Origin of the sequence: Thioclava sp. F1Mire-8, from assembly GCF_002213165.1 — a bacterium.
Taxonomy (GTDB): Bacteria; Pseudomonadota; Alphaproteobacteria; order Rhodobacterales; family Rhodobacteraceae; genus Thioclava; species Thioclava nitratireducens.
Genome location: NZ_NBNY01000005.1, coordinates 166,481 through 276,125, shown reverse-complemented (window position 1 = coordinate 276,125; position 109,645 = coordinate 166,481). Strand labels below are relative to the sequence as shown.

The following is a 109,645-nucleotide window of genomic DNA, read 5'->3' as shown; positions in this document are numbered from 1 at the left end:
CCCGCAGATGGACGAGGCCACACGCGAAGCCCGCTACGCCGCGTGGAAAAAGGCGGTCGAGGCTACCATCGCGGCGGTCTGACCTGCGGCGATGGGTCAGCCCCCCTTTCCCTTTGGCGTATTTTGCTCTTTCTTGTCCCGGTTCGACCCGAAGACAGGAGCCATTCGATGACCCGCTACCCTCGCGACCTGCGCGGCTACGGCCGCACGCCCCCAGATCCGCAATGGCCGGGAAAGGCGCGCGTAGCGATCTCGATGGTGCTCAACTTCGAGGAGGGCGGCGAGAACAATATCCTGCACGGCGATGCGGCGTCGGAGGCGTTCCTGTCCGATATCGCAGGCGCCGCGCAATGGCCCGGCCAGCGACACTGGAACATGGAGTCGATCTACGAATACGGTGCGCGCGCAGGCTTCTGGCGGCTGCACCGGTTGTTCACCAGGCTGAACGTACCACTCACGATCTACGGGGTCGCGACCGCGCTGGCGCGCGCGCCGGAACAGGTCGCTGCGATGAAGGAAGCGGGCTGGGAGATCGCCTCGCACGGCCTGAAATGGGTCGAGCACAAAGATATGGCGGAAGACGAAGAACGCCGCCAGATCGCCGAGGCTATCCGCCTGCATACCGAGGTCGTCGGAGAGCGTCCGCGCGGATGGTATACCGGGCGCTGCTCGGCCAACACGGTGCGGCTGACCGCAGAAGAGGGTGGCTTCGACTGGATCTCCGACACTTATGACGACGACCTGCCCTATTGGCTGGAAGTGGGCGCGCGGGACCAACTCGTGATCCCCTACACGTTGGAAGCCAACGATATGCGCTTTGCCACGGCGCCCGGCTATATCGAGGGCGAGCAGTTCTTCCAATACCTCAAGGACAGTTTCGACACGCTCTATGCCGAAGGGATGGACGGCGCGCCGAAGATGTTCTCGGTGGGCCTGCATAACCGCCTGATCGGGCGACCGGGAAAAGTTGCGGGGCTGAAGCGCTTCCTCGATTACGCGCTGTCGCATGAGGGCGTCTGGTTCGCGACCCGTGGAGAGATCGCCGCGCATTGGGCCGCGACCCACCCCCACACGCGCCGCGAACGCCCGAGCCAGATGAACCGGGACCGTTTCGTCGAAGTCTTCGGCGGCATATACGAACATTCGCCCTGGATCGCCGAGCGGGCCTTCGAGCTGGAGCTGGGCCCGGCCCATGACAGCCATGAAGGGGTGGCCTCGGCGCTTGTCCGCATCTTCCGCTCGGCTTCGGAGGCGGAGCGTCTCGGCGTGCTGACCGCGCACCCGGATCTCGCGGGAAAACTCGCCCAAGCCAAACGTCTAACCGCAGAAAGCACCTCGGAACAGGCGAGCGCCGGGCTCGACGCGCTGACCGACGAGGAACGCGCCACGTTCGAGGCGCTCAACGCCGCCTATACCGAAAAATTCGGTTTCCCCTTCATCATCGCCGTAAAAGACAATACCAAGGCGTCAATCCTCCACGCCTTCCGCCGCCGGCTTGACCAGGGCCGCGAGACGGAATTCCGTGAGGCCTGCAAACAGGTCGAGCGGATCGCGTGGCATCGCCTGAACGCCATGGACCTTTGATGGAATACACCTATTACGCCCCGACGGGCGGTTTGCCCGATCAGAACCAGCGCGCCCGCGAGCGCGCGCAATTCAACACCTCCTACGCCGTGATCCCGCGCGGTGTGCTCTCCGACATCACCATCTCGCTGATGCCGGGCTGGGAAAACACCCGCGCCTGGGTGCTCGCGCGGCCGCTGTCGGGCTTTGCCGAGACCTTCGCGCAGCTGATCGTCGAAGTCGCGCCGGGCGGCGGTTCGGACAATCCCGAACCCGATCCCGAGGGCCAGGGCGTGATCTTCGTGCTCGCTGGCCACATCCGCCTCGTGATCGAAGGCGTCGGCCACGAACTGGACGCCGGCGGCTACGCCTATCTCGCGCCGGGCACGCAATGGTCGGTCGCGAACGATCAGGACACGCCCGGCACCTTCGTCTGGATCCGAAAACGCTACGAGCGTGTGCCCGGCATCGACGCGCCGGAAAGCTTCGTCACCGCCGATCAGGACAAGCCGCCGCTCGAGATGCCCAACACCTCGGGCTACTGGTCGACCTCGCGCTTCGTCGATCCGAACGATCTGCGCCACGACATGCATGTCAATATCGTGACCTTCATGCCGGGCGGCACCATCCCCTTCGCGGAAACCCACGTCATGGAGCACGGCATCTACGTGCTGCAGGGCCGCGGAGTCTACCTGCTGAACCAGGACTGGATCGAGGTCGAGGAGGGCGACTTCATGTGGCTGCGGAGCTTCTGCCCGCAGGCCTGCTACGCCGCCGGTCGCCGTCCGTTCCGCTACCTGCTCTACAAGGACGTGAACCGCCACCCGAAGCTCGGCTCGCCCATCTCGAGCTGACCCTTTCGGCTTGGTCGAAATATCCCGGGGGTGAGGGGGCAGCGCCCCCTTTCTTCCGCCCGAACCCGGAGGCGCCATGCAGATCAAGGCCGAACCGCTGACACCCGAGGCGTTTGCCCCGTTCGGGGATGTGCTCGAGGCGTCCGGCGCGCCCGACAAGATCATCAATGCCGGGCTCTGTGGGCGCTACCATGATCGCGCACAGCTTGATTTCGGGGCGGTGTCCGGCGGGCGCGCCGGACTCTCGATCTTCAAGGCGGAGCCGCGAACGCTGCCCTATCTTTGTGACCTGCTGGAGCGGCACCCCGAAGGCTCGCAGGCATTCCTCCCGATGAGCGCGGACCCGTTCCTCGTGATCGTGGCACCGGACGCAGGCGGCAAGCCCGGCACGCCGCGTGCTTTCCTGACCGACGGCGCGCAGGGCATCAACCTCCATCGCGGGACGTGGCACGGTGTACTGACGCCGCTCGCAGCGCCCGGTCTCTTCGCCGTGGTGGACCGGATTGGCGAAACCGCGAACCTCGAAGAACATCCGCTGGACGCTCCCTTCACCGTCACCGTGTGACGCATCGTCAAAGAGGCATGGACACTTCCGCCGATCTTTCCCAATCTGCGCCAAATCGATTTGGGGAGGAGCAAGAATGAAAACGCGGATCGCACTTTTGCGCGAGATGGGCAAGGCGCGCCCCTATACCGACAGCCAGCCGCTGGAGATCGTCGAGGCAGAGCTGGACGATCCCGGCCCGGGCGAGTTGCTGATCAAGATGTCCGCGGCGGGTCTGTGCCACTCGGACCTGTCCGTCATCAACGGCGACCGCCCGCGCGACATGCCTGTGGCGCTGGGTCACGAGGCGGCGGGCGTTGTCGAGGCCGTCGGTCCCCATGTCACGCGCTTCGCGCCCGGCGATCACGTGGTCCTCGTCTTCGCGCCGTCCTGTGGCCATTGCGTGCCCTGCGCCGAGGGGCGGCCCGCGCTTTGCGAGCCGGCCGCGGTTGCCGCGGGTAAGGGTAGCCTGATCACCGGATCGAAACGCATCTCGGTCGCGGGCGAGCATGTGAACCACCATATCGGCGTGTCGGCCTTCTCGGATTACGCAGTCGTCTCCGAGGCGTCCTGCGTGAAGATCGACAAATCGATCCCCCTCGACCAAGCCGCGCTGCTGGGCTGCGCGGTGCTGACCGGCGTCGGCGCGGTGCTGAATTCGGGCGGGCTGAAGACCGGGCAAAGCTGCGCGATCATCGGCCTTGGCGGCGTCGGCCTCGCGGGGCTTCTTGGCGCGGTCGCGGCAGGCGCGCGCACACTGGTCGCGGTCGATCTGGCCAAGGACAAACGCGACCTCGCTCTCAAGCTTGGCGCGACCCATGCCATCGACCCGACCGAGGAAGGCGCGGTGCAGAAACTGCGCGACCTTACCGGCGGCGGCGTCGATCTCGCGGTGGAGCTGGCTGGCGCGGCTCCGGCGCTGCAATTCGCCTATGCCATCACCCGGCGTGGCGGCACGACCGTCACGGCGGGCCTGCCGAACCCGAAGGCGGAGTTCACGATCCCGGCCGTGTCGCTGACGGCGAACGAACATGCGCTGAAGGGGTCCTACATGGGCTCCTGCGTGCCGGTCCGCGACATCCCGCGTTTCGCGCAGATGATGGTGCAAGGGCAACTGCCGATCCCGGACCTGATGACCCATCGCCTAAAGCTCGAAGACATCAACGAAGGTTTCGAGCGGCTCGCCGCGGGAGAGGCGATCCGGCAGGTCATCGTCTTCGACTAAGCGCCGATCTCGGCCCGCAACCAATCGCGGAAGGCGCTGACATGCGGCGCCTCCCGCGCGCGCTCGGGCAGGATCAGCGCGTAATTCTCACCGGTGGCAAACCGGCGCGGCGTCGCCTGCACCAGCCGCCCCGAGGCCAGCGCCCCTTGCGCGATGATCGCGGGCACCAGCCCCAGCCCCATGCCCGCGCTCGCCGCATCGAGGATCATGTCGAAATGATCGAACCGCGCGCCCCGGAGTATATGCCGCGCGTCGCGCCCGCTCTCGCGGAACCAGTCGAGCCAGAGCGTCGGGCGCGTCGACTGCTGCAAGAGGGGCAGCGCCAGCAGCGCGTCGTCCTCCAATTCCGCGCGCCCCGTCATCAGGTGCGGCGCGGCCACGACGATCAATTCCTCCGCAACGAGATTTTCGACCTCGGCCCCCGCCTGTTCATGCCTGGAGCGCATGATTGCCAGGTCGAATGGCTCCCGCGCGAAATCCACCGGCAGCAGTCGCGCGCTGAGATCGAGGCTCACCTCCGGCTGCGCGGCCTCGAACCCGGCCAATCGCGGGATCAGCCACGACCGCGCAAAGCTCGGCAGCACGGCCATGCGCAGCACCGCGCGCGCGCCGCCGAAGGCCATTGCCCCCATCGCGGCCCGGTCGATCTGACCAAGGATTTCTTCTGCCTGCGCAAGGAAAACATGACCTGCCGGCGACAGAGACAGCCGCTTGCGCACCCGGTCGAACAGCGCCACGCCCAGCCGTTCCTCCAACGTCCCGAGCGAGCGCGACACCGCCGATTGCGTCAGGTTCAACTCCGCTGCCGCCCGCGTCGTCGTGCCGAAGCGCGCGCAGGCTGCGAAGGCCTGCAGCTCGTTGATCGTAGGAGTGTAGCTTTTGCGCATGGTCGCGAGGGTGCTCCGCTGTGTCTTGCCGGATCATGCGCAAAACTCATCATCTTCGCAAATTTAATCGTTTGCGCCACGCGGCTCGATGCCTAGAGTTCGACGCAACGCAAGACAGATCTCGAGGACCGCCATGACCGACCGCCCTACGCTCAAAGCCAAGGATGCCCCCGATCTGGGCAAGTTCACCTGGGACGACGCGCTGCGTCTGGAAACCCAGCTGAGCGAAGAGGAGCGGATGCTGCGCGATGCGGCCCGCGCCTATGCGCAGGACAAGCTGCAACCGCGCGTGATCGAGGCCTTCGAGAACGAGACCACCGACCCCGCGATCTTCCGCGAGATGGGTGAGATGGGCCTCTTGGGCGCGACCATCCCCGAGGAATATGACGGGATCGGCGCGGGCTACGTGTCCTACGGCCTGATCGCGCGCGAGATCGAGCGCGTCGATAGCGGCTACCGCTCGATGATGTCGGTGCAGTCGAGCCTCGTGATGTATCCGATCTACGCCTATGGCTCGGAGGAGCAGCGCCAGAAATACCTGCCGAAATTGGCCTCGGGCGAGTGGATCGGCTGTTTCGGCCTGACCGAACCCGATGCGGGTTCAGACCCGGCGGGCATGAAGACCCGCGCCGAGAAAACCGAGGGCGGCTACCGCCTCACCGGCTCGAAAATGTGGATCACCAACTCGCCGATCGCCGATGTCTTTGTCGTCTGGGCGAAGTCCGAGGCCCATGGCGGCAAGATCCGCGGCTTCGTGCTGGAGAAGGGCATGAAGGGGCTGAGCGCGCCGAAGGTCGGGCAGAAACTGTCGCTCCGCGCGTCGATCACCGGCGAGATCGTCATGGACGGCGTCGAGGTCGGGGAAGACGCGCTGCTGCCGCATGTCGAGGGGCTGAAAGGTCCGTTCGGCTGCCTCAACCGTGCGCGCTACGGTATCGCCTGGGGCGTGATGGGCTCGGCCGAGTTCTGCTGGCACGCCGCGCGCCAATACGGCCTCGATCGCAAACAGTTCAACAAGCCTCTCGCGCAGACGCAGCTGTTCCAGAAGAAGCTCGCAGACATGCAGACCGAAATCACGCTGGGCCTGCACGCCGCGCTGCAGGTGGGCCGCCTGATGGACGCAGCCGATGCCGCCCCCGAGATGATCTCGCTCATCAAGCGCAACAATTGCGGCAAGGCGCTGGATATCGCGCGGATGGCCCGCGACATGCATGGCGGCAACGGCATTTCGGGCGAGTTTCAGGTGATCCGCCACATGGTCAACCTCGAGACGGTGAACACCTACGAGGGCACCCATGACGTGCACGCGCTGATCCTGGGTCGTGCGCAGACGGGCCTGCAGGCCTTCTTCTGATGGCCCCGCTGGAAGGTGTGAAAATCGTCGAACTGGCGCGGATTCTGGCCGGTCCCTGGGCCGGTCAGGTGCTGGCCGATCTTGGCGCGGAAGTGATCAAGGTCGAAGCGCCCGAGGGCGACGATACCCGCCGCTGGGGCCCGCCCTTCATCGCGCGCGAAGGCGACGGGCCGGAGGGTCGATCGGCTGCCTATTTCCACGCCACCAACCGCGGGAAGATTTCGGTCGTGGCTGATTTCCGTACCGAAGAAGGCCAGAAGATCGTGCGCGATCTGGTCAAGGACGCGGATGTGGTGATCGAGAACTTCAAACTCGGTGGGCTGAAGAAATACGGCCTCGATTACGAGAGCCTTTCCGCGATCAATCCGCGTCTCGTCTATTGCTCGATCACCGGTTTCGGGCAGGACGGCCCTTACGCGAGCCGCGCGGGCTATGACTTCCTGATCCAGGGCATGGCTGGCTGGATGGACCTGACCGGCGACCCGCAAGGCCAGCCGCAAAAGGTGGGCGTGGCCTTCGCGGACATCTTCACCGGGCTTTACGCGGTGATCGGCATACAGGCGGCGCTGGCCGCACGGGCGCGCACCGGGCGAGGGCAGTTGGTCGATATGGCGCTTCTGGATTGCGCGGTGGGCGTGCTCGCCAATCAAGGGATGAACTTTCTCGCCACAGGCAATGCGCCGCATCGCTTAGGCAACGCGCATCCCAATATCGCGCCCTATGAGGTTGTCAGCGCCAAGGATGGCGATCTGATCCTCGCAGTCGGCAATGACGGGCAGTTCCGGCGGCTTTGCGAGGTTCTGGCCCTCGACCTCGCAGCCAATCCTGACTTCGCCACGAACGAGGCGCGCGTCGCCAATCGTGAGGCCATGCGCGCGGCCATCTTCCCTGCGCTTGCGGAATGGCCGCGTGCCGAGCTGCTCGCGGCGCTCGAAAAGGCGACCGTTCCCGCGGGCCCGATCAACTCCGTCGATCAGGTCTTCGCCGATCCGCAGGTGGAGGCGCGCGGAATGCGGGTCGAGGCCGAGGGTATCCCCGGCATCCGCACGCCGATCCGTTTTTCGGACACGCCCTTGGCGGAACCAAAACCTGCTCCGAAATTAAAGGCCGACTAGCCTCTTCCTCTTGGTGGAAATATCCCGGGGGGTGAGGCGGGATCAGCGGCCTTCCAGTGGAAGGACGGCCCCGCCGAACGCCCGAAGCGCAAGCGAAGGGCCATCAGCGCGGGGGCAGCGCCCCCTCCAAGTTCACCCCTTACAAGCCAGCGTCAGCGCAATCGGGATATTGTCCGGCCCGCCATGCACATCCGGCTGATTGAACGAGACGTTCGGCACGCAGGTCGCGCCGTCGGCCAAGCCGCGGATCACCACCGGGTCCGATTTCACCGGCACCAGTCCAGTCAGGTTCTCGGGGTCATACATCTCGATGCGCAGGTCGTTCGGGTCTTCGGGCTGGGCGAGGGCGAGCGCGAAGGCCATCGTGACGGCCCCATCCTTCACCGTCGCCTGAAAGCCGTAGATCTGGGGATCGGGCAGTTGCTGGGTCCCTTTCCAGAACCGGGTGTAGAAGAACGAGCCCTCCGAATTCTGCTTCGCCGCGTCTTGCAGCGGCGCCAGCTCGTCTCCGGTGAAGGCCCCGTCGCCATTTTTGTCGAAACTCTGGATCAGCCAGTCGGACACGGTCGGATCGAAGGTCCAACTCTCGCCAATATGGGTGACTTTGCCGCTCTCCATGCCGACAAGCAGACGGATCAGGATTTCGTCTTCCGGGTGGGCGCTCGCGAGCCCCGGCAGCAGCCCGATCAGACCGGCGAGGGTGAGAACGGTGCTGCGGATCATGGTTGGAAATCCGGTTTCTTGCTGCCGGGCGGGGCGGCGGGCGGCGGCGCGCCGAAGCTGGGGAAAGCATCGGCCTCGGGCACTGCGGTTTCTGCCGCGGGCGCGTTCTCCGAGGCGGCGGTCGAAGGATCTGCATTCTTCGGCTTCAGCTTGCCGCCCATCAGTGCGACGCCTCCGTAAAGCAGTCCGATCGCGACCAGCCAGCTGCCGACGATCCGGCCTGCTATCTCGAACCATTGCGCCTGCCAGCTGCGCAGCACCAGATAGACCGCGCCGATCAGCCAGATGCCCAGGCCGATCCCGGCGAGGAAGACCCAAGACGCACCGCCATAGCTCGGGTCGGACAATTTCACCGAGAGCGCATACATCACCCCCAGAACAAGTCCCGCTGGCACGATCAGCACGGGCCGCGACCACCGCCCCAGGGCGAGCGTGGCACCGATGGCGATGGCCGAGATCGGCATGGTCAGGAAGTGATGCGTGATCGCGCCGGGGAGTTGTTGCAACGCGGCCATCAGCTCGATGCGAAAGGTGAAGCCGAGCGCGATCCCGACGGCCCAGAGCAGCGCCGCGATAAGTGCAGCGCGCCGCCCGACCAAGGCCAGCGAGATCCCGAAGCCGAATAGCGGGAACAGCCGCTCGATCGCGAGCGCGTCGCGTATCAGCCACGCCCCGGTCTCGCCGCGGTCCGCAGGCGGGATCAGCGCCAGCACGATCAAAGCGGTCAGCCCGGCCAGCACCCAGAGGTGACGCAGCCAGCTAAGGCCGGAACGGTTATGCGATACGTCAATGGCCAAAGAGGCTCAGCCCACCTTGCAGGAACCCGAGCTGAGATTGCAGGTAACCCAGTGCCAGCGCAAGGAAGCCGAGCCCGACCACAGCGATGATCGCGCCCAGCCCGCGCGAGAGCTGACCACCCCGGATCGGGTCGAGGACGAGACCCACGCCGACCCCGATCACGTGGATCATCCCGGTCGCCAGCACGAAGCCGATCGCGAAATCTGCCGGGTCGGCGGCCATCGGCAGCTCTGCCCCATGTGCGTAACCGTGGTAAAGCGCGAAGACCGAGATGATCGCGAGCGCTATCCATTCGTAGGGCTTCCACGCGGTGGCGATGGCGAGGCCGAGAACTACGATCGACAGCGCGATCCCGATCTCGATGCCGGGCAGCGGCAGGCCGAGAATGCCGATCACGCCACCTACGACCATGATCAGCGGGAAGGTCACCGGCAATTGCCAGACCTGACGTCCACCCATCTGCGCGCCCCAGAGGCCCACCGCGAACATCGCGAGGAAATGGTCATAGCCCGAGAGCGGATGCTCGAACCCTGCGGTGAAACCGCCCGAGCCGGTCGCGGTGATGTGGGCGGCGGCCACCTGCGGCAGCATCAGGGCGACGAGGCCCAAGAGGGCGGCAAGGCGGCGATGGATCATGCGGAGGCTCTCTGTCCCGTGACTCTCGAGCGGCATCTTCCGGATCGTCGCGCGAAACTCAAGGCGGCAAAGCGTTCACCGCGTCTCACCATCGATTGAAGGTTGCGCGAGGGCTTAGCCCGCGCCGAGGAGGGCCGAGATCTGGTAGGTTGCGAAAGCCGCGAGATAGGCCAGCGCGAACATGTAGACCACCGCGACCCACATCCACTTCGCCGAACCCGCCTCGCGCCGGATAACCGCCAGCGTGGAGATGCATTGCGGTGCGAAGATATACCATGCGAGCAACGCCAGCGCGGTGCCGAGGCTCCACTGATCGGTAAGCGTGTGGATCAGGCCGTTCTCGCCGCCCACCGCGTAGACCGTGGCTAGCCCTGCGACCGCGACTTCGCGGGCGGCCATGCCCGGCACCAGCGCCACGGCGATCTGCCAGTTGAAGCCCAAAGGCGCGAGGATCGGCGCGACGAAGTGGCCGATCATCGCGGCGAAGGAATAGTTGATCGCCGGTTGCGTAGCGCCCTCGGGGGCCATCGGGAAGGTCGACAGGAACCAGATCACCACCATCGCCCAGAAAATCACCGTGCCGGCCCGGCGCAGGAAGACCCGCGCGCGCTGGTAGAGCCCCAGCGCAATATTGCGCAGGATCGGCATCTTGTAGTCGGGCAGGTCGAGCATCAGTGGCGCCGAGCGCTCTTCACGTGCGAAGAGATGCCGCGCGACGAAGGCCACTGTGAGAACCGAGAACACGCCAGCCGCATAAAGACCGAACATGACCAGCCCCTGCAGGCTCAGCCCGCCGAGCACTTTCGTGTTGGGGATGAAGGCGGCGATGATCAGCGTGTAGACGGGAATGCGCGCCGAGCAGGTCATCAGAGGCGCAACGAGGATCGTCGTCAGCCGGTCGCGTTTATTGTCGATCACCCGCGCGGCCATGATGCCGGGGATCGCGCAGGCGAAGCTCGACAGAAGCGGGATGAAGGCCCGTCCGTTCAGCCCGGCGCGGCCCATGATCCGGTCCATCAGGAAGGCCGCCCGCGCCATGTAGCCGAAATCTTCCAGCAGCAGGATGAAGAGGAAGGTGAACAGGATCTGCGGAAGAAAGATGATGACCGAGCCGATGCCCGCGATCAAACCGTCCGAGATGAAGCTTTGCACCAGCCCTTCGGGCATCACTTGCGTCACCAGCGCGCCCAGCGAACTGAACGCCCAGTCGATCGCATCCATGAAGGGCGCGGCCCAGGAAAAGACGGCCTGAAACATCACGAAGAGGATCGCCAGCAGGATGATCGGCCCCGCGATCGGGTTCAGCACCACGCGGTCGATCTTGGCGGAAATCGTGTCCGGCTCGGGCGGGCGGATGACGTGGGTCTTCACCAGCCGTTCCGCCTCGCGCATCGAGACCCGCATGTCATGCGTACTCGGAACCGCCCAGCTAGAGGGTTGCGGGTCGTCGAGGCCGGCTTCCAGCATCGGATCCACCTTGGACCACAACTCGTCGAGCCCGCCGCGGCGGACGGCAGTGGCCGGGATCACCGGGATGCCCAGTTCCTCGCTCAGCGCGACATGGTCGATCTGCAAGCCGCGATGGCGCGCGATGTCGATCATGTTGAGGATCATCACGATCGGCAGGCCGATCTTCTTCAGTTCCGAGACCAGGCGCAGCGCGCCGCGCAGGTTGGTCGCATCGCCCACCGCGAGGATCATGTCGGGGACGCGCTCTCCCGGGCGCTGGCCCAGCAGCACGTCGCGGGTCACTTCCTCGTCCGGAGAACGGGCGCGCAAGCTATGGGTGCCGGGCAGGTCGATCAGCGCGAACTTGCGCCCCGCAGGCGTGGTCGCCACGCCGACTTTGCGCTCCACGGTCACGCCGGAATAATTGCCAACCTTCTGCGTCGCACCGGTCATCGCGTTGAACAGCGCCGTCTTGCCGCAATTCGGCGCACCGACGAGCGCGGCCTCGATCGGCTGGGCGTCGGGATCGGTCTGCGGGGCTTTGGGCTGGTTTATGGCAGGAGCCGATGTCATTCCGCGAGGATGGCCATCGCCTCGGCACGCCGCAGAGCGACGGTGGTGTCGTTCACGCGCACCGCGATAGGATCGCGACCGAACGGACCTTCGTGAAGGATGTGGACCGACGCGCCCTCGATGAAGCCAAGCTCCAGCAGGCGCAGTTCCAGCTCGTCCGCGTCATAGCCGTCCTTCCCGGCCAGCGGGCAGACAGAGACCAGAGTGCCCCGGAACCCGCGACGGCACTGGCCAAGCGGCAGTGCGCATTTGCAGGTTTCGTTCTCGATAGGGCTGGCCTTCATGAGGGCACCTCCGTGATGGGTCGCGAGTCGGTCTTCGCTTCCTATCGTCAGGAGATAGTCTGGAAATTGATCTCTGACAAATGAAGTCTGGTATTTTCCCGCCTTCGTGATCGATTATTTTACTCAGGAATTTAGAAGGAGTCTAAACTGTGGCGTAATCCCATGAATTCGCTAGGCTGAAGGAGAAAGGCGCCGCGCCCTCGAGAGCGACGCCTTCACGCCGGTTTTCCGTCGGATCGACCTCTCAATGCTCGCGGAAAGCACGGTTCATCGAATCCACCACTGGTTTCGCGATGTATTGGGCGAAGGTTCGCGACGCGGTCTGGATCATCACTTCCACCGGCATCCCGGGCATCGGCGCGAAGCCCGGGACCCGGCGCAGCTCCGAGGCGGGCAGGCGGATGCGGGCGATATAGACCTCGCGGGGATGTTCGCCCGAGCGCTCCACGATCGCGTCGGCGGAGATGTAATAGACCTCCCCAATCAGGATCGGCGTCGTGCGCTGGTTGAGCGCCGACAGCCGCACCGACGCTTCCTGTCCGACCTTGATCGCGTCGATATCGGTGCGCGCGATCATCGTCTCGATGATGAGCGGGGCTTCCGAGGGCAGGATCTCGGCGATGACCTTGCCCGCCTCGATCACGCCGCCCGCGCCGGAATAGTTCAGCCGCACCACGGTGCCGGAAACCGGGCTTTCGATCACCACGCGCTTCAGGACGGAGGTCGCCTTGCGCTCTTGCTCGCGTACGGAATCGAGTTCCGCCTGCACGGTCTCCAACTCGTCGAGCGCGGCCTGCTTGTGGGTCTCGATCGTCTGCTTGGTCTGCGCCTGGTATTTCGCGCGCATCTCCTCGCTCTCGCCGATCTCCGCCTTGAGGCGGCCGATCTGCCCTTCCGCATCGGCCAGAGCGCGAAGCAGCGCGTTCAGCTCGGTTCGCCGGATCAGCCCGCTCTCGAAGAGTTTCGCCTTGCTCTCATGGTCCTCGGCCAGCAGGTCGCGCTGGGCCTCCGCGGCAATCAGCTGCGCGCGGTAGCCTTCCGAACGGCTCTCCATCGCGGCGATGTTGCGTGCCAGCAGGTCCAACTCGCTTTGCACTTTCGCTTTCGTCACGTCAAAGGCGAGGCGTTGGGAATCCATCATCGCGGCGATTTCCACGTCGCGCCGGGCGTCCTGCAGCCATTTCGGGAAGACCAGTTCGCGCCAGCCGTCATATTCGGCCTGTATCCGGGCCTCCATCGATTCCAGTCGCGCGCGGCGCAGGAATAGCGCGCGTTCATTGGCGAGCGCCGAGGTCTCGTCGAGGCGCAGGAGCGGTTGCCCCGCGGTGACGAAATCGCCCTCGGAGACATTGATCTCTTTGATGATCCCACCTTCGAGGTGCTGGATCATCTTGTTGCGGCCCGTGGCCACGAAAGAGCCCGGCGCCATGACGGCGGCGGCGAGCGGGGCGCTGAAGGCCCAGACGCCGAAGCCGCCAAAGGCCATCGCGAAGATCGTCAACCCGACGATGACCAGCGTCTTGATGCTGCGCGGGACCTCGGTCGACCAGTCGGGGGTCTCGTGGGAGTTGAGCGGGTTGGTAAGAAGGAGTGTCATGCCGGGGCTCCTTGCATCGGGGCGGTCGCGGCGACGTTCTGCGCCGCTGCGCGTTGTTGCTGCACCTGCTGAGCCTTGGCCTGCTTGCGCCGCTCCAGCTCTGCGAGCATCTGGTCGCGCCAGCCGAACATCGCGATATTGCCGTCGTTGAGCAGCATGATCTTGTCGACCGCGCTGAGCAGCGAGGGTTTCTGCGTGACCACGACCACCGTGATCCCGTTGGCCTTGGCATGACCGAGCGCGCGCACGAGGGCCGCGTCGCCTTGCGTGTCTAGGTTCGAGTTCGGCTCGTCCAGCACCACGAACTTCGGATCGCCGAAGAAGGCGCGCGCCAGACCGATCCGCTGTTTCTGTCCGCCCGATAGCGGCGAGCCGTCGGAGCTGACGACCGTCTCGTAACCCTGCGGCAGCGAGGCGATCATCTCGTGCACATCGGCGAGCGCGGCGGCGCGATGGATCGCGGCGTCGCTCGCATCCTCCCGCATCCGGGCGATGTTCTGCTTGATGGTGCCCGGGAAGAGCTGCACGTCCTGCGGCAGGTAGCCGATGCTTTCGCCGAATTGCCGCGGGTCCCAGTTGCGGATGTCCATCAGGTCGAGCCGCACAGCTCCCGAGGTCGGCAGCACCGATCCCACCAGCATCTTGCCGAGCGTCGTCTTGCCGGCGCCCGAATTGCCGATGATCGCCAGTTGGTCGCCGGGCGCGAGCGAGAAGGTCAGCGCATTCAGCACGACATGCTTGGTGCCTTGCGGAACATAGAGGAGACGCTCGATATCGAGCCGTCCTTCCACCTTGGGCAGGCGCAGCTTGTCGTTGCGGGTCTTGGCGGAGGCCAGAAGCTGGCCGACCCGATCATAGGCGCCGCGTGCCAGCAGGAAGGAGTTCCATCCCTCGATCGCGCCTTCGATCGGCGCGAGCGCACGGCCCGCGACGATCGAGGCGGCGATCACCATGCCGCCGGTGATCTGCCCATCGAGCGCGAGATAGGCGCCCCAGCCCAGCATCCCGATCTGGGTGAACAGGCGGAACATCCGCGACGCGGAGGCGGTGAAGACGTTGCGATCCTGCGCCTCGGTCTGCGCGCGCAGGGAGGCGGCGGTATCGCGACCCCAGATCGACACGGCTTCGGGGATCATCGCCATCGCGTTGATGATCTGGCTGTTGCGCGACATCGACTCCAGGTGCAGGTTCGCCCGGGTCTGCGCGATATTGGCACGGCTGAAGCCGTCCGAAGTGATCTTCTGGTTGATCCAGGCAAACAGCATAAGGATCAATGCGGTCACGACCACGATCGTGCCGAGATGCGGGTGGATCAGGAAGACCGCAAGCACGAAGATCGGCGCGAAGGGCACGTCCAGGAAGGACAGCAGCGTGCCGGAGACAAGGAAGCTCCGCAGCGCGTTGAGATCGCCCAGAACCTGATATTCGCGCCCGTTGGAATGCAGCGAAGCCTGCGCTGCAGCCGACAGGACCGGTGCGCCGAGCCGCGCGGCCACATCCACCGCCGAGCGCATCAGTACCAGCCGACGTACCGCGTCGAGCAGCGTCTGCACGACGATCGCCCCGGCAATCACGATGGTCAGCATCACCAGCGTGTCGGTCGAGCGCGAGGTGAAGACCCGATCGGAAATCTGGAACAGGTAGATCGGCACCGCGAGGATCAGGATATTCGTGGCGCAGGTCATCAGCACGACGAAGGCCATGTTCACGCGCAGCCGCTTTTTCATGTCATGCAGCGTGCGGGTGAAATCCACCGGGCCGAGGCGCTTGTGAAAGGCTGGGGTGGAGGGTGGCGCCGGTGGGGAGCCGGAGGCATTTTGCGCGGGGACACGACCCGCCTCCTTTCGGGCGTCAGCACCACCCTCCGTCCGGGCGGCGACTGTCTCGACAGTCCCCTCCGCGCCGGTTTCGTCGGCGCGCGCTTTCGCCCCGGGACCGTCGCCCGTTGCGGTTTGCGCCTGCCGTTTGTCTGTCGGATCGGCCTGCGGCGGATCCACGTTCCGAGCCATCGCGTCATGACCATCTTGGCGGGTCGCCTGCCCCCCGGCGGCGTCGTCAGTCCTGTCTTTCATCGAAGTTCCCCTAGTGAATGAAGTTCCGCCCCTCCGTCAGGCCAGAACCGTGTGCAATGCATCGAGCGACCCGCTTCCCCCGTGGGAGCCCGGATGCACCTGGAATTCGTCATCGTCGTAAGTCGGCGCGTTCTCGATCATCCCGTCCGCGAGGAACGCCACCGCCTCCGAGGCAAGCGCCCCTTCGCTGGGGCTCGTCGGGCCGAGGGGACCGCCGCTGCCATCGTCCATCATCCCCGCCTGCCAGATCACCGCGTCGGAATAGACGCCATCGGCGGCCATGATCGTGCTGTCGACGCCCGCGACAGTCAGCGACGAGACGTTGGCGAGCGTGTTGCCGCCCGCATCGACGTCGAATTCGCCCGGACCGTCGACCGATATCAGGTCGGCATCTTCGAGAATGTTGATCTGGGTGAGGTTGTCGCGAACGATCAGGTCTCCCTCGATATAGAGTACCCGCAGTGCCATCTGGCCGCCCAAAAGCTCGTCGCCCAGCAGCCCTTCGACCGCGTCGTAGGCCGCGCCCGGCGGCATCGAATAGCCTTCGCCCGGGTTCGGATCGAGGCCGCTGTAGATCTCCGCCAGCTGGTCGAGGACGTTCTGATATTGCGGGTCCATCTCCAACTGCGTGTCGATGCCCACTTTGGTCAGATGCGCCTCATTCCACAGCAGGTTATCCTCGCTTGAGACATGGCCCACGCCGCCGTGTCCGATGCCGCCCGCGCCGCTCATCACCAGATCGTCGTCGAGCAATACGTTGATCTGCTCGAGCTGAGCGATCTCGTACATGTTGCCGCCGATCATGATCAGGTCGAACTGCGCGCCCGCTTCCAGCAGAAGCTGCAGGTTGACGGTCGAGTTGTCGCCCATCACGATCTCGGCGGAATAGGAGCCGAATTCGAAGCTCACCAGATCCCCATCGGAGACCGCGTTCACCTGCGTCATGTGGTTGTCGACAATCAGGTCACCGCGAATTTCCGTCATCGCGATCAGGCTGCCGCCGGGCGGCATCACCAGGTTAAGGAAGTTCGCGGGATTGGCCTCTTGCGTGTAGACCGCAACGTTGTGGCCTAGCGAGGCGAGCGGGTCGGCGCTGTCACCATTACCCAAGCCTTGCCCGCCCGCGCTGTTGCCTGTGCCGTGGTGGCCGAGACCGGGCTTCATATCCGCGTCGCGCAGCACGTTCACCTGCGAGATCACCGAGAGCGAGGTCACCGATCCGCCGACCGCGATCACCGGCGCATCGAGCCAGTCATGCACCACCTGTGACTGGTTCAGCAGAAGGTTGTTGCCGGTGCTGAGGCTCTGCGCGATTTCCAGTGCCATGCCCGCGGGATCGACGGGCATATCGGGGCCTTGGACCGTTCCGGCCGCCCCTTCGCCATCTCCGCCGATACCGTCGGTCTCCACCTCGATCACACCCGCGTCGAGCGGTGTATCCTCCGACTCGTCGTCCGAGGGGTCGCGTGCTTCCAGCCGAAGTTTCAATGTCTCGGGCAATTCGTCCATGAGCTGCCCGTCGAACACGACCGCGCCCGAAAACGCGGGTGGCAGGAGGGAGGCCGCCGCCTCTTCACCGTCGAGGCTTTCGCTTTGCAGCTCGGTCATGGCCTCCGGGTCGGTTACGCCCTCCTCGAGACCGTCGTCCTCTTCCGGGTCGGTCGGCGCGGCGAAGATCGTCTCGCTGCGGAACATCGCGGCCGTCACGCCGTCGGGCACGGAATCGGGATCGAGCGCGTCGATCTGCGCCATCAGCGCCTCCGCCTGGGCTTCGACGGTCATGCCGACGGGTGCGGCACTCACCGTCAGCGCATCTGCATATTCGGCCAATGCCATCAGCTTCGACGAGGTGGCCGCAGGGCCGTACTCGTCCATCAGCTCTGCCGGCATCATGAAGGGCTTGTCGTAGAGCACGTCATGATCGCTCAGCGTGTTGATCTGCGAAGTGATGTGGAGCACCGAGGAAGGTGGCGCCATTCCGAGAAACATCTGGAGCGGTACCGGAACGGGCGGAAAATCATAGGGCGGGATTGCGAGCTGGCCGGACGGCAATCCGGGCGGCGCGATGTCGCGCAGCTGGTAATCGTCGACGAAGGGAAGCCACGGCGCCTCGGACGGAGGCACCAGCGGGAGCTTCAGCTGCAGCGACGGATCGAAATCCTCGAGCAGGTAATCCGAATTGACGCTGACATTGACGGAGAGCAGATCCCCCGGCGTGGGCGCGGAAGCCTGCAGCGCGCGAAAGGCGTCGTATTCCTGTCGGGCGACATTGGTCTCGGTCGTCTGATTGAAGGCACCGATGAAATGGGCGATGATTTCGGTCTGCCGGTCAAGCATCTTCCTTCCCCCCTTCATGACGCTGAAAACCCGCGCTTGGATGCGGGGCGTCAGACTGTCGGTTCATCGCATCCGGCGGGGTGAACTCCGCCGCGGGCAAGGTCCGGGCGTGATGCGATGCGAAACGGCCCGAACGGAATGCGGCGCGCCTCTCGTGGAGGCACGCCGCTTGTTTGCTTACGATGCGTCGTCGTCGCCGATATAGGAGGACGACAGGTTGCCGCCGACCACGGTGGTATCCACGGCATTGCCGAGGATGTTGGCGCCCATCACGATCGACTGGTTGAACGCGGTGGTGTCGATGGCCGCGCTCGCATCGGCATAGGACTGGCCGGTGACGATACCATCGTCGCCATTGCCCGACCCCCAATTGCCGAGGCTGCCGCCATTGCCGCCGCCGCCTGCGGTGACGTCGCCGCCACCGTTACCGCCGCCGGCATAGCCGCCGGTCGCCCAGGAGCCGCCGCCCGAGGCTTGCGAACCGGTCGAAGACCATCCGTAACCGTCGCCGCCGGCGCCGCCGTTTCCGCCGTCACCGGTGCCGGAGCCAGTACCAGTACCGGTCGCCCGTGCATCAGCCATTGCCTGGCCGGAATCGGTCGCGCTTGCATTGCCACCGTCGCCGCCCATCTGCGGATGGTGATGCTTCATCATCATCGGCATGCCGCCGCCGCCGTCGCCGGCGTTTGCGATTGCGCCGCCTTCGTCCGCTCCAGCACCCGCCATGCCGCCGCCCATGCCGAGGCCCATACCGAAGCCGTCGCCACCGTCGCCGCCATCGTCGCCTTCACCCTCGGTTTCCGAGGCTGCGAGCGAAACGCCGCCGCCCGAGAGGGCGATACCGCCACCCGCGAGCGCCATGCCGCCCGACGAACCGACATCCTCGGCGCCGTTGCCGCCTTCGGAGGATGCGTCGATCCCGTCATCGGAATGCGCCGAATTGTCCTTGATCACGGCGTCGACCTGGAAATTCGCGTCGTTGGAGACTTTGGGATCATTGAGCGTGTCGTTGTCGGTGAGCGTGTTGGCCTGCGTGTTGACCATCATCACGTCATTGCCCATGCCGTTGAGCATGTCGCTGAGGTTGATGTCGTCGCCCGGATCGTAGTCGTAGGTATAGGTCATATCGCCATCGGCAAAGACCATGTCGCCCACGCTCGAGTCGTCGATATCCGCGAAGTCGTTGTCTTCGCCGAAGATGCCCTCATCCGGGAAATCGATCGTGATGTCGTTGCTGTTGACCGCTTTCGAGTTTGACGTCGTGTCGGTATCGACACGGTTGTGGTTCGTGTCGTCGAGGCGGTTGGTGTTGGTCGCGTCGCCGCCTTCACCATAGGCACGCGCCGCCGAGGAAGCATCCGCATCGGCATTCGCACGCGAGTCTGCATCGGCATTCGCACGCGAATCCGAATCCGAAACCGCTTTCTGATGCTGCTGTTGCTGCTGCGGATCGGGCGTCGAGTGATTATCCGACGAGTCCGAGTCGTGATCGTCGTCGTTCTCCATGTGGTTCTTCCAGTCGCCTTGGACCCAATTGTGCCGATTGTTCGCCATTTCATTTCTCCCAGTTGATCGGTCCGGGATCCGTCACTCTGTCTAAAACGGATATGGTTCGGACCATTGCTATGCAGGGCTTTTGCCCCGATGAATGTCCGCTTCCCCAACCGCTCGGCACCCCGGTCCCGATCCCCGAATCGAGCGATTCGCAGGTGGGTCACCCTTTCCGGGCGGAATGTGGAAACAGACGAGTCACAGCCCCCAGCTGCGACACCAACATCCTGCGCCCCGTGATCCGGTGGACCTAGCTAGCAAATGGGTCTAGCCGGCCGGTGCACCGTTTTAACCGGCTGAAAATCAACCGTTTCCCCATGCGCTCCGCGCTGTGGCCTGCGGAATCCCGGACCATCGGAGAAATTTTCACGAAGTTGTCGCAGATGCCCAAAGCTGGACAAGGTTTAGTGGTGACTCGATCACGACCTACCATTTGTGACGCGTCCCAAGCGGCGTTGAGCGAAAAACCGTGATTCCGGACGCGATTCGCTTAGACTTACGTTGCGTAAGAGATTCCTTACCGTTGGGTAAACACTTCGGGTAACGCTGATCTCACTGGTCCGTGATATGGTGGATGCGGGCGATATGACGTGGGGTTAGTCGCCCGAACATTTGAGTTCAGGGTAGGACGAGGGGGCCACCATGAATGCGTTGCATAAGAGTGAACCTGCGGGGGCGCGCGTGATGCCGTCCTGCCGCAAACAAGACGCAGCGATCTGCTTTCTTGGCGCATCGCATGTTTTTTCCGATACCGTTTTGCGAACCGTAGATGCCGAGGTGACGCCGGCGACGTGCCTGCGTCTGAACGATTTCGAGACGCTGCTCGAGGAATTGCAGTCCGACGGACGGATCGATCATCGCGGCACGCTGTGTTCGCTGATCGTGGACGAGGATCACGCCGATGGTCTGGTCGCGCTCGCGGAACGTCGCGAGCCGTTCCTGTCGCGCGTGAAACTGATCATCGCGATCGAGGACGAGGCGTACGCGCAGGATCTGATGGCGCGCCACGGCTCTGCGATCCTGACGCATCACATCAGTCTGCTGCCGATGAACGTAAATCTGACGACTTGGCTTCTGATCCTGCGGATGATCGTCTCGGGGGGGCACTACATCCCGCCCGCGCTTCTGCACTGCCGTCCGTCAGAGCTGCCGATGCCGATGCTGAACGGCGCCACCGCGACGGAGTCTGCCAATGCAATCTGCCTGTCGGGGCTGACGCCGCGCGAAACCGAGGTTCTGGAGATGCTCGCCTCGGGCCAGCCGAACAAGATCATCGCGGGCAAGCTGAACCTGTCCGAACATACGGTTAAGCTGCACATCCACCGCATCATCGGGAAGCTAGGCGTCACCAACCGCACCGAGGCGGCGATCTGGTATCACCGTATCCGAGGTGCCTAAGGACCCGCCCGCGCCCGCGGAGGTGCGCCCGCCGGATTTCGATCGGTTCCTGATGCTGATCGGACGCATCAATTATGCCTGGACCAATACCGAGAGCCTGTTGATCCATCTGATCGCCGGGCTCGCCGGGACCGACAAGAGCGTCGCGACGATCATTCATCTGACATTGAACACCACGCGTGCGCGGCTCGATCTCGTGGATCGGCTGGCCAAGCGCGACGACTGTCCCTGCGCGCCGCGGGCCTGCGAACGGGTGCTGGCGGTGTCGGCACGGATGAAGAAAGTGTCGGGGCTGCGCAATCACTTCAACCATTGCCTCTACGCTTTCGACGAGGGCGGAGGTCCGGTGCGCGCGATCCAGATGCGTATCGCGGATCGCAAGACCAGTCTGCGGATTGGAGAGGAAAGCGTTCTGGACAGCGCGACGCTTACCGAACTGGAAGCCGCGCTTGCCGAAATGCAAGCAATCAATGCCGAGATCTGGGCGATCGCCAAGGAATACAAGATGCCGCTTTGAGGCGGGCAGGGGAGGTCGGAACTGCGCGACAGCCAACCTCAGTTGCGCAGCTGGCGTCCCAACGCCTCGGCCAGTTCCCACGGGTTCGTCGGCTTCGAGAAGACCGGGATTTCCGGCATGATCGATTGGAAGGCAAGCGGCAGCTGCTCGGCCGTGTTCACCACCAGGGGCACTTCGCGCTTCCACAGCTCGACGATCAGGGCTTCCGCCGATCCGTCCAGCAGGTTCATGTCGAGGATCGCGCCATCTACGGAGACCGAGTCATCCGTAAGCGCCGCACGCGCACGTGCCAGGGTCGCGAACGGTCCCGCAACCTGACCGCCTGCTTCCTCGACCGAGAAGGCGATGTCATAGGCGATGAATAATTCATCTTCGACGACGAGGACATTGCTGCCCTCGAGGCAAGAAATACTGCTCTGTAGCATGGGCTATACTACCCTTTTATCAGGTCCATTGGCACGGTCATGCGAGCTTGGAACCCGTCGGGAACCCATTCGGTTCCATAGGTTCCCCGCAATTGGCCCTGAATCGTCAGGTCGATCAAGCGCGACCCGAAGCCGCTGTTGCTTGGTGGCACCAATTTCGCGGGGTGGCCGCTTTCCCGCCAATCAAGCTCGAGCTGGCCGGAGATCTCGCGCCACGTCAGCTCCAGACGCCCCGCATCGTGCGAAAGTGCGCCGTATTTCACAGCGTTAGTGGCCAGTTCGTGGATTACCAGCGCGAGGTTGGTGGACCCCGCATGGTTCAGCGCGAGGGCGGGACCGCCGAGGGTCAGCCGTGGATCGTCGAGATTGGTGTAGGGCGAAAGCACGCCCAGCAACAATTCGCGCAGTTCGACCATGCCGCGGAAATCGCGCTCGGGTGTGGCGGTCGGATTAATCAGCTCATGGGCGCGGGCGAGCGCGCCGATCCGTTCGCGCAGGCCCCGCGCCATCTCGTTCGGCGTCGTCGCGTGGCGGGCGGTCATGCCGACCAGCCCCGACATCATCGCGAAGGCGTTCTTGACCCGGTGATTGAGCTCGCGCGTCAGCGTGTCGCGTGCCTGCGCGAGCTGGCGCTCCTCTGTCACGTCGCGCAGATAGGCGAGGATCGCGCCGCTCTCGGGGTAGATGCGAGCTTCCAGAATGCGCCCGTCGCGCCCGATCTGATCGGCGACGGTCGGCGTGCCTGTGCGCCGGGCTTCTGCCAGTGCCTCCGCCAGTTTGCTCTCGCGCAGATGCGGCACGGTTTCCCAGAGCGATCGCCCGATCGCCTGCGACTCGGTCGCGGCCCCGACAGCGGCACGGATGCGTGCGCGCATGACAGAATTGGCGAAGCGGATATTGTCGTCGCGGTCGATCTCGATGATCGCGTCGGAGGTGATTTCGTGGAAATTCGCGAGACGCCGGTCAATGTCGGCCGCACGTTCGCGCGCCTCGTTCAGCTCGGAAATGTCGAGCGCGGTGGCCACGGCCACCGGCGGATCGCTCTCGATCGGTTGCGCCGAGATCAGCAGGTTGCTTTCGCTTCCGTCGCGGCGCACGCAGCGCAGCTCCATATGGTTGATCTTTTCGCCGTGGCGTGCGGCGCGCACGATCGGAAATTCGCTGAGGCTGAGCTTGCGGCCTTCCGGCGTATAAGCGTCGAAGGCGAGCTGCTTGCCCACCTCGCCGTTCTTCACGCCGAACATCTCGATCGCGGTCGCGTTCAGATCGAGGAGCCGCCCGGTGCCCAGCTCGGCCACGCCCACGCCGACCGGCATCTGATCGAGAATGGCGCGGTAGCGGTTTTCTTCGCGGTGGGCGACGTTGATCTGGTGGCGTAGCCGGATTTCCGCCTCGACGCCCGCGGCGATGTCGGACAGAGCTTCGTACTCTTCCTCGGTCCATTGCCGCGCCTCGCGGTCGATCAGGCAGAACGCGCCGAGCGGTTGCCCCTCGATCGTGCGCAACGGCACACCGAGATAGGCGATCACGCCCAGATCGCGCACCGCGCCATTCTCGCCCAGCACCGCATCCTCGCGCGCGTCGGACACACGCAGCGGCGCATCGGTTTCCACGACATAGCGGCAAAAGGAATGGGTGAGCGGCGTCTCCGATGGAGAATGGGCGTCGAAGCGATCCAGCCCGCTTTGCGCCACGAAGACCTGACGGTTCTCGTCGACCATCGAAACCAGCGAGATAGGCACGCCGGTCACCCGCGTCGCGAGACGCGTCGCACGCGCGAAGATGTCTGCGGGAGCGCTCTCCAGCAGTCCGGTCTCGCGTAATGCCCGAAGGCGCGCCGGATCGGTGAGTCGGGACCGGGGCATGGGGTCGGATGAGGGTGAGGGCGGTGCAGTGGTTTTCATGCGCAGGCTTTCATATTCCACCTATGCTCAGATAAATCCGTTGCGCCCAGTGTCATAAGACATGACAGCGATCACGATTTTCCCCGAAAGCGATTTTTTGCAAGGTATTTCGTACGGCAGCTGTGGTGCTTGCTAAATGCAGCGCCGAGAACTGGCGTTTCGCGAGTTCCACGGCGGTTCTTCCCTGAAATATCTAACGCTTTTTTACGGGTGCCGTAAGGTGAGGATTCGCGCAGCTTCGCGCTTCGGCAGGAAGGCGCGTAGGCGCCCCGAGACTCTCGGGACGCGCTATTCGCAAGCGCAAGAGCGCGCTTAGCAGGCTGTGGAAGGTGTCATGCTGCGCTGGTCCAGAAGGAAGTCGGTCACCATCGCACCGATCCACATGCAGAACAGCGCCAGCCACGCGGTGCCCGCGAGAACCGAGGTGCCCGTCACCCCGTTGCCGATGGCGCAACCGCCGGCGAGCATCGCGCCAAAGCCCATGAAGACAGCCCCGATCATCGAGCGCCGCATCACCGGCACCGAGTCGAAGCCCTGCCATGCGAATTGGCGCGAGAGGAGCGAGCTCAGGAACGCCCCGAGCACCACGCCCGGCACGAGGCCGACGTCGAATTCCAGCACCGAATGGCGGTCGAGGAAGAACATCAGCGTATTGGCCGAGGGGCCCGAGAAGGTGACGGAATTGACCGGCACCGGATCGAATGCGACCTGGCTCAGCATGAAGGTGAGCACCCAGCCCACCGCGACCGCGAAGCCGACGCCGGAGGCGAAGATCCACGTCTTCACACCAATCTCGTTGCGCTTGGCCAGATACATGCCTGCGATGGCGAAGACGATGCCGACGGCGAGCCCGGTCCAGTCCGGCAGATGCAGCGCGTCGAGGATATTCACGTTCTGCGCCCCGGTAATCCAGAGGCCGGCGAGTCTATCGCGCAGCGGTGCGAGTATGCCCTTGAGGCTCATCGTGGCGGTCACGGCGAAGATCAGCCCCGAGACGACCGAGCGCAGGTTGCCCGTCGCCGCGAGCACGAGAAGCCGCCCCGAACATCCGCGCGACAGCACCATGCCGACGCCGAAAATGAGGCCGCCGATGATCGCGCCCGACCACGAGCCCGGCACCGACATCATCCGGCTGTCGGCCTGCCGGAACAGGTCAAGCAACTGCGCGCTCTGCACCCAGACCAGCGCGGTCGAGAAGGTCAGAAACCAGACCGCGACCTTGCCGCCCAGCTTGCCCCGCGCGAATTCCACGGTCGCAGCCCGCAGGCAGAAGTTCGATTTCTGCGCGGCCACGCCGAAGATGAGCCCGGTGATGACCCCGAAAAGCGCCGCCGTGGGGCCTTCGCCGATCCGCTCGATGAGTGCGATGATGTCCATAGCCAGATCTCCCGTTCGCGCACGGGTTTTGCCAGAAACCGCAGAAACGCACATTGATCTGAGTCAGGTCGCACCTTTTGCAGACTTGCCGTGGACGCTGCCGTCGCGTCTAAGGAAAGCATGATGAAGTTCCGTTCCGTCCCGCTCGACGAAGCCCACGAGCTGCCCCGCTGGCGCAGACCCGAAGCGCTGCTTTACGTCATGGCCGCTGCCATGCCGATCTCCTTCGCCACCTGGTCGGCGCTCCTGAACAACTTCGTCATCGACGTGGTGAATTTCGACGGCGTCGATATCGGCTGGCTGCAAAGCTTCCGCGAAGTGCCGGGGTTCCTCGCGATCGGGGTGATCGTCGTGCTCTGGGTAATGCGCGAGCAGACGCTGGCCATCCTGTCGCTGCTGCTTCTGGGCGGGGCGACGGCGGTGACCGCCCTTTTCCCGAGCTTCGCCGGGCTCATCATCGTGACGCTGCTCTCGTCGATCGGGTTTCACTATTTCCAGACGGTGAACCAGTCGCTGCAATTGCAGTGGATCGACAAGGCAAAGGCGCCACAGACGCTGGGGCGGATCGTGGCCATCGGCTCAGGCGCGTCGCTCGCCGCCTATGCGGTGCTGGTGCTGACATGGAAGACCTTCAATCTCAGCTACGAGTTCGTCTACGCCACCGCCGGGATCGCGACGATGGTGATGATGGCGGCCGCCGCGCTGATTTATCCGCAGTTCCACACCCGCGAGCCGCAATCGAAGAAATTCGTGCTGCGTCGCCGCTACTGGCTCTATTACGCGATCACGTTCATGGCGGGTGCGCGTCGGCAGATTTTCGTGGTCTTCGCCGCCTTCATGATGGTCGAGCGCTTCGGGCTGCGGGTGGACGAGATCACCGCGCTCTTCCTGATCAATTTCGCGGTCAACATGGCCGCCGCGCCGGCGATGGGCCGCTTCGTGCATCGCTTCGGCGAGCGCCGCGCGCTGATCTTCGAATATGTCGGGCTGACGCTGCTGTTTCTTTCTTATGGCGGGATCTACTGGTTCGGCTGGGGCATCTGGCTCGCCTGCGCGCTCTATGTCGTCGATCATCTGCTGTTCGCGCTGGCTTTCGCGCAGAAGACCTATTTTCAGAAGATCTGCGACCCCGAGGATATCGCGCCCACCGCCGCCGTCGCCTTCACGATCAACCATATCGCCGCCGTCTTCCTGCCGGTGACGCTGGGCTATCTCTGGATGGTCTCGCCCGGCGCGGTTTTCGGGCTGGCGGCCTCGATGGCGTTGATTTCGCTGGGGCTTGCGCTGCTGGTGCCGCGTCACCCCTCGAAAGGCTACGAGACCGTGCTGCAGGGGCTTGGCCCGGTTCCGGCGTGAACTGGAAATTTCGTCGAGCCGCACCTATCTGAGAGGGGCGCGAAAGGGAGACTCACAATGCTGTTCGGAAAACCCGCCACCATTCCCACCAAGGCCGAGGCCCTGCCGGGCCGCGACGAGGCGATGCCTCTGGCAGAGCCGCATTTCCTCTGGGGTCGCGACCTGCGCTCGCCGGTGCCCGAAGGCATGGAAGAGGCGATGTTCGGCATGGGCTGCTTCTGGGGCGTCGAGCGTATCTTCTGGAACACCGACGGCGTCTGGCTGACCATGGTCGGTTACGCGGGCGGGCCGACGCCCAACCCGACCTATCGCGAGGTCTGCACCGGCATGACCGGCCATAACGAGGTGGTCCGCGTGATCTACGATCCGGCCAAGGTCAGTTACGACGATTTGCTCCGCATCTTCTGGGAAAACCACGATCCGACCCAGGGCATGCGTCAGGGCAATGATCGCGGCACCCAGTATCGCTCGGGCATTTACACCTATACCGACGCGCAGCAAGAGGCGGCCGAAGCCTCGCGCGACGCATATGCAGAGCGCCTGAGTGCGGCGGGCTACGGAACTATCACCACCGAGATCATGGACGCGCCGCCCTTCTACTATGCCGAGGATTATCACCAGCAATATCTGGAGAAGAACCCCGGCGGCTATTGCGGCATCGGGGGGACCGGCGTGACCTGCCCGATCGGGCTGAACGCGTGATCCGATGGGCGCGCGGGCCGCTTGACGGTTCGCGCCCGCGGCCCTAAGCCCGGGCGCAACCATCCCGAGGAGCGCGCCCCATGACCACCTTCACCGCCTTTACCACGCTGGCCGATCGCGAGGCCGCCGAGGCGCTGTCCGAACGTCTCGAAGAGCTCGATCCCGGCCCCTATGGCACGGGCGTGTTCGAGATCGAGGACGGGTCGGGCCGCTATGAGGTCTCGGGCTATTTCCTCGAGGCACCTGACGACGTGGCGCTCGACCTGCTGGCGATCTCGCACGGGGCGCAGCCCTTCGTCGTCTCGGAAATCCCGGAGACCGATTGGGTCGCCCATGTGCGGCGCGAACTGGCCCCGGTGCGCGCGGGCCGCTTCTTCCTCTACGGCAGCCATGACGAGGACAAAATTCCCGCCGATACGATCGCCCTGCGGATCGATGCGGCGATGGCCTTCGGGACGGGCCATCACGGGACCACCTCGGGCTGCCTGACCGCGCTCGACGATCTGGCGAACGAGGGTCACACCTTCCACAACGTCGCCGATATAGGCTGCGGCACCGCCGTTCTGGCGATGGCAGCGGCGAAGCTCTGGCCCGAACCGGTTCTGGCCTCCGATATCGATCCGGTCGCGGTGGAAACGGCAGCGGCGAATGTCGCGGTGAACGGACTCGAAGGCCGCGTGATCTGCATCGAGGCCGCGGGCTTCGGCGATCCGCGCCTGAAAGAGGCCGCCCCCTTCGATCTGATCTTCGCCAATATCCTGAAAGGCCCGCTCGTCGCGCTTGCCCCCGAAATGGGCCGCAACTGCGCCGAATCGGGCTTTGTGATCCTCAGCGGGATTCTCAACGAACAGGCCGATGAAGTCGTCGCCGCCTATCAGGCGCAGGGCTTTGTTTCCCATTCGCGTAAGGAATTCGGCGAATGGACGACATTGGTCATGCAGCGCGCCTAATCCGCCACAAATCCGCTCTGATTGTCGTAAGGATTGCTTTACCCTGTCTTGAGAAATTGCCTTCGGGGCATCGCAGTCAACGGGGTTTGCCATGCGCGATCCACAAATAGAGTCCTTTGAAAAGCGGCTGCATCGGATCGACCAGATTCATCAGGCTGGCGGCGCATTCGAGGCGTCCGGTGCCTTGGGCCGCAGCTATTTCGACTCCATGCGTCCCAAGGTGCGGCGCCATTTTCCGTTGCGCGGTGTGGCGCTGATCTTCGCCGGTATTCTGCTGGTGAAGGGCGCGATGCTCGCGCAGGTTGGGCAGGCTAGCTACGAGGCGCGTGTCGCAAGCCTCGCGGGTGGTTCGCAATTCGAACGGGTGGGGGCCTGGATCATGCATGCCGATCCGATTACCCGGAAAATCGCCGGCTGGCTCGCACCGTTCATCGGCTAGGTACCCAAGCCTGTATCCCAAAAAGAAAGGGCTGCGCCGTTGCCGGGGCAGCCCTTTTCGCATGACCTTTCGGTCGACTTAGCGCAGACGCGCCACGTCGAGCCGGGTCAGGCCGATATCGTCCAGCGCGCGGTCGCTGAGCTTCATCAGAGCCTTGCGGGTGACGCGTGCGTCGTTCCAGTCGTGCAGGGCGGCGATCAGCGAGGTGATGACGCTCGGTCGGGCGCTGCGGCTCATGCGGGTGTTGATATCCATCGAAGCCATGGGGAGGATCCTTCGTTCACAAACTGCTCAAGTTTCGGGCATTCCATCTTCTGAGGCGCAGATAAGACTGGCAGAGCGCGAAAACAATCTCAGTTTTGGCAGCCCCGCCATGCAGGAATCGCATGTGATAGAAGGCCCGTTTCTGCATCGCCTCTGGCCGATGTTCCCTTTTCGTGCTAGTTCTTGCGAAACAACACGAGAACGAGGCAGGGCAGATGCGGGTGATCGGGATCGATCCGGGGTTGCGCAATCTCGGATGGGGCGTGATCGAGATGGACGGATCGCGGCTCAGGCACGTCGCGAACGGGATTCTCCACTCCGAAGGTAAGGATTTGGCAAAGCGCCTGCTGGTGCTGCACGAAGGGCTGAGCGCGGTCATCGCGACTCACGCGCCCGAGGCCGCGGCGGTGGAGCAGACCTTCGTCAACAAGGACGCCGTTGCGACGCTGAAACTGGGGCAGGCGCGCGGCATCGCGCTTCTGGCGCCGGCGCAGGCGGGGCTCGAGGTCGGCGAATACGCCCCGAACGCGATCAAGAAAACCGTCGTCGGCGTCGGTCATGCCGACAAGACGCAGGTGCAGCACATGGTGCGCCACCAACTGCCCGGCGTACAGTTCGAAGGCCCGGATGCCGCCGATGCGCTCGCCATCGCGATCTGCCACGCCTTCCACCTGCAATCGGCGGCCCGGATGAACGCGGCGCAGCTCTCCCGCGAGGCCCTCGGCACGACGCAACGGAGGCGCGCATGATCGGTCGCATCGCAGGCGTCATCATCCACCGCGCGCTCGACCACGTCATGATCGACGTGCGCGGGGTGGGCTATGTCGTCCATGTCAGCCAGCGCACTGCACAATCTCTGCCGCCCGTAGGCCAGGCCTGCGCGCTCTATACCGACCTTCTGGTGCGCGAAGACCTTTTGCAACTCTTCGGCTTCCCGACGCTGCTGGAGAAGGAATGGCACCGGCTGCTGACCTCGGTACAGGGGATCGGTGCGAAAGCCTCGCTCGCGATCCTCGGCACGCTCGGCGCGGAAGGGCTGGGCCGGGCGATCGCGCTGGGCGATTGGTCAGCGGTGAAATCGGCCCCCGGCGTCGGTCCGAAACTCGCGCAACGTGTGGTGCTGGAACTGAAAGAGAAAGCACCTTCCGTCATGGCAATGGGCGCGGAATTGACCGTCGACGCCTCTCCCGAGGTGATCGAGGATGCGCCCGCGAAAAAGCCCGCGAAGAAAGCTGCGCCCGCCGCCACGCCGAAGGTGAACTTCACCGCCGAGGCGATTTCTGCGCTCACCAATTTGGGCTACGCGCCCTCGGACGCGGCAGGGGCTGTGGCGCAGGCCAATGACGATCCGGAGGTCACCGATACCGCCAAGCTGATCCGCGCGGCGCTTCGGCTCCTGGCCCCGAAGGATTGATCTTCTTCTTGATCTAAATATCCCGGGGTGCGGGGCAGGGCCCCGCTTGCTCCCCTCCGCCAAAGGCGCGACAGTAGATGACGATGAGCGAACCCGATCCCACGTTGCGGCCCGACCGCTTGCCCGAAGACGCCGACCGCGCTCTGCGGCCTCAGGCGCTGGAAGAATTCACCGGTCAGGCCGAGGCCCGCGCCAATCTGCGGGTCTTCATCGAGAGCGCGAAGATGCGCAGCCAGGCGATGGATCACACGCTGTTCCACGGCCCGCCCGGTCTGGGCAAGACGACGCTCGCGCAGATCATGGCGCGCGAGCTGGGCGTGAATTTCAAGATGACCTCGGGGCCGGTTCTGGCCAAGGCGGGTGATCTTGCTGCGATCCTGACCAATCTCGAAGCGCGCGACGTACTGTTCATCGACGAGATTCACAGGATGAATCCGGCGGTCGAGGAAGTGCTCTATCCCGCGATGGAGGATTTCGAGCTCGACCTCGTGATCGGGGAAGGCCCCGCCGCGCGCACTGTGCGGATCGAATTGCAGCCTTTCACGCTGGTCGGCGCGACGACGCGGCTCGGTTTGCTGACGACGCCGCTGCGCGACCGGTTCGGCATCCCGACCCGACTGCAATTCTACACCGAGGATGAGCTGGACCTGATCGTGACGCGCGGGTCGCGGCTGCTGGGTATCCCGTCCGATCCCGAAGGCACCCGCGAGATCGCCAAGCGCGCCCGCGGCACCCCGCGCATCGCTGGCCGCCTGCTGCGCCGAGTCGTCGATTTCGCGCTGGTCGAAGGCGACGGGCGGCTGACCCGCGAAATCGCGGACCGGGCGTTGACGCGGCTGGGCGTCGACAATCTCGGTCTCGACGGCGCGGACCGGCGCTACATGATGCTGATGGCAGATCATTACGGCGGCGGCCCGGTGGGGGTGGAGACGCTCTCGGCGGCGCTCTCGGAAAGTCGCGACGCGATCGAGGAAGTCATCGAACCTTACCTGCTGCAACAGGGCCTGATCAGCCGCACCCCGCGCGGGCGGATGCTGGGCGCGCGGGCGTGGCGGCATCTGGGGCTGGAAGCTCCGAAACCGGCAACCCCGCAGACGGACCTGTTCGGCGATGGCTAATCCCCTGGCACGTTTCGAGATCACCGAGGCCGAGATCGACCGCGTCGTCGCGCGCTTCTACGAGCGCGTCCGGGAACATGCGATGCTGGGCCCGGTCTTTGCGGTGCATGTCACCGACTGGCCGACACATGAGGACAAGGTCGCACGGTTCTGGAAGAACGCGATCCTGCGCAAACCGGTCTATGACGGCTCGCCCATGCAGGTCCACCGGGCGGCGGGCAACGTGCGCCCGGGCATGTTTTCGACCTGGCTTGCAGAATTCGACAAGGTGCTGCGCGAGGAGCTCTCGCCTGAACAGGCGAAAGGTTGGTCAGCGCTCGCCCATCGCATTGGCATGAGCCTGCGTCAGGGCGTGGTCGAACGCGAGACGCTTCCAGGCGGTATTCCGAAACTGAAATGACAATGGGGGCTCTGCCCCCGCTGGCACCGCCAGCCCCCGGGATATTTAAGCCAAGAAGAAGAGGATCAGTCCTCTTTTTTCCCGAACACGCCCGTCAGCGACCGGCCGATCAGGTTGGTCACGCGCGGCTTTTGCAGTTTGCGGAAGGGCATCGGGCGGCAGACCTCCAGCGCGGCGATGCCGACTCGGGCGGTGAGCGCGCCGTTGATCACGCCTTCGCCGAAGCGGCGCGAAAGTTTCGAGACCAGATGACCGCCGGTGACGGTCTCGATCAGATCGTCGCCCGCCGCTACCGCGCCGGTCGCGACGAGATGGGTCATCACAGTCCGCGCCAGCCGCACCGAGCCGAGTGTGCCCGAGCGCCCGCCATAGATTTCCGCGATGCGCCGGATCATCCGCAGGTTTGCGGTAAGCGCGGTGAACACATCGGCCAGCGCAAGCGGCACGACGGCGGTCACCGTGGCGACGGTGCGCGACGCGGCTTCGATCTCCAGCCGGGCCGCGGCGTCGAGCGGTCCCATCAGCTCTGTCTCTGCCAGCCCCATCAGCGTGTCGGTGTCGAGCACTTCGCCCGTTTGCTCGGCCAGTCGTTTGCGCGCCCAATCCATTTCGGGCCGCGCGGCATAGAGGCCGGAGACATGGGCCGTCACCTTGCGGGCGCGGCTTAGGTCGTCGGCGCTCAACGCTTCCGAGACTTCCTTGTGGACCTTGTCGAGCCGCGCCAGCCGCGAGAAGGCGGCGATTTCGCGCGCCGTGATCAGCAGCGCGCCAAGCGCGAAGGCCGCTACCAGCGCGGTGCCAATCCAGCCGAGGATCGGATGGGTGGCGAACAGCCCGTCGATGAAGCGCCAGAGCGCGACGGAAATCAGGAAACCGACCAGCGCCACTGTCGCGCGCCAGAAGAACCGCACGATGGGCGAGGCGCGGCGTGCCCCCAGTCGGGTCGCGATCTGCATGGCGCGGCCTTCCAGCCGTTCCTCGGTCGCGCTCGGCATATCCTCGATCGGCGCGGCCTCGGCGGGCGAGGGCGCGTCCTCGATCTCGATCATCACCGGTTTTTTCATAGCTTGTCCCCGATCAGGAAATCGGCCGCGCGGTCGAGCCGGATATGCGGCGGGCCTTCGCCGGGCCTCAGGATCACCGGGGCCGGGGCGAAGTTCATGATCGAATAGTCTTCGTCAAGCCATGCGCTGGCCCCTTGGGCGGCGGGCGAGAGAAGCTGCGCCGGGTCGGCGGGCAATTCGCCGGGATAGAGCGCGACCGATTTACCATTCTCCAGCCGCCCGCGTACCGCCTGCAACTCCGCCCCGTCATGGGTGAGGGTTTCTTCCGTCGTGCTGCGCAGGGCCGCGATCGACAGGGCCAGCGTCTTCGCGCCCGCGAAATCGGCACGGTCCCTGGCCTCGCGCAGCAGTGCGCCGGTGATCGCGGTGAGGCGGGCGTGTTGGGTGTGATGCAGGTGATCGGCCTTGGTGGCGGCGAAGAGGATTCTCTCCACCCGTTTGCCGCCGATCAGCGAGGTCAGCCAGCTCGCGCGCCCCGGGCGGAAGGCCGCCAGGATATCCGCCATCGCCTGCCGCAGATCGTCGAGCGCGGCAGGCCCGGAGTGGATCGCGCCCAGTACGTCGACCAGCACCACCTGCCGGTCGATCTTGGCGAAATGGTCGCGGAAGAAGGGGCGGACCACTTCGCGCTTATAGGCGTCGTAGCGCCGCTCCATCTCTCGCCGGAGCGAGCCGCGTGGGGCGTCGCCCGCGGGCAGCGGCGCGAAGGTCAGCGCGGGCGATCCGGCCATCTCTCCGGGCAGCAGGAAGCGCCCCGGCGTGCAATCGGAGAACCCCGCATCGCGCGCCGCGACCAGATACCGGGTGAAGCCCGCCGCCAGCGCCTTGGCCTGCAGCTCGGTGAACTCCGCCGTGCCATCCGTCGCTTCGGACTGCGCCAGATACTCTGCGCCTTGCGGACGGTTCGGCAGACGCGCCAGCGCCTCGGCCGACCACTCGGCATAGCTCTTGTCCATCAGCCCGAGGTCGAGCAGCCACTCGCCGGGATAATCCACGATGTCGAGATGCACGACGCGCGGCCCGCGCACCGCGCCCAGTATCCCGCGCGGCTGGATGCGGAAGGACAGGCGCAGCTCCGAGACCGCGCGCGTGCCGTCCGGCCAATGCGGTGACGGGCCAGTCAGCGCGGCAAGGTGGCTCTCGTAGTCGAAGCGCGGCACGGTGTCGTCCGGCTGCGGCTGCAGATAGGCGGCGGTGATGTCGGAGGCGGACCCCAGCGCAGGCATCCGCCCTCGGTCCAGCAGGTTCGCGACCAGCGAAGTGATGAACACGGTCTTGCCCGCGCGCGACAGACCCGTCACGCCGAGCCGGATCACCGGTTCGAACAGCGCTTCCGAGACCGATTGGCCCATGCCTTCGATCCCGCGCGTGATGCCGTCCGCAATGTCGGAAATGCCCAAAGCCTGCCCCTCGTCCTCGTTCACGAACAAGATAAGCAGCGGTGAGTATTAATGAAAGAGAGGGCGGACACGCGGCCCGCCCTCTGAACTGTCCTTCCGCCTCGGCTCGGTCTCAGACCGCGAGGCAGATATATTTCATCTCGAGATAGTCCTCGACGCCGTGATGCGACCCCTCGCGGCCCAGACCGGATTGCTTCACGCCGCCGAAGGGCGCGACTTCGGTCGAGATCAGGCCGGTGTTCACGCCGACGATCCCGTATTCCAGACCCTCCTGCACGCGGGTGATGCGGCCCACGTCGCGGGCGTAGAAATAGCTCGCGAGGCCGAAGATCGTGTCATTGGCCTTGGCGATCGCCTCCTGCTCGGTCTCGAACTTGAAGAGCGGGGCGACCGGGCCGAAGGTCTCCTCATGCGATACCTTGGCCTCCTGTGTGACTCCGGTCAGCACGGTCGGCTGGAAGAAGGTACCGCCCATCTCGTGCCGCGCGCCGCCGGTGACGATCGAGCCGCCGTGGTCGAGCACGTCCTGAATGTGCTCCTGCACCTTCTTGACCGCGTCCTCGTTGATCAGCGGACCGGCCTCTACGCCTTCCTTCAGACCATCGCCCACCTTGAGCTTCTCGACCGCCTTGGCCAGCTTCTCGGCGAAAGCGTCATAGACCCCGGACTGGACGTAGATGCGGTTGGCGCAGACGCAGGTCTGACCGTTGTTGCGGAATTTCGACGCCATCGCGCCTTCGACCGCCGCATCGAGATCTGCGTCGTCGAACACGATGAAGGGCGCGTTGCCGCCCAGCTCCATCGAGCACTTCATCACCTGATCCGCCGCTTGACGCAGCAGGATACGGCCCACCTCGGTCGAGCCGGTGAAGGTCAGCTTGCGCACGGTGTGGTTCTCGCAGAATTCCTTGCCGATATCGGAGGCTTTCGCGGAGGTGATGACCGAGAGGATGCCTTTGGGCAGGCCCGCCCGTTCACCCAGTACCGCCATCGCCAGCGCCGAGAGCGGCGTCTCCGAGGCCGGGCGGCAGACGAAGCCGCAGCCGACGGCAAGCGCCGGGCCCGCCTTGCGCGCGATCATCGCGTTGGGAAAGTTCCAAGGCGTGATCGAGGCGGCGACCCCGATCGGCTGCTTGATCACGGTGATCCGCTTGTCGCGCTGATGGCCCGGGATCGTTTCGCCGTAGACGCGCTTGGCCTCTTCGCCGAACCACTCGATGAAGCCTGCCCCATAGGCGATCTCGCCCTTCGCCTCGGCCAGCGGCTTGCCCATCTCGGCGGTCAGGATCGCGCCGAGATCGTCCTGGTTCTCCATCATCAGGTCGTACCATTTGCGCATGATCTGCGCGCGTTCCTTGCCGGTGCGCGCCGCCCAGTCCTTCATCGCCTCGTCTGCAGCGGCGATGGCGCGCGCGGTTTCGGCGCGGCCCAGATCGGGCACGGTGCAGATCACGTCGCCGCGCGCCGGGTTGGTCACCTCGAAGGTGGTGCCGTCATCGGCATCGACCCATTCGCCCGCGACGAGGGCCTTGGTCACCAGAAGCGAGGGATCCTTGAGGATGGATTTGAGGTCGGTCTTGTCGTCGAGCATGATGTCCTCCGAAGGGCTGGATGGGTCGTCCGGTCAATGCGCCGGGGTGTGGGATGTTCCGTAATGGCTGCGCCAGCAGGGCTGCAGATCGCCGGGGTGTTCTTTGGCCTCATAGATGGCGCGGGCGATGGCCCGGGCAAGCACGCAAGACGCCGCATGGCCAAGCTGGAACGGGTCGCGGACCGGGTCGTGCAGGGGCTTCTCGCCGGTCGCGGCGGCGAAGATCAGATCGCCGTCCATCGGCGTGTGCGAGGGCACGATGGCCCGCGCCATGCCGTCATGGGCCGCGGTGGCCATGCGCTGCGCCTGCGCTTGGCTGAGGGCTCCATCGGTCGCGACGATGGCGATGGTGGTGGCCTCGCCCTGGCGTTTCGTCGGTTCGGGCTCGGTGCCGGGATCGTGCCGGGGCGCTGGACCGAGCCCGCCGAATTCGCCCGCGATTTCCCAAGGCGCGGCCCAGAAATGCGGCCCCTCGCCGACGGTCGCCGAGCCGAGCGCATTCACTGCTACGAGTGCCCCCACCGTGAAGCCGCTCTCCAGCACGGCCGAAGCTGAGCCAAGTCCGCCCTTCACCGTGCCGGTCATCGCCCCGAAGCCCGCCCCGGCGCTGCCGATCTCGAACCGCTCAGAAGCCGCCTGGAGCGCCGCGCGCCCGAGCCCGGGATAGGGCGTGTCGACCCAACTCTTGCCGCCACCATTGAGCAGATCGAACAGGATCGCGCCGGGCACGATCGGAACGCGCTGATCGCCCACCGCGAAACCGCGGCCTTGCGCGCGCAGCCCCGCCATCACCCCATCGCAGGCACCAAGCCCGAAGGCCGAACCGCCCGAGAGCACAAGCGCATCGACCTCCTGCACCAGCTTGTCCGGCGCAAGAAGATCGGTCTCCCGCGTCCCGGGGGCGCCGCCCATCACCTGCACCGCCGCCGTGAAGGGGCGCTCGCCGACCAGAACGCTCACGCCCGAGCGCAGGCCCGCATCTTCGGCATTGCCCACGCGCAGCCCGGCGATATCGGTGATCAGATTGTTCGGCCCTGCCTTCATCTTCCTCTTGGTCCAAATATCCTGGGGGTTTGGGGGCAACGCCCCCAAGTCAAACCGCTGTTCTCAGATACAGCGCCCGCCATCTACTTCCAGCGCGACGCCGGTGATCATGCTCGCCTCGTCCGAGCACAGGAACAGCGCTGCATTCGCCATATCTTCGGGGGTCGAAAACCGCCCGAGCGGGATGGTGGAGAGAAACTTCGCACGAATCTCCGGTGTGTCCTCACCCATGAAGCTCTTCAGGAGCGGGGTCTCTCCGGCGACCGGGTTGATCGCGTTGACCCGCACGCCGGACGGCGCCAGCTCGACCGCCATCGCGCGGGTGGCTGTGATCATCCAGCCCTTCGAGGCGTTGTACCAACTCAGATTGGGCCGCGGACTGACGCCGGCGGTGGAGGCCACGTTCAGGATCGCGCCCGCGCCGCGCGCCTTCATCTCCGGCACGATATGGCGCGCCGTCAGGTAGACCGATTTCGCGTTCACCCTCAGGATTCGATCGAATTCCTCCTCGCTCACGTCCTCCATCGGCTTCGGCAGATGAGTGGTCCCGGCGTTGTTCACCAGAATGTCGATCTGACCGAAGGCCTCGCGTGCGGCCTCCGCCATGGCAGCAACGTCCGCATCGCGGCTGACATCCACGGTGCAGGCCACGCCGCCGGTTTCGTCCGCAATGGCCTGTGCGGCCTCCGCGTTGAGATCCGCGACCAGTACACGCGCGCCCTCGGCGGCGAAGCGGCGCGCGATCCCCGCCCCGAAGCCCGAGCCCGCGCCGGTGACGATCGCGCTTTTGCCTTCCAGTCTCATCTCTCCTCCTCCTCGGGGCCTACTGTTGTCGCAGGACACATCGGGTGCAAGGGGGCTCTGCCCCGGTTCCGGCCCTTCGCTTGCGCTTCGGGCGTTCGTCGGGGCGTCCTTCCACCGGAAGGCCGCTGATCCCGCCTCACCCCCGGGGTATTTCCGCCAAGCCGAAACCCTCAGCCATGCCAGGCGGCGACGGTTTTCAGGACGGAGAAGCCATAGAGCGCCTCGAACCCTTTCTCGCGCCCGTGCCCGGATTTGCCGATGCCGCCGAAGGGAAGCTCCACCCCGCCGCCCGCGCCGTAATTGTTCAGGAAGACCTGCCCCGCGCGGAGCCGCCGAGCGAGCCGCATCGTCCGTCCGCCATTCTCCGACCAGACCGAGGCGACGAGCCCGTATTCTGTGCCGTTCGCGATCGCGACGGCCTCTTCCTCGTCCTCGAAGGGGATGACGATCTGCGCCGGGCCGAAGATTTCCTCCTGCGCAAGCCGATGTGCGCCGTGGCCGCCACCGATCAGGGTCGGCGCGACGTAATGGCCGCTCGCCGGGGCGTCCTCGGCGATCCGGCCTCGGGCCGCGATAGTAAGGTCGGCGGCGAGCGCGAGGTAGCCCTCGACGATCTCCTTCTGCCGCGCCGAGATCAGCGGGCCGAGGTCGTGATCGCCAAGCGCGGGTCCCGCGACGAGGCTTCGATAGCGTGCGGCCATCATTTCCAGAACCTCGTCGTAGCGGCTGCGCTGTACGAGGATGCGCGACGAGGCCGAGCAGGTCTGGCCCGCGTTCTGGATGCCCGCATTCACGAGGAAGGGCAGCGCGCGGTCGAGATCGGCATCGGCGAAGACGAGCTGCGGGGATTTGCCACCGAGTTCCAGCGTGACGGGCACGACATTGGTGGCCGCCGCAGCTTGGATGCGCTGGCCCACCGCGACCGATCCGGTGAAGGAGATGTGGTCGATCCCCGGATGGGCCGAGAGCGCGGCGCCGGCTTCTTCGCCCAGACCGGGCACGATATTGAGCGCCCCGGCTGGCATTCCGGCTTCTTGCGCGATCCGTCCGAAGGCCAGCGCGGTGAGCGAGGCTTCCTCGGCGGGTTTCACGACCGCCGCGTTGCCCATCGCCAGCGCGGCCCCGACCGAGCGGCCGATGATCTGCATCGGGTAGTTCCACGGCACGATATGCGCAGTAACGCCGTGCGGCTCGCGCAGCGTGTAGGCGGTGTAGCCGTTGAGATAGGGGATCGTCTCGCCCATCACCTTGTCGGCGGCGCCGCCGTAGAATTCGAGATAGCGCGCGAGCGCCGCCACATCGGCCCGTGCCTGCGTCAGTGGTTTGCCGACATCGAGCGCCTCGATCACCGCGAGATCCTCGGCATGGGCCAGCACGAGCCCCGACATCTTCAGCAGGAGCCGCCCGCGTTCCGCCGCGCTCAACTGCCCCCATTCGCCCGCAAGCGCGGCCTGCGCGGCCTCGACCGCCGCGTCGATCTCCTCCGAGCCGCCGCGGGCGATCTGCGCGATTTCGCGCCCATCGGACGGGCATGCCACTTGCAGGCGCGCATTGGGCTTGTGCCAGACGCCTCCGATCAGTATCTCCTCGGGATCGAACCAAAGCGGCAAACTCATGCGCGGCACCTCCTCTTGTCACGCGATTTCGCAGCACGCTCCGCTTGCACGCGCGGAAAATCAAGGGGGCAGGAATCTGCCGGAGTCGCTCCGATCACATTCATGTGAGTGTGAGTGGAGGGAACTTTCCCCTATCTAGCCCCTTGAATGACGGAACCGGGCAGAAGGCCCACCGAAAAAGAGACAGGAATATTGCAAGTGACCGCGAGTTATTCGACGCTCAAACGCGCGATCCGACCGGCCATGCTCTTCGGGCTGGCTGGCATCTTGGCTGCCTGCGCGAGTGCGCCGGAACAGCGCTACGCGCAACCGACCCAGTCGACGAAGGCCGTGCCCTCGGAATATCAGGCGCGCGAAGATGACGGGAAAACCATCCCGGCGATCAACCCGAAGTATTTGGTTGAGCGCAACCGCCGTCAGATCGTGCCCTATCACGGGCCCGAGGCCGTCGGGACGATCGTCGTCGATCCTTATGCGCGCTTCCTCTACTACATCACCGAGCCGGGCAAGGCAGAGCGCTACGGCATCGCCGTGGGCCGCGATGGCAAGACTTTCTCGGGCAGCGCCACGATCGAGCGCAAGCAGGAATATCCGAGCTGGACGCCGACCCAGAACATGATCCAGGAAGATCCCGACCTCTACGGGCCGCTGAAAGACGGTCTGCCGGGCGGTCTGGACAACCCGCTGGGGGCGCGCGCGCTTTATCTTTACCAGGGCAACCGCGATACCTATTACCGGATTCACGGCACGATGGACCCGTCCTCGATCGGTCGTGCGACGTCGGCCGGCTGTATCCGCCTCTTCAACCAGGACATCATCGACCTGTTCTCGAAAGTGCCGAAGGGCACGCCGGTGAAGGTTCGCAGCCGCGCCGAAAGCCTCGAGATGGAAGGGCCCGTGGTGCAGCTGCATTCGGGCTACGTGGTCTCCGCCTATAATCAGGTGGCGATCAACGAAGACGAGGCCGCGTGGAAAGCGGGCCGGATTCCCGATCAGAAGAAAGTCGAAGAGGAACAGCACCAGGCTTCGGTCGCGATGGCCCAAGAGGTCGGCGGCTCGGGAGAGAATGCCAACTCCACTGTCGATTGCGGCTATTCTGGCACCGGCACCTGTGTCGATAGCAACAACTGATCGAACCGATCTTGGACAAGAAATCTGCGGCGCGTGGGGCAACCTCGCGCCGTTTTTCATGGGGGCTCGGTCTTTTCGCGAGCGGGGCAAAATCATGCGCGACGCGCCCGATGTCGCAGCGTTTGCGCGTTCACGTCTTTCCTTGCGGGCCGGGTGACGCTAGGACTCGCGCGCAAGCAGATCAGGAGGATGCCATGAGCGTCACCGGAACCACGCGGCAGAAGATGCCCGCAGATATTCTCGCGATGAAGGGCGGCGCGCCGATCGTTTGCCTGACCGCCTACACCACGCCGATTGCGAAGCTGGTCGACAGCCATTGCGATCTCGTGCTGGTCGGCGACTCGGTGGGCATGGTGCTCCACGGACTGCCTTCGACGCTGGGCGTCACCATGGAAATGATGATCCTCCACGGCAAGGCCGTGGCGCGCGGTCTGTCTAACGCGCTGATGGTGATCGACATGCCCTTCGGCTCCTACGAGGAAAGCCCGGCGCAGGCGTTCCGCAACGCGTCGCGGCTGATGGCCGAGACCGGCGCGGGGGCGGTGAAGCTCGAAGGCGGCGCGCATATGGCCGAGACCATCGCTTTCCTGACCGCGCGCGGTATCCCGGTGCAGGCCCATATCGGGCTGACCCCGCAATCGGTGAACACGCTGGGTGGCTACAAGGTGCAGGGCCGCGGCGACAGCCGGGCGCGTCTGGTCAAGGATGCGAAGGCGGTTGCCGACGCGGGGGCGTTCTCGGTGGTGCTGGAAAAAGTGCCGCAGGGGCTGGCCGACGAGATCACCGAGATGGTCGCTATCCCCACTGTCGGCATCGGCGCGGGCGCCGGCTGCGACGGGCAGGTGCTGGTGGTCGATGACATGCTGGGCCTCTTCACCGATTTCAAACCGAAATTCGTCAAGCGTTTCGGCCAGCTCGGTCAGGAAGCCGAAGCCGCCGTCGCCGATTACGCAGCCGAAGTACGTGATCGCAGCTTCCCGGCAGCCGAGCACAGCTTCGCCGATGAGGTGAAGAAATGACGCAGGTGATCCGCAAGGCCGCTGAACTGCGCGACAAGGTGGCGGCGTGGAAGCGCTCGGGGATGCTGGTCGGCGTGGTGCCGACGATGGGCGCGCTGCATGACGGCCACCTCAGTCTCGCCCGCGCCGCGCGCAAGCAATCGGACCGCGTGATCGTGACGGTCTTCGTGAACCCGATGCAGTTCAACAATGCCTCGGATCTCGACAAATACCCGCGCGACGAGGCACAGGATCTGGCGCTTCTGGAAACGGAAGGGGTCGACGTGCTCTTCGCGCCCGGTGTGGACGAGGTCTATCCCGACGGGTTCTCTACCACCGTGTCCGTGTCGGGTATCACCGAGCCGCTCGAGGGCGCCTTCCGGCCGGGCCATTTCGATGGCGTGGCGACGGTCTGCTCGAAGCTCTTCGGCATGACGCAGGCGGGGCGCGCATTCTTCGGCGAGAAGGATTGGCAGCAATTGCAGGTGGTCCAGCAGCTTACCCGCGATCTCAACATGCCGATCCGCATCATCGGCTGCCCGACCATCCGCGAAGAGGACGGTCTGGCAATGTCCTCGCGCAATGTGCGGCTGACGGCTCAGGAGCGAGCACTGGCGCCGCGTCTGCATAAGGTGATGCAGGAGGCGGCCGCGAAGATCCGCGACGGCGTGCCGGTCGAAGGCGCGCTCAACGATGCGAAAGCCGAGTTGAAGGAAGCGGGCTTTGGGGAACTCGATTACCTCGAGCTGCGCACGGTCGACGGGCTGAAGCCCGCGGCGGATCTGTCGCAACCGACGCGGATGCTGGCCGCGATCTGGCTCGGCGATGTGCGTCTGATCGACAATATCGCGGTCTGATATCTCGAGGGGGCGCCGCCCCCGCGACTGCGTCGCCCCCCGGGATACTTGGACAAGCCCGAAGGCCGGGTGATCCTGCTTCGCCTTGGTTGAAATATCCCGGGGTGAGGCGCGGCACGCGCCGAGGGGCAGCGCCCCTACGAACCCAGCAGTTCCGCCAGAACCAGCGCCATGACCTTCGCGCTGTCGGCCATATCCTCGATGCCGACCCATTCGTCGGGCTGATGGGCGAGTTCCAGAAGGCCCGGCCCGTAGGCGATGCAATTCTGCAGCCGGCCGATGCGGTCGATGTGTTTCTGGTCATAGGTGCCGGGCGAGACGACATACGCCGCCTCGCGGCCCAGCACGGCCTCGATCGCGGCGGCGGTGGAACGCACGATGGGCGCGCCCTTGTCGGTCATCGTGGGCTGCACTTCGAAGAGGTCGCGGATTTCGTATCGGAAGCTCGGGCGCTGCGCCCTCACGCGTTCCATCAGGTCTGTGATTTCGGCCTTTACCTCGGCAAGGTCTTCCTCGATCAGAAAGCGGCGGTCGATCACGATGCGGCAGTGATCGGCGACACAAGGCGTGGGAAGGCCGGCGTAATCGGCCTCCTCTTCCGGCGCGCCGCCATGGATCGAATTGACGTTCAGTGTCGAGGCGCGCGCGCCTTCGGGGATCACGGGCATCTCGGTATGCTTGCCCAGAAGGAGGGGATAGAGCGTCTCCTCCATCTCGCTCAGAACGGCGCTCATATGGCGGATCGCGCTGTCGCCGAGGAAGGGCATCGAGCCATGCGCGATTCGGCCGTGGGTTTCGATTTCGGCCCACCAGACGCCGCGATGGCCGAGGCAGATCTGGTCCTTGTGCAGCGGCTCGGGGATGATGACATGCTGCACGCGGGCGGAATCGAAGCGGCCTTGCTCGGCCAGATAGGCCACGCCGCCATAGCCGCCCGATTCCTCGTCGGCAGTGGCGGAAATCTCGATGCTGCCCCTGAAATCGGGGCAGGTGTCGAGGAAGGCCTCTGCAGCGATCACCGAGGCCGCCAGCCCGCCCTTCATGTCGCAGGCGCCGCGGCCGTAGATGCGGTCGCCGTCGATCTCGGCGCCGAACGGATCGCGGGTCCAGCCATGGCCGATCTCGACCACGTCGTGATGTGAATTGAAATGCACGCAGTCGCCGGGGCGCGCGCCCTCGAAGCGGGCGATGAGGTTCCAGCGCGGATAGGTCTCGCTGTCGCCGGGCGCGCCACGGGCGCGGATCATCTCGGTCGCAAACCCGCGTTCGGAGAGACGCTCGGCAAGATATTCGCAGATTTCGCGGTAATTGCGCCCCGGCGGGTTCAGCGTCGGGATACGGATCAAGGCCTGCGTCAGCGCGATCAACGCGTCGCGGCGGGCTTCGATTGCGGTCTTGAGGCGAGTGGCAAGGTCCATACCCAAGGCTAGCGCCGCTCGGCGCGGCGGGCCAAGCGAAAACAGCTGGACTGAAAACACGTGGCTTTCGCGGACGGCGCGCGCTATTGCGGGACAAAATCCTACGGAGGGACCGGATGAACCTGTTCTTGGCCTTCGCGCTTGTGCTCTGCATCGCGGTCGGAGGGTGGCTGTCGAAATACGACTGGGCGAAGCTTCTGGCGTTGGTGCCTGTGGCGATGATCGTGCCTGCCTTCTACATGACCGGCACCGCCTGCGGCGCGGGCTTCGTGCTGCATTTCTTCTCTGACACGGCGAGCTGCTCGAACGGCTACGTACCGCGGCAGATGTTCGCCGCGACCTACGTGATGGCGCTGATCCCGGTCGCGGCCTCCGCGATCGTGATCAAGCTGATCCGGCTCGGCATGGCGCGCCGCAAAGGCTGATCTGGTCAAGCCCGCCGCCGCGGCCTAGGCTTGCGACAGCGAGGGGCAAGGAGGGCGCGCGATGCTGGCCTTCATCCGACTGGCGATATTCGGCCTGATCCTACTGACGGTCCTGTTCTGGCTGGTGCGTCTCTATGCCCGGTCGGTCCGGCGCGAGGCGCTGGAAGAGGATTGGAACGAGGCCGCAGCCGAGGGTCGGGCCGAGACCACACGCGAGGCTTACGTCGAAGCCGGGATGCGAGACTACGAGAAAAGTCTGCTGCGCAAGCTGATCTGGCTGGTCTATGTCCTGCCGATCGTCGTGGTCGGGCTGATTGTCTATCTGATGAATTACAGGTGAGGGTGCGATGCGTTACGTGAAATGGGGCTTCTGGCTGGTCGTGATCGGCTTCGCCGCCGTGTTCCTGCATTACAACCTGCCACGCCATGACATCGTGCGGATCGTCGGCACCGAGGTGCGCCGGATCGACTTCGGCGAGAACTCGATCTTCTGGGCCGCGCCCGATGTAGGCACTGCGAACGCCACGAGCCGCGATGTGCGCTTCATCAACACGGTGCGCCCGAACGGCAAGACACTGGTCTTTCGCAACGAGGATACCGGCTGGGGGTGGCCGCCCTATTTCAAGCTCGACAGTTCGGATTTGCAGGCACAGGCCGAGTCGCTGATCTCGACCTCGGCCGATCCGATCTGGGTGTCGGTCACGCGCTATGGCTGGCGCTCGCGCTGGCTGACGATCTTTCCGAATGCGGTCGGGCTGAAGGTCGTGCCCGCTCCCGATACGCGCATTATCCCTTGGGCGAATATCATCATACTGACGCTGCTCGTCATCATCGTCCTGACGATCCGCGCGATGTGGCGGCAGTTCCGTCAGCGCTCGATCGATCCGCTTTTCGAGGAGGCGGGCGAAGCCTGGGACGATGCCGAGGAAGGTGCGAAGGGTTGGTTCGACCGCTTCATCGGACGCAAGTGAGACGGAGTTTCAGGGCCGCCGGGCGGCACCCAACTCAGACCGATGCTGAAACGCGAAAGCCCCGCCACTGGCGGGGCTTTCGATAGGTCTTTGATCCGCGCTCAGGCGTTGGCGGCGCGGATCTGCTCGGCAGCTTCCTTGTTGAAGCTCACGCCCTTGGTCTCGAAGAGCTGATCCAGTTCACCCGAGAGGGTCATCTCGGTGATGATGTCGCAGCCGCCGACAAACTCGCCTTTGACGTAGAGCTGCGGGATGGTCGGCCAGTCCGAATAGTCCTTGATGCCCTGACGGATGTCCTGATCCGCCAGCACGTTGACGTCCTTGTAGGTCACGCCCATGAAGTTGAGCACGCCCGCGACGCGGCTCGAAAACCCGCATTGCGGCATGTCCTTGGTGCCCTTCATGAAGAGAACGACGTCATTCTCGGAGATTTGCTGGGCGATCTGGTCTTGCGCGTTCATCGCTTAATCCTTTCTCCGTCCCGGCTCGGGACGCGTGTGAAATCACTCGGGCGCCTTGGTGGTCAGTGCGAGCGCGTGCAGCACCCCGTTCGGCCCGTCCATCGCCCCTTTGAGCGCGGCATAGACCGCGCGCTGTTGCTGGACTCGGTTCTTGCCGCGGAAGCTCTCGTCAATGACCTCCGCTGCCCAATGATTTCCGTCCCCGGCGAGATCGGTGATCGTGATCTTGGCATCGGGGAATTCGGCCCGGATCAGGGCTTCGATGTCATGGGCTTCCATTGCCATAAATAGGGCTCCTCGTCCTTTGCCGCAAACTTAAGTGGCGCGGCGGCTGGCTGCAAGGGGATGCGCGGGGCGGTGCGAGCTTATGCGGTGGCCGCTGGTGGGTGCAGCCGCGACAGGTAGAACATGAGCGTCGCGATGACGACGCTGCCGGTGAACATCGCGGCGGCTCCGGCGGCGGTCACTTGCAGGGAATGACCCGGCGCGCCGACTTCTCCGGCCAGTAGGAAACACATGTTGATGTCGATCCCCATCAGCGTGGTCCGGGGATAGGCGCGCAGTAGCGCACCGCCCGCGATGAAGGCGAAGGCGAGTATCAGGAACTCGGTCTGATCGCCGCCCGACAGGTGGGTCAGCCCGCGATAGGCGATGGCGGCGAGGACGCCAAGCGCGACGCCGGGCACCAGGAAGCGCACGGCGGGGCGCGGATTCGGCATGGAGCCCAGCACCGAGGAGAAGACGATCACCGACAATGCAGCTGCCGTCGCGGCGGGGTGGGTGAAATGGGCGTCGATCAGCGTGGCCGCGCCCGTGAGCGCCGCCACCGCCGCCATGCGCAGCCAAAGCTGCTGGATAAAATGCGGGTTCGGGCGCGGCGGCATCGGCGCGCGACGGGCGGGCGTGAAGAGCCAGTTCACCGCCGTCACCGAGATGACGCCCAGAAGCGTGCAGGCGACCCGGTCGAGTGCGAGCGGGATTGCCTCCGCCCCCATGCCGAGCGCGGGCATCACCACAACGCCGACCGTGATCGCCATCAGCGTGAAACCATAGGCCCAATGCGTCCCGATCCGGTAGGCGATCCCCACGCCCACGGCCGCCGTCAGCGCCACGGTCAGCGCGATTCCCGGCACTGGCAGCCAGCGAAGCGCGGCGATCCCGATTGCTGCCCCCACCAAGGTGCCCACAACCCGCAGCACCGCGCGCAGCGCCATGTCTTCGCGATGGGGCTGGATTACCACCCAGACCGGCATCGCCGCCCAGTAGACATTGGTCAGCCCGAGCAACCGCGCAACGGTCAGGGCGAGCGTCGCGGCGAGGAACAGCCGGGCGGCATAGGCAAGGGTGGAGCTGGTCAAAGCGGGAACCTGAAATCGGTGTGTCGCGGCGATACTAGTTTGTGCGCAGGCGGCAAGAAACCGCCCGGCGTGCATGTCCGCTCTGCGTCAGATCACAGAACTCAGGCGTCGATCGCCGCTTTGAACGCGCTGCGATAGAGGGTCGACAGCTCCTCCAGCGGGGCGCTCTCCGAGCCGAAGCTAACCGTGTCCCCGCCGAAACGACCCACGGTGTAAAGCGGCACCTCGGCGCGGCGGGCGGCGACCATCAGTGCCTCGGCCTGATCGAAGGAGCAGGCCACGAGGTAACGCCCCTGATCCTCGCCGAAGAGCGTCGCGATGTCGCCAGCCTCAAGCGTGACACCCAGACCGGCTTCCTCTGCCATCTCGAAAGCCGCGAGCGCGAGGCCTCCGTCCGAGAGATCGCTTGCGCCTTTGACCAGCGCGCGGTTCTCGCGGAGGAACTCGCCATTGCGTTTCTCGACGTCGAGGTCGACTGCCGGCGCGTCACCCGACTCGATCCCGAAGGCTTCGAAGGCGAGCGCGGATTGATCGAGATGGCCCTTGGTTTCGCCGATCACCATCGCCACGTCGCCCGCCGTCGGTAGGCCCGCGATCAACTCGTCGAGCGAGCTCAGCAGACCGACCGCGCCGATGGTCGGGGTTGGCAGGATGCCGGTGCCGTCGGTCTCGTTGTAAAGCGAGACGTTGCCCGACACGATCGGCATGTCGAGTGCGCGCACGGCGGCGTCGATGCCTTTGATCGCACCCACGAACTGGCCCATGATCTCGGGCTTTTCCGGGTTGCCGAAGTTCAGGTTGTCGGTCGAGGCGAGGGGTTTCGCGCCCACGGCCGTCAGGTTGCGGTAGGCTTCGGCCACCGCCTGCTTGCCGCCCTCGAACGGGTTCGCCTTTACGTAGCGTGGGGTCACGTCGGCGGTGAAGGCCAGCGCCTTGTCGGTGCCGTGCACGCGCACGACGCCTGCGCCGAGACCCGGGCGGCGCACCGTGTCGCCCATCACCTGCGTGTCGTATTGCTCATAGACCCAGGACTTGTGCGCGTAGTTCGGCGAGCCGATCAGTTTCTTGAGCGCATCGATAGCACCGATCTCGGGCAGCGCCTCGCCCGCGGTCGCGACGGGCGTCTCGACCCAGGGACGATCGTATTCGGGGGCTTCCGAGGACAGTTTCGACAGCGGCACGTCGGCTTTCACCTCGTTGCCATGCACGATCAGGAACCGGTCTTCCGCGATGGTCTCGCCGACGATGGCGAAATCGAGATCCCACTTCTCGAAGATCTCGCGGGCGATGTCTTCCTTCTCGGGGTTGAGGACCATGAGCATCCGCTCCTGGCTCTCCGACAGCATCATCTCGTAGGCGGTCATCGCGGCTTCGCGCTGCGGCACCGCGTCGAGGTTGAGCTGTACACCGAGGCCGCCCTTGTCGCCCATCTCGACCGCGGAACAGGTCAGGCCCGCGGCCCCCATGTCCTGAATCGAGATCACCGCGCCGGTCTGCATCAGCTCGAGGCAGGCCTCCAGCAGGCATTTCTCGGTGAAGGGGTCGCCGACCTGAACGGTGGGGCGCTTTTCCTCGATCGTGTCGTCGAACTCGGCCGAGGCCATCGTCGCGCCGCCGACGCCGTCGCGACCCGTCTTCGCACCGAGGTAGACGACCGGCATGCCGATGCCGGACGCGGCGGAGTAGAAGATCTTGTCAGCATCGGCCAAGCCCGCCGCGAAGGCGTTCACGAGGCAGTTGCCGTTATAGGAGGGATGGAAACGCACTTCGCCGCCCACATTCGGAACGCCGAAGCAGTTACCGTAGCTGCCCACGCCCTCGACCACGCCTTTGACGACATGGGAGGTTTTCGGGTGGTCGGGCATACCGAAGCTCAGGCTGTCCATTGCGGCCACCGGACGCGCGCCCATGGTGAACACATCGCGCAGGATGCCGCCGACGCCAGTCGCGGCGCCCTGGTGCGGTTCGATGTAGGAGGGGTGGTTGTGGCTCTCCATTTTGAAGACCACGGCCTGCCCGTCGCCAATATCGACGACACCCGCATTCTCGCCCGGACCACAGATGACCTGATCGCCCTTGGTGTGCAGCGTGCGCAGCCATTTCTTCGACGACTTGTAGGAGCAATGCTCGTTCCACATCGCCGAGAAGATCCCGAGTTCGGTGAAAGTCGGCTCGCGTCCGATGATCTCGAGGATCCGGTCGTACTCGTCGGGTTTCAGGCCATGGGCTGCGATGAGATCAGGCGTGATCTGCGGCTCGTTCATGAGGATCCTCCGGCATCGGCTTCGCCGCCCCTATTAGGCCAATATGTGCAGGGGGAAAAGAGAGGCCGGACGTTGCGGAAAGAAAAAACGCGAGGCCCGAAGGCCCCGCGTCGTGAAAGCGTCTTGTCGTGGTACGTCCGGCTTACGAGCGCATGTCCACTTGCGTCTCGAGGTTGGTCAGCAGTTCCGAGACGGTCCAGCCGAGCTTGACCTCGCCGTTCGCAGCGGCGTCCTTCGGCACGTTGACCTTGAAGAGCGACACGGTGGTGTCGAGCTTCGGCGAGGTGCGGACATAGATGGTGTCGTAGCCGTCATGCGACTCGACCTTCTCGATCATGCCGATCACGTTGCCATCGGCGCTCATCGCCTTGTCTTCCGCGTTGGCCGCGGTCTTCAGGCCGGTGATGCCGGCTTGATCGGTCAGCTGGCGCTGCGCGGGAATCATGTCCGACCCCATCGAGGTGTTCGCGAACTCGGCGGTGCCGGTCTTCACGTCGGTGATGCCATATTGATCGGTCGATGCGTAGGTGTTCGACGAGGTGACGGCGGGCGGGGTGCCCATCGACGAAGTCTCTCCCGGAACGGTGCCGGTGCGATAATCGGCGATACCGTAATACTGGCCGTCGTTGTTGTTGGTCGACGGGATCTTCGTCAGGTCGAGGGCCGAAGCCGAGCCTGCGATGGTCATCGCACCCAGAAGAGCGGTCGAAGCGGCAAAGATGTTTTTCGTCGTGGTCATATCAGTATCCTTTCAACTGGTTACCAAATCCTGCGCCGTTATCGGCGTCGGGGAGGAAACGGGGTGGAATCGTCGAAAGTTCACTGAAATAATTGTGAGTGACATCGCGGATTTTTAAATGAACCGAAGGGGATAGCTGTGCGTAACGCAGGGCTTGCGCGGTCGCGTCAGCGTGAAATTTCGTGAGACCGAGGCTGGTGTCGGGGGCTCTCGCGCCGTGCGTGAAAACCGCATCTAGGCGTCGGGCAAAAAAAAGGCCGAGCAAAGCTCGGCCAAAGTCCAACAGGGAGGTAGAAGGTGCTGCGCCTTTCGGCACGGCCAACCCTTCTGAGCCTCATTTATGGGCAGTTTGTTAACGCATCAAGGGAAAACATGCTGCGAATGCATCATGGCCGGTATGCGTTGCGGTAAAGTCGCGCTGCAACCCTAGGCTGAATCGCCTGCCTGGAAGCGCCGATAGTTGGTGATCTCTTCCTGAATGAAGTCGCGGAACGCGGTCACGCGGCGCGAGGAGCGCAGCTCTTCCGGGTAGGCGAGGAAGATCGGAATCTCGACCGATTCCAGATCAGGCAGCACGCGCTGCAGATCGTTGAAATCGGCGGTCAGGTAGTCGGGGAGGATGCCGATGCCGATATGGTTCAGCACGGCCTGCAATACGCCGAAGTAGTTGTTCACCGTCAGCGTCGAGCTTTGATCGAAGGCCAGCACCTGCCGCGCAAGCTGGGCACCGGCCTGTACCTGCGGTGTACGCGGGGTCTGGCAGATCAGGCGATGCTTGCGAAGATCTTCGATCTTCTCGGGGGCACCCCATTTCGCGAGATACTCGGAGGTCGCGTAAAGCCGCATACGGATGTTCAGCAGACGCTTGCGGATCAGGTCGGCCTGCGCGGGCTCTTTCATGCGAACGGCGACGTCGGCCTCGCGCATCGGCAGGTCGAGCACCCGCTCCTCCAGCATGAGGTCGATCTTCAGATCGGGATATTTCTCGTAAAGCTTCGTCAGGCGCGGCGCGAGCCAGAGCGTTCCGAAGCCCGTCGTGGTCGTCACGCGCAGCTCGCCGAAGACTTCTTCTTCGCTGTCACGGATGCGTGCGGAGGCGCTGTCGAGCTTTTTCGCCATCGAGGAGGTGGCCTCGAACAGCAGCTCCCCCTGCTCGGTGAGAATCAGTCCGCGGGCGTGACGGTGAAACAGAGTCGTTCCAAGCGCCTCTTCGAGCGCCCGGATCTGCCTGCTCACGGCAGATTGAGACAGGTGCAGCGCATCGCCGGCATGAGTCAAAGACCCCGCATCGGCCACTGCGTGGAAGATTCTGAGCTTGTCCCAATCCATCAAGGTCACTTTCGCTGTATCATCTGCTGTTCCGCGCAAGTTTCTTTACATTAATCTCGAGGATTTACGAAACCGCTAAGTAACAATTTTCCGCTTTCTAGGTCAGATATTATGACCTACCATGTCTTCATGCCCAGTTAGCAAGGGGAGGTGCTTAATGGGAAGGCAAGAAATATCCCTAGCGGATCGGTTCGACCTAACGAAATCTCCGGTTTTGCTGAACGGGACGCAGGCTTTGGTGCGTCTGGTTCTGGCTCAGGCCGCACGCGACAAGGCGGCGGGGCTGCATACGGCCGGCTATGTGACAGGCTATCGCGGCTCGCCGCTGGGCGCTGTCGATTTGCAGATGGCGCGCGCCAAGACCGTGCTCGAAGAGAGCGACGTTCGCTTCCAGCCGGGCCTGAACGAAGACCTCGCGGCCACCGCGCTGTGGGGCTCGCAGCAGGCGGAATTGCGTGGCGAAGGCAAGTATGACGGCGTTTTCGGCCTCTGGTACGGCAAAGGTCCGGGCGTAGATCGCTCGGGCGACGTGATGCGTCACGCCAATATGGCGGGCACGTCGAAACACGGCGGCGTCCTCATGGCGATGGGCGACGACCATACCGGTGAGTCCTCGACCGTGCTGCACCAGTCCGACTGGGCGATGGTCGATGCCTACATGCCGGTGCTGTCGCCCGCGGGCGTGCAGGAGATCCTCGATTTCGGGCTCTATGGCTATGCATTGAGCCGTTTTGCCGGGGTCTGGGTCGGTCTGAAAACGATGAAGGATACGGTCGAGGCGACTGCAGTCGTCGATGGCGATCCCTTCCGTCAACACTTCGTGATCCCCGAGTTCAAGATGCCCGAAGGCGGGCTGAACATTCGCTTGGGCGACACTCCGGTGGCTCAGGAAGCGCGGATGATCGACTTCAAGCGCTACGCGGCAGAGGCTTTCGCGCGCGCGAACCGCATCGACAACCGCGTCTGGGGCAAGCCCGGCGCGAAGATCGGTCTGGTCGCTGCGGGCAAGAATTGGCTCGACCTGACCCATGCGCTCTCGCTGCTGGGGATCGACGAGGCAGAGGCCGAACGGCTCGGCATTACCACCTACAAGATCGGCCAGACCTTCCCGCTCGACATGGAGAGCTTCCACGAATGGGCCGAGGGGCTGGAGCTGATCATCGTCGTCGAGGAAAAACGCAAGCTGATCGAGGTGCAGGTCAAGGAAGCGATCTTCGACGACCGTCGTGGCCGTCGCGTCTATGGCTGGCACAAGGGCGACACATGGAAGAACGGCCGCCAGGTGGAGCTGTTCCCGACGCGCTACGCGCTCGACCCGGTGATGATCGCGCGCAAGCTGGGCGATATCTTCATCGAGGAAGGCCGCGGGACCGATGCAATCAAGGCGGGTATCGCCAAGATCGAAGCCGCCCAACGCGCCGACAACGCCCCTGAGATCGCGACCCGTACGCCTTGGTATTGCTCGGGCTGCCCGCATAACAGTTCGACCAAGGTGCCCGAGGGCGAGCGCGCCTATGCCGGGATCGGCTGTCACTACATGGTGCAGTGGATGGGCAGGAACACGGAAGGTTTCACCCATATGGGCGGCGAGGGCGTGAACTGGGTCGGCGAGGCCCCGTTCTCGACGCGTGAGCATATGTTCCAGAACCTTGGCGACGGCACCTACAACCACTCGGGCGCGCAGGCGATCCGGGCGGCTTTGGCAGCCGGCACCAACATCACCTACAAGATCCTGTTCAACGATGCGGTCGCGATGACCGGGGGGCAGGAGAACGAGGGCGACCTGACCTCGCAGCAGATCGCGGCGGAAATCGTGGCGATGGGCGTGAAGCCGGTCGTGGTGGTCTATGACGAGAAGGAAGAGCTGGACCTGTCCACCTTCCCCGCTGGCGTCGAGAAGGTCGAACGGGCCGAGCTGATGAACGTGCAGAAGCGGCTGGCGAAGACGAAAGGCGTCTCGGCGCTGATCTATGTCCAGACCTGCGCTGCCGAGAAGCGTCGCCGCCGCAAGCGCGGCAAGTTCCCGGATCCGGACAAGCGCGTCTTCATCAACACCGACGTCTGCGAAGGCTGCGGCGATTGCGGGGTGCAGTCGAACTGCGTCTCCATCGTGCCGGAAGAGACCGAACTGGGCACCAAACGCGCGATCGACCAGTCGTCCTGCAACAAGGACTTCCGCTGCCTCGACGGGTTCTGCCCGAGCTTCGTGACGCTGCACGGCGCGAAGGTGAAGAAGGCGGAAGCGCAGGCGCTCGACCTGCCGGACCTGCCGGAGCCCACGCTGCCCGCGATCGACGGCACCCATAACGTGGTGATCACCGGCGTCGGCGGCACGGGCGTCGTGACCATCGGCGCGGTGCTGGCGATGGCCGCCCATATCGACGGCAAGGGCGCAGGCATGATGGAGATGGCCGGTCTCGCCCAGAAGGGCGGGGCGGTGCATATCCACCTGCGCATCGCGAACAAGCCCGAGGATATCTCGGCGATCCGCGTCGCAGTGGGCGAAGCCGATTGCGTGATCGGGGGCGATCTGGTGGTCTCCGCCGGTGCCAAGACTCTGGGGCTCATGACGACGGGCCGCACCGGCGCCGTGATCAACAGCCACGAGATCGTCACCGGCGAGTTCACCCGCAACCGCGACTTCCGCCTGCCGGGCGAACAGCTTCGGCTGAGCCTCGAGGCGCGGCTGAAGGACCGGGTGGCCTTTGCCGACACGTCGGAACTCGCCCGGCATATGCTGGGCGACTCGATCTATTCGAACATGGTCGTGCTGGGGGCTGCGTGGCAGCAAGGCTACGTGCCGCTGACCCTCGAGGCGATCTTCCGGGCGATCGAGTTGAACGGCGCAAAGCCCGAGGAGAACAAGCGCGCCTTCAATCTGGGGCGCTGGGCGATGGCCTATCCGGAGGAGGCTGCGAAGGCGATGGCGGCGGAGGTCGTGCAGGCCCCGGTCGATCCGGTCGAGTTCCGGGCCAACCATCTCGTCGACTACCAGAACAAGCGGCTCGCCAAGCGTTTCCGCAAGCTGGTGGACGAGGCGCCGTCGGAGCTGCGTGAAGCCGTCGCGAAGGCCTATCACAAGCTCCTGGCCTACAAGGACGAATACGAGGTCGCGCGTCTGCATCTGTCGACGGCAGAAAAGGCGCGGGCCGAGTTCGAGGGCGATTTCGAGATGCATTTCCATCTCGCCCCGCCGATCCTGTCCAAGGAAGGCCCGGACGGACGTCCGAAGAAGCGTGAATTCGGCCCCGGCATGGAGCGTGGCTTCCGTCTTCTGGCGAAGCTGAAAGGGCTGCGCGGTACGCCGTTCGATCCTTTCGGCTATGCCGAGGAGCGCAAGATGGAGCGGGCGCTGATCAAGCAATACGAGGCCGACATGGCCGAAGTGCTACCCAAGGTCACGCCAGACACGATGGAGATCGCGCGCGAACTGGCCGAATTGCCGCTGACGATCCGCGGCTTCGGCCCGGTCAAGGCGCAGGCCGAGCAAATGGCGGCGAAGCGGCGCGAGGAACTGCTCGCCGCTTTCCGCGCAGGTGGCGCTCCGCAGAAAATGGCCGCCGAGTGAGGGCTGTCATCTGAGTGTCGTACCTTCGTGACATGGCGCTGGCAGAGTGAAGCCAGCCCATGTTGCGGAGGTACGAGATGACCGCCACCCCGATGCCCCCCCGGATGCCTGTCCGCCACGCCACACAGGAAATCTCATATGCTTGGTCCGCGCGCTCGAAAGGCGCGCGGGTGCTGATCCGCGCGATGGAGAACGCGACCGGGCGGATCGGGTTGATCCGGCGAGCACGCGGCTACGAGCATGACATCGCGCAAGGTGCGGATTTCTGGCAGGTGATGGCCGAGCGCTACGGGCTGCAGATCGAGGTGACCCGCGGCGCGCTCGCCAATATCCCGCAGACCGGGCCGTTGGTGCTGATCGCGAACCACCCTTACGGCATTCTCGACGGGCTGATCATGGGCCTGCTGCTGTCGCGCATTCGCGGCGATTTCCGTATCCTCGCCCATAACGTCTTCAAGCGTGCCGAAGAGATCGACCGGGTCATCCTGCCGGTGGATTTCTCCGAAACCAAAGAGGCCGCGAGGGCCAACCTGCGCACCCGCGCCGAGGCGCTGCGCTACCTCGGCGAAGGTGGTGCGATCGGTGTGTTTCCGGGCGGCACGGTCTCGACCGCCGCTAAGCCCTTCGGGGCGCCGATGGATCCGGGCTGGCGCAATTTCACCGCCAAGATGATCGCGAAATCCGATGCTACCGTGGTGCCGGTCTTCTTCGAGGGCCATAACAGTCGCCTGTTCCAGCTGGCGAGCCATCTGCATTACAGCCTGCGCATGGGGCTGATGATCCGCGAGTTCAAACGTCATGCCAATCGCCCGGTGCGGCTCTGTGTGGGTGAGCCGGTCCCGCAGGCCGATCTCGCACCGCTGCGTGAGCGTCCGAAACAGATGATGGATTTCCTGCGCCGTGCGACGTATGACTTGTCGCCGACTCCCTTGAAGTCCTACGGCTATGGCTTCGAGTTCGAGGCGAAATACAGAAACTGACCGGTGTCCGTGCGCGGCCCGGACGGGCAAGGGGCGCGAGCATGGCGGTAGGCGTTTTCGATTCAGGTCTGGGCGGACTGACGGTCTATGATGCCTGCGCCAGGCGGCTGCCGGATATGGCCTTTTGCTATTACGGCGATAACGCCCATGCGCCTTACGGCGTGCGCGATGCCGATGACATCTTCAACCTGACCTGCGCGGGCGTGGAGCGTTTGTGGGAAGAGGGCTGCGATCTGGTGATCCTCGCCTGTAACACGGCTTCGGCCGCCGCGCTCAAGCGGATGCAGGAAACCTGGATCCCCGAGGGCAAGCGCGTGCTGGGCGTCTTCGTGCCGATGATCGAAGCGTTGACCGAACGCAAATGGGGCGACAACTCCCCGCCGCGCGAAGTTGCGGTGAAGCACGTGGCGCTTTTCGCGACACCCGCGACGGTGGCCTCGCGCGCTTTCCAGCGCGAACTGGCCTTCCGCGCGATCGGCGTGGATGTCGAGGCGCAGCCCTGCGGCGGCGTGGTCGATGCGATCGAGACTGGCGACGAAATCCTCGCCGAGGCGCTGGTGAAATCCCATGTCGAAGCGCTCAAGCGTCGGATGCCGAAACCCGAGGCAGCGATCCTCGGCTGCACCCATTACCCGCTGATGCAAAAGACCTTCCAGGAAGCACTGGGGCCGAACGTCGACGTCTACAGCCAGGCCAACCTCGTGGCCGAGAGTCTCGCGGATTATCTGGAGCGTCGACCCGAGTTCAAAGGTGCGGGGACGGAATCGAAATTCCTGACCACCGGCGATCCGGCCTCGGTCTCGAGCCACGCGACGCAATTCCTGCGCTACGCGATCCGCTTCGAGGCCGCCTGAGGCGCCTGATCGTCGTGGCCCTCAGCCGAACCGGTTCGGCCCGCGCGTACCGCGCTGGACCATGAACACGAAGAGCGCGATGCCCCAGACCAGCATCACGATCCCCCAGATCGCGAGAAGCGCTGCGGACATGCCCGCCATGGCTGCCGGGTCCTGCACGCCGTAGGACATGACCGTCAGCCCGATCACGATGCCGCCGAACACGCTCGCGAGAAGGTAGCCGCCGACCCACCAGCCCGAGCGGTCGGTGTCATGCAGGCGTCGAACCTGCGCCGAGATCGATGGCAGGAACGTCGCGATGGAAATCACTGCGCTGATCGCCGTGCCGTCCTCGCCCATCGAGCCTTCGGCCATGGCGCCGATGATGCTCGCCAGCATGACGAAGAGCGCGAACCACCAGTATTCCGAACGGCTCGCCCGACCCTTGAAGGTCGCGTATTTCCGGAAACAGACCTTGATCGCCTCGACGAAGCTACGCGAGGGGGCCCCGTCGTAAAGCCCGTCCGAGCCGATCCCGCGCTGCGTACGGTCGCGTTCGATCGAGGCCTCGGCATAGGCACGCGGATCGGCGGAGGAAAGCTTGCCCTCCTGCTGATGGCGCTGTGCGATGCGGGCGGCGTAATTCGTCGCGCCGCTATGCGGATCGGTGCCGGTTGCCGAGGTGTCGGGCGGCCGCCGGAAGAAGTGATCGCCCGCAGGCTCCCATCCCTCCATTCCGTCTTGCCAAACCATCGTTTCGGGCTTGATACGACCTCCCCGCACCATATCCATCATATGTTCCGGGGGGAACGGGCCGACGGGATCCTTCCCATCGGCGTAATACCACTGCTCTGCCACGGCCTGCCTCGTTCACTGTCGGTCGTCGACCCGTCTCACACGGAGTTTATTTGAGTGTGAGCTTAGGGTAAGGGAGAGCCGAGCGACAAGCGCGGAGGACCAAATGACCAAGAAAATCGCGATTCTGGGCGCGTCGGGCTATACCGGCGCCGAACTCGTCCGGCTGATCGCCACCCATCCGAACATGGACATCGTGGCCCTCTCGGGCGAGCGTAAGGCGGGCATGGCAATGGGTGACGTGTTCCCGCATCTGCGCCATCTGGGCCTGCCGGATCTGGTGAAAATCGAAGAGATCGACTTCTCGAATGTCGATCTGGCCTTCTGCGCGCTGCCGCATGCGACTTCGCAGGCAGTCATCAAGGAGCTGCCGCGCGATCTGAAGATCGTCGACCTCTCGGCCGATTTCCGGCTGCGCGATCCTGCGGAATACGAGAAGTGGTACGGCAAGCCTCATGCTGCGGTCGAGCTGCAAAAAGAGGCGGTCTACGGGCTGACCGAGTTCTACCGCGATGCGATTCGCGAAGCGCGACTGGTGGCGGGCACGGGCTGCAATGCCGCTGCGGGCCAATTTGCGATCCGTCCGCTGATCGAAGCTGGCGTGATCGATCTCGACGACATCATCCTCGATCTGAAGAACGGTGTCTCCGGTGCGGGCCGGTCGCTGAAGGAAAACCTGCTGCACGCAGAGCTGTCGGGCGGTGTCGCGCCCTATTCGCAGGGCGGCAAGCACCGTCACTTGGGTGAATTCGATCAGGAATTCAGCGCCTTGGCGGGCCGCCCCGTGATGGTGCAGTTCACCCCGCATCTGGCGCCGTTCAATCGCGGCATCCTTGCCTCCGCCTATGTGAAGGGCGAGCCCGAGGCCGTCTACAAGGCGCTGGCCGACCGCTATGCGGAAGAAACCTTCATCGAAATGCTACCTTTCGGCGCAGTTCCTTCCACCAGGTCTGTAACTGGCTCCAATTATGCCCATATTGGTGTATCAGGAGACAGAATTCCCGGGCGCGCGCTCGTGGTCGTCGCGATCGACAACCTCTGCAAGGGGTCGTCGGGACAGGCGATCCAGAACGCGAACCTGATGCTCGGGCTGGAGGAAAGCGAAGGGCTGATGCTCGCCCCCGTCTTCCCTTGATGCGCGTCAATGGCAAGGCCGGCGCGGTGAGGTAGACGAAACGGCATCTCAGGAGGCGAAGAGATGAAGAGTCTGAAGAAGAAACGTCGTATCCAGGTGCTCAGCGTGGCGGCGCTGGCCTTGGTGATCGCGACCGGCACGATCGGGTACTCGATGCGGAGCGGCATCAACTTCTTCCGTGCACCTTCGCAGCTTGCCACCGAACCGCCGCAGCCCGGCGAAGTCTTCCGCCTTGGCGGGCTGGTCGAGAAAGGCTCGCTCAAGCGCGGTCAGGGCGAGGTCATCGAATTCAAGGTCACCGATGGCGGCGCGTCCGTCCCGGTGAAATTCGCGGGCGTCCTGCCGGACCTCTTCAAAGAGGGACAGGGCATGATCGGCACGGGCAAGATGGAAGGGGATACGTTCGTGGCCTCGGAAATCCTCGCCAAGCATGACGAGAACTACATGCCCAAGGAAGTCGTAGACGCGCTGAAGGAGCAGGGCGTCTACGAGGGCCCGTCCTCCTGATCCCCACCCCGGCGAACGCTCGCTTGCAGCACTGTTAACCGCACGGCCCGAGCCTGCCTGACGTTGTCATCAACGGAGGCAGGCCATGAAATCGGTCACCCAGATCGCGGCGGAGATCGTCGCGCGCGAAGGCGGTTATGTCGATGATCCGGACGATCCGGGCGGCGCGACCAAGCACGGCGTCACGCTCGGAACCCTGCGCCGATTGGGGCGCGATCTGACCGGCGATGGCCGGGTGGACAAGATGGATGTCCGCGCGCTCGACCCAGCGCAGGCGGCCGAGATCTTCATCGAGCATTACTACAAGGGTCCGCGTATCGACCGGCTGCCACCCTCGGTACAGGCCTCGGTCTTCGACATGTATGTGAATGCAGGCGGCAACGCGGTGGTGATCCTGCAGCGTCTGCTGGGCGACATGGGTCAGCGCGTCGTGGTGGACGGGATTATCGGCCCGCAGACCATCGCCGCCGCCGAACTCGCAGATGCGGCCGCGCCCGGCTATTTCGCCGATGCCTACGGGATCGCGCGGCGCAATTACTACTACCGGCTCGCCGATGCGCGCCCCGCCAGCCGCAAATACGCCACGACACGAGCGGGCGCGAAGGGCGGCTGGATCCGCCGCGCCGAGGAATTCATTTCCCCACGCTTTCACCTGACCGAGGGCGAGCATCGCAAGCGGGTGGCGAAATGGGCTTGATCGAAAAACTGCTCGGCGGTGCGGGCACGGTGAAGGCAGCAGGCGAGGCCGCCAGTTCGGTGGCGGAGGTCTTCGTGCCCAATGCCACGAAGAAGCTCGAGGCTGCGCAGGCCGCCTACCTTGCGGCGCTGCAGGAACACGGCGCCGAGTTCGAATATATCCGACCCGGTCGCTTCGATCGCATCGTGAACGGCCTCAACCGCCTGCCGCGCCCGGTGCTCGCTTTCGGGATCGTGGGGCTCTTCGTCTATGCGATCCTAGACCCGGTCGGCTTCGCGCAACGGATGGTGGGCCTAGGCTACGTACCCGAGCCGCTTTGGTGGCTTCTGGGCGCGGTGGTCAGTTTCTATTTCGGCGCGCGCGAGGCGCATTACTTCCGGATGAAGAAGGTGCCGGCGGTGCCTCCCGCAGAGCTCGCGACTCCTCCGGACGAGGAAAACGCGGCGCTTTCGGCGTGGCGGTCTGGCGAAAAACCTAACGGATAGGGGCGCTGCCCCCGCGACCTGCGGGAACCCCCCGGGATATTTCCAAAGAGCGAAGACGAGCGTAGTGTCTGACTTCGCTTTTGCCCAAAGATCCCGGGATGAATTCGCGAAAGCTTAGAGGGGCAGCGCCCCTGATGGCCTCAGTCGCGGGTGCCCGCGAACCGCTCCTGCCACTCTTCGCGCTCTTCATCCGTGATCTTGCGGAAGAGCACCTCGGGCGTGGTGAAGGCATGGCCCGCGGGCAGCGCCTCTAGCGCGGTCTTCACATCGCCCGGCCAGTCGCGATCCTCGTCGCCCATCGCCTCGAGCATGATCTTCGCCGCATCGGGAATGAAGGGCGCCGAGAGCACCGCGTAGATCGGGATAAGGTTCAGCGCGAGCCTTGCGATAGCTGCCGCCTGATCGGGATCGGTCTTGAACACCGACCACGGTGCCGACGCCTGCAGGTATTCGTTGCCCGCGACCCAGATCCCGCGCAGCTCCATCGCCGCCTTGCGGATATCCTTCTCTTCCATATGCGTCTCGTAGGCGCGGATGCGGGTGGTCAGATCCTCGATCAGGGCCGCTTCCTGCTCGCCCCAGCTGCCGCCTTCCGGGATCACCTCGCCGAATTTCGAGCGGGTGAACTTGGTGATCCGGCTGACGAAGTTGCCCAGCACATCGGCGAGGTCCTTGTTCGCCGAGACCTGGAAATTCTCCCAAGTGAATTCGGCATCCGCGCTTTCGGGCGCGTGGGACAGAAGCCACCAGCGCCAGTAATCGGCGGGCAAAAGTTCCAGCGCCTGATCCATGAAGACGCCGCGACCGCGCGAGGTCGAGAACTGGCCGCCATCGTAGTTCAGGTAATTGAACGACTTGATGTAATCGACGAGCTTCCACGGCTCGCCGGAGCCGAGGATCGTCGCGGGGAACGAGAGCGTGTGGAAGGGCACGTTATCCTTGCCCATGAACTGGGTGTAGGTGACGTCCTCCGCGCCCTTGTCGGTGCGCCACCAGCGCTCCCAATCGCCGCCCGTCTTCTCGGTCCATTCCTCGGTCGCGGCGATATATTCGATCGGCGCGTCGAACCAGACGTAGAAGACCTTGCCTTCCATGCCCGACCACGGCGCGCCGTCGAATTGCGCGGGCACGCCCCAGCTGAGATCGCGAGTGATGCCGCGATCCTGCAGCCCGTCGCCGTCATGGAGCCATTTCTTCGCGATCGAGGTGGTCAGCACCGGCCAGTCGGTCTTGCTGTCGATCCACGCATCGAGCTGATCTTTCATCGCCGACTGGCGCAGGAAGAGGTGCTTGGTCTCGCGCATCTCCAGATCGGTCGAACCCGAGATCGTCGAATGCGGGTTGATCAGGTCGACCGGATCAAGCTGCTTGGTGCAGTTGTCGCATTGGTCGCCGCGCGCGCTCTCGAAGCCGCAATTGGGACAGGTGCCCTCGATATAGCGATCCGGCAGGAAGCGCCCGTCGGCCTTGGAATACATCTGGGTTTCCGAGACTTCGCGGATCAGCCCGGCCTCGGCCAGCTTCACGGCGAAATGCTGCGTCAGGCGATGGTTCTGCGGGCTCGACGAGCGCCCGAAGTGATCGAAGCTGAGGCGGAAGCCTTCCGCGATCTTCGCCTGCACCTCGTGCATCTCGGCGCAATACTCGGCGACCGGCTTGCCCGCTTTCGCTGCGGCCAGTTCGGCGGGGGTGCCGTGCTCGTCGGTGGCGCAGATGAACATCACCTCGTTGCCTCGCGCGCGCTGGTAGCGGGCGAAGAGATCAGCCGGCAGCTGCGAGCCCACGAGATTGCCGAGGTGCTTGATGCCGTTGATATAGGGAATGGCCGAGGTAATGAGATGGCGCGCCATGTAGGACCCTCTTGCTGTGGAGCGTTTGGGCGCGGGTTTACTAGGGAATCATGCGAAGGGCTAGGGGGGAGCGCCGAGACGCGCCCGCTTGCGGCTTTGCGATCAGTCGAGGGTGTAGACCTTGCCGATTGCGCCATCGGTTTCGCGCCATGTCTCGGTGCCGGCGCGCCGATAAAAGGCGAGTGCAAAGAGGGCGCGCGCGTCCAAGACTTGCTTTTGCGCGGGTGGCGTCGATAGTCGGGGCGAGAGTGCAAAAGCGTGGGGGGCAGGCGGTGCTGATACATGCCGGAGACGATCGGAGCGTTTCGATCGACCTCGCGCTGGCGGTCTGGCTGTCGCTGGTCGCGGGCGCGGTGAATGCGGCCGGGTTCAGGGCGCTCGGCTATTTCTCGGCCAACATGACCGGGAATGTCTCGACCGCGACCGACCTGCTCGCGCTGGGGCGGTTCGGCACGGCGATCTGGTTCCTGCTGCTGCTTCTGGCTTTCGTCTTCGGCGCCTTTGCGTCTGGCGTGCTGATCGACGTGGGGCAGCGCCGGCGGTTGCACGGGATCTACGCGCTGTCGATCCTTCTGGAAGCTGGACTGCTGATCGTGCTCACGATCCTGGACATGGTCTGGGCCGCGGCGATGAGCGAGCACCTGATGATGATCGGCCTCAGCTTCCTGATGGGGCTGCAGAACGCAGCGAGCACGAAGATCTCGGACGGGCGGGTGCGCACGAGCCATGTGTCCGGCATCGCGACCGATCTGGGGCTGGAGCTGGCCGCCTTGTTGCCGGGTGCGCGCGATGCGGAAATCAGGCAGGTGCTGCGATCGCGGCTCCTGCTGCATGTCGCGACGCTGTGTTCCTTCTTCGCGGGCGGCATCGCAGGCGTGCTGGGATATGAGCGCATCGGCCCGATGGTCTTCGCTCTGGCGGCGGCGCTGCTGATCGTCATCGCCGTGCCGGAACTGCGCAAGGTCTATCGCGGGGGGCGGTGACCCTCGCGGCTATGCACATGACGACACACATGAAAAAGGGCGCCCGCGAGGCGCCCTTTTCCGTAACAGTCATGCAGCTCAGGCTTAGAAGCCGAGGCCGGCATACTTGTTCTTGAACTTCGACACGCGGCCACCGGTGTCCATGAGGCGCGACGAACCGCCGTTCCACGCCGGGTGCGAGGTCGGGTCGATGTCGAGGGTGAGGGTGTCGCCCTCGGAGCCCCAGGTCGAGCGGGTCTGGTATTCGGTCCCGTCGGTCATCTTGACGGTGATCGTGTGGTAGTCGGGATGGGTATCGGCTTTCATGGTCCCGCTCCTTATTTCGCAGCTTTGGGCTTGTAGTGGGTGTCTTCGGCGATACGAGCCGACTTACCGCGACGGGCGCGCAGGTAGTACAGCTTGGCGCGACGCACGCGGCCACGGCGGACCACTTCGATCGAGTCGATGTTGGTCGAATAGAGCGGGAACACACGCTCCACGCCTTCGCCGAAGGAGATCTTGCGCACGGTGAACGAAGCCGCCAGCGTGTCGCCGCCCGTGCGCGAGATGCAGACGCCTTCATAGGCCTGCACGCGCGAACGGGTGCCTTCGGTCACTTTGTAGCCGACGCGAATGGTGTCACCGGCTTTGAAATCCGGGATGGTCTTGTTGAGCTCGGCGATCTGTTCCGCCTCGAGCTGTGCGATCAGGTTCATCGCAACGTCCTTTCACATGCTCACGGTTTGTCCCGTGAAGGTTTCGCCGCCTCAGAGCTCCGCGTCTTCATCGGGTCCGCTCGCCTTTTCAGGGTCGCGCCCGCGGGAGATTTCAGGTCGTCTTTCGCTTTTTGCGCCCTTCGCCGGTGCCGTGACGCGGGCCGAAGAAGGCGCCGCCGGGCAACAGCAAAAGGGTCCGAGGGCCGATTCCGGCCCGGACCCGCGCGTATTACGGGGAAATGGGGTGTGGATCAAGCCTGTTTTATAGGCGCGCGCGGGATCAGCTGGATGAATCGTCGTTTGAGGGAAGCCCTCGCTTCTCCCACAAATCCGGCCGTCGTTCCTGCGTGAGTTTCTCGCTCATCTCGCGGCGCCAGTCTTCGATCTTCTTGTGGTTGCCCGAGGTCAGCACTTCGGGGATCGAACGGCCTTCCCATTCGGCGGGGCGGGTGTATTGGGGGTGCTCCAGCAATCCGCTGGAATGGCTTTCCTCCACCGCGCTCTCGGCATTGCCCAGAACGCCCGGCAGCAGCCGCACGGTGGCGTCGATCAGCACTTGGGCGGCCACCTCGCCCCCCGTCAGGACGAAATCGCCGATCGAGACTTCCTCGACGCCGAAATGTTCCAGCACACGCTCGTCCACGCCCTCGAACCGCCCGCACAAAAGGGTCATGCCGTCGGCCTCGGCAAAGCGGCGCGCCATCTCCTGCGTCAGCGGCTTGCCGCGCGGCGAGAGATATACGACCGGCCAGCGCGCACGGTCATCCGGCGTGCCGCGGGCGGCCTGCTTGAGCGCCTCGCCCACCACATCGGCGCGCAGCACCATCCCAGCGCCGCCGCCGGCGGGCGTGTCGTCGACGTTGCGGTGCTTGCCGATGCCGAAGGGGCGTAGGTCGATCGTCTCAAGCGCCCAGAGACCCAGATCGCGGGCGCGGCCCAGAAGGCTCAGACCCAGCGTGCCGGGGAAGGCTTCGGGGAAGAGCGTGACGATCTTCGCGGTCCACGCGCCTTTCAGCCGCAGCGGCTCGTCCATCAGCGAGCTGGGCTTGCGCGTCGGCGAGATCGTCAGGCGGCCATGCGACTTGGTCGCGAGCTTGGGTTTGTCGTCACTCATCGGATTTCGCCTCTGCCTCTTCGCGCCATGCCGCTCGCAATATGGCGCGCTTTTTCTCTTTTGTTGCATCGCGCGGCAACCCTTCGGCGTTGATCGCGGCGAGTTGGTCGGCCAGCGCCGCCCGGTCCACTCTTCGCGGGCGCGCGTTGGCCGTGGTCCCGACGCCAAGCGACGCGCGAATTTCGGGGGGCACGCCCATCAGATCAAGAAGCGGCGTCAGCGGGCCGTGAGGATTATCGCGGGCTTCGTCGAGCATGACCCAGTTCACCGGGAAAGGCGCCACGGCGCTTACGATCTCACGCAGAACGGGGGCGAGATCGAAGCCCGACAGTCGGGTGCGGAAGGTGTCGAGCGAGTCCGTCAGCATGCCGCTGCGCACGTGCTGCCAATGCAGGCTGTCGATCCATGCGGTCTTCTCGCGGGTGGTCAGAAACAGCTGCAACTCCAGCGCGTCTTCGTATTTCGCGTGGAACATCTCCGCCAGCGCGCCCATCAGGGCTGGCGTTGCGGAATAGTCCAGCACGCCATCGCGCCCCGGCATGTGGCCTGCGAGCCCTTCGATCGAGATCACGGCTTGCCTGGTGTCTTCGGGGAGGGCATCGGCCCAACTGGCGAGCGCGGCCTGATAGAGCCCCAACTCGAACGGGTCCCGCGTCAGCGAATAGGCGCGGGCAGCGGCGGCCGCGTCGGGAATGTCTTCGCGCAGCGCAATTACCCAATCGGGCAGATGGGCGCTGACTTCGCGCAGTCCGGTCTGGATCGTGGAGGTGCCGGTCTTGTGAAAGCCCGGATGGACGATCACACGCATCCGATTACAGATCCTCGGGCGGATCGACGACGATACGCTGCGCGGCGAGATCCACGGTCGGCACGATGGCCTTGGTGAAGGGCAGAAGCAGCGCCTGTTTGCGCCCGGGCGCGTAGATTTCGAGAATGTCACCCGCGCCGTGATTGTGGACCGCGCGCACGGTGCCGATCTTGGCGCCGCCGGTGTCCACCACCGTCAGCCCGATCAGGTCGGCATGATAGAATTCGTCGTCAGGAAGCGAGGGCAGTTTGTCGCGGTCGGCCCAGAGGGTCGTGCCCCGCAGCGCATCGGCCTCTTCCTTCGTGGCCACGCCCGACAGCCGTGCGCCAAGCCCGTTCTTCAGGCCCCGCGTCAGCGTTACGTCGAACTGGCGTGCGCCGTCTTCGGTATAAAGCGGGGCATATCCTGCGATATCCTCGGGTTCGGCGCAGAAACTCTTGAGGCGCACTTCGCCCTGCACGCCGAAAGCTCCGGCAATGGCACCCACGCAGACGCGTTCGGGTTGGGTCATGATGCGATCCTCTGTGCTAGATCGGATGGGGCAGGGGCCGGGCACATATCGCGCCCGGCCCACCAGCCATCCATAGCTGCCGATTATTCTTCGGCGGGTGCTTCTTCGGCGTTCGCCTCGGCGGCCTTGGCGGCACGCTGTTCGGCGCGCTCCTGGGCTTTCTTGCCCGGAACGGCTTTCTTCATGTTGGCGCGGGTCGCCTTGCTGCGCTCGCCAGCGGCTTCGAGGAAGCGCGCGATGCGGTCGGTCGGCTGTGCGCCCTGGTCGAGCCAGTACTTCACGCGCTCGATGTTCATTTTTACGCGGTCTTCGCTGTCCTTCGGGAGCAGCGGGTTGTAGGTGCCCAGCTTCTCGAGGAAGCGGCCGTCACGCGGCATGCGCGAGTCGGTAGCGACGATCGAATAGAACGGACGCTTCTTGGAGCCCCCACGGGCGAGGCGGATTTTCATAGCCATGTCAGTTGTCTCCTTTGGATGGCTGGTGATGGGCCGGATGGCCCGTCATTTCTGGAATTGCTCGTGATGCCGGATCACTTCCGAAATCACGAAATTGAGGAACTTCTTCGCGAATTCCGGGTCGAGCCCGGAATCGCTCGCCAGCTTTTCGAGCCGGGCGATCTGCTTGGCCTCCCGATCGGGATCGGAGGGCGGAAGGTCGTGCTCTGCCTTCAGCTTGCCGACGGCCTGCGTCTGGGCAAAGCGTTCGGCCAGCGTGTAGATCATCACCGCATCGAGCCGGTCGATGCTGTCGCGATGCTCTTTCAGCAACTCAGCGGCACGGGTGGTTGCATCGCTCATGCGGCGGCCTCCTTCGGGGCGGGGTGACGCCAGACGACGATCGGCGGCTCCCCGGGATAGGCGGCCTGCGGGTCGGGGCGCGCGCCCAGACGCTCGGCCAGCGCGGTCGAACGGGTGTTGTTCGGGTCGATATAGCTGACAGCGGTGGACCATTTCAGGTCGCGGAACGCATGAGCGATCACCGCGCGCGCGGCCTCGGCCACGTAGCCTTTGCCCTCGGCCTCCTGCGACCAGACCGACCAGGCGATCTCGGCCTCGGGCCAGCTCTCGGGCATCCAGGGGCCGAGCGCCCCGAAACCCTGATCCGAGCCGCGCTCGGTCATCACGAACATGCCCCAGCCGCGCAGGACCCAATGGCCGGCGATCGCCGCGAAGCTGCGCCATGCGGCTTCGGGGGTCGGCTCTTTCACCGGACGAAACCAGTGGCTGCGCTCGGACATGTAGAAATCGCGCCATGCCGCCCAATCCGCAGCCTTCGGGGCGCGGAGCACGAGACGCTCGGTCTCGAGAACAGGCGTGGGGGACAGCGCGACGGTCATCTCGATCACTTCTTCTTGCCGAAGCCCGACAGGCCCGGCGGCAACGCGCCGCCCAGACCGGGCATGCCGCCCTTGGGCATCTTGCCGCCCATCGCCTTGGCGGCGGCTTCGACCTCGGACGGATCCATGCTTGCCAGATCCGGCGCGCCGCCGCCTTTGCCGCCCATCATCTTCATCGCCTGTTTCATCATGCCGCCCTTGCCCATCTTCGAGAGCTTCTTCATCGAGTCGGACATCTGGCGATGCATCTTCAGCAGCTTGTTGAGATCGGACACTTCGAGGCCCGCGCCCGCCGCGATCCTCTTCTTGCGGCTCGCCTGAAGGATCTGCGGGTTGGCGCGCTCCTTCTTGGTCATCGAGTTGATGAGCGCGATCTGGTGGCTGATCGTCTTGTCATTCAGCCCGGCGTCTTCCGCCTGCTTGGCGTATTTCGACATGCCCGGCATCATGCCCATGACGCCCTGCATCCCGCCCATCTTGATCATCTGCTCAAGCTGGTTCTTCATGTCGTTCATGTTGAACAGGCCCTTCTGGAAGCGCTTGGCCATGCGCTCCGCCTGTTCCTGTTCCAGCGTTTCCTGCGCGCGCTCCACGAGGGCGACGATGTCGCCCATGCCGAGGATGCGGCCCGCGATACGCTCGGCCTCGAAGGTCTCGAGCGCGTCCATTTTCTCGCCCAGACCCACGAAGCGGATCGGCTTGCCGGTGACCGCGCGCATCGAGAGCGCCGCACCACCACGACCGTCGCCGTCCATCCGGGTCAGCACGACGCCCGAGACGCCGACCTTCTCGTCGAACTCGGTCGCGACGTTCACGGCATCCTGACCGGTCAGGCCATCGACGACGAGGAGCGTCTCACGCGGGTTTGCGACATCGCGCACCGCCTGAACCTCGTCCATCAGCACTTCGTCGATATGCAGACGTCCCGCGGTGTCGAGCATGTAGACGTCATAGCCGCCGAGCGTCGCTTGCTGCTTGGCGCGCTTGGCGATCTGCACGGCGCTTTCGCCCTTCACGATCGGCAGCGTGTCGACACCGATCTGGGTGCCGAGGATCTGCAGCTGCTCCATTGCCGCCGGGCGGTTGGTGTCGAGCGACGCCATCAGCACGCGCTTGCCTTCGCGGTCCTTGAGACGCTTGGCGAGCTTGGCGGTGGTGGTGGTCTTACCCGAGCCCTGAAGACCGACCATCAGGATCGGCGCGGGCGGGTTGTCGATCTTCAGCGCATCGGCAGGCTCTTCGCCCGCGAGCATCTTGATCAGCTCGTCATGAACGATCTTGACGACCTGCTGGCCCGGCGTGACCGATTTGGTGACCGCGGCGCCGGTGGCCTTGCCCTCGACCGATTTGATGAACTGACGGGCGACCGGCAGCGAAACGTCAGCTTCGAGAAGCGCGACGCGCACTTCGCGCATGGCTGTTTTCACGTCATCGGCGGAAAGCGCACCTTGTTTGGTCAGCCGGTCGAAGACGCCGCCTAGGCGCTCGGATAGACTTTCGAACATGGGCCACCCTCCTGTGATTGGGGCCGGGACAAACGACAAGCGCACCAGTGGGCGCAACGCGCTGACTGGTGGCGATCCCGACCTCATGCCGGGACCGGAGGGATTCGTCCTCCGGGGAAATCTCGCGTGAACTATGACAAAGGCCCCGCGGAGTCAACCACGGGGCCAGTCGGGGGAGGTAGGGAACGTCTTTGCAGACTGGGGGATCAGGCTGCGAGCTCGATGATCTGGGTCTCGGCCTTGGCGATCGCCGCCGCCTCGTCGAGGTTCACGCCTTCGGCTGCGACCACGGTCACGTCGGTGATGCCGATGAAGCCCAGAACCTGCTTGATGTAGGGCGTCGCGAAATCGAAGGCGGAGCCCTGCGGCACGCCGCCCGAGGAGTAGGCGATGATGACGCGCTTCGGGCCGGCGAGGCCTTCGGGGCCGGCATCGGTGTAGCGGAAGGTCTCGCCCACGCGGCAGACCATGTCGATCCAGTGCTTGAGCGGGCCGGTGACGCCGAAATTGTAGACGCCGCAGCCAATGACGATCGTGTCGGCGGCCTTGAGTTCGGCGATCAGCTCGTCGGACAGGGCGAGCAGCTCTTTCTGTTCGTCGCTGCGCTGGTCGGCCGGGGTATAGGCTGCGCCGATCCATGCACCGTCGATGGCGGGAATGGCGGTCGCGTCGCGGGCGGTGACGTCGCCGCCGATCCGCTCGACGATCTTGTCCGTGAGGCGTTTGGAGATCGACGCGTCGCCTTTGATGGAGCTGTCGATACGAAGGGTCTTGGTCATGGGGAGGACTCCGTAAAACGTGTTCGATTTGGGGTGGTGATTTTCGTTCTGCGCCTTACTTGTCCCTTGCAATCCAGAACGCAACGGGCATGATCGAGCAGATTATGTTCACGGGCGCACAGCATGAGCTTTGACAGTTGGGATGAAATCCGTACCGCATTTCACGTGGCGCGGATCGGCACCGTTTCGGGTGCAGCGGAGGTTTTGGGCGTTCACCACGCGACGGTGATCCGCCATGTCGACGCGTTGGAAGACAAGCTGGGCACGAAGCTGTTCCAGCGCCATCCGCGCGGCTACACGCCGACCGAAGCGGGGCAGCAACTGCTCTCCGTGGGGCAGGCGACCGAGGACCAGTTCAGCCAACTCGCTGCCCGGATCGCGGGCGCGGGCGACGAAGTCACGGGCGAGCTGATCGTGACGTCGCTGACCGCGGTTTCGGTGCTGGTGCTGCCCGCGATGGAAAAGCTTCTGGGCGAATATCCCGGGCTGCGGCTGCGCTATCTGACCGATCAGCGCGTGTTCCGGCTGGAATATGGCGAGGCGCATGTCGCGATCCGCGCCGGCAACCGCCCGACCGAGCCCGACAACGTCGTGCAGTCGCTGGGCCGGATGCAGAATGCGCTCTATGCGAGCCACGCCTATGTCGAGCGCTTCGGGATTCCGCGCTCCAAGGAAGAACTCGCAAAGCATCGCTTCGTGTCGAACGACAACCGCGACAGCCGCGCGCCGTTCTACCGCTGGCTGCGCGACAACGTCCCGGACGAGCAGGTCGTGTTCCGCGCGAACGAGCACGAGAGCCAGGTCGATGCGATCAAGGCGGGTCTGGGCTTGGGCTTCCTGACCGTGCCGATGGGGCGCGCCGATCCGACGCTCGAAGAGGTGGTGAAGCCCTATGATACCTGGGACACCAACCTGTGGCTGGTGACCCATGTCGATCTGCACCGGACGCCGAAGGTTCAGGCCGCCGTGAAGGCGATCAAGGAACAGGCGGCGCGCTCGGACGGTCTGATCCTGAACTGAGCTATTCTGCGGCGTGCAGCCGCCGGACCGGAGCGGGCGCAGGCTCTGTCTCGTCGCGGGCCTTCCGGCGCCGGGCCACAGCCTTCGCGCCGAAATTGTCGCGCCCGTAGGCGAAGGCGAATTGCAGCGCGAGCCCGCCGAAGATCAGAATGCTGTCCTGCCAGATCCCGCCCGGATGTACCTGCTTCACCGTCTGGCCCGCGATCGCCAGCACCGTGCCGAGCGCGAAGATCGGCAGCGAGTGGCGGCCCAGCATCCGGATCGGCTCCAGCACGCGCGCCTCGGCGATGCGCGGGACGATCCCCGGCAGCGACAGGATGTAGGCGAGCGCCAGCAGGTGCGACAGGCGCGGCAGCGACACGAATGTCTTGTCGAAGCCCGCGATGAAGAAGGGCACGTTCCACTGGCGCAACTGCCAGACCGCGTGGCCGAAATTCTTCAGCATCCAGCCGTTGTGGATCCAGACGAAGGTCAGTGCCAGCCAGCCCGCCGCAAGCGCGATGATCCAGCCTTTCACAGGCACGAGCCGCTTGCCTTGGCGCAGCGAAAGGCCCGTCAGGATGCCGAGGCTGAACACCAGTTGCCACGCCAGCGGGTTGAAGAACCAGCCGCCTTCCATCGGGTAGTTCGGCAGGTCCAGCCGGAACAGCCCCGTCGCCGCCCAAAGCCCGACCGAGGTCGCCAGCAGCGCCAATTTGCTGCGCTGACCGATCCGGATAAGCGCGGGCGCCATCAAGAGAAGCGCCATATACATCGGCAGGATGTTCACATAGCCCAGCTGGTGACCCAGCGTCGCGATCCCGATCAGGAAGCCAAACGGGTCCGTGCCGTAGATCTTCATCGCGTTCTTGGACAGCATCGCCTCGTTGCCCCAGAACTGCACGGCGGCCGAGACGATGGCGATCGCCCAGACGGCGGTCAGGATATGCACGAGATAGAGGAGCCACGCCCGGCCCCAGAGCCGCGAGGTGCCTTCCCAGCTCAGCCCCTTGGCCAGCGCCGGACCGTAAGCCAGCGCGGCGGCAAGGCCGGACATGAAGACGAAACCCTCCGCCGCATCCGAGAAGCCCAGATTGCGGGAGGTGAAGTTCTCGTAGAGATTGCCCGGGATGTGATCGATATAGATCATCACCAGCGCGAGGCCGCGGAACAGGTCGATCCGCAGGTCGCGCCCGGGTTTCATCAGCGCGATATTACGCATGTGCGGGGCTCCGGTGAGGGGCGTCCGCGAAACCGGCGCGGTCGCCCTCGGGGGCCGGGAAAGCATTTTCCCAGCGGGTGAAGATCGCATCGTGCAGACGCAGGATGCGGGGCGTGTCAATTTCGCTGGGCACCAGCATCAGCTGCGAGGCCGAGCGTTGCGACGACCACGAAATCAGCCACGGCGCGGCGATCATCGGCAGACCGACCGGCAGCAGCCAGAACAGCAGGCCGGGCGCGAGCCACCACGTGACGGCAAGGCCCGCAGCACCGATGGCGACAATCCACCACGCCGCGTTGAACCCGTCGGCCACGCTCAGCCGTCCGTCGCCGCGGTTATTGGTGGGCCAGCCGCCATCCGCTCCGAACAGCACCTGAAAGACCGAACGCGTGGCGAAGGCCAGCAGCACCGGGGCCGTGAGCGAGGAGAAGAGCAGCTCGCTCAGCGTCGAGGCGAAGGCGAGGTTGCCGCCGCCGAAGCCGCGCGCCGTGCCGTTCATCGCGGCGCGCGCGGCGATCAGCAGTTTCGGCACCAGCAGCAGGCCGAAGATGCCGATGGCGAGGCCGATCGCCTTCGAGGCCTCCGACGGCGGGAAATAGGGGAAGGGCCAGTAGGGCTCGGGGAAGTAATCCGGCGGCGGCACGAACAGGGGCGCCGCGATGGAGGCAACGAGAAATCCCAGCCAGAACAGCGGCGCGATATAGGCCATGATGCCCTGCGCAAAGACGAACCGCGACCAGCCACGCAGCCCCGGCGCGCCGATGATGCGCGCATGTTGCAGGTTGCCCTGACACCAACGGCGGTCGCGCTTGGCATGATCAACGATATTCTCCGGGCCTTCCTCGAAGGAGCCCTCCAGATCGTCGTCGAGCCGCACAAGCCAGCCGTTGCGCGCCAGAAGTGCCGCCTCGACATAGTCGTGGCTCATCACATGCCCGCCGAAGGGCGGTTGCCCCCTCAGCGCGGGCAGGCCGCAGCTTTCGGCGAAAGCGCGGGTGCGCACGATGGCGTTGTGGCCCCAGAATGGGCCGGTCTTGCCCTGCAGCATCGCCAGGCCACGCGCGAAGACGGGCGAGAAGAAGCTGGCCGAGAATTGCATCGCCCGAGCGAAGCGTGAGCGACCCCGCACGACTTTCGGCAGGGTCTGCAGCAGGCCAAGGCGGGGTTCGGCTTCGATCCTACGGATCATCTGCAGGATCGTCTCGCCTTCCATGAGGCTGTCGGCATCGAGGATCAGCGCGAAATCATAGGCCGCGCCGGAACGGGTAATGAAATCCTCGATATTGCCCGCCTTCTTGCCCACGTTGTTGGTGCGGCGGCGATAGAAGAACCGGCCAAGCGCGTCGCGCTCTTCCACGAGATGGGCGAAGACCTGCAGTTCGCGATGGGCGATGTCGTCCTTGCGGGTGTCCGAGAGGATCGCGAAATGGACCTCCGCGTCGTCGTCGGTCGCGGCGAGCGAGGCATCCATCGCGGCCACGCGCGAGAAGGTGGAGACCGGGTCTTCGTTATAGACCGGCACCAGCACGACCGTGCGCCCTTGGATCCGCGCATGGGGGTCCACCCGCGGCGGTGGTTCTGCACGCGAGGTGAGGCCGATCAGTGCCTGCACAGCGCCCCAGGCGAGCCAGAGCGTCGAGATCAGGATCAGCAGCGCGCGCACCACGTCGAGCGTTTGCAGCCCATCGGCCTGCCCGAACTGGATGAACAGTACGAAGGCGCCGATGCCCGCAAGCGCAGCAAGCCCGAGCGCCAGAGCGCGCAGGCCGATCAGCAATGCGCCACGGGGGCGCGCTAGCGCGGACATATCAGGTGCCTTCCCCGATCGGGCGGCGGGTCAGCATCCGGGCGAGCCGGGTACTCAGCCGAAGATCGGGTTCGATCTGTTGCGCAGGCATGGACATCGGGGCGACCGGCAGCGCGGCGGGCCCTTCAACGAGGTCTTCGGGGGACAGTCGGCGCAGGGCGCTCGGCTGGTCGGTCAGCGCCGGCACGGCCGGCAGCTTCAGGTGTGATTTCATGCTTTGGTCCACTGATAGAGCCAGGTCTCGGATAGGTTCCGTCCAAAACCGGCTAGTGTCGCAGAGAGTTCCACCGGCGCTTCGCCATCGGCGGAAATATCCAGAACGAGACGCCAGACATTGTCCTGCTCGACCTTCGACAGGGCTTGAGTCACGATCTTGCCCTTGTTCGCGTGGGTGACCGGCTTGATCTCGTCGACAGCCGATGCGGGGAGGCGCGAAATCTCTCCGCCTTTGAAATCAATGACGAATTTCCGGGTTCCCTTAGTGTTCTCGACGCCCGACACGCCGCCGGTTCCGGCCCATGTCTGGTCGACATAGGCGCGTTGATCGCTCGGATCGGGGGGAAGGTCGCCCCATTCGAGGCGATAGGCGAATTCCAGCGCATCGCCTGCTTTTGCCGGAGCTTCGGGCACCCAGAACGCGACGATATTGTCGTTCACCTCGAGTTTCGAGGGAATCTCGACCAGGCGAACCATGCCCTTGCCCCAGTCGCCCTGCGGCGTGACGCGGACCGAGGGGCGACGCTCGTAACGGGCCGAAGCGTCCTGATAGTGATCGAACTCGCGCTCGCGCTGATAGAGACCGAAGCTTTTCGGCGCGCTCTCCGCGAAATAGGAGGAGGCGAGCGTGTCGGGATTCTGCAGCGGCCGCCACAGCTTGTCGCCATCGGCCTGCTCGATCGCCAGCCCGTCGCTGTCATGCACGCGCGGGCGGTAATCGTCGAAATCGTGCCGGTTGCGCGGTCCGTAGAGGAACATCGAGGTCAACGGCGCCACGCCGAGCTGCTGGATATCCTCGCGGATGAAGAGGCGTGCGGTCACGTCGACCGCGGTCGCCTCGCCGGGCGTGATGACGAACTTGTAGGCCCCCGTCAGCGAGGCCGAATGCATCTCTGCGAAGACGGTGATCGAGTTCGCGCCCGAGGTCGGCGTCTCGACCCAGAACTGGGTGAAGCGCGGGAATTCCTCGGCGACCGAGACGCCGGTATTCACCGCCAGCCCGCGCGCGGAGAGCCCGTAGGCCGAGCCGCGCCCGAGCGCGCGGAAATAGGATGCGCCCTGAAACGCGATCAACTCGTCCATGACATCGGGGCGGTTGATCGGCGTATTCAGCCGGAAGCCCGCGATGCCCGGCAGATCGGCATGTTCGGGGACGATCTTGCGCGCTTTGCTTTGATAGATGAAATCGTCGGTCGAGAAGGTCATCGGGCGCGCTTGCCCGTTCTCGACGCTGGAGAGATGCACCGGCTCCTTGAAGAGCCAGCCCAGATGGAAGGCCTGCAACTCGAAACGCGTGTCCTCGATATTCTCGAAGCGCGACTTGTCCGGGTCGAAGCGGATCATCCGGTAGCTGTCGTAATCCAGCTTGCTCAGGAAATCGGCCGAGCTGGTTTCCGGCGGGACAGCTTCGCCCTTGGCGGCTTTCTGCATCCGCGCCGCGAGATCGTCGAAGGAAAACGGCGATTGCTGCGGTGCGGCGGGAGCCGGGGCAGGGGCGGTCGAGGGCTCGGCCGGGGCGGCGCTATCTTGCGCGAGCGCATGGTTCGGCCAGCCTCCCGTCGCGCCGAGCGCGCCAAAAGCGGAACCGGCGGCGAGGAGCTGACGGCGGGAAAGGCGGGGCACTTGCACAGTGCGGGAATGAGACATCTGTTTCCCTGCGATTACAGTCGCTTCGCGCGGCCTCACAAGGGCCGTGCTGCAATTTGCATATCCACATGACTTGAAAAACTGCAAGAGGCGAAGCGAGGCCGCTGGGGCGGACAGGGCCGAGCCATGCGATTCTCGCATAACACCGCCCATCCATGCATCGAAAAGCGCAATTTCCCGCCGATTCCACGACATTTCCGCCGCAGATTGCTGCGCCTGCAAAGGGCGCCGCGCGGGCGGGTCGCTGTCGCATTCGGGCGGCACCGGCACAATGCCTTGCGATTCTGGTCAGGAAACGTCTTCGTGAAGCTTGACAGCCATGTCCCCTGTGCGCAGGTAAAGTAAAGCTTGCGCGGGGGGAGAGTGCGGTCGCATCCATCGCCCCAAGGCCCGCCAGAGAACGGACCGGAGAGAAGATGTCGCCTGCCCTGATCGCCGCTTTGCCCTTCCTGGGCGCAGCCATGCCGTCGATCCTGATCCGCACCGGACGCACCAATGCCGCAGCGGTTTCGGCCCTGTTCACGGGGCTTGCGCTGCTTGGGTTGTTGCTCAACCTGCCGACCGTGATGGCGGGGGGTGTCGTCGAGACGAAGATCGACTGGCTGCCTTGGCTGGGCCTGAACGTGAATTTCTGGATCGACGGTCTGGGGATGCTCTTCGCGACACTGATCCTCGGGATCGGGTTGCTGATCATCCTCTACGCGCGGTTCTACCTGTCGAACAGGGACCCGGTTGGCCAGTTCTACACTTACCTGCTTCTGTTCCAGGGCGCGATGGTGGGGATCGTGCTGTCCGACAACATCCTGCTGCTGCTGATCTTCTGGGAGCTGACCTCGCTTAGCTCCTTCCTGCTCATCGGCTATTGGAAGCACCTGCCCGCGGGCCGTCAGGGCGCGCGCATGGCGCTGACCGTGACCGGCTTGGGCGGGCTCTCGATGATCGCGGGGATGCTGATCCTCGGAAATATCGCGGGCAGCTACGACATCTCCGAGATCCTGAAGCACAAGGACGCGATTCAGGCGAGCCCCTATTACATCCCGGCCCTGCTCCTGATCCTCGGCGGTGCGTTCACCAAATCCGCGCAATTTCCGTTCCATTTCTGGCTGCCGCACGCGATGGCCGCGCCGACGCCGGTCTCGGCCTATCTACATTCTGCGACGATGGTGAAGGCGGGGCTGTTCCTGATGGCGCGGATGTGGCCGGTGCTCTCGGGCACGCCGGAATGGTTCTACATCGTGGCGAGCGTGGGCCTGATCACCATGCTGATCGCCGCCAAGATCGCGATCTTCAAACATGACATGAAGGCGTTGCTGGCTTTCTCGACCGTCTCGCATCTTGGCCTGATCACCTTCATGCTGGGGCTGGGGACCGAGGCCGGTGCGCTGGCCGCCGTCTTCCACATCATCAACCATGCGACTTTCAAGGCGGCGCTTTTCATGTCGGCGGGCATCGTCGATCACGAGGCGGGCGCGCGCGACCTGACCCGCGTCTCGGGGCTGCGCAAGCTGATGCCGATCACCTTCGTGATCGCGACCATCGCCGCGCTGTCCATGGCCGGGATTCCGCTGTTCAACGGCTTCTTGTCGAAAGAGATGATGCTGGAAGCCGCCGCCCATACCAAATGGCTCGAAAATGTCTGGCTGATCCCGGTTCTGGCGACCGTCGCGGCGCTGTTCTCGGCCACCTATGCCTTCCGCTTCATCAGCCACGGCTTCTTCGGCCCGCCGCCGCAGGATCTGCCGAAGACACCGCATGATCCGCCTTTCGGCATGTGGATCAGCCCTGCCTTCCTGTCCTTCCTCGTGATCGCGATCGGCCTGTTTCCGATGGCGGTGGCGGGCGGCTATGTCCAGATGGCGACCAATGCGGTCGTCGGTGGCGGCTATCACATGCACGAGCTGAAGATCTGGCATGGCGTCACGCCGGCGTTGATCATGTCGGCCATCGCGGTCGCCGGCGGTATCGCGTTGCTTGCTGCACATCGTCCCTTCCAGCGCCTCTGGGACACCACGCCGCGTCCCGAGGCCAAGGCGATGTTCGACTGGGTGATTGCGCGCGCGCAGGGTCTGGCGGGCTGGATCACGCAGGCGCTGCATAACGGTGCGATGGCGCGTTACCTGATGCTGTTCACGATCACCTCGGTCGGCGTCGGTCTTTACGCCTTCACGAGCGGCACGCTGGGCCCCCAGACGCGGGCGCTGACGCCGGTGAATGGAGCTGCGGTAACCTCGTGGCTGCTGTTGCTGACCGCGACGATGTGCATCGTCGCCTTCCATCACAACCGCATCCTCGCGCTGGTGCTGATCGGGATCGTCGGCCTGACCGTCTCGGTCTCCTTCATCTTCCTGTCCGCACCCGATCTCGCGCTGACGCAGATCTCGGTGGAGGTCGTGACGACGGTGCTGATGCTTCTGGCGCTGAACTTCCTGCCGAAGATCACCTCGATCGAGTCGAGCCGGATGAAGATCAGCTTCGATGTGGTGCTCTCGGTCGTGGCGGGCGTCGCGGTTTCGGGGCTGATCTACGCGCTGCTGACCCGCGATTTCGCCTTCCCGACGATGTCCGGCTACATGCTCGACAACAGCTATAACCTCGCGGGCGGGGATAACGTGGTGAACGTGATTCTCGTGGACTTCCGTGGCTACGATACCTTTGGCGAGATCACGGTGCTCGGCATCGCCGCGCTGGTGATCTTCGCGCTGACCGAGGCGCTGCTGCAGGGCGCCTCGTCGCGCAAGCTGATCGCATGGCGGCCCGACGTGCCGCGCGGCGGCGACAAGCACCCGCTGATGCTGCTGATCGTGACGCGCGTGATGATGCCGATCGCGCTGGTCGTGGGCCTGTATATCTTCCTGCGCGGCCATAACGCGCCCGGTGGTGGCTTCATCGCCGGTCTGGTGATCGCGATCGCGCTGGTCACGCAATACATGGCCTCGGGCTTTGCGTGGACGCAGGCGCGCCAAAAGGTCTATTACCACGTGCTGATCGCGTCCGGCGTGCTGGTCGCGGGGATCACCGGGGCAGGGGCCTTCTTCAACGACATGCCCTTCCTGACCTCCGATTTCGGCTACGTGAAACTGCCCGGCCTAGACAAGTTTGAGCTGGCCACGGCGGCGGGCTTCGACCTTGGCGTCTTCCTTGGCGTCGTGGGCTCGGTGATGCTGGCGCTTGGCGGTTTGTCGCGCCTCGCACGCCGTGCCGCTATGGGTGAGGAAGGCGGCGAGGACGGTGCGCATATCGCCGCCGAGAAACCTGAAGCCCGCGTGCTCGCGCCACTCTCGGCCGGGCCATATCCACCGGACGCCAAAGTGCCGCGCCGCTGGTGGAAGACCGCCCGCGCCGCGCGCGAAGCCACCCAGCACGAACGTGACATCGTGCACGAGAACAAGAAGAACCACGGGGGCGATCACTGATGGAAGTGCTCGTTGCATCGGCCATCGGCGTGCTGACCGCCGCCGGCATCTACATGATCCTGCGTCTGCGCACCTTCCCCGTGGTGGTGGGCATGTCGCTGCTGTCCTACGCGGTGAACGTCTTCCTGTTCGCCACCGGTCGTCTGGTGATCAACCAGCCGCCGATCCTGCGCGAGGGCGTGACTTCCTATACCGACCCGATCCCGCAGGCGCTGGTGCTGACCGCGATCGTGATCTCCTTCGGGATGACGGCGGTGGTCGTTATGCTCGCGCTTGGCGCCTTCATCGAGGCGGGCAATGACCGCATCGACCTCGAGCAAGAGGAGGACGGCCGATGATGGAACATTGGATCATCGCGCCTGTCCTGATCCCGGCGATGCTCGCACCGCTGATCGTGCTGTGGATGCGCTACGATCTGGTCACGCAGCGCGTGGCCTCGATCCTCGGCATGTCCGCACTGGTCGTGCTGGCGATCGTGCTCATGATCTCGGCTTCGATGAACCCGCCCGAGGTCTACCGCCTCGGTAACTGGGAGCCGCCCTACGGCATCGTGCTGGTCCTCGACCGGCTGTCGGCGCTGATGCTGCTGCTGACCTCGATCCTCGGCCTCGTGATCGTGCTCTATGCGATAGGCTCGGGCTGGGACAAGCGCGGCTGGCATTTCCACTCGCTGATGCAGTTCCAGATGATGGGGATCAACGGTGCCTTCCTGACGGGCGACGCGTTCAACCTGTTCGTCTTCTTCGAGGTTCTGCTGATCGCCTCCTACGGTCTGATGATCCATGGAGGCGGGCGCGCGCGGCTGAAATCGGGCGTGCAATATGTCGTCTACAACCTCGCGGGCTCGACGCTGTTCCTGTTCGCGCTGGGTACGATCTACGCGACGGCGGGCACGCTCAACATGGCGGATCTCGCGGTGAAGGTCGCGCAGATGCCGGTCGATCAGACGGCGCTGATCAAGGTCGGCGCGGCGCTGCTGATGGTGGTCTTCGCGGTCAAGGCGGCGCTGGTGCCGCTGCAATTCTGGCTGCCCGCGACCTATACCAACGCGCCCGGCCCGGTGGCGGCGTTGTTCGCGATCATGACCAAGGTGGGCACCTACGCGATCGTTCGCGTCTACACGCTGATCTTTCCGATCACCGGCACCACCGGCACGCTTGCGCATGACATCCTGCTGCCCGCCGCGTTCCTGACGCTGGCGATCGGGATGATCGGTATTTTCGGGGCGCGCGATCTGGGTCGCACGGTCGCCTATGCGGTGATCGGCTCGGTCGGTACGATGATGCTGGGCTTCGCGCAGTTCACCCAAGGGGCAACCTCCGCAGGTCTCTACTACATGGTTCACTCGACGTTGGTGGCCGCGGCGATGTTCCTGATTGCCGATCTCGTGCGTGAGCGGCGCGGCCGTTGGGGGCTCGGCTATACCGATGCGCCTCTGATGAAGAACCACGGGCTGATGGCCGGGATGTTCTTCGTGGGCGCGATCGCGATGGCGGGGATGCCGCCGCTGTCGGGCTTCCTCGGCAAGCTGATGATCCTCGACGCGACGCGCGGCCAATGGGCGCTCTGGGCCACGGTTCTCGTGACCTCGCTGATCGCCATCGTGGGCTATGCCCGGGCGGGTAGCCAGGTGTTCTGGCGTTCCTACGCCGTCGAGGCCGAGGAGGACGAGCTGCCGGCCGGGCCTAAGGATGCGAGCGCGCCGGGCCTCGCCTTCACCGCGACCGGTATCCTGCTGGCGGGCTCCGTGGCGCTGACCGTGCTGGCCGGACCTGCGAGCAACTGGCTGCAGGGCACCGCCGCGCAACTCTTCACGCCGTCGCAATATATCGACGCGGTTCTCGCGGGCGCCGAAGAACGCGCGCAGGAGGCGGCGAAGGTCGGCGCGCATGAGCATGGCCATATGGAAGTGAGCGAGGAGATGCAGGCGGAGGACGGGCATGGTGGCGACACCGGTGTCGCGGACCCGCACGCTGCCGACGGTCAACCGGCCGGTCAGACCGACACCCACAGCGAGACGGGGCAGGATGCCCCCGCCGCGACGCATTGAGGGGAGCAAAGATATGATCCGCAAGATCCTTCCCCACCCCTACCTGACCGTCACGCTGGTGATGGTCTGGCTGATGCTGGCCAATAGCTACACGCTCAACTCGCTGGTCTTCGCGATCCTCGTGGGGCTCGTGATCCCGTGGATCACCGCACCCTACTGGCCCGCGCGCCCGAGTTTCGCGAAGCCGCTGAAGATCATCGAGTACATCTTCATCGTGATCTGGGATATCATCGTCGCGAATATCACGGTGGCGAAGATCGTCCTCTTCATGCCCAATTCCAAGCTGCACCCCGCCTGGGTCTCCGTGCCGCTCGACATTGTCACGCCCGAGGCGGTGACGGTGCTGGCGGGCACGATCACGATGACGCCCGGAACGCTGACGGCGGAACTGGCCGCCGACGGTCACTCGCTGCTGGTCCACGCGCTGCATGCGCCCGATGCCGATGAGGTGCGCGACGAGATCAAGTCCCGCTACGAGGCCCGCCTGAAGGAGATTTTCGAATGATCACCTATGCCCTGATCTTCGCCATCGCCTGCTATTCGATGGCGCTTCTGTTCAACCTCTTCCGGGTCGTCAAGGCGCCCGGCGTGACCGACCGGGTTCTGGCGCTCGACACGATGGCGATCAACGCGATCGCGATGATCGTGCTCTTCGGCATCTGGGAGGGGACCGCGCTCTTCTTCGAGGCGTCGATCCTCTACGCGATGACGGGCTTCGTGGCGACGGTTTCCTTCGCTAAGTTCATCCTGCGCGGCGACATTATCGAGTGAGGGCGTGATGGAACTGTTCTGGGATATCCTGATTTCCGCGCTGCTCGTGATCGGTGGCATCTTCGGCCTCGTCGGCAGCTTCGGCCTGGTCAAACTGCCCGACCCGATGACCCGGCTGCATGCGCCCACCAAGGCCGCGACGCTGGGCGTGGGCGCGATCCTGATCGCCTCGATGGTCTGGTTCGCGGTGAAGCAGGGCCACGTGACCCTGCACGAGCTGATGGTCACCATCTTCATCTTCCTGACGGCGCCGATCACGGCGCATTTCATCTCGAAGGCGAATATCTTCCGCGATTGGCCGCCCGAGAAACTGCCGAAACCCGCCGGCGAGGGCGACTGGGCGGTGCATACCGCCGATGCCGATACCTCGAAAGGCGAGCTGGCGGTCGAGCGGGAAAAGAACATCCCGCATGAGAACGACTGACTCCCTGACGCCGCGAAATGCTTTGACGTGGGCGTAAGCCGTGGCAGGCTGATCTCCGGAGGAGATTTCGGGAGATTTTTGCGATGCGGATGCGGCTGATGCTGTCCCATCTGTCGATCTGGGTGATGATCGCAGTCGTCGCTGCGGCGCTCTACTGGACCGCGCAGGGACCGTGGTGGCTCTGGGCGGTCGCGCTGCTCGGCATCCCGGCGCAGATGCTCAACGAATACGGGCTTCATCGCTACATCTTCCACATGACGCCCCCGAAACGGCAATGGGCCTTCAACTGGCTCTACCGGGTGCATTACGGACACCACGAATTCCCGACCTGTTGGCCGCTTCTGTTTGCGCCGCTCTCGGTGATCGTGCCGGTGCTCGTGGGCAATACCGCGCTTCTCTGGGCGGTGCTGGCGCTGATCGGCGCGCCCCATGCGTTCGACATCGCCGTGGCCGTCGTGCCGCTGGGTGGAGCCGCCACCTTCCTCGCGTATGAATGGTTCCACACCACCGCTCATGTGACGGTGAAGAAGACCGCGATCGAGCGGCATGTCTCGACGCTGCACAACCAGCACCATTTCCGCGACTTCTCGAAATGGTTCCACGTCACGGCAGGGGGCGAGGTGATCGACCGGCTGATGGGCACCGCGATTTCGCGCGATCAGCTCAAGACCCAAAGCCGCGTCGAGTTCATCCGGACCCTCGGCCTGCGCCCCGATGATCCGCGCCTGATCGCGGCACGGGAGAAATTCGCGCCGCGCTTCGGGATCACCGAGGCCGAAGTCTCGCGGGCGGGTCATGTCGGAGGGGGCGCTGCCCCCGCGCGCTGACGCGCGCCCCCCGGGATATTTGCACAAGCCCGAAAAAGCGCGCGGTCTGCCTCTTCGGGCTTGCTGAAATATCCCGGGGGAGGCCGCAAGCCGGGGGCGGAGCCCCTTACAGGTTGTCAGTCACGCGGAAGCCTTCGGGGATCGTGTCGCGCCCTTCCAGCACCAGATCGACCATCACCTCGGCCACTTTCGGCGCCATGCCGAAGCCGATCTTGAAGCCGCCATTGGCGATGAAATGGCCCGGACGGTCGGGCCAGTCACCCAGCATCGGCGCGCGCGATTTGGCGCGCGGGCGCACCCCGGCCCAACGGTCGATCACCGGGGCCTCGGCGAGGGGCGGGCAAAGCGCGCGGGCTTTCTCGATCAGCGCGTCGAGCTGCGCATCGGTCGTGTCTGGGGCGGCGAATTCGCGCTCGGAGGTCGACCCGATCGCGACCGTTCCATCGGAATGCGGGATGATGTGGAGGCTTTCCGCGAAAAGCTGAGGCACGTCGCCAGCCGCGTATCTCAAGAGCGCCGATTGGCCCTTCACGCCGCTGCCGATGGTCTTGCCGACCACCGCGTTCAGCTCGGCCAGACCTTCGGCGCCGGTCGCGTGGATGACCGGACCAACCTCGTCGGCCTCGCCGATCACGATCTCCGCACCCATCGCTTCGAGCGCCGCGACCAGCGCGGCCCCGGCGGCGCGCGGATTGGCGCGCGCCGTGAGCGTGTCATGGATTACGAGCCCGGTGGGCGAGGGGGGCGCGAAGGCGCCGAACTCCGCAGTCTCGGCCACGCGCCATCTGGCGAAGCCCTGCCACAGCTCGGCCGCCCCCGCCGCGCGGTCCTTGGCGCGTGCGATCTGCGCCTCATCCGCCAGCGGCTGCAGCCGCCCGAGACGCGCATAGCCCGGATCGCCGCCACCGATGCGTTGCGCCTCGCCCCAGAAATCCTCGGCCATTCGGAGACTCTCGAATTGAAACTGTTTCTTGGGGTTCCAGTTCTCCGGCACATGCGGGGCGAGCGCGCCGACATGGCCACCCGAGCTGCCCGCGCCGATGCGGCTGCGTTCGATGAGCCGCACCTTCGCGCCGCGCTTCGCCGCGACGAAGGCGATCGCGAGGCCGAAGATGCCGCCGCCGCGCACGGTTATGTCGTGTCTGCCGCTTGTCATTTCGCGCCTCCTGCTTCAAGGCTGGGCCGGAGACTGTGGACTATCCCCGATGAACGCCCCTGACCAGAGCAAAGCCGATCTCGATTGGCGCGATGACCTTGTGCCGGTCTCGCGGCGGTTCGACGATCCCTATTTCAGCCTTGCAGGCGGTCTGGCCGAGACGCGGCATGTGTTTCTGGCGGGCAACGATCTGCCCGCGCGGCTGCGTCCGGGCTTTCACGTGGCCGAGCTGGGCTTCGGCACGGGGCTGAACCTGCTTGCGTTGCGGCTTGCCTGTCCCGAGGACTGCCCGATCCGCTTCACCTCCTTTGAGGCCTATCCGATGGAGGCGGACGAGATCGCACGGGCGCTGGACGCATTTCCGGAGACCGCGCCCGTCGCCGGTCCTTATCTGGACGCCTGGGCTGCAGGGCAGCGTCAGTTTCAACTCGGTCCGGTGGCGGTGGAGATCATCGAGGGTGATGCGCGCACGGCGCTTCCCGCTTGGGACGGCGCTGCCGATGCGTGGTTCCTCGACGGGTTCTCGCCCGCGAAGAACCCCGAGCTTTGGGGCGAGGGTCTGATGGCCGAGGTCGGCGCGCATACTGTGCCGGGCGGCACATTCGCGACCTATACGGCGGCGGGCTTCGTGCGCCGCGCGCTCGAGGCCGCCGGTTTCGAGGTCAGCCGTGGCCCGGGTTTCGGGCGCAAACGCCATATGTCGCTCGGGGTGAAACATGGTTGAACAATCGACCCGCCGCGGCATTGCGCTGATGGTCGCGGTGACCTTCATCTTCGCGATCCAGGACGGCATCTCGCGCCACCTGGCCGAGACCTACAACGTCTACATGGCGCTGATGGTGCGGTTCTGGTTCTTCGCCGCCTTCGTGCTTGCGATCGCGGCGCGCAGCCCGGGCGGGATCAAGCGGGCGACGCGCTCGGGCCTGCCTTGGGCGCAGGTCTTCCGCTCGGTCGTCCTGATCACCGAGGTGATCGTGATGGTGCAGGCCTTCGTCTATCTCGGGCTCGTCCATTCTCATGCGGTATTCGCCTGCTACCCGCTTCTGGTCGCGGGTCTCTCCGGGCCGGTGCTGGGCGAGAAGGTCGGCTGGCGGCGCCTGGCGGCGATCGGGGTGGGCTTCATCGGGGTGCTTATCATCCTCAAGCCCGGTTTCGGTGTTTTCTCCCCCTATGCGCTGATCCCGCTGGCGGCGGCGACACTGTTCGCGCTCTACTCGCTGATGACGCGCTACGTGGGTCGGGTCGATCCGGCTTCGGTGTCCTTCTTCTACACCGGTGTGATCGGCGCCGTGGTAATCACCGTGGTGGGCATATGGCATTGGGAAAACATGATCCCATCCGATTGGGCGTGGATGATCGTGCTGTGCTTCACTGCCGCGACCGGGCATTTCCTGCTGATCAAGGCCTATGAGGTGGCCGAGGCCTCCGCGATCCAGCCCTTCGCCTATCTCCAGCTGGTCTTCGCCTCGACCCTGGGCGTCGTCGTCTTCGGCGAGGCGCTGGAATGGAACGTGGTGATTGGGGCTGGGGTCGTGGTCAGCGCGGGGCTCTTCACCCTCTGGCGCGCGCGGGTGGCCCAAGAGGCTTAACCGCCTCTTTCGCTTTGGTTCAAATATTCCGGGTGAGGCCGTGAGGCCGAGGGGAAGTGCGCCTCAATCTTTCACGTCGCCGCGCAGGACGTCGGTGAATTTCACCTCCTCCTTGCCCAGCCGAGCGCGGTAGGGTGGGATCGCTTCGGAGACGCGCATGACGTAGTTGCGGGTCTCGGTGAAGGGGATCATCTCGACCCAGTCGATCACGTCGACAGTCCCAACGCGGGGGTCACCGCGATCCTCTATCCAGCTTCGCGGGCGGCCCGGACCGGCATTGTAGCCCGAGGCGACAAGCACCGAGGATGCGCCGAACTCGTCACGCAGTTCCGCGAGATAGGCGCCGCCCAGCCTGAGGTTGTAGGTCGCATCCGTCGTCAGCCGCGCCTTCTCGTAGGGCAGGCCGGTTTTCTCCGCCATCATCTTCGCGGTGCCGGGCATCAGCTGCATCAGGCCCTGCGCGCCGACCGGAGAGCCGACGCCGACCGCGAACTGGCTTTCACGGCGGGCGACGGCGAGGACCAGTTCCTCCGGCACACCCAGGTCATGGCTCGTCAGGCCCGGGATCGGCCAGAGCGCCTGCGCGATGATCTCGCCCTTCAGTGCGGCACGTTTGCCGATGATCAGCGCGAGATAGGTGTCATCCTCTTCCAACGCGTATTGGGTCAGGGCGCCGAAATTACCCGGGCCGAGGCTCTCCTCGAGGTGCAGCACGAAGCGCGCGCCCAGCTCGTTTTCGCCCGCCTCGTAAAGCAGTTGCGCGGCCTTGAAGACGGAAGAATGGCGCAGCTTGTAGCGTCGCCAGTCGGGCAGGTCGGGGCCCTTGGCGAAATTCGCTGGCAAGGGCAGGTTCAGCCGCTCGGCCGACAGGAGCCCGTAATAGGCGTCCTGATTTTCAGCGCCTTTGCGCCATGCGGCCTTGGCTTCGTCGCTGCGGCCCAGAACCTCGAGCGCGCGGCCTTGCCAATACCACGCGCGCGACGACGAGATCGGCCCGTCCACCGCTTTCTCGAGATTGTGAAAATGGCCGAGCGCCGTGTCGGCACGGCCCAGTTTCAAGGCGGCATAGCCCGCCACCCATTCGAGATCGGCGTAATCTGCCCCGCCCGGTTCCAAGTGGTGCGAGGAAGCCAGATCATAGGCGCGCTGGGTATTGCCCGCGCGCAGGTCCCAGCGCGACTGATAGCCGCGCAGCGTGGCCCAAAGGTCGGGATCTTCCAGATCGGTCGCGGATTTCGACCGCTCGAGGATCAGCTCTGCCGCGCCGTCTTCCAGCCCGGCGCGCCAGCGCCACATCGCGCGGTCGCGGGCAAGCCCTGCGGACCGCTCGACCATGTAGCCGGGGACGGCGGCCACGAGATCGTCGACGCCCTGCTCGCGCGCCTGCAGGGCGATCCGCGCCTCGGCGACGGCCTTGGTGCCGGGCGTGACCAGATCGATCATCCGGCGCGCATCCGACAGGTGACCGCGATCGAGCATGTTCTGCATCCGCCCGCCATGATCGGCGGAGATAAGCGAGGGATAGTCGGCCAGAAACTTCGCCTGCTCGTCTGCCTCCATTGGCAGTTGGCGCCAGGCGGTCTTGGCGACCTCGGCCGCCTGCGCCTTCTGCCCCAGGGCGAGATGCGCACCAATCAACGCCAGCGCGCCGGTGCCGGTCTGCGGAGGGCCGAGCTTGAAATAGGCGATCACCTCGCGCGGGGGGATGCCGTCGAGCTTGGCCTCGCCTTTCTCGCGCAGCCACGGCATGCCGGGCCAATCGGCGCGACGTGTGGCGAAATCGAGATAGTCGGCGAAGTCGCCCTCGCCATCGCGCAGGCGCTTCCACTCGATGACATCGAAGCCGAGGGGGCCCACGCGACGCGCGAGATTTTCGGCCTCGTCCCAATCGCCGGAATTGGCCGCCGCGAAGGCATCGGACAGCGCGGAACTCGCAGCGCGAAGCGCGGCCGGCGAGAGCGCGAAACTCGAAGCCGCAAGCGCGGCGAGGAACTGGCGTCGGATCATCATGGCTGCTCGTGGTCGCGGGTTTGTCCCTTTGCTACGGGCCTCTCACAGATGGGGATGAATCACAAGTTGGCAACAGCCGCGCAACCGCCTATAACCCGGCCGATTTCCGCCGGGACGACTCAACCCCCCGGCCCAACCAAAAAAGGAGCGTGTCATGTTCAAAGGGTCTCTTCCCGCACTGGTCACGCCGTTCAAGGACGGCGAGCTGGATCTGGACACGCTCAAGAAACTTGTCGAGTGGCATATCGATCAGGGCAGCCACGGCCTCGTGCCGGTCGGCACGACCGGTGAGAGCCCGACGCTGAGCCATGCCGAGCACATGACGGTCATCACCGAGGTCGTGAAAGCCGCGAAGGGCCGCATTCCGATCATCGCGGGCGCAGGCTCGAACTCGACGGCGGAAGGTGTGCGGCTGATCCAGCACGCCGGCAAGACCGGGGCCGATGCGGCGCTCGTCGTGACGCCCTACTACAACAAGCCGACGCAGCGCGGCATGATCGAGCATTACCGCGCGCTGCACGATGCCTGCGAACTGCCGATCGTGATCTACAACATTCCGGGCCGCTCGGTGGTCGACATGATCCCCGAGACGATGGGCGAACTGGCGAAGCTGCCGCGTATCGTCGGCGTGAAGGATGCGACCGGCAAACTGGAGCGCGTCTCGATGCAGCGCGCGACCTGCGGGCCCGATTTCATCCAGCTCTCGGGCGAGGACGCGACGGCGCTCGGCTTCAATGCGCATGGCGGCGTGGGCTGTATCTCGGTGACGGCGAACGTCGCGCCCAAGCTTTGCGCGGAATTCCAGGAGGCGACGCTTGCCGGCGATTACGCCAAGGCGCTGAGCTATCAGGACAAGCTGATGCCGCTGCACATGGCGATCTTCCTCGAGCCGGGCGTGGCGGGTGCGAAATACGCGATGTCGAAGCTGGGGATGTGCTCGGCCGAGGTGCGTCTGCCGCTGACCGAGTTGCTGCCCGAGACGAAGACCGCGATCGACGCGGCGATGGTCCATGCCGGTCTGATCTGAGTTTCGCCTCCACCGAACAAGAAAACGCCGGCACGATAGGGTTCGCGCCGGCGTTTTTTTGTGTCCAGAATCTTACTGCAGAGCGCTGCGCAGGTCATCCATCGCGATCGAGCTGTATTTCTGAGGCTGATCCGACGGGGTGGCCGCCGCGGGTGTGACGATTTCGGGCGCCGCTTGCTCGACCGCAGGGGCAGGCGGGGTCTGCTCGGCATTCGCTTCGAGACGCGGCCTCGTTGCCTCGGGCGGCGTTTTCGTGTCGGCCTCGGGCTGAATATAGGCGAGGGTGACGGTGATCCGACGGTTCGACGGATCGCGCGGATCGGCCGGCTTCAGCGGATCGGTATCCGACAGGCCCGAGACGCGGGTGACCCGTTCCGGGGCGACACCGGCGGCCACGAGCGCCCGGCGCGTCGCGTTGGCGCGGTCCGAGGACAGTTCCCAGTTCCCATAGGTACCGCCCGCTTTCTGATAGGGGACCGAGTCGGTGTGCCCCGCGATCAGCACGTCATTGGGCAGATCGGAGAGGGCGCGGCCGAGCTGATCCATCAGCGCCAGCGTGGGCCCATCGAGCTTCGCGCTGCCCGAGGCGAACATGGCTTTGCCCGCCTGATCCACGACTTCGATATTCAGCCCGTCCGGCGTGCGGCGGAATAGGACGTTCTGCTGCAGCGGACGCAGGTCCGGAACGCGCTGGATCGCCTGCGTGATCCGGGTCTGAAGCGTCTGGAAGCGGGCGTCGTCGACGGCATGCGGTGTGGCTGCAGCAGTCTTCGCGCCGGTTGTGTCGCCTGCCTCTGCCGTCGCCTGCACCGCGTCGGCGACTTTATTCGTCGTCGCGTCCGGCGTGGCCTCCTTGGAACTGCCGGAGGCGTTGGCCAGCTCGGTCGAGGGGGCTGTCTCGCTCCCGACGCCGGGATTGGCGGGAATCGTGTCGTCGGCGCGCGAGGCGTTCAGCACCCCTTTCGGCCCGATCGTCTCGCCGGCGAGGGGGCCGGTGCCGCCGGGGGCCTGCATCGAGACTTTCGCAGGGGCGAAGTAATCGGCGATCCCCGTGAGCTGGTTCTCGTCCGAAACGGAGAGAATCCACATCAGCAGGAAGAAGGCCATCATCGCGGTCATGAAATCGGCATAGGCGACTTTCCACGCTCCGCCGTGATGCTCGGATTCGTGATCGTCATCGCTCCGCTTCACGATGATCGGCGCCTGATTCGACCGTGCCATGAGTTGCCCTTTCCCACCTCGCTGGCAGGAGCCAGCAGTCTTCTCTGGGCATGCGTTTTCTGCAGCCCTTGAGTGTGGGTTGTCGGCTTAAAAATGGGCCAAAAAAGGGCGATAATCGTTCATGATCTGGAAACAAAGATGCTGGCCGACCGCTTTGGCATCCTGCCGAGAGTGGCGGAACTCGTGCCCGCCGACCCTTCCTCAGGCGTCGTGGAGCGATGCTTCGTAGTCGTCGCGGCTGTGTTTGCCCAATCCGACTTTCTTGGCATAGGCCGCTTTGCGGGCCGAGTAGCTCGGTGCGACGAGGGGCATGTCAGCAGGCAGGTTGAACAGGGCGCGATATTCGTCTTCGCTCAGCCCGTGTTCCGAGCCCAGGTGGCGCTTGAGCATCTTGAAGCCGCGTCCGCAGCACAGGCAGAAAACCTTGTCTTCGGTGACGGCCTCTTTCACGGGCAGCGCCGGTTGCGGCCGCGCGGGACTGGAGCTAGCTGTTGGCGCCTCTGCCGCGTGATTGGCGGCCGCGTTGTGCAGATCCTCGTCGAACTGCGCGGAGAGTTTCGCCACGAGGTCGACCACCTGATCCGCCGTCACATCCGAACGCGCGGCATAGGCCGCAGCAACTGTCGCGATAATGTTTGCTGCATCCGTGGGCCGGTCCTTCGACATCTGGTCTCTCCAATGCTTAAAGTTGCACTCTCCCCGGATTAGTCCAGAAAGTTACGTGCGAGGCGCGTTTCTGTCAATGAACGCGTGAATCTGTGTTTGGGTTTCCGGAGAAAACACTGTTTCTGCACAGGATTGTTTCGCTGAGTGCTTCGCCTGTCCTGTGGCTGCTCAATGGAGCTTGCCTTTTGTGCGCCATCGCTGCTTGGCGTATTGGTAGTTCGGCGCGGTCGTCGGATAATCCGGCGGAAGCCCCCATTTCGCGCGATATTCCTCGAAGGTCATTCCGAGTAGGTTTTGGAGGTGACGCTTCAACATCTTGATTGGGCGGCCCGTTTCCAGACAGATCAGTCGGTCTGGTAGGACGCTCTCCGAGATTGGCACCGCAGGGACGCGGGACGTCGCAGGCTCGCCGGACCGGTCCGGGGAATGTTGCGTCATGTCTATCCTCACATGTTTTTGTCCTACGGGAGAAAGATTGAAGGAATTCTTAAAGTTAGGTCAAAGAAATCAACTTTTCCCACGAGACGTCACGAAGGCGCGGTCCATGTCAAATGACTGGTCGGGCTTGTCAGGTGTAAACACGTAAATTAGTTGCATAAAGCAGGTAAAAAAATTTGAAAACGCGAACATGCCGGGGCAGGCGGATTTACGCTCTCTCTTTCAGCTTGGCGCTGCGTTATTCAAAAAAAGGGCTGCGCGATGGGGGCGGCGCGAAACCTAAGGTTCGCGTCGACGCGCAGAGAGATACGGGGAGTTGCCTTTTGTTTGGCTCGAGCGCCATGCGGAGACAGAACGTTATCGTCGTAGCGGAAGAAAACGCGAAGCAAGCCAAGTTGGCTGCCTTCTTTCTTGCGTGCTGTGGTTGGGGCTCCTTACCGTTCGCGACGGCGGTGGAGGCGGAGCAGTATATCCTGCTGCATGGCAATCCGTGCCTGTTGATGATCAGTCTTGCGCAGCCCGAGGGCGCAGCGGATCTGATCCGCACCTCGCGTGTCAGTACGCCCGAGAGCCTCATCCTTTTCGTTGATCCCTCGAGCGACGGAGTGTTCGCTGCCGAGATGATCCTCGCTGGCGCCGATGACGTGCTCCGGGAGCCCTATTCCGACAGGGAGTTGACGGCGCGCCTCTGGCTTCGGGCGGGGAGCAGATTGCCCATCAGTTTCCCGGGAGAAGAGAGGCGGGTCGCGCGCCTCAAGATAGACGAGGAAAACCGGCTCACCGGCCCAGACGCGACTGAAGCTGTCCAGCTGACTCCCATGGAGCGGGAGATCATGTGCGAGCTTATCCGCAGCGGCGGTCGAATCGTGACCCGCGACGCGCTCTCGCGCCGGATCGACAACACTATGTGGGTCTATGGCGACCGGAAGTTTGACGTTCACATCACCAAGATCCGCAAGAAGCTGCGCGATGCGTTCGGCGACCGATATGTCGTCGAAACGGTGCGATCCGCCGGATACTCGTTCTATGAAATTCCCCAGCGAAAGCCCTCAGACTCTGCAACCTAAGGTTGATTCGCTGATCCTCCGAAACTGGTTTCGAGGGAGTGCCTGTCAAGCGCTGAATTGTTAACGTCTCAGCGATTGATCGTGAGCACACAATTTGTAGCGGAACCGTCGACAAGCTGTGGATGATTGAAGTTGTAGCCACAACTTGTAGCGTAAGAGGCCATGAAAAATTGGGTCATCGACGCTTCTTTCGAGGTTCGCCTGGGGATAACTCGGCGCGGCGGCAAGTTGTCCTTTTGGGCAGGAACTATCCTTACTCGCCTTGCAGTTTTAACAATCCTTAACCTTACGGGAAAGGGAATCGCTGGTAATCTGCAGCCACTGACTTTGGGGGACTTGGGGATTAGGGATGTCCATGAAAAGTAACAATTTGTTAGCGCAAATTTGGGAAGGCTCGGTGAAGCAAGTGTCAGCCGGAGCAGGTTCTCAGGGAAGTTTGGTGGCGGCTGCGCTTCTGCCTGCGCAGACCGTGGTGCTGCGTTCGACACACAAGGAAGCAAGCCTGCTCGTGCTGCCCGAGTCGGAAGAGCTTCTGCCGGGTATTTCGCTTGGCGACGTGCTCGTGGAAGAGCTGGGTATCGAGGTGCCTTATGGAAGCCTCGTGGTCATCGAGCCAGCGAATGCCGCGGAGGTGAAGCATGGTTTTGGGGACCGCGCGATCAACCTCCGCCTGCCGGCCATGGCGTCGCGGCCCCGGAGCGAGTTCTCGGTGCACGAAGATGCGCGCGATTGCAGCGCAACCGCGATGGGCGGCTATCTCTGAACGTGAGTACAGTGCCGAAAGCCCGGTATGAACGCGCTGCTCGGCGGGTGGGCCGTGCAACCGCGACATCGTTGGAAATACGAAGCGCCGCCCTTGGGGCGGCGCTGCCTTTTGGGGCGTTAATCTAGGGTTAACCAGAAAACACTGCGATTAACTCGCCTTTAATCAAGTAAAGCTTTCTCCAAACAGGGCGCCGTGGTCTTCTGTTCAGCAAGAATAGAGTGAATAGAGGCGGGTAATGTTTGCATTGAGCTTTCGTGCTGCACTTGATGCGCCGTTTCTCGATGTCGAAGAAGAGCGGCAGGCGATCTCCCGGTGGCAGGAATACGGAGATCAGAACTCGCTTGAAATTCTGCTGCGGTCGCATGTCCGGCAGGCCTACGCGCAGGCGCGTCGCTGGGCGTCCAATCCGGTCGAGCTCGAAGACCTCGTGGCCGAAGGGATCATCGGTCTGATGCGAGCCGCCGAACGGTTCGATCTGACGCAGGATGTCCGGTTCTCGACCTACTCGCATTGGTGGGTGATGACTTGCGTGCTGAACGCCCTCGCCCGGATCAAAACGGTGATCGACGTGCCGGCGCGGGTCTATCTCGATGCGCGGATGGGGCGGCTCGACAATCCCGAGGCGAGCCAGCTTCTGACCGGTCTCGTCGCTTTGGACGCCAAATCCTTCGATGACAGTGACGCCGACCTGATGGAGATGATGCCCAGCCCCGATCTCACACCCGAGGAACAGACGCTGGCGTCCTCCGCCGCGCAGGCTGCACATGAGGTGCTGAGCAGTGCGCTGGATGATCTGGACGCGCCGGATCGCGAGATCGTTTTGCGGCGCAAATTGCAGACGCCGCCGGAGTCGCTCGACGATCTGGCCCGTGATCTTGGAATCAGCCGTGAGCGTGCCCGACAGGTCGAGAAGCGTGCGCTCCTCCGGCTGAAGCGGTGTCTCGAAAAACGCGGCTTCAGCCCCGCGATGCTGAACTGAGGAGAAGGGCGATGGCACGTCATCTGATGATCGCAGGGCACGGGCGCGCAGGCACCACGCTATTTTACAACATGCTGCGCGAGACTCTCAAAGGTTTCGAAATCCCGCCGCGCGAGACCAGCGCGCTTTCCACGATCGGGCAGCCGGGCGACTGGGTCAGCAAGCGGCCGCTCGATATTTTCCAGGTCGCGAATGTCGCGCGGGCGAATGTCCGTAGCAAGCGGATCGATCTGATCGTGCCGCTGCGCGACCCGCGCGACATCCTCGTGAGCCGCCATTCGGCGGTGCCGGACGATTATTTCATCTCGGCGGACGCGATGTATTTCATCGGCGGGCCGGATGCGCCCGCGCCGGTGATGCCGGGGTTTCTGCAGATTCACGAGGCGATCGGGACCGTGCTGAGATCCGGCATTTTCCCGCAGGGTGTATTCCTCCTGAAATACGAAGACCTGGTCAATGATCCCGACAGGATTCAGCAGAAGTTGCGCGATGCGCTCGGTCTGCAATTCGAAGGGCATTTTTCCGATTTCGGCGCCGCCGAAATTCCCGAGGAGTTGCAAGGCCCGCTCAACGGTGTGCGCCCGGTGGAAAAGGCGCGTGCGAAGTGGCTCGACGAAGAGCATCGGGCGCGGATTTTCGATCAATTCTCGCGCTTCCCGGTGCTGTTCGACCTGCTCGAGCAGTTGGGCTACGAAAAGGATCGCGACTGGTTCGCGCCGTTCATGGCGTGGCAGGCGGCCTCGAGGCCCCGGAGCAAGCGTATGAGTTTCGTGTGACGAGGGTGATGAGATGGACGCGATAGCCGCGACATTGTTGAAGGTAACGGCGTCGGCCGCAGGCACCGGGCGCAAATCCGCGACAGAGGGGACCGGTTTCGGATCGCTCGTGCAGGGCGTGCCGGCGGATGGGCTTGCAGCTTCGGGCGTGGGGGCTGCCACGGCGGCCGCGACGCCGGAGGCTGGCGCAGGCGCAGCGTCCGCCTTGACCGACAATCCAGCGCTTCAGGCCGAGCTGGCCAGCAAGCTGCAAACGGTTCGCGACGGCGCGCTGGCAGAGCTGGCGCAGGGCAAGTCGATGAGCGAGGTGCTCAAAAAGCTGGGCGCGTCGCTGGCTACGGTCCTCACGGAGTTCGACGCGGCGCATGGCACGAAGCTGCAGCAAGGTTTGACGCGGGCACTTGAAGGTATGCGGCTGCAAACTGACGGCGCGGGGGCAAAGCCCGCCTCGGATCGTGCGAGCGACAAAAGCGACACGATCGACGCGGTCTTCGCGAGCCTTCTGGTCTCGCTCGGTCTGCAAGCGAAGCCATCTGGGACGGCATCGCCGCAAACGGGTGGTGCGCAGATTCCGTCGGTAGCGGGGCGCATGCCCGCGCACTCTGCTGGCAATCTATCCTCTCCGGCGGCACAGCCGAAGCTTGAGGCAACGCAGACGCAGTCGCAGGCGCAGGCGCAGGCGCAGGCGATCATCGCCGTTCCGCAGGGGCTTGCCGGGGTGATTCCAGCGCCGCTCACGGCGGAGATTCAGCAGAGCGACATGGACCCGCGGGTGCGCGCCGTGCTGGAAGCTGCCGCCAACGGCGCCACGAACACCGGCAAGGTCGAGGCGCAAGCCGCGGTTCTGCCTGCAGCGCAGAGCAAGGGCGACCCCAAGCCCGCCCAGTTTTTTGCCGAGGCCGCCCGTGCAGGCGTCTTGCCCGAAACCGCGGTGGCGCGGCTCACGCAGCATGACGCCAGCCACGTTGCGCGCAGCGACGCTGCTGCCCAATCGGCGCAGACGGCGGCTCAACCCTCGCCGCGCTTCGCGGCCTTCGTCGCGACGCAGCTTCGGCGCGCGGATCTGCAGGAAGGACGCACCCGCGTGGCGCTGACCCCGCGCGGGCTCGGCGATATCGAGATCGACGTGGAGCGCGACAAGCGTGGTCAGGTCAACGTGGTCGTGCGCGCCGAGAGCCCGGCGGTGCTGAGTGCGTTGCGCGGCGATCGCGAGACCTTGGCGGCGATCCTCGCCGGGCAGGGACTGCAGATGGATAGCGGCGCGCTCGATTTCGAGCAGTTCGGCGGTCACGGCGAACGGGGCGATGAGCGCGCCTCCGGCGCGCATGTTGCCGCAGATGAAGACATCCCCGTGCTGGGCGCCGACTGGCAGCCCACCATTCTCGACGGACAACTGGATATCAGGACCTGAGGAGCCACCGATGAGCATCTCTCCGACAAGCACCAATCCCGCTGCGACCGCGGCCGACGCCAAGGCGAACCCGGCGCAGTCCAAGATCTCGGCGGATTACAACAGCTTCTTGCAGCTTCTGACGGCGCAGATCCGAAATCAGGATCCGCTGAAGCCGATGGATTCCACGCAATTCGTTTCGCAGCTGGCGCAGCTGAGTCAGGTCGAGCAAACGGTGCAGACCAATACCAACCTCAAGACCATCGATGCCAAGCTGAGCGCAATGGGTGCGATGTCGGATGTGGCCCTGATGGGCAAGACAGTGTCGCTCGCCTCCGACCGGATCGAGTTGCGCGACGGTCAGGCCAGCACCAGCTACGAGCTTGCCGCACCCGCCGACAAGGTGACCGCGATCATCAAGACGGAAGAGGGGACCGAACTGCGCCGGATTACTGGCCTGCCCGGACGGGCGGGCGAGAAGATCGCGCTGAACTGGGACGGGCGCGATTCTGCGGGGTTGCCGGTGCCGGATGACACGTTCCGGGTCGAGATCGACGCGCAGGACGCCGATGGTAATGCGGTCTCGTATGACACCTATCCCAGCACGCAGGTGGAGCAGGTGCGCTTCTCTTCGCAGGGGCAATCGCTGGTTCTTCGCAATGGCGAGGAAGTGCCGAGTTCGCTCATCGTCGCGGTGTCGGGCTGAAACGCCTGCACCGGGCGCGATCCGTGATGGGAGGCTTCCTATCCCTGCTTGAACGGCTCGGCGCTGTTTACCTTGGCCGCTTGCAGGCCGGGTACTCGGTCCGCGAGGCCGCGCTCTAGCAGGGTGGCGAGGTCCTCGGGTTTGACCGTATCGGGATCGAACATCCGGTTATCCGCGAGCTTGCTCAAAAGGTCGAGTGTCTCGTCGCGCAGCTTCGGCACCAGCGCGGGGCCATCGGGAAGCCCGTCTCCCTTCAGCACCAGTGTTGCGTCGACGCTCAAATAGCTGATCGTACCCGCCCGGTAGACCGGCACCGTGACAGGCCCCAAGGCGACGTCACGCGGCGCGGGTTCGGGCGGCGCTTCTGGGGCAGCAGGTCGCGGTGCGATCTGGCTTCCGCCCAGATAGCCCAGCCCCGCCGCGACGATCGGCACCACCACGACAAGCAGTACGAGTGTTCTCCAGCGCGGCATCGGAGACGATCAGTAGGGGAGGACGACGTCGAGCGCGTCTTCCCCGTAGCGGGGCTGTTGCACCTTGCTGATCTGGCCGCGCCCGCCATAGGAGATGCGCGCCTCGGCGATCTTCTCGTAGGGGATGGTGTTGTCCATCCGGATGTCTTCGGGACGGATGATCCCGGCCACACGCAATTCGCGCAGCTCGTGATTGACCTTCACCTCCTGGCGTCCCGCGATCACGAAATTCCCGTTCTGAAGCTTCTGGATCACGAGGGCCGCGACCTTCAGGCTGATGGTCTCGTTGCGCTTGATCGAGCCGCTGCCGTTGGAGGTCGATTGCGAGCTGAGATCGACGATGTTGCTGCCGGTGGGCAAGTCCTTCTCGCTGACGCCGGGCAGGATCTTGGCGATCTTGCCGCCATAGCCAAGGAAGGTCGGAAAACCGACGCTCTGGCTGCCGTCGCGGCTCCGCTGGGACGCGTTCTGAAGCTGCGCCTCGTCCTTGATGTTGATATCCACCGTCAGCAAATCGCCCACCTTGTCGGCACGCTGATCGCCGAAGAAGCCGGTGGAGCCGGTCTGCCAGAGCGACGCGGCCTCGGCCCGCTGCGGAATGCGCGTGGGCTCGAGCGGCGGCATCGGCACGCTCACCCGGTTCACCTCGGGGATCGTGTCGCCATCGACCACCATGTCGCTCACTTTTGGGTCGCGCTCAAAGGCCGTGCCGGAACCGCAGGCGGCCAGTGCGAGCATCGGCAGGATGTAGAACGGATGTCTCACTTCTGAATCTCCACTTTGCCGTCGGGCTTGGCGATGCCTTCGACAATCTTGTTGCTCACGAGATTGACCACGCGCACTGACTGGTCGGCATGGGCGTCGGAGATCGCCTTGCCGGGCGCGGTCAGGGACATGGCGCCTTTCGAATATTCGATCGAGACCGGGTCGCCGCGCGAGATGATGACCGGCTCGGTGATGGATTGGCTCATCACCGGGCGTCCGCGGGCGAGCACGCGGCGCACCTGCATCCCCTCCAGATGGTCGAGCCGCGTCACCGCATAGGCGCCCACCTGACCGTAGGGCAGGTCGACGACCTGAAAATCATCTCCGGAAAGAATCTTGCCGGGAAGCAACTGCTGCGTCGGCACCGGGACGGGCACGTTGAGCAGCGCAAGCCCCGCGAGGCGGCGCACGTCGCCCGAGGCCTCCACCGCATTCGCCAGGAACTGCCCCGTGGAGCGGTCCATCCAGAAGTCGCTTATCATCTCCGCGTCGCCCGGGTCGCTGTCTTGCAGCGTGATCTCGAAATGGCCGCTCGGCGGCATCTCCAGCCCCCAGGACTGCTCCGCCTTCTCGGCGATCAGCACACGCACGGATTCGGCGCTCGCGGGGGCGACGAGAAGCGCGGCGGCGAGCGTGGCGAGAACGGCGGTCGCGGAGGCGCGTATCGGGCTCATGGCATCACTTGATCTGGTTCGAGGTGGACATCATCTGGTCGGCCGTCTCGATGGCCTTCGAATTCATCTCGTAAGCGCGCTGCGCCGAGATCAGATCGGTGATCTGCTGGATGATGTTGACGTTCGAGCTTTCGAGATAACCCTGACGCAGGATGCCCACGCCCGGATCGCCCGGAAGCGCCTCGGTCGGATCGCCCGACGCGGTCGTCGCCTGCAGGAGGTTGTTGCCCAGCGGTTTCATCCCCGCCTCGTTGACGAAGGTCGCCATCGTCAGCTGGCCGATCTGAACCGGGGTCGGGTCCTTGCCGACATAAGCCATCACGAGGCCCTGCTGGTTGATCTCGACATTCGTAGTGTTCGCCGGGACGTTGATCCCGGGCGCGACCTCGTAGCCGTCGAGGGACACGATCTGTCCCTCGGGGCTCAGCTGGAATGTACCCGCCCGCGTATAGGCCTGGCTGCCATCGGGCATGTTGAGGGTGAAATAGCCGCCGCCGTCGATTGCGAGGTCGAGCTGGTTCTCGGTCTGGACGAGCCCGCCCTGGGTGTTGAGCCGCACCACGCCCGCGCTTTGTACGCCGAGGCCGATATCCACGCCCACAGGGCGCGCTGTCCCGTCGGCAGAAGTCAGCGAGCCTTCGCGTTGCAGCGACTGGTAGACCAGATCCTGAAATGCGGCGCGGGTGCTCTTGTAGCCGGTGGTGTTCGCGTTCGCGATGTTGTTCGAGATCACGTCCACATTGGTCTGCTGGGCCAGCATCCCCGTGGCGGCAATTCCAAGTGCTCTCATGGTTCAGCTCCTTTTCGCGCCGGTCAGACTTTGCCAAGCCTGCGCAACGTTTCCTGACGAAGGTTGTTCTGTTCATCCATCAACTTCACCGCGCGCTCATAGGAGCGCTGGATGTCCATCATCCGGGTCATCTCGACCACCGGTTGGACATTGCTCTCCTCGATGAAACCCTGAGCGACCTGCGTCGTTTCGGATGGCGTAAAGGCGGGTACGGTGCCCCCGGGCGCGGCAAAGAGGCCTCCACCCAGCCGGCTGTAGCTCTGGATGTCGGGCACGGTGAACATGCCCAGCGTGCCGATCGTGCCGCTATTCGGCCCCGAAATCGTGCCGTCGCGGGAAATGGTGATCTCCTCGCCCGGCGGGATCGCGATCGGCGCGCCGCCCCGGTCGAGTACCCGATTGCCCGACAGCGTCACGAGATTGCCTTGCGGGTCGACGGTCAGCCGGCCGTCGCGCCCGAAAGCGGTCTGGCCCGCCGGCGTCTGGTAGGCGAACCAGCCATCGCCGTTCAGCGCCACATCGAGCGGGTTCGAGGTTTTCGTGAGGGATCCCTGCCGGTCGTCGAGATAGGAGCCCTTGTCGAGCACGTAGCTCACGTCATCCTCGGCCCCGGCATTGCCCTTCGACTCGAAGCTCTCGGTCAGCGAGCGCTCCGCCTTGAAGCCGGCCGTGTTGGCATTGGCCATGTTGTTGGCGGAGATGTCGAGACTGCGCCACAGCGTCGAGGCGAGGGATAGGGAGACGTAATTTGAGCTATCCATGAATGTCCGCCCGCGCGAATAGAACTTGTGGCTTTGCTTGGACTGCTGCCGATTTCTGGTCAATAATGTTTGCTCTTCTTGGAATAATCAATACTATTCTTTAAAGAGGGAAGGAATTATGGCGCGTTTGGGCAAGAGGTGATGGAATTGCGAGGCGGTTTCCCCTTGATGGGCGGCGTTTTGGCGCTCTGTCTTCTGTGCGGCCCCGCCGCGGCGGAGGCCATACCTGCGCCGCCACCATTCGATTTCGCGCAATACACTCAGGCGGGCTTCCTTGCGGACCGCGATGCGCTAACCGCAGGTTTCGCCGCGGCCGAGCCCGGGCCGTCGCGCGCGGTCGCGCGGCTCAATCTGGCTGAATTCTATCTCGCGCATGTCATGTTGCCCGAGGGGCGGTCGGTGCTGGGCGGCGAGATGCCCGACGGTCTGATCCCCGCCGAACAGGCCCGCTGGCGCGCGATCGCCGCCGGGTTCGATATCATGGAAGGGGTGGGGGTGCCGACTGGCACGCTCTTGCCCAATGCGGATTGGGCGAATTGGCAGGATTATCACCTCTGGGCGGCGCTGAATGCGATCACGCAGGGCGACGCGGAGGAGCTCGAGGGGAACCTCGCGGGTGCGGCGGACCGGCTGCCCGCCTATCCGCCCGTTTTCGTGGAGGCCTGCCTGCCCGCGCTTCTGGAAGGCGCGATCGCGGTCAAGCAATGGACGCTGGCCGAGCGACTGAGCCGGGATTTCGACAACTATCCCGAGTTGAAGGCCCAACCGGTTTACAGCTTCCTCATCGGGCGGGTGGCAGAGCATTCGCATCATCCGGAGAAGGCCTACGCCGCCTATCGCGAAGCAGCGAAGGGACGGGATCGATACGCTCAGCGGGCGCGGCTCGCTCTGGTCGATCTCGGCCTTGCGAAGGGTGCGCTCACGACGGACCAAGGTTTATCCATGCTCGCCGAGGCCAATCTTGCGTGGCGCGGCGACCGGTTCGATCTTCAGGCCCTCGAACAGCGCGCGCATCTGGGGGGAAAGAGCGGTCGCGATGTGGAGGCGCTGATCGCTTATGGCGAGATCCTGACCCGTTTCCCGGACCGCCCGCAGGCGCGGACGGCCGCCGAGGCGGCGGATCGGTTGCTCAAGGCGTTCTATGCGAAAGGCGCGGCGGGGAAGATCTCGCTCACCGCCTTCACCGAAGGCCATCAGCGCTTGGAGCCCTATTACGAGGCTCGCGCCGATTTCCAGGCCTATGCCGAGCAATTCGCGGATCGTCTGCTGGAGCTGGGCGCCACGACGCAAGCCGCGTCGGAATATCGCAAGATCCGAGAGGCTCTCAGCGTACAACGCAAAGATAACCCCGAGGCGGTGTCGCAGGACCGGATGGCCTATCTTGCGCTTCGCGAGGCGGAAGCGCTTGCCCGTGGCGGGCAATTCGCGCGTGCCGCGAAGGTGTTGGAGGCCTCCGAGCGTCCCGCCGACGCGCAGGAGCTGAACCAGTTCAACGCACTGCAGGCCCGCGTTCTGGCCGAGGCCGGAAAGACCGATGCGGCCCTGGACACCAAGGTCACCGCGCAATCGATCGACCATCTCCGGTTGCAGGCGCAGCTCCATTGGAAGAAGGGCGACTGGGAAGCGGCGACGCGGTCCTATCGCGCATTGTGGAGGACAGCCTCTGGTGATTTTTCGGAGACCGATGCGGTCCAATTGCTGCTGGCTGCCTACCGGTCCGGCGACCTGACTACGGCCCGCAGCGTCGCAGAGGTTTTCCCCCGTCTCGCGGGGCGGGAGGACCTGAACAAGCTCGTCGCAAGCCTGCTGGCCGAGCCCGCCAAACTGACCCCGCTGATGGACGCCGCAGCGCGGGATCGGCTGCGCAACGCCGGTGACGCGATCGAGATGGTCGGGGCGGAGGCGAAGCGGGCAGGAGGCTAGGTATCTTTGCTATGCATTGGCCCCTGACGCGAGTCCAAAGAAAAACGGCGGATATTTTTAACTTCAGTGAAACATCACTCGTCTATCTCTTGGATAGGACCCCTTTCTCTTCGGACATGAGAGGATAAAACCATGAGTATTTCGAGCGCAATGCAGACCGGTGTGAGCGGCCTGAATGCGAACTCCGTCGCCGTTGGCGAGATTTCCGAGAATATCGCGAATGCGAACACCACGGGCTACAAGCGCAGCTTCGCCCAGATGGTGACCATGACGCCGACCGGCGGGCTCAACGCGCCATCCGGGGTCAATGCCGTCGTCTCCTCCGATCTGCAGAATGGCGGCGCGGTGATCCCTACCAACTCGCCCACCGATTTCGCGGTGAACGGGAACGGGTTCTTCGTCGTGTCCAGCAACGCCAATACCAGCGTGCAATCCGATTACGTCATGACGCGCGCTGGCTCGTTCCAGCCCGACGAGAACGGCAACCTCGTCAATTCGGCGGGCTACTTCCTGTCCGGCTATCCTTACACGGACGTCAAACTCGCCACGATCGACGGCAACAGCTTCAACGGGCTGAAGACGGTGAACATCACGGACGCCACGCTGAGCGCGAAGGCGACCACCTCTATCGGGGTGCAGGGCAATCTTCCCTCGCAGGAAACCGGCAACGCGACGCCGGGCGCGCCTTTCACCTCCTCGTCGCAATATTACACGCCGCTCGGGGCGGTGAAGCGGCTCGAATATTCGTGGCAGCCGACCTCGACGCCGAACCAATGGGACATCACTGTCTCCGATGGTGACGGCGTGCCCTATGGTCAGGTGACGGTCGATTTCGCCCCGGGCGGTGCCAATGCCGGCGCGCCGATCAGCTATTCCGGTGTGACCAACCTCGCCACGGCCCCCGGCGCTTTCTCGATGGACACGACCACCGGCGTGATGAGCCTGACGATGAATGACGGCGGCACTACGCAGCCGATCGAGATCGGGCTCGGCGCATTGAACAGCTTCGACGGGATCACCCAGTTCGCTGGCGATTTCACGCCCCAGAAGTTCACTGCAGACGGCTCCTCGTCCGGCGCGCTGACCCGGATCGAAGTCGACGATACCGGCACGATGTACGGAATCTTCGACAACGGGCAGCGCCAGCCGCTCTACAAGATTCCGCTCGCCCATGTGGAGAACCCCAACGGCATGCAGGAGATCGACGGCGACGCCTATCGTCTGACCCGCGACAGCGGCGCCTACACGATCCACAAGGCGAACGAGGGTCCGGTGGGCACGATCAGTTCGGGTGCGCTCGAAGGGTCGAATGTCGATATCGCGCAGGAACTGAGCGATCTGATCCGCACCCAGCGGGCCTATTCCACCAACGCCAAGATCGTCACCACGATGGACGAGATGCTCGACGAGACCACGCGTCTCAAACGCTGATCGCCACGCTGAGAACGGAGTAAACCCATGAGCCTGACGGGCGCCCTCCAGGCGAGCACGAGCGGTCTGCGCACGGCGCAGATGCAATCGGAAGCGACCTCGCGCAACATCGCGAATGCGAGCACCGAGGGCTATGTGCGCAAGGAGTTGCCGCAGGTCACGACCTCGGGCGGCCTGGTGCAAACCGGCGAGGCGCGGCGCGAAGTCGACGCCTCGCTCAACCGCATGTATCGGCAGCATTCTTCTGCCATGGCGCGCGAGCAGGCGATCTACGAGGCGGTGGGCGAATATACCGCGACCCTCGGTCAGCCGGGCGATGGCCTCTCGCCCGCGGATCGGCTGACCGACCTGCGCAGCTCGATGATCGCGCTGGCGAACAATCCTGGCAACAACGCGGCGCAGAACGGAGTGGCCTCCGCCGCGCAGGAGATGGTGACGTCGCTCAACCAGAGCAGCGACATGCTCGCGCGGATCGGTGGCGAGGTTGATATGGAGATCAAGTACGACGTCTCCGATTTCAACGAGACGCTGCATAAGATCACCTCGCTCAACAAGCAGATCTCGGATGCGCAGCCCGGCTCGCTCGGCGCGGCCGATCTCGGCGACCAGATGGACGTTCTGGTGGAAAAGGCGTCGAAGTTGATCGATATGCAGGTGCGCCGCTCCACCGATGGGCGGGCCACGCTCTACACCGCGGGGGGCACGCCGCTCGTCGATGGCGATCAGGCAAATTACGTCACCTATGACAAGGTGGCCGGAAAGCTGTTCGCGGGCAAGACGGAGATCACCCCGGAATCAACCGACGCGCGCGGCTTCCAGAATGGCAGCATTTCCGGGCTCTTCGCGGTGAAGAAGGATGTTCTGCCGCGCTTCCAGCTTCAGCTCGACGAGATGGCGCGCGGCCTCGTGCAAGGGTTCGAGGGGGCGGATGCCTCGCTCGCTCCGGGGCAGGCGGGTCTCTTTACTGACGCTGGTGCGGCTTACGATCCCGCTAAGCTCGACGGGCTTGCCGGACGGATCGCCGTGAGCGCAGCCGTGGACCCTGCGCAGGGCGGGCAGTTGTCGCGACTGCGCGACGGGATCGGTGCGACCACGCCGGGCGCGGCCGGGGATTCGACCCAGATCGAGGCCTTTGTGTCGATGTTCGACGCCCCGCTTTCGGCGAATCCGGACACCGGGCTGGCGGCGTCCCTGTCGTTGCGCGACTACGGCAGCAGCATGATCTCCGCGCAGGAGTTCGAGGGCACCCGCGCGCAGGAGCGTTTCGCTGCCGCCCGCACCGCCGCTGAAACCGTGAACGGTACGCGTCAGAGCATTCAGGGCGTGAATATCGATGACGAGATGCAAAAGCTGATCACGATTCAGCAAAGCTACGCCGCCAATTCGAAAATGATGACCGCCGTCATGAAGATGATGGACACGCTGCTCGCCGCCGTCTGAGGAGACTGAACGATGATCCCCCTGATCCGGAATTCGCTGTCGACCCTGCAGATGAGCATCATCTCGCGCCGCTCGGTCGACCGCACCACGGCAGAGCTGCAACGCACGAGCGACGAGGTCGCGACCGGGCGCAAATCCGATGTCTACGCGGATATGGGGGCGAAATCGGCCTTCGTCCTCGCTCTGGAAGATCGCGCGACCACAAATTCGAATTACGTCACCTCGAACAAGCTCCTCGGAAGCAAGCTCGATATGATTGCATCGAGCGCGTCGACGGCGCGCGGGGCCGCGCAGGATGTGCTCGGGCTCGCCGTCGGTAACCTCGAGCAACCCGGCGCCGCGGCGGCGACCCTGCAGCAAAGCGCCCGCGCGGCGCTCGATACCATCATGACGAGCCTGAACATCTCGCTCGACGGCGAGCACCTGTTCTCCGGCGTCGCGTCGGACAAGCCCGCGCTGCGGGGCTATGACGTGGCGAATGGTGCGACGGGCCTGTCGGCAAAGGATGTCCTGGCGGGCATCGTCGGTGGTGGCCCAGCGGATGCGACCCAGGCGGCGGCGATGCTGTCGCAGGTCGACAGCGTGTTCGACGACAGCAATGCCGATCCGGCCAAGCGCTTCAGTTCTACCTTCTTCAAGGGCGACGCGACGAGCGGAGCGGCGCGCAAGTCGGCGTTGATCGGGGATGGCGAGACGCTTGATTACGGGATGCAGGCGAACGATCCCGAATTCCGCAACATCATCAAGGGGCTTGCACTCTTCGCCTCGACCGACGTCTCGAAGATCACGGATCGGGATGCCTATAAAAGCTGGGTGGCGGCCGGGGTCAAAGCATTGAGCGATGGGGTAGAGGGGCTGCGCAATTCCGAGACCGCCTTGGGTGCGAAGCAGAAGCGGCTCGACATCAAGCTGACGCAGCAGCAATCGATGGATGCGGTGCTCAACAGTCGGCTGTCGGATTATGTCTCGGTCGATCCCTATGAGGCCGCGACGCGGATGACGGCACTGCAGACGCAGCTCAACGCGAGCTACAGCGTTGCCGCGCAGATGTCGAAACTGTCGATCCTGAATTATCTCTGAGCCGCGCGTTTATCGCGCGGCCACCGTGCGGCGCGAGTCGGTCTGCTCGTAAGCGGCGATTTTCACGTCGCTCGTGCTGTCCAGTTCGCTGAACTTGTAGCCGCGACCGTAGACCGTCTCGATATACTGGTGGCCGCTTTCGGCCGCGTCGGCGATCTTCTTGCGCAGCTTGCAGATATAGACGTCGATCACCTTGTCGAAGGGCTGGTCGTCGCTCATCCCGTAGACCGCGTCATAGATCGCGCCTTTCGCAATCACCTTGTTCGCGTTCAGTGCCAAGTGCTGGAAGATCGCGTGTTCGCGGTTCGACAGTTTCAGCCGCACACCGGAGACAAGCGGGTCGCGCCCGTCGAAGAAGGCGGTGATTTCGCCGACGCTGATGCTCTCGGCGGCGTGGCCATAGGAACGCCGGATGATCGAGTTGATCCGCGACAGCGCCTCGATCCCCTTGATCGGGCTGACCATGACATCGTCTGCCCCGGCATCGAGCGCCTCGGAGGCGTCGCGCGAGTTCTTGAAGTCCCGCATCACCAGAACCGGGTTGCGGCAGCCGCAGCTGCGGATGGCCCGGATGTAATCGGTCACTTCGGGGCAGTCGCCGATCAGGATCGCCCGCGTGTCGACCCCCTTCTGGTTCAGCGTGCTGAGATCGGACGCGAAGAAGGACGCAGGGATGAGGACGGGCTGCAACCCAACGCTCTCCAGCTCGCCGAGCAGGCCGCGAACACGGCCATCGCGAGGCTCAAAGACGTAAATATTCATACAGGTCTCCATCCCGGGCAAGTTTCTCGCACAAGCGGCAAGCTCACGCTAAGTTGCCACAAAGGATTAGTCAAGAATAGTACCGATTTATATTGGACACTATTCGCGTTTTACTTTAATTTAATGAAATGTGTCGGTGACGTGAGGAAACTATGCTTGCTGCCTTGTGCCGAAAAAGTCGTCGGGCGTCGCTTTCTTGCGCCGGGTTTCGCGGAGCGCTCGTCGCGCTCTCCGTCTTTGCGGGGGTGCTCAGCGCGATCCCGGCCACCGCACAGGTCCGGATCAAGGACATCGCCAGTTTCGAAGGCGTGCGCGAGAACCAGCTCGTGGGCTACGGTCTCGTCGTTGGCCTGAACGGGACTGGCGACACCCTCAACGGCAGCCCTTTCACGAAGAAGTCGATCGAGGGGATGCTCGAGCGGCTCGGGGTCGGCAATCTCTCCGGCGATGCGATCAAGACGAAGAATACGGCCGCGGTGATGGTGACGGCCAAGCTGCCGCCCTTCGCCCGCCGTGGTTCGACGATCGACGTGACGATCTCCTCGCTCGGCAATGCGGACAGCCTGCGGGGGGGCACGCTGATCGTGACGCCGCTCGTCGGCGCCGACGGTGAGATTTACGCCGTGGGGCAGGGGCCGATCTCGGTTGCGGGCTACAGCGCGAAGGGCAACGCGGCGAGCATCGTGGACGGTGTGCCCACGGTCGCGCGCATGGAGAATGGCGCAATCGTCGAGAAAGAGATCGATTTCGAATTGAACTCCTTGAACTCGGTGCGTCTCTCCCTGCGCGAGCCGGATTTCACGACGGCCTCCCGGGTCGCAGGGGTGATCAATGACAAGCTCGGCCACAACACCGCGCAGATGCTCGACCCCTCCACGATCGAAGTGCAGGCGAAGGGCAAATATGGTGTACCGGAGCTTCTGGCGATGATCGAGAACCTCCCCGTCACGCCCGACTCCGTGGCGAAAGTAGTGGTCGACGAGAAGTCCGGAACGATCGTGATCGGCGCCAATGTGCGGATCGATCAGGTCGCGATCAGCCAGGGCGGGCTGACCGTGAAGGTCAAGGAAAGCTACGCGGTCAGCCAGCCGAAGCCCATCTCCATCGGGCAGACGGTCGTGGTGCCCGAAACGGATGTGCAGGTCGAAGAGCGCAACACTCAGTTCAGCGTGCTCCAAGGGGGTGATGTCAGCCTTCAGGACCTCGTGGACGGTCTCAATGCGATCGGTGTCGGCGCGCGGCAAACCATCTCGATACTGCAGGCGATCAAGGCAGCCGGCGCGCTTCATGCCGATCTGGAGATCATCTGATGAACCCGCTCGGTCCGTCGAAGCCATTTCTCTCGGCTGCGTCTCTCAAGGCGCCTGCTGCCTCCGGTACGAAGACGCAGGATGCGAAGGAAATCGCCAAGAATTTCGAGGCGACCTTCCTGCAGCAGGCCGTTGGTGAGATGATGAAGACCGTGAAGATGGGCGGACTGGATGGCGGCCACGCCGAGGAGATGTGGAAGTCCTTCCTCGCGCGCGGCATCGCGGATGAGATCGCCGCCTCGGGCCGGACCGGGATCGCGCAAAGCGTCGAGCGGATGATCGGCGCCTATACTTCGAACGGAGAAGATCATGGCTGAAGAAACTCCGTCGCGTTTTCGCAAGCGGATGCAAGCCCGGCGCGACGATATCTCCGCCGACGGGCCCGTCCTAACCGAGGAGGACGACGCCAACCTCGCCGCTTTCGAGGCGAATATCGATGCGACGCTCGATCTGTTGCATGAGGAAATCGCGGCGGTCGAGGCGGGACATCTCGACCGCGTCACGGAGCTTTATGATCGCAAGGCGGACCTTCTGAAGCGGATCGAGCTGAAGATCCCTGTGATCGAGCCGTTTCTGGAGGCGTCTGAGCATGCCGCGCCCGCACTTCGCGAGAAGCTCCGCCAGCTGAAGGTCGCCGTGCAGGACAATAGCGTTCTGTTGTCGCGGATGTCCGACGCGACCCGGGACATCGTGCGCGAGATCGAGAAAATCCGGAACCGGCACAGCCTCGACGGTCTCTATGGAAAGAGTGGCAAACCGGTCACAGGACAGGATGGTCCACAGATGCATATCGATAAGGAATTCTAAGTTTCGGCCAAACGTTAACCCGCGCTTAATCTTCGACCCAAAATTCCTCTCCACGGCTCGCGCCGTTTTTCTGTCAGAAGACGAAAACAAATATCTCTCAGAATGAGGAGTGACTAGAAATGTCATCCATTCTTACCAATACCTCCGCGATGAATGCTCTTGCGACCCTCCGTGGGGTCAACAAGGGTCTCGAAGACACGCAGAACCGCATTTCGACCGGCAAGAAGATCAACTCGGCGAAAGACAATGCCGCCTATTTCTCGATCTCGGAATCGATGAACAGCGACAGCGGCATGTACAAGTCGATCAACGAAGGCCTGACCCT

Annotated in this window: 110 protein-coding genes (1 of these 110 only partly in view); 55 read left to right on the top strand and 55 right to left on the bottom strand. The window is 64.5% G+C overall.

What is annotated here, in order from left to right:
• The first annotated feature begins 168 nt into the window (after positions 1–168).
• The 4 genes from puuE to B6V75_RS17065 all read left to right on the top strand — a co-directional run bounded on the left by puuE (position 169) and on the right by B6V75_RS17065 (position 4,186).
• Positions 169–1,584 carry an allantoinase PuuE gene (puuE, locus tag B6V75_RS17080; RefSeq protein WP_088720472.1) on the top strand — a complete coding sequence of 472 codons (1,416 nt, stop codon included), beginning with the start codon at positions 169–171 and terminating at the stop codon, positions 1,582–1,584.
• Positions 1,584–2,417, top strand: a complete 834-nt coding sequence (locus B6V75_RS17075; RefSeq protein WP_075775756.1) for a bifunctional allantoicase/(S)-ureidoglycine aminohydrolase — start codon at positions 1,584–1,586, stop codon at positions 2,415–2,417. The genes puuE and B6V75_RS17075 overlap by 1 nt, the downstream gene beginning before the upstream one ends.
• 76 nt (positions 2,418–2,493) lie before the next feature.
• Positions 2,494–2,982: an ureidoglycolate lyase gene (locus tag B6V75_RS17070; protein WP_088720471.1), complete on the top strand. Its 489-nt coding sequence runs from the start codon at positions 2,494–2,496 to the stop codon at positions 2,980–2,982.
• Between the two features lie 76 nt (positions 2,983–3,058).
• Positions 3,059–4,186 (top strand): zinc-dependent alcohol dehydrogenase family protein, encoded by a 1,128-nt coding sequence (locus tag B6V75_RS17065; RefSeq protein ID WP_075775758.1) that lies wholly within the window; start codon positions 3,059–3,061, stop codon positions 4,184–4,186.
• On the opposite strand, the gene B6V75_RS17060 is transcribed toward B6V75_RS17065, so the two are convergent.
• Positions 4,183–5,073 carry a LysR substrate-binding domain-containing protein gene (locus tag B6V75_RS17060; protein ID WP_075775759.1) on the bottom strand — a complete coding sequence of 297 codons (891 nt, stop codon included), beginning with the start codon at positions 5,071–5,073 and terminating at the stop codon, positions 4,183–4,185. The genes B6V75_RS17065 and B6V75_RS17060 overlap by 4 nt on opposite strands.
• A 133-nt stretch (positions 5,074–5,206) precedes the next feature.
• Between B6V75_RS17060 and B6V75_RS17055 the strand changes: the two genes are divergently transcribed.
• The gene (locus B6V75_RS17055; protein WP_088720470.1) at positions 5,207–6,427 is read left to right on the top strand and encodes an acyl-CoA dehydrogenase; all 1,221 of its coding nucleotides are present in this window, start codon (positions 5,207–5,209) and stop codon (positions 6,425–6,427) included.
• Positions 6,427–7,542 carry a CaiB/BaiF CoA-transferase family protein gene (locus B6V75_RS17050; protein WP_088720469.1) on the top strand — a complete coding sequence of 372 codons (1,116 nt, stop codon included), beginning with the start codon at positions 6,427–6,429 and terminating at the stop codon, positions 7,540–7,542. Before B6V75_RS17055 ends, B6V75_RS17050 begins: the two co-directional genes overlap by 1 nt.
• A gap of 132 nt (positions 7,543–7,674) precedes the next feature.
• Here the strand turns inward: B6V75_RS17050 and B6V75_RS17045 are convergent, their stop codons facing one another.
• The 9 genes from B6V75_RS17045 to B6V75_RS17010 form a co-directional block, all read right to left on the bottom strand.
• Complete coding sequence (locus tag B6V75_RS17045) at positions 7,675–8,265, bottom strand: DUF1007 family protein (protein ID WP_168174505.1); 591 nt, start codon at positions 8,263–8,265, stop codon at positions 7,675–7,677.
• Positions 8,262–9,062, bottom strand: a complete 801-nt coding sequence (locus B6V75_RS18750) for a hypothetical protein (RefSeq protein WP_168174504.1) — start codon at positions 9,060–9,062, stop codon at positions 8,262–8,264. Before B6V75_RS18750 ends, B6V75_RS17045 begins: the two co-directional genes overlap by 4 nt.
• Complete coding sequence (locus B6V75_RS17040) at positions 9,052–9,699, bottom strand: HupE/UreJ family protein (RefSeq protein WP_088720467.1); 648 nt, start codon at positions 9,697–9,699, stop codon at positions 9,052–9,054. The genes B6V75_RS18750 and B6V75_RS17040 overlap by 11 nt, the downstream gene beginning before the upstream one ends.
• 114 nt (positions 9,700–9,813) lie before the next feature.
• Positions 9,814–11,721, bottom strand: coding sequence for a ferrous iron transporter B (locus tag B6V75_RS17035; protein WP_088720466.1), 1,908 nt, complete (start codon positions 11,719–11,721; stop codon positions 9,814–9,816).
• Positions 11,718–12,005: a FeoA family protein gene (locus B6V75_RS17030; RefSeq protein ID WP_075775765.1), complete on the bottom strand. Its 288-nt coding sequence runs from the start codon at positions 12,003–12,005 to the stop codon at positions 11,718–11,720. The genes B6V75_RS17035 and B6V75_RS17030 overlap by 4 nt, the downstream gene beginning before the upstream one ends.
• Positions 12,006–12,249: 244 nt before the next feature.
• On the bottom strand, positions 12,250–13,602 hold the full coding sequence (locus B6V75_RS17025; protein WP_088720465.1) for an HlyD family type I secretion periplasmic adaptor subunit: 1,353 nt from the start codon (positions 13,600–13,602) through the stop codon (positions 12,250–12,252).
• Positions 13,599–15,674 carry a type I secretion system permease/ATPase gene (locus B6V75_RS17020; RefSeq protein ID WP_088720464.1) on the bottom strand — a complete coding sequence of 692 codons (2,076 nt, stop codon included), beginning with the start codon at positions 15,672–15,674 and terminating at the stop codon, positions 13,599–13,601. The genes B6V75_RS17025 and B6V75_RS17020 overlap by 4 nt, the downstream gene beginning before the upstream one ends.
• Before the next feature lie 36 nt (positions 15,675–15,710).
• Positions 15,711–18,011, bottom strand: coding sequence for a hypothetical protein (locus B6V75_RS17015; RefSeq protein WP_088720463.1), 2,301 nt, complete (start codon positions 18,009–18,011; stop codon positions 15,711–15,713).
• A 177-nt stretch (positions 18,012–18,188) separates the two neighbouring features.
• On the bottom strand, positions 18,189–19,565 hold the full coding sequence (locus tag B6V75_RS17010) for a hypothetical protein (protein WP_088720462.1): 1,377 nt from the start codon (positions 19,563–19,565) through the stop codon (positions 18,189–18,191).
• A 774-nt stretch (positions 19,566–20,339) separates the two neighbouring features.
• Here B6V75_RS17010 and B6V75_RS18885 point away from each other — a divergent pair.
• Entirely contained in the window at positions 20,340–20,960 is a 621-nt protein-coding gene (locus tag B6V75_RS18885) for a response regulator transcription factor (RefSeq protein ID WP_233243105.1), read from the top strand.
• Positions 20,953–21,477, top strand: coding sequence for a hypothetical protein (locus tag B6V75_RS17000; RefSeq protein WP_233243104.1), 525 nt, complete (start codon positions 20,953–20,955; stop codon positions 21,475–21,477). The genes B6V75_RS18885 and B6V75_RS17000 overlap by 8 nt, the downstream gene beginning before the upstream one ends.
• 38 nt (positions 21,478–21,515) lie before the next feature.
• Here the strand turns inward: B6V75_RS17000 and B6V75_RS16995 are convergent, their stop codons facing one another.
• From B6V75_RS16995 to B6V75_RS16985, 3 genes are all read right to left on the bottom strand, one after another.
• Entirely contained in the window at positions 21,516–21,902 is a 387-nt protein-coding gene (locus B6V75_RS16995; RefSeq protein WP_075775769.1) for a hypothetical protein, read from the bottom strand.
• Between the two features lie 8 nt (positions 21,903–21,910).
• Positions 21,911–23,767, bottom strand: a complete 1,857-nt coding sequence (locus tag B6V75_RS16990) for a PAS domain S-box protein (protein WP_168174503.1) — start codon at positions 23,765–23,767, stop codon at positions 21,911–21,913.
• A gap of 351 nt (positions 23,768–24,118) precedes the next feature.
• Entirely contained in the window at positions 24,119–25,183 is a 1,065-nt protein-coding gene (locus tag B6V75_RS16985) for a YeeE/YedE family protein (protein ID WP_088720460.1), read from the bottom strand.
• Positions 25,184–25,306: 123 nt separating this feature from the next.
• Between B6V75_RS16985 and B6V75_RS16980 the strand changes: the two genes are divergently transcribed.
• The 4 genes from B6V75_RS16980 (at position 25,307) to B6V75_RS16965 (ending at position 28,630) form a co-directional block, all read left to right on the top strand.
• Positions 25,307–26,539, top strand: a complete 1,233-nt coding sequence (locus tag B6V75_RS16980; RefSeq protein ID WP_088720459.1) for an MFS transporter — start codon at positions 25,307–25,309, stop codon at positions 26,537–26,539.
• Between the two features lie 57 nt (positions 26,540–26,596).
• On the top strand, positions 26,597–27,241 hold the full coding sequence (gene msrA, locus B6V75_RS16975) for a peptide-methionine (S)-S-oxide reductase MsrA (RefSeq protein WP_088720458.1): 645 nt from the start codon (positions 26,597–26,599) through the stop codon (positions 27,239–27,241).
• A gap of 80 nt (positions 27,242–27,321) precedes the next feature.
• Positions 27,322–28,191 carry a 50S ribosomal protein L11 methyltransferase gene (locus B6V75_RS16970; RefSeq protein WP_088720457.1) on the top strand — a complete coding sequence of 290 codons (870 nt, stop codon included), beginning with the start codon at positions 27,322–27,324 and terminating at the stop codon, positions 28,189–28,191.
• A 91-nt stretch (positions 28,192–28,282) separates the two neighbouring features.
• The gene (locus B6V75_RS16965) at positions 28,283–28,630 is read left to right on the top strand and encodes a hypothetical protein (RefSeq protein ID WP_075775775.1); all 348 of its coding nucleotides are present in this window, start codon (positions 28,283–28,285) and stop codon (positions 28,628–28,630) included.
• Positions 28,631–28,708: 78 nt separating this feature from the next.
• Here B6V75_RS16965 and B6V75_RS16960 read toward each other — a convergent pair whose 3' ends face one another.
• Positions 28,709–28,894, bottom strand: a complete 186-nt coding sequence (locus tag B6V75_RS16960) for a DUF1127 domain-containing protein (protein WP_075775776.1) — start codon at positions 28,892–28,894, stop codon at positions 28,709–28,711.
• A gap of 215 nt (positions 28,895–29,109) precedes the next feature.
• Here B6V75_RS16960 and ruvC point away from each other — a divergent pair, with 215 nt between their 5' ends.
• The 4 genes from ruvC to B6V75_RS16940 all read left to right on the top strand — a co-directional run bounded on the left by ruvC (position 29,110) and on the right by B6V75_RS16940 (position 31,826).
• Positions 29,110–29,643, top strand: a complete 534-nt coding sequence (gene ruvC / locus B6V75_RS16955) for a crossover junction endodeoxyribonuclease RuvC (protein WP_088720456.1) — start codon at positions 29,110–29,112, stop codon at positions 29,641–29,643.
• Positions 29,640–30,308: a Holliday junction branch migration protein RuvA gene (gene ruvA / locus B6V75_RS16950; protein ID WP_075775778.1), complete on the top strand. Its 669-nt coding sequence runs from the start codon at positions 29,640–29,642 to the stop codon at positions 30,306–30,308. The genes ruvC and ruvA overlap by 4 nt, the downstream gene beginning before the upstream one ends.
• Before the next feature lie 83 nt (positions 30,309–30,391).
• A complete protein-coding gene (gene ruvB, locus B6V75_RS16945) occupies positions 30,392–31,426 on the top strand; it encodes a Holliday junction branch migration DNA helicase RuvB (RefSeq protein ID WP_088720487.1) in 1,035 nt (344 codons plus the stop codon).
• Positions 31,419–31,826: a group III truncated hemoglobin gene (locus B6V75_RS16940; protein ID WP_088720455.1), complete on the top strand. Its 408-nt coding sequence runs from the start codon at positions 31,419–31,421 to the stop codon at positions 31,824–31,826. Before ruvB ends, B6V75_RS16940 begins: the two co-directional genes overlap by 8 nt.
• A gap of 65 nt (positions 31,827–31,891) precedes the next feature.
• On the opposite strand, the gene B6V75_RS16935 is transcribed toward B6V75_RS16940, so the two are convergent.
• The 6 genes from B6V75_RS16935 to B6V75_RS16910 form a co-directional block, all read right to left on the bottom strand.
• Positions 31,892–32,890, bottom strand: a complete 999-nt coding sequence (locus B6V75_RS16935) for a TIGR01620 family protein (protein ID WP_233243103.1) — start codon at positions 32,888–32,890, stop codon at positions 31,892–31,894.
• Positions 32,887–34,290 carry a YcjX family protein gene (locus B6V75_RS16930; RefSeq protein WP_088720454.1) on the bottom strand — a complete coding sequence of 468 codons (1,404 nt, stop codon included), beginning with the start codon at positions 34,288–34,290 and terminating at the stop codon, positions 32,887–32,889. The genes B6V75_RS16935 and B6V75_RS16930 overlap by 4 nt, the downstream gene beginning before the upstream one ends.
• A 112-nt stretch (positions 34,291–34,402) precedes the next feature.
• Positions 34,403–35,881, bottom strand: a complete 1,479-nt coding sequence (locus tag B6V75_RS16925) for an NAD-dependent succinate-semialdehyde dehydrogenase (protein WP_088720453.1) — start codon at positions 35,879–35,881, stop codon at positions 34,403–34,405.
• A 33-nt stretch (positions 35,882–35,914) separates the two neighbouring features.
• On the bottom strand, positions 35,915–36,925 hold the full coding sequence (locus B6V75_RS16920; protein ID WP_088720452.1) for a P1 family peptidase: 1,011 nt from the start codon (positions 36,923–36,925) through the stop codon (positions 35,915–35,917).
• Between the two features lie 63 nt (positions 36,926–36,988).
• A complete protein-coding gene (locus tag B6V75_RS16915) occupies positions 36,989–37,729 on the bottom strand; it encodes an SDR family oxidoreductase (RefSeq protein ID WP_075775782.1) in 741 nt (246 codons plus the stop codon).
• Between the two features lie 170 nt (positions 37,730–37,899).
• Positions 37,900–39,345 (bottom strand): aldehyde dehydrogenase family protein, encoded by a 1,446-nt coding sequence (locus B6V75_RS16910; RefSeq protein WP_088720451.1) that lies wholly within the window; start codon positions 39,343–39,345, stop codon positions 37,900–37,902.
• A 198-nt stretch (positions 39,346–39,543) separates the two neighbouring features.
• Here B6V75_RS16910 and B6V75_RS16905 point away from each other — a divergent pair, with 198 nt between their 5' ends.
• The 3 genes from B6V75_RS16905 (at position 39,544) to panC (ending at position 42,331) form a co-directional block, all read left to right on the top strand.
• Complete coding sequence (locus B6V75_RS16905; protein ID WP_341865719.1) at positions 39,544–40,476, top strand: L,D-transpeptidase; 933 nt, start codon at positions 39,544–39,546, stop codon at positions 40,474–40,476.
• A gap of 194 nt (positions 40,477–40,670) precedes the next feature.
• A complete protein-coding gene (gene panB, locus B6V75_RS16900; RefSeq protein WP_240496991.1) occupies positions 40,671–41,495 on the top strand; it encodes a 3-methyl-2-oxobutanoate hydroxymethyltransferase in 825 nt (274 codons plus the stop codon).
• A complete protein-coding gene (gene panC, locus B6V75_RS16895; protein WP_088720450.1) occupies positions 41,492–42,331 on the top strand; it encodes a pantoate--beta-alanine ligase in 840 nt (279 codons plus the stop codon). Before panB ends, panC begins: the two co-directional genes overlap by 4 nt.
• A 137-nt stretch (positions 42,332–42,468) precedes the next feature.
• Here the strand turns inward: panC and B6V75_RS16890 are convergent, their stop codons facing one another.
• A complete protein-coding gene (locus tag B6V75_RS16890; RefSeq protein ID WP_088720449.1) occupies positions 42,469–43,749 on the bottom strand; it encodes an acetylornithine deacetylase/succinyl-diaminopimelate desuccinylase family protein in 1,281 nt (426 codons plus the stop codon).
• 116 nt (positions 43,750–43,865) lie between these two features.
• Between B6V75_RS16890 and B6V75_RS16885 the strand changes: the two genes are divergently transcribed.
• From B6V75_RS16885 to B6V75_RS16875, 3 genes are all read left to right on the top strand, one after another.
• Positions 43,866–44,174 carry a hypothetical protein gene (locus tag B6V75_RS16885; protein WP_088720448.1) on the top strand — a complete coding sequence of 103 codons (309 nt, stop codon included), beginning with the start codon at positions 43,866–43,868 and terminating at the stop codon, positions 44,172–44,174.
• A 61-nt stretch (positions 44,175–44,235) separates the two neighbouring features.
• Positions 44,236–44,514 (top strand): hypothetical protein, encoded by a 279-nt coding sequence (locus B6V75_RS16880; protein ID WP_088720447.1) that lies wholly within the window; start codon positions 44,236–44,238, stop codon positions 44,512–44,514.
• 7 nt (positions 44,515–44,521) lie between these two features.
• On the top strand, positions 44,522–45,145 hold the full coding sequence (locus tag B6V75_RS16875) for a DUF1523 family protein (RefSeq protein WP_088720446.1): 624 nt from the start codon (positions 44,522–44,524) through the stop codon (positions 45,143–45,145).
• Between the two features lie 101 nt (positions 45,146–45,246).
• Here the strand turns inward: B6V75_RS16875 and grxD are convergent, their stop codons facing one another.
• The 7 genes from grxD to B6V75_RS16845 all read right to left on the bottom strand — a co-directional run bounded on the left by grxD (position 45,247) and on the right by B6V75_RS16845 (position 51,296).
• Entirely contained in the window at positions 45,247–45,606 is a 360-nt protein-coding gene (grxD, locus tag B6V75_RS16870) for a Grx4 family monothiol glutaredoxin (protein WP_075775790.1), read from the bottom strand.
• Between the two features lie 42 nt (positions 45,607–45,648).
• Positions 45,649–45,891, bottom strand: a complete 243-nt coding sequence (locus B6V75_RS16865; protein ID WP_075775791.1) for a BolA family transcriptional regulator — start codon at positions 45,889–45,891, stop codon at positions 45,649–45,651.
• Positions 45,892–45,971: 80 nt separating this feature from the next.
• Positions 45,972–46,964, bottom strand: coding sequence for an FUSC family protein (locus B6V75_RS16860; RefSeq protein ID WP_168174502.1), 993 nt, complete (start codon positions 46,962–46,964; stop codon positions 45,972–45,974).
• 101 nt (positions 46,965–47,065) lie between these two features.
• Positions 47,066–49,228, bottom strand: coding sequence for a phosphoribosylformylglycinamidine synthase subunit PurL (purL, locus tag B6V75_RS16855; RefSeq protein WP_088720444.1), 2,163 nt, complete (start codon positions 49,226–49,228; stop codon positions 47,066–47,068).
• Positions 49,229–49,370: 142 nt separating this feature from the next.
• Positions 49,371–49,967, bottom strand: coding sequence for a hypothetical protein (locus B6V75_RS16850; RefSeq protein ID WP_075775794.1), 597 nt, complete (start codon positions 49,965–49,967; stop codon positions 49,371–49,373).
• Position 49,968: 1 nt separating this feature from the next.
• Positions 49,969–50,283, bottom strand: a complete 315-nt coding sequence (locus B6V75_RS18510; protein WP_168174501.1) for a hypothetical protein — start codon at positions 50,281–50,283, stop codon at positions 49,969–49,971.
• Positions 50,284–50,393: 110 nt separating this feature from the next.
• The gene (locus B6V75_RS16845) at positions 50,394–51,296 is read right to left on the bottom strand and encodes a LysR family transcriptional regulator (RefSeq protein ID WP_075775795.1); all 903 of its coding nucleotides are present in this window, start codon (positions 51,294–51,296) and stop codon (positions 50,394–50,396) included.
• Between the two features lie 157 nt (positions 51,297–51,453).
• On the opposite strand from B6V75_RS16845, the gene B6V75_RS16840 reads away from it, so the two are divergent.
• The 3 genes from B6V75_RS16840 (at position 51,454) to murI (ending at position 56,698) form a co-directional block, all read left to right on the top strand.
• Positions 51,454–54,864: an indolepyruvate ferredoxin oxidoreductase family protein gene (locus B6V75_RS16840; RefSeq protein WP_088720443.1), complete on the top strand. Its 3,411-nt coding sequence runs from the start codon at positions 51,454–51,456 to the stop codon at positions 54,862–54,864.
• Between the two features lie 77 nt (positions 54,865–54,941).
• A complete protein-coding gene (locus tag B6V75_RS16835; RefSeq protein ID WP_088720442.1) occupies positions 54,942–55,844 on the top strand; it encodes a lysophospholipid acyltransferase family protein in 903 nt (300 codons plus the stop codon).
• A 41-nt stretch (positions 55,845–55,885) separates the two neighbouring features.
• Positions 55,886–56,698, top strand: a complete 813-nt coding sequence (murI, locus tag B6V75_RS16830) for a glutamate racemase (RefSeq protein WP_075775797.1) — start codon at positions 55,886–55,888, stop codon at positions 56,696–56,698.
• Between the two features lie 21 nt (positions 56,699–56,719).
• On the opposite strand, the gene B6V75_RS16825 is transcribed toward murI, so the two are convergent.
• On the bottom strand, positions 56,720–57,535 hold the full coding sequence (locus B6V75_RS16825; protein WP_088720441.1) for a DUF805 domain-containing protein: 816 nt from the start codon (positions 57,533–57,535) through the stop codon (positions 56,720–56,722).
• A gap of 103 nt (positions 57,536–57,638) precedes the next feature.
• On the opposite strand from B6V75_RS16825, the gene argC reads away from it, so the two are divergent.
• From argC to B6V75_RS16805, 4 genes are all read left to right on the top strand, one after another.
• Positions 57,639–58,667: an N-acetyl-gamma-glutamyl-phosphate reductase gene (gene argC / locus B6V75_RS16820; protein ID WP_075775799.1), complete on the top strand. Its 1,029-nt coding sequence runs from the start codon at positions 57,639–57,641 to the stop codon at positions 58,665–58,667.
• A 63-nt stretch (positions 58,668–58,730) separates the two neighbouring features.
• Complete coding sequence (gene ccmE, locus B6V75_RS16815) at positions 58,731–59,174, top strand: cytochrome c maturation protein CcmE (RefSeq protein ID WP_088720440.1); 444 nt, start codon at positions 58,731–58,733, stop codon at positions 59,172–59,174.
• An 85-nt stretch (positions 59,175–59,259) separates the two neighbouring features.
• Positions 59,260–59,871, top strand: coding sequence for a holin-associated N-acetylmuramidase (locus tag B6V75_RS16810; RefSeq protein ID WP_088720439.1), 612 nt, complete (start codon positions 59,260–59,262; stop codon positions 59,869–59,871).
• Positions 59,862–60,356, top strand: coding sequence for a holin family protein (locus B6V75_RS16805; RefSeq protein ID WP_088720438.1), 495 nt, complete (start codon positions 59,862–59,864; stop codon positions 60,354–60,356). Before B6V75_RS16810 ends, B6V75_RS16805 begins: the two co-directional genes overlap by 10 nt.
• A 140-nt stretch (positions 60,357–60,496) precedes the next feature.
• On the opposite strand, the gene metG is transcribed toward B6V75_RS16805, so the two are convergent.
• A complete protein-coding gene (gene metG, locus B6V75_RS16800; protein WP_088720437.1) occupies positions 60,497–62,206 on the bottom strand; it encodes a methionine--tRNA ligase in 1,710 nt (569 codons plus the stop codon).
• Between the two features lie 272 nt (positions 62,207–62,478).
• On the opposite strand from metG, the gene B6V75_RS16795 reads away from it, so the two are divergent.
• Entirely contained in the window at positions 62,479–63,189 is a 711-nt protein-coding gene (locus tag B6V75_RS16795) for a YoaK family protein (RefSeq protein ID WP_168174500.1), read from the top strand.
• Between the two features lie 84 nt (positions 63,190–63,273).
• Here the strand turns inward: B6V75_RS16795 and rpmE are convergent, their stop codons facing one another.
• From rpmE to B6V75_RS16745, 10 genes are all read right to left on the bottom strand, one after another.
• Positions 63,274–63,495: a 50S ribosomal protein L31 gene (rpmE, locus tag B6V75_RS16790; RefSeq protein WP_075775805.1), complete on the bottom strand. Its 222-nt coding sequence runs from the start codon at positions 63,493–63,495 to the stop codon at positions 63,274–63,276.
• An 11-nt stretch (positions 63,496–63,506) separates the two neighbouring features.
• On the bottom strand, positions 63,507–63,884 hold the full coding sequence (gene rplS / locus B6V75_RS16785; RefSeq protein ID WP_088720435.1) for a 50S ribosomal protein L19: 378 nt from the start codon (positions 63,882–63,884) through the stop codon (positions 63,507–63,509).
• 280 nt (positions 63,885–64,164) lie between these two features.
• Positions 64,165–64,998 (bottom strand): tRNA (guanosine(37)-N1)-methyltransferase TrmD, encoded by an 834-nt coding sequence (gene trmD / locus B6V75_RS16780; protein ID WP_088720434.1) that lies wholly within the window; start codon positions 64,996–64,998, stop codon positions 64,165–64,167.
• Complete coding sequence (locus tag B6V75_RS16775) at positions 64,991–65,806, bottom strand: hypothetical protein (protein ID WP_088720433.1); 816 nt, start codon at positions 65,804–65,806, stop codon at positions 64,991–64,993. The genes trmD and B6V75_RS16775 overlap by 8 nt, the downstream gene beginning before the upstream one ends.
• A 4-nt stretch (positions 65,807–65,810) precedes the next feature.
• A complete protein-coding gene (rimM, locus tag B6V75_RS16770) occupies positions 65,811–66,317 on the bottom strand; it encodes a ribosome maturation factor RimM (RefSeq protein WP_075775809.1) in 507 nt (168 codons plus the stop codon).
• Between the two features lie 83 nt (positions 66,318–66,400).
• Positions 66,401–66,772, bottom strand: coding sequence for a 30S ribosomal protein S16 (rpsP, locus tag B6V75_RS16765; RefSeq protein ID WP_075775810.1), 372 nt, complete (start codon positions 66,770–66,772; stop codon positions 66,401–66,403).
• 45 nt (positions 66,773–66,817) lie between these two features.
• Positions 66,818–67,114, bottom strand: a complete 297-nt coding sequence (locus B6V75_RS16760; RefSeq protein WP_088720432.1) for a chorismate mutase — start codon at positions 67,112–67,114, stop codon at positions 66,818–66,820.
• Positions 67,111–67,653, bottom strand: coding sequence for a GNAT family N-acetyltransferase (locus B6V75_RS16755; protein WP_075776005.1), 543 nt, complete (start codon positions 67,651–67,653; stop codon positions 67,111–67,113). The genes B6V75_RS16760 and B6V75_RS16755 overlap by 4 nt, the downstream gene beginning before the upstream one ends.
• 5 nt (positions 67,654–67,658) lie before the next feature.
• A complete protein-coding gene (gene ffh / locus B6V75_RS16750) occupies positions 67,659–69,158 on the bottom strand; it encodes a signal recognition particle protein (protein WP_088720431.1) in 1,500 nt (499 codons plus the stop codon).
• A 206-nt stretch (positions 69,159–69,364) separates the two neighbouring features.
• A complete protein-coding gene (locus B6V75_RS16745; protein WP_075775813.1) occupies positions 69,365–69,937 on the bottom strand; it encodes an NAD(P)H-dependent oxidoreductase in 573 nt (190 codons plus the stop codon).
• Between the two features lie 123 nt (positions 69,938–70,060).
• Between B6V75_RS16745 and B6V75_RS16740 the strand changes: the two genes are divergently transcribed.
• Positions 70,061–70,957: a LysR family transcriptional regulator gene (locus B6V75_RS16740; RefSeq protein ID WP_075775814.1), complete on the top strand. Its 897-nt coding sequence runs from the start codon at positions 70,061–70,063 to the stop codon at positions 70,955–70,957.
• Between the two features lies 1 nt (position 70,958).
• Here B6V75_RS16740 and B6V75_RS16735 read toward each other — a convergent pair whose 3' ends face one another.
• From B6V75_RS16735 to B6V75_RS16720, 4 genes are read right to left on the bottom strand one after another with little or no spacing between them, the layout of a single operon-like run.
• Positions 70,959–72,158, bottom strand: coding sequence for an OpgC domain-containing protein (locus B6V75_RS16735; protein WP_168174499.1), 1,200 nt, complete (start codon positions 72,156–72,158; stop codon positions 70,959–70,961).
• Positions 72,151–73,965 (bottom strand): glucans biosynthesis glucosyltransferase MdoH, encoded by a 1,815-nt coding sequence (gene mdoH, locus B6V75_RS16730; RefSeq protein WP_088720429.1) that lies wholly within the window; start codon positions 73,963–73,965, stop codon positions 72,151–72,153. Before mdoH ends, B6V75_RS16735 begins: the two co-directional genes overlap by 8 nt.
• Position 73,966: 1 nt before the next feature.
• The gene (locus B6V75_RS16725; RefSeq protein ID WP_088720428.1) at positions 73,967–74,179 is read right to left on the bottom strand and encodes a hypothetical protein; all 213 of its coding nucleotides are present in this window, start codon (positions 74,177–74,179) and stop codon (positions 73,967–73,969) included.
• On the bottom strand, positions 74,176–75,828 hold the full coding sequence (locus tag B6V75_RS16720) for a glucan biosynthesis protein G (protein ID WP_088720427.1): 1,653 nt from the start codon (positions 75,826–75,828) through the stop codon (positions 74,176–74,178). The genes B6V75_RS16725 and B6V75_RS16720 overlap by 4 nt, the downstream gene beginning before the upstream one ends.
• Before the next feature lie 416 nt (positions 75,829–76,244).
• On the opposite strand from B6V75_RS16720, the gene B6V75_RS16715 reads away from it, so the two are divergent.
• The 7 genes from B6V75_RS16715 (at position 76,245) to B6V75_RS16685 (ending at position 83,313) form a co-directional block, all read left to right on the top strand.
• Positions 76,245–79,241 (top strand): monovalent cation/H+ antiporter subunit A, encoded by a 2,997-nt coding sequence (locus B6V75_RS16715; RefSeq protein WP_088720426.1) that lies wholly within the window; start codon positions 76,245–76,247, stop codon positions 79,239–79,241.
• A complete protein-coding gene (locus tag B6V75_RS16710; RefSeq protein ID WP_075775819.1) occupies positions 79,241–79,579 on the top strand; it encodes a Na+/H+ antiporter subunit C in 339 nt (112 codons plus the stop codon). Before B6V75_RS16715 ends, B6V75_RS16710 begins: the two co-directional genes overlap by 1 nt.
• Complete coding sequence (locus B6V75_RS16705) at positions 79,579–81,291, top strand: monovalent cation/H+ antiporter subunit D (protein ID WP_088720485.1); 1,713 nt, start codon at positions 79,579–79,581, stop codon at positions 81,289–81,291. Before B6V75_RS16710 ends, B6V75_RS16705 begins: the two co-directional genes overlap by 1 nt.
• 13 nt (positions 81,292–81,304) lie before the next feature.
• Positions 81,305–81,796 carry a Na+/H+ antiporter subunit E gene (locus B6V75_RS16700; protein WP_075776007.1) on the top strand — a complete coding sequence of 164 codons (492 nt, stop codon included), beginning with the start codon at positions 81,305–81,307 and terminating at the stop codon, positions 81,794–81,796.
• Entirely contained in the window at positions 81,793–82,062 is a 270-nt protein-coding gene (locus B6V75_RS16695; RefSeq protein WP_075775821.1) for a K+/H+ antiporter subunit F, read from the top strand. The genes B6V75_RS16700 and B6V75_RS16695 overlap by 4 nt, the downstream gene beginning before the upstream one ends.
• A gap of 7 nt (positions 82,063–82,069) precedes the next feature.
• Complete coding sequence (locus tag B6V75_RS16690) at positions 82,070–82,486, top strand: Na+/H+ antiporter subunit G (protein WP_075775822.1); 417 nt, start codon at positions 82,070–82,072, stop codon at positions 82,484–82,486.
• 98 nt (positions 82,487–82,584) lie between these two features.
• Complete coding sequence (locus B6V75_RS16685; protein ID WP_240496990.1) at positions 82,585–83,313, top strand: sterol desaturase family protein; 729 nt, start codon at positions 82,585–82,587, stop codon at positions 83,311–83,313.
• Positions 83,314–83,419: 106 nt separating this feature from the next.
• On the opposite strand, the gene B6V75_RS16680 is transcribed toward B6V75_RS16685, so the two are convergent.
• Positions 83,420–84,469 carry an FAD-binding oxidoreductase gene (locus B6V75_RS16680; protein ID WP_088720424.1) on the bottom strand — a complete coding sequence of 350 codons (1,050 nt, stop codon included), beginning with the start codon at positions 84,467–84,469 and terminating at the stop codon, positions 83,420–83,422.
• A 49-nt stretch (positions 84,470–84,518) separates the two neighbouring features.
• On the opposite strand from B6V75_RS16680, the gene mnmD reads away from it, so the two are divergent.
• Both mnmD and B6V75_RS16670 read left to right on the top strand, forming a co-directional pair.
• On the top strand, positions 84,519–85,193 hold the full coding sequence (gene mnmD, locus B6V75_RS16675; protein ID WP_088720423.1) for a tRNA (5-methylaminomethyl-2-thiouridine)(34)-methyltransferase MnmD: 675 nt from the start codon (positions 84,519–84,521) through the stop codon (positions 85,191–85,193).
• Positions 85,186–86,058, top strand: coding sequence for a DMT family transporter (locus tag B6V75_RS16670; RefSeq protein ID WP_088720422.1), 873 nt, complete (start codon positions 85,186–85,188; stop codon positions 86,056–86,058). The genes mnmD and B6V75_RS16670 overlap by 8 nt, the downstream gene beginning before the upstream one ends.
• A gap of 63 nt (positions 86,059–86,121) precedes the next feature.
• Here B6V75_RS16670 and B6V75_RS16665 read toward each other — a convergent pair whose 3' ends face one another.
• On the bottom strand, positions 86,122–88,068 hold the full coding sequence (locus B6V75_RS16665; RefSeq protein ID WP_088720421.1) for a lytic transglycosylase domain-containing protein: 1,947 nt from the start codon (positions 88,066–88,068) through the stop codon (positions 86,122–86,124).
• A gap of 154 nt (positions 88,069–88,222) precedes the next feature.
• Between B6V75_RS16665 and dapA the strand changes: the two genes are divergently transcribed.
• Complete coding sequence (gene dapA, locus B6V75_RS16660; RefSeq protein ID WP_088720420.1) at positions 88,223–89,095, top strand: 4-hydroxy-tetrahydrodipicolinate synthase; 873 nt, start codon at positions 88,223–88,225, stop codon at positions 89,093–89,095.
• Between the two features lie 72 nt (positions 89,096–89,167).
• Here dapA and B6V75_RS18925 read toward each other — a convergent pair whose 3' ends face one another.
• The 3 genes from B6V75_RS18925 to B6V75_RS16645 form a co-directional block, all read right to left on the bottom strand.
• Entirely contained in the window at positions 89,168–90,316 is a 1,149-nt protein-coding gene (locus B6V75_RS18925; RefSeq protein WP_088720419.1) for a flagellar motor protein MotB, read from the bottom strand.
• Between the two features lie 201 nt (positions 90,317–90,517).
• Positions 90,518–90,982 carry a MucR family transcriptional regulator gene (locus B6V75_RS16650; protein WP_088720418.1) on the bottom strand — a complete coding sequence of 155 codons (465 nt, stop codon included), beginning with the start codon at positions 90,980–90,982 and terminating at the stop codon, positions 90,518–90,520.
• A gap of 168 nt (positions 90,983–91,150) precedes the next feature.
• Positions 91,151–91,420: a MucR family transcriptional regulator gene (locus B6V75_RS16645; RefSeq protein WP_075775830.1), complete on the bottom strand. Its 270-nt coding sequence runs from the start codon at positions 91,418–91,420 to the stop codon at positions 91,151–91,153.
• A 323-nt stretch (positions 91,421–91,743) separates the two neighbouring features.
• Between B6V75_RS16645 and B6V75_RS16640 the strand changes: the two genes are divergently transcribed.
• The 6 genes from B6V75_RS16640 (at position 91,744) to B6V75_RS16615 (ending at position 97,104) form a co-directional block, all read left to right on the top strand.
• Entirely contained in the window at positions 91,744–92,487 is a 744-nt protein-coding gene (locus B6V75_RS16640; protein WP_146735148.1) for a response regulator transcription factor, read from the top strand.
• A 355-nt stretch (positions 92,488–92,842) separates the two neighbouring features.
• Positions 92,843–93,250 carry a hypothetical protein gene (locus tag B6V75_RS16635; RefSeq protein ID WP_146194463.1) on the top strand — a complete coding sequence of 136 codons (408 nt, stop codon included), beginning with the start codon at positions 92,843–92,845 and terminating at the stop codon, positions 93,248–93,250.
• A 238-nt stretch (positions 93,251–93,488) separates the two neighbouring features.
• Positions 93,489–94,232, top strand: a complete 744-nt coding sequence (locus B6V75_RS16630; protein ID WP_075775833.1) for a sigma-70 family RNA polymerase sigma factor — start codon at positions 93,489–93,491, stop codon at positions 94,230–94,232.
• An 11-nt stretch (positions 94,233–94,243) separates the two neighbouring features.
• Positions 94,244–95,008: a hypothetical protein gene (locus tag B6V75_RS16625; RefSeq protein WP_075775834.1), complete on the top strand. Its 765-nt coding sequence runs from the start codon at positions 94,244–94,246 to the stop codon at positions 95,006–95,008.
• A gap of 13 nt (positions 95,009–95,021) precedes the next feature.
• A complete protein-coding gene (locus tag B6V75_RS16620; protein WP_088720416.1) occupies positions 95,022–96,419 on the top strand; it encodes a flagellar hook-length control protein FliK in 1,398 nt (465 codons plus the stop codon).
• A gap of 10 nt (positions 96,420–96,429) precedes the next feature.
• Positions 96,430–97,104, top strand: a complete 675-nt coding sequence (locus B6V75_RS16615) for a flagellar hook assembly protein FlgD (protein WP_168174498.1) — start codon at positions 96,430–96,432, stop codon at positions 97,102–97,104.
• A gap of 38 nt (positions 97,105–97,142) precedes the next feature.
• Here B6V75_RS16615 and B6V75_RS16610 read toward each other — a convergent pair whose 3' ends face one another.
• The 5 genes from B6V75_RS16610 to flgF are packed head-to-tail and all read right to left on the bottom strand — an operon-like array spanning position 97,143 to position 100,567.
• Positions 97,143–97,577, bottom strand: coding sequence for a hypothetical protein (locus B6V75_RS16610; RefSeq protein WP_146735147.1), 435 nt, complete (start codon positions 97,575–97,577; stop codon positions 97,143–97,145).
• Positions 97,578–97,586: 9 nt separating this feature from the next.
• Positions 97,587–98,342, bottom strand: coding sequence for a flagellar basal body L-ring protein FlgH (gene flgH / locus B6V75_RS16605; protein ID WP_341865721.1), 756 nt, complete (start codon positions 98,340–98,342; stop codon positions 97,587–97,589).
• Positions 98,339–99,016 carry a flagellar basal body P-ring formation chaperone FlgA gene (gene flgA / locus B6V75_RS16600; RefSeq protein WP_088720413.1) on the bottom strand — a complete coding sequence of 226 codons (678 nt, stop codon included), beginning with the start codon at positions 99,014–99,016 and terminating at the stop codon, positions 98,339–98,341. The genes flgH and flgA overlap by 4 nt, the downstream gene beginning before the upstream one ends.
• 4 nt (positions 99,017–99,020) lie before the next feature.
• Positions 99,021–99,806 (bottom strand): flagellar basal-body rod protein FlgG, encoded by a 786-nt coding sequence (gene flgG, locus B6V75_RS16595; RefSeq protein WP_075775839.1) that lies wholly within the window; start codon positions 99,804–99,806, stop codon positions 99,021–99,023.
• A 23-nt stretch (positions 99,807–99,829) separates the two neighbouring features.
• Complete coding sequence (gene flgF, locus B6V75_RS16590; protein WP_088720412.1) at positions 99,830–100,567, bottom strand: flagellar basal-body rod protein FlgF; 738 nt, start codon at positions 100,565–100,567, stop codon at positions 99,830–99,832.
• Between the two features lie 168 nt (positions 100,568–100,735).
• On the opposite strand from flgF, the gene B6V75_RS16585 reads away from it, so the two are divergent.
• The 4 genes from B6V75_RS16585 to B6V75_RS16570 all read left to right on the top strand — a co-directional run bounded on the left by B6V75_RS16585 (position 100,736) and on the right by B6V75_RS16570 (position 106,441).
• Entirely contained in the window at positions 100,736–102,490 is a 1,755-nt protein-coding gene (locus tag B6V75_RS16585; RefSeq protein WP_146735146.1) for a hypothetical protein, read from the top strand.
• 132 nt (positions 102,491–102,622) lie between these two features.
• Positions 102,623–103,921: a flagellar hook protein FlgE gene (locus B6V75_RS16580; protein ID WP_088720410.1), complete on the top strand. Its 1,299-nt coding sequence runs from the start codon at positions 102,623–102,625 to the stop codon at positions 103,919–103,921.
• 27 nt (positions 103,922–103,948) lie between these two features.
• Positions 103,949–105,361: a flagellar hook-associated protein FlgK gene (gene flgK / locus B6V75_RS16575; protein WP_088720409.1), complete on the top strand. Its 1,413-nt coding sequence runs from the start codon at positions 103,949–103,951 to the stop codon at positions 105,359–105,361.
• Positions 105,362–105,373: 12 nt separating this feature from the next.
• Positions 105,374–106,441: a flagellin gene (locus tag B6V75_RS16570; RefSeq protein WP_088720408.1), complete on the top strand. Its 1,068-nt coding sequence runs from the start codon at positions 105,374–105,376 to the stop codon at positions 106,439–106,441.
• Positions 106,442–106,450: 9 nt separating this feature from the next.
• On the opposite strand, the gene B6V75_RS16565 is transcribed toward B6V75_RS16570, so the two are convergent.
• Entirely contained in the window at positions 106,451–107,203 is a 753-nt protein-coding gene (locus B6V75_RS16565; RefSeq protein WP_088720407.1) for a response regulator transcription factor, read from the bottom strand.
• A gap of 152 nt (positions 107,204–107,355) precedes the next feature.
• On the opposite strand from B6V75_RS16565, the gene B6V75_RS16560 reads away from it, so the two are divergent.
• From B6V75_RS16560 to B6V75_RS16545, 4 genes are all read left to right on the top strand, one after another.
• Complete coding sequence (locus tag B6V75_RS16560; protein WP_088720406.1) at positions 107,356–108,513, top strand: flagellar basal body P-ring protein FlgI; 1,158 nt, start codon at positions 107,356–107,358, stop codon at positions 108,511–108,513.
• Positions 108,513–108,830 carry a rod-binding protein gene (locus B6V75_RS16555; RefSeq protein WP_088720405.1) on the top strand — a complete coding sequence of 106 codons (318 nt, stop codon included), beginning with the start codon at positions 108,513–108,515 and terminating at the stop codon, positions 108,828–108,830. The genes B6V75_RS16560 and B6V75_RS16555 overlap by 1 nt, the downstream gene beginning before the upstream one ends.
• Entirely contained in the window at positions 108,823–109,320 is a 498-nt protein-coding gene (locus B6V75_RS16550) for a hypothetical protein (RefSeq protein ID WP_088720404.1), read from the top strand. The genes B6V75_RS16555 and B6V75_RS16550 overlap by 8 nt, the downstream gene beginning before the upstream one ends.
• Positions 109,321–109,439: 119 nt before the next feature.
• Positions 109,440–109,645, top strand: partial view of a flagellin gene (locus tag B6V75_RS16545; protein ID WP_088720403.1) — the 5' portion only. 622 nt of this gene lie beyond the right edge of the window; the window shows 206 of its 828 coding nt (coding positions 1–206); the start codon lies at positions 109,440–109,442; its stop codon lies beyond the right edge, outside the window.

Excerpts from the sequence above, each read along its gene's own strand:
- puuE (WP_088720472.1), top strand. The coding sequence starts at position 169 with ATGACCCGCTACCCTCGCGACCTGCGCGGCTACGGCCGCACGCCCCCA.
- B6V75_RS17075 (WP_075775756.1), top strand. The coding sequence starts at position 1,584 with ATGGAATACACCTATTACGCCCCGACGGGCGGTTTGCCCGATCAGAAC.
- B6V75_RS17070 (WP_088720471.1), top strand. The coding sequence starts at position 2,494 with ATGCAGATCAAGGCCGAACCGCTGACACCCGAGGCGTTTGCCCCGTTC.
- B6V75_RS17065 (WP_075775758.1), top strand. The coding sequence starts at position 3,059 with ATGAAAACGCGGATCGCACTTTTGCGCGAGATGGGCAAGGCGCGCCCC.
- B6V75_RS17060 (WP_075775759.1), bottom strand. The coding sequence starts at position 5,073 with ATGCGCAAAAGCTACACTCCTACGATCAACGAGCTGCAGGCCTTCGCA.
- B6V75_RS17055 (WP_088720470.1), top strand. The coding sequence starts at position 5,207 with ATGACCGACCGCCCTACGCTCAAAGCCAAGGATGCCCCCGATCTGGGC.
- B6V75_RS17050 (WP_088720469.1), top strand. The coding sequence starts at position 6,427 with ATGGCCCCGCTGGAAGGTGTGAAAATCGTCGAACTGGCGCGGATTCTG.
- B6V75_RS17045 (WP_168174505.1), bottom strand. The coding sequence starts at position 8,265 with ATGATCCGCAGCACCGTTCTCACCCTCGCCGGTCTGATCGGGCTGCTG.
- B6V75_RS17040 (WP_088720467.1), bottom strand. The coding sequence starts at position 9,699 with ATGATCCATCGCCGCCTTGCCGCCCTCTTGGGCCTCGTCGCCCTGATG.
- B6V75_RS17035 (WP_088720466.1), bottom strand. The coding sequence starts at position 11,721 with ATGACATCGGCTCCTGCCATAAACCAGCCCAAAGCCCCGCAGACCGAT.
- B6V75_RS17030 (WP_075775765.1), bottom strand. The coding sequence starts at position 12,005 with ATGAAGGCCAGCCCTATCGAGAACGAAACCTGCAAATGCGCACTGCCG.
- B6V75_RS17025 (WP_088720465.1), bottom strand. The coding sequence starts at position 13,602 with ATGACACTCCTTCTTACCAACCCGCTCAACTCCCACGAGACCCCCGAC.
- B6V75_RS17020 (WP_088720464.1), bottom strand. The coding sequence starts at position 15,674 with ATGAAAGACAGGACTGACGACGCCGCCGGGGGGCAGGCGACCCGCCAA.
- B6V75_RS17015 (WP_088720463.1), bottom strand. The coding sequence starts at position 18,011 with ATGCTTGACCGGCAGACCGAAATCATCGCCCATTTCATCGGTGCCTTC.
- B6V75_RS17010 (WP_088720462.1), bottom strand. The coding sequence starts at position 19,565 with ATGGCGAACAATCGGCACAATTGGGTCCAAGGCGACTGGAAGAACCAC.
- B6V75_RS16995 (WP_075775769.1), bottom strand. The coding sequence starts at position 21,902 with ATGCTACAGAGCAGTATTTCTTGCCTCGAGGGCAGCAATGTCCTCGTC.
- B6V75_RS16990 (WP_168174503.1), bottom strand. The coding sequence starts at position 23,767 with ATGCCCCGGTCCCGACTCACCGATCCGGCGCGCCTTCGGGCATTACGC.
- B6V75_RS16985 (WP_088720460.1), bottom strand. The coding sequence starts at position 25,183 with ATGGACATCATCGCACTCATCGAGCGGATCGGCGAAGGCCCCACGGCG.
- B6V75_RS16980 (WP_088720459.1), top strand. The coding sequence starts at position 25,307 with ATGAAGTTCCGTTCCGTCCCGCTCGACGAAGCCCACGAGCTGCCCCGC.
- msrA (WP_088720458.1), top strand. The coding sequence starts at position 26,597 with ATGCTGTTCGGAAAACCCGCCACCATTCCCACCAAGGCCGAGGCCCTG.
- B6V75_RS16970 (WP_088720457.1), top strand. The coding sequence starts at position 27,322 with ATGACCACCTTCACCGCCTTTACCACGCTGGCCGATCGCGAGGCCGCC.
- B6V75_RS16965 (WP_075775775.1), top strand. The coding sequence starts at position 28,283 with ATGCGCGATCCACAAATAGAGTCCTTTGAAAAGCGGCTGCATCGGATC.
- B6V75_RS16960 (WP_075775776.1), bottom strand. The coding sequence starts at position 28,894 with ATGGCTTCGATGGATATCAACACCCGCATGAGCCGCAGCGCCCGACCG.
- ruvC (WP_088720456.1), top strand. The coding sequence starts at position 29,110 with ATGCGGGTGATCGGGATCGATCCGGGGTTGCGCAATCTCGGATGGGGC.
- ruvA (WP_075775778.1), top strand. The coding sequence starts at position 29,640 with ATGATCGGTCGCATCGCAGGCGTCATCATCCACCGCGCGCTCGACCAC.
- ruvB (WP_088720487.1), top strand. The coding sequence starts at position 30,392 with ATGAGCGAACCCGATCCCACGTTGCGGCCCGACCGCTTGCCCGAAGAC.
- B6V75_RS16940 (WP_088720455.1), top strand. The coding sequence starts at position 31,419 with ATGGCTAATCCCCTGGCACGTTTCGAGATCACCGAGGCCGAGATCGAC.
- B6V75_RS16935 (WP_233243103.1), bottom strand. The coding sequence starts at position 32,890 with ATGAAAAAACCGGTGATGATCGAGATCGAGGACGCGCCCTCGCCCGCC.
- B6V75_RS16925 (WP_088720453.1), bottom strand. The coding sequence starts at position 35,881 with ATGCTCGACGACAAGACCGACCTCAAATCCATCCTCAAGGATCCCTCG.
- B6V75_RS16920 (WP_088720452.1), bottom strand. The coding sequence starts at position 36,925 with ATGAAGGCAGGGCCGAACAATCTGATCACCGATATCGCCGGGCTGCGC.
- B6V75_RS16915 (WP_075775782.1), bottom strand. The coding sequence starts at position 37,729 with ATGAGACTGGAAGGCAAAAGCGCGATCGTCACCGGCGCGGGCTCGGGC.
- B6V75_RS16910 (WP_088720451.1), bottom strand. The coding sequence starts at position 39,345 with ATGAGTTTGCCGCTTTGGTTCGATCCCGAGGAGATACTGATCGGAGGC.
- panB (WP_240496991.1), top strand. The coding sequence starts at position 40,671 with ATGAGCGTCACCGGAACCACGCGGCAGAAGATGCCCGCAGATATTCTC.
- panC (WP_088720450.1), top strand. The coding sequence starts at position 41,492 with ATGACGCAGGTGATCCGCAAGGCCGCTGAACTGCGCGACAAGGTGGCG.
- B6V75_RS16890 (WP_088720449.1), bottom strand. The coding sequence starts at position 43,749 with ATGGACCTTGCCACTCGCCTCAAGACCGCAATCGAAGCCCGCCGCGAC.
- B6V75_RS16885 (WP_088720448.1), top strand. The coding sequence starts at position 43,866 with ATGAACCTGTTCTTGGCCTTCGCGCTTGTGCTCTGCATCGCGGTCGGA.
- B6V75_RS16880 (WP_088720447.1), top strand. The coding sequence starts at position 44,236 with ATGCTGGCCTTCATCCGACTGGCGATATTCGGCCTGATCCTACTGACG.
- B6V75_RS16875 (WP_088720446.1), top strand. The coding sequence starts at position 44,522 with ATGCGTTACGTGAAATGGGGCTTCTGGCTGGTCGTGATCGGCTTCGCC.
- grxD (WP_075775790.1), bottom strand. The coding sequence starts at position 45,606 with ATGAACGCGCAAGACCAGATCGCCCAGCAAATCTCCGAGAATGACGTC.
- B6V75_RS16865 (WP_075775791.1), bottom strand. The coding sequence starts at position 45,891 with ATGGCAATGGAAGCCCATGACATCGAAGCCCTGATCCGGGCCGAATTC.
- purL (WP_088720444.1), bottom strand. The coding sequence starts at position 49,228 with ATGAACGAGCCGCAGATCACGCCTGATCTCATCGCAGCCCATGGCCTG.
- B6V75_RS16850 (WP_075775794.1), bottom strand. The coding sequence starts at position 49,967 with ATGACCACGACGAAAAACATCTTTGCCGCTTCGACCGCTCTTCTGGGT.
- B6V75_RS16845 (WP_075775795.1), bottom strand. The coding sequence starts at position 51,296 with ATGGATTGGGACAAGCTCAGAATCTTCCACGCAGTGGCCGATGCGGGG.
- B6V75_RS16840 (WP_088720443.1), top strand. The coding sequence starts at position 51,454 with ATGGGAAGGCAAGAAATATCCCTAGCGGATCGGTTCGACCTAACGAAA.
- B6V75_RS16835 (WP_088720442.1), top strand. The coding sequence starts at position 54,942 with ATGACCGCCACCCCGATGCCCCCCCGGATGCCTGTCCGCCACGCCACA.
- murI (WP_075775797.1), top strand. The coding sequence starts at position 55,886 with ATGGCGGTAGGCGTTTTCGATTCAGGTCTGGGCGGACTGACGGTCTAT.
- argC (WP_075775799.1), top strand. The coding sequence starts at position 57,639 with ATGACCAAGAAAATCGCGATTCTGGGCGCGTCGGGCTATACCGGCGCC.
- ccmE (WP_088720440.1), top strand. The coding sequence starts at position 58,731 with ATGAAGAGTCTGAAGAAGAAACGTCGTATCCAGGTGCTCAGCGTGGCG.
- B6V75_RS16810 (WP_088720439.1), top strand. The coding sequence starts at position 59,260 with ATGAAATCGGTCACCCAGATCGCGGCGGAGATCGTCGCGCGCGAAGGC.
- B6V75_RS16805 (WP_088720438.1), top strand. The coding sequence starts at position 59,862 with ATGGGCTTGATCGAAAAACTGCTCGGCGGTGCGGGCACGGTGAAGGCA.
- metG (WP_088720437.1), bottom strand. The coding sequence starts at position 62,206 with ATGGCGCGCCATCTCATTACCTCGGCCATTCCCTATATCAACGGCATC.
- rpmE (WP_075775805.1), bottom strand. The coding sequence starts at position 63,495 with ATGAAAGCCGATACCCATCCCGACTACCACACGATCACCGTCAAGATG.
- rplS (WP_088720435.1), bottom strand. The coding sequence starts at position 63,884 with ATGAACCTGATCGCACAGCTCGAGGCGGAACAGATCGCCGAGCTCAAC.
- trmD (WP_088720434.1), bottom strand. The coding sequence starts at position 64,998 with ATGAGTGACGACAAACCCAAGCTCGCGACCAAGTCGCATGGCCGCCTG.
- B6V75_RS16775 (WP_088720433.1), bottom strand. The coding sequence starts at position 65,806 with ATGCGTGTGATCGTCCATCCGGGCTTTCACAAGACCGGCACCTCCACG.
- rimM (WP_075775809.1), bottom strand. The coding sequence starts at position 66,317 with ATGACCCAACCCGAACGCGTCTGCGTGGGTGCCATTGCCGGAGCTTTC.
- rpsP (WP_075775810.1), bottom strand. The coding sequence starts at position 66,772 with ATGGCTATGAAAATCCGCCTCGCCCGTGGGGGCTCCAAGAAGCGTCCG.
- B6V75_RS16760 (WP_088720432.1), bottom strand. The coding sequence starts at position 67,114 with ATGAGCGATGCAACCACCCGTGCCGCTGAGTTGCTGAAAGAGCATCGC.
- B6V75_RS16755 (WP_075776005.1), bottom strand. The coding sequence starts at position 67,653 with ATGACCGTCGCGCTGTCCCCCACGCCTGTTCTCGAGACCGAGCGTCTC.
- ffh (WP_088720431.1), bottom strand. The coding sequence starts at position 69,158 with ATGTTCGAAAGTCTATCCGAGCGCCTAGGCGGCGTCTTCGACCGGCTG.
- B6V75_RS16745 (WP_075775813.1), bottom strand. The coding sequence starts at position 69,937 with ATGACCAAGACCCTTCGTATCGACAGCTCCATCAAAGGCGACGCGTCG.
- B6V75_RS16740 (WP_075775814.1), top strand. The coding sequence starts at position 70,061 with ATGAGCTTTGACAGTTGGGATGAAATCCGTACCGCATTTCACGTGGCG.
- B6V75_RS16735 (WP_168174499.1), bottom strand. The coding sequence starts at position 72,158 with ATGCGTAATATCGCGCTGATGAAACCCGGGCGCGACCTGCGGATCGAC.
- mdoH (WP_088720429.1), bottom strand. The coding sequence starts at position 73,965 with ATGTCCGCGCTAGCGCGCCCCCGTGGCGCATTGCTGATCGGCCTGCGC.
- B6V75_RS16725 (WP_088720428.1), bottom strand. The coding sequence starts at position 74,179 with ATGAAATCACACCTGAAGCTGCCGGCCGTGCCGGCGCTGACCGACCAG.
- B6V75_RS16720 (WP_088720427.1), bottom strand. The coding sequence starts at position 75,828 with ATGTCTCATTCCCGCACTGTGCAAGTGCCCCGCCTTTCCCGCCGTCAG.
- B6V75_RS16715 (WP_088720426.1), top strand. The coding sequence starts at position 76,245 with ATGTCGCCTGCCCTGATCGCCGCTTTGCCCTTCCTGGGCGCAGCCATG.
- B6V75_RS16710 (WP_075775819.1), top strand. The coding sequence starts at position 79,241 with ATGGAAGTGCTCGTTGCATCGGCCATCGGCGTGCTGACCGCCGCCGGC.
- B6V75_RS16705 (WP_088720485.1), top strand. The coding sequence starts at position 79,579 with ATGGAACATTGGATCATCGCGCCTGTCCTGATCCCGGCGATGCTCGCA.
- B6V75_RS16700 (WP_075776007.1), top strand. The coding sequence starts at position 81,305 with ATGATCCGCAAGATCCTTCCCCACCCCTACCTGACCGTCACGCTGGTG.
- B6V75_RS16695 (WP_075775821.1), top strand. The coding sequence starts at position 81,793 with ATGATCACCTATGCCCTGATCTTCGCCATCGCCTGCTATTCGATGGCG.
- B6V75_RS16690 (WP_075775822.1), top strand. The coding sequence starts at position 82,070 with ATGGAACTGTTCTGGGATATCCTGATTTCCGCGCTGCTCGTGATCGGT.
- B6V75_RS16685 (WP_240496990.1), top strand. The coding sequence starts at position 82,585 with ATGCTGTCCCATCTGTCGATCTGGGTGATGATCGCAGTCGTCGCTGCG.
- B6V75_RS16680 (WP_088720424.1), bottom strand. The coding sequence starts at position 84,469 with ATGACAAGCGGCAGACACGACATAACCGTGCGCGGCGGCGGCATCTTC.
- mnmD (WP_088720423.1), top strand. The coding sequence starts at position 84,519 with ATGAACGCCCCTGACCAGAGCAAAGCCGATCTCGATTGGCGCGATGAC.
- B6V75_RS16670 (WP_088720422.1), top strand. The coding sequence starts at position 85,186 with ATGGTTGAACAATCGACCCGCCGCGGCATTGCGCTGATGGTCGCGGTG.
- B6V75_RS16665 (WP_088720421.1), bottom strand. The coding sequence starts at position 88,068 with ATGATGATCCGACGCCAGTTCCTCGCCGCGCTTGCGGCTTCGAGTTTC.
- dapA (WP_088720420.1), top strand. The coding sequence starts at position 88,223 with ATGTTCAAAGGGTCTCTTCCCGCACTGGTCACGCCGTTCAAGGACGGC.
- B6V75_RS18925 (WP_088720419.1), bottom strand. The coding sequence starts at position 90,316 with ATGGCACGGTCGAATCAGGCGCCGATCATCGTGAAGCGGAGCGATGAC.
- B6V75_RS16650 (WP_088720418.1), bottom strand. The coding sequence starts at position 90,982 with ATGTCGAAGGACCGGCCCACGGATGCAGCAAACATTATCGCGACAGTT.
- B6V75_RS16645 (WP_075775830.1), bottom strand. The coding sequence starts at position 91,420 with ATGACGCAACATTCCCCGGACCGGTCCGGCGAGCCTGCGACGTCCCGC.
- B6V75_RS16635 (WP_146194463.1), top strand. The coding sequence starts at position 92,843 with ATGAAAAGTAACAATTTGTTAGCGCAAATTTGGGAAGGCTCGGTGAAG.
- B6V75_RS16630 (WP_075775833.1), top strand. The coding sequence starts at position 93,489 with ATGTTTGCATTGAGCTTTCGTGCTGCACTTGATGCGCCGTTTCTCGAT.
- B6V75_RS16625 (WP_075775834.1), top strand. The coding sequence starts at position 94,244 with ATGGCACGTCATCTGATGATCGCAGGGCACGGGCGCGCAGGCACCACG.
- B6V75_RS16620 (WP_088720416.1), top strand. The coding sequence starts at position 95,022 with ATGGACGCGATAGCCGCGACATTGTTGAAGGTAACGGCGTCGGCCGCA.
- B6V75_RS16615 (WP_168174498.1), top strand. The coding sequence starts at position 96,430 with ATGAGCATCTCTCCGACAAGCACCAATCCCGCTGCGACCGCGGCCGAC.
- B6V75_RS16610 (WP_146735147.1), bottom strand. The coding sequence starts at position 97,577 with ATGCCGCGCTGGAGAACACTCGTACTGCTTGTCGTGGTGGTGCCGATC.
- flgA (WP_088720413.1), bottom strand. The coding sequence starts at position 99,016 with ATGAGCCCGATACGCGCCTCCGCGACCGCCGTTCTCGCCACGCTCGCC.
- flgG (WP_075775839.1), bottom strand. The coding sequence starts at position 99,806 with ATGAGAGCACTTGGAATTGCCGCCACGGGGATGCTGGCCCAGCAGACC.
- flgF (WP_088720412.1), bottom strand. The coding sequence starts at position 100,567 with ATGGATAGCTCAAATTACGTCTCCCTATCCCTCGCCTCGACGCTGTGG.
- B6V75_RS16585 (WP_146735146.1), top strand. The coding sequence starts at position 100,736 with ATGGGCGGCGTTTTGGCGCTCTGTCTTCTGTGCGGCCCCGCCGCGGCG.
- B6V75_RS16580 (WP_088720410.1), top strand. The coding sequence starts at position 102,623 with ATGAGTATTTCGAGCGCAATGCAGACCGGTGTGAGCGGCCTGAATGCG.
- flgK (WP_088720409.1), top strand. The coding sequence starts at position 103,949 with ATGAGCCTGACGGGCGCCCTCCAGGCGAGCACGAGCGGTCTGCGCACG.
- B6V75_RS16570 (WP_088720408.1), top strand. The coding sequence starts at position 105,374 with ATGATCCCCCTGATCCGGAATTCGCTGTCGACCCTGCAGATGAGCATC.
- B6V75_RS16565 (WP_088720407.1), bottom strand. The coding sequence starts at position 107,203 with ATGAATATTTACGTCTTTGAGCCTCGCGATGGCCGTGTTCGCGGCCTG.
- B6V75_RS16560 (WP_088720406.1), top strand. The coding sequence starts at position 107,356 with ATGCTTGCTGCCTTGTGCCGAAAAAGTCGTCGGGCGTCGCTTTCTTGC.
- B6V75_RS16555 (WP_088720405.1), top strand. The coding sequence starts at position 108,513 with ATGAACCCGCTCGGTCCGTCGAAGCCATTTCTCTCGGCTGCGTCTCTC.
- B6V75_RS16550 (WP_088720404.1), top strand. The coding sequence starts at position 108,823 with ATGGCTGAAGAAACTCCGTCGCGTTTTCGCAAGCGGATGCAAGCCCGG.